The 112285-nt window shown below is 66.2% G+C and carries 105 protein-coding genes, 1 pseudogene and 1 riboswitch (1 of these 107 cut by a window edge); of the genes and pseudogenes, 56 read left to right on the plus strand and 50 right to left on the minus strand.

The genetic code is table 11. The annotated features are described in order from the left end of the window. The first annotated feature begins 350 nt into the window (after positions 1–350). The gene (locus PO605_RS15250) at positions 351–785 is read left to right on the plus strand and encodes an HAD domain-containing protein (protein ID WP_272206585.1); all 435 of its coding nucleotides are present in this window, start codon (positions 351–353) and stop codon (positions 783–785) included. A gap of 14 nt (positions 786–799) precedes the next feature. On the opposite strand, the gene PO605_RS15255 is transcribed toward PO605_RS15250, so the two are convergent. From PO605_RS15255 to PO605_RS15265, 3 genes are all read right to left on the minus strand, one after another. Next, a complete protein-coding gene (locus PO605_RS15255) occupies positions 800–2551 on the minus strand; it encodes a hypothetical protein (RefSeq protein ID WP_272206586.1) in 1752 nt (583 codons plus the stop codon). A gap of 95 nt (positions 2552–2646) precedes the next feature. Continuing rightward, positions 2647–5181 carry a S8 family peptidase gene (locus PO605_RS15260; RefSeq protein WP_272206587.1) on the minus strand — a complete coding sequence of 845 codons (2535 nt, stop codon included), beginning with the start codon at positions 5179–5181 and terminating at the stop codon, positions 2647–2649. Positions 5182–5246: 65 nt separating this feature from the next. Next, positions 5247–6230 (minus strand): AAA family ATPase, encoded by a 984-nt coding sequence (locus PO605_RS15265; protein ID WP_272206588.1) that lies wholly within the window; start codon positions 6228–6230, stop codon positions 5247–5249. Between the two features lie 81 nt (positions 6231–6311). Here PO605_RS15265 and PO605_RS15270 point away from each other — a divergent pair, with 81 nt between their 5' ends. After that, entirely contained in the window at positions 6312–6608 is a 297-nt protein-coding gene (locus PO605_RS15270) for a helix-turn-helix domain-containing protein (RefSeq protein WP_272206589.1), read from the plus strand. A 145-nt stretch (positions 6609–6753) separates the two neighbouring features. After that, positions 6754–7104: an H-NS histone family protein gene (locus PO605_RS15275; protein ID WP_050042347.1), complete on the plus strand. Its 351-nt coding sequence runs from the start codon at positions 6754–6756 to the stop codon at positions 7102–7104. 29 nt (positions 7105–7133) lie between these two features. Here PO605_RS15275 and PO605_RS15280 read toward each other — a convergent pair whose 3' ends face one another. The 7 genes from PO605_RS15280 to PO605_RS15305 form a co-directional block, all read right to left on the minus strand. Beyond that, positions 7134–7619 (minus strand): ASCH domain-containing protein, encoded by a 486-nt coding sequence (locus tag PO605_RS15280; protein ID WP_026062362.1) that lies wholly within the window; start codon positions 7617–7619, stop codon positions 7134–7136. After that, complete coding sequence (locus PO605_RS15285) at positions 7585–9774, minus strand: EVE domain-containing protein (RefSeq protein ID WP_272206590.1); 2190 nt, start codon at positions 9772–9774, stop codon at positions 7585–7587. Before PO605_RS15285 ends, PO605_RS15280 begins: the two co-directional genes overlap by 35 nt. Positions 9775–10142: 368 nt before the next feature. Continuing rightward, on the minus strand, positions 10143–11129 hold the full coding sequence (locus PO605_RS15290; RefSeq protein ID WP_213757706.1) for a hypothetical protein: 987 nt from the start codon (positions 11127–11129) through the stop codon (positions 10143–10145). A gap of 647 nt (positions 11130–11776) precedes the next feature. After that, positions 11777–12718, minus strand: a complete 942-nt coding sequence (locus tag PO605_RS31025; protein WP_442874720.1) for a TniQ family protein — start codon at positions 12716–12718, stop codon at positions 11777–11779. 6 nt (positions 12719–12724) lie between these two features. Continuing rightward, entirely contained in the window at positions 12725–13618 is an 894-nt protein-coding gene (locus PO605_RS15295; RefSeq protein ID WP_272206591.1) for a TniB family NTP-binding protein, read from the minus strand. Positions 13619–13625: 7 nt separating this feature from the next. After that, a complete protein-coding gene (locus PO605_RS15300; protein WP_272206592.1) occupies positions 13626–15575 on the minus strand; it encodes a Mu transposase C-terminal domain-containing protein in 1950 nt (649 codons plus the stop codon). Further along, positions 15565–16215 carry a TnsA endonuclease N-terminal domain-containing protein gene (locus PO605_RS15305; RefSeq protein WP_272206593.1) on the minus strand — a complete coding sequence of 217 codons (651 nt, stop codon included), beginning with the start codon at positions 16213–16215 and terminating at the stop codon, positions 15565–15567. Before PO605_RS15305 ends, PO605_RS15300 begins: the two co-directional genes overlap by 11 nt. Before the next feature lie 153 nt (positions 16216–16368). Here PO605_RS15305 and PO605_RS15310 point away from each other — a divergent pair. The 3 genes and pseudogenes from PO605_RS15310 to PO605_RS15320 all read left to right on the plus strand — a co-directional run. Then, a pseudogene (locus PO605_RS15310) lies at positions 16369–17040 on the plus strand (ATP-binding protein); the annotation flags it as partial. Positions 17041–17210: 170 nt separating this feature from the next. Beyond that, on the plus strand, positions 17211–17510 hold the full coding sequence (locus PO605_RS15315; RefSeq protein WP_016448653.1) for a helix-turn-helix domain-containing protein: 300 nt from the start codon (positions 17211–17213) through the stop codon (positions 17508–17510). A gap of 7 nt (positions 17511–17517) precedes the next feature. Continuing rightward, entirely contained in the window at positions 17518–18873 is a 1356-nt protein-coding gene (locus PO605_RS15320; protein WP_047473520.1) for a HipA domain-containing protein, read from the plus strand. 3 nt (positions 18874–18876) lie between these two features. Here the strand turns inward: PO605_RS15320 and PO605_RS15325 are convergent, their stop codons facing one another. After that, the gene (locus tag PO605_RS15325; RefSeq protein ID WP_016452133.1) at positions 18877–19800 is read right to left on the minus strand and encodes a LysR family transcriptional regulator; all 924 of its coding nucleotides are present in this window, start codon (positions 19798–19800) and stop codon (positions 18877–18879) included. A gap of 102 nt (positions 19801–19902) precedes the next feature. On the opposite strand from PO605_RS15325, the gene PO605_RS15330 reads away from it, so the two are divergent. Together PO605_RS15330 and PO605_RS15335 are read left to right on the plus strand one after the other, a co-directional pair. Next, positions 19903–21105, plus strand: coding sequence for a YbfB/YjiJ family MFS transporter (locus tag PO605_RS15330; RefSeq protein ID WP_016448656.1), 1203 nt, complete (start codon positions 19903–19905; stop codon positions 21103–21105). A 34-nt stretch (positions 21106–21139) separates the two neighbouring features. Next, positions 21140–22213: an NAD(P)H-dependent flavin oxidoreductase gene (locus tag PO605_RS15335; RefSeq protein WP_047473404.1), complete on the plus strand. Its 1074-nt coding sequence runs from the start codon at positions 21140–21142 to the stop codon at positions 22211–22213. A gap of 13 nt (positions 22214–22226) precedes the next feature. Here the strand turns inward: PO605_RS15335 and metC are convergent, their stop codons facing one another. The 4 genes from metC to PO605_RS15355 form a co-directional block, all read right to left on the minus strand. Next, a complete protein-coding gene (gene metC, locus PO605_RS15340) occupies positions 22227–23444 on the minus strand; it encodes a cystathionine beta-lyase (protein ID WP_047473401.1) in 1218 nt (405 codons plus the stop codon). Then, positions 23444–24442 (minus strand): Bug family tripartite tricarboxylate transporter substrate binding protein, encoded by a 999-nt coding sequence (locus PO605_RS15345; protein WP_047473399.1) that lies wholly within the window; start codon positions 24440–24442, stop codon positions 23444–23446. Before PO605_RS15345 ends, metC begins: the two co-directional genes overlap by 1 nt. 55 nt (positions 24443–24497) lie before the next feature. Next, positions 24498–26078 (minus strand): rhodanese-like domain-containing protein, encoded by a 1581-nt coding sequence (locus PO605_RS15350; protein WP_047473397.1) that lies wholly within the window; start codon positions 26076–26078, stop codon positions 24498–24500. A gap of 131 nt (positions 26079–26209) precedes the next feature. Beyond that, the gene (locus PO605_RS15355; protein WP_052195840.1) at positions 26210–26746 is read right to left on the minus strand and encodes a cysteine dioxygenase family protein; all 537 of its coding nucleotides are present in this window, start codon (positions 26744–26746) and stop codon (positions 26210–26212) included. Between the two features lie 165 nt (positions 26747–26911). Here PO605_RS15355 and PO605_RS15360 point away from each other — a divergent pair, with 165 nt between their 5' ends. From PO605_RS15360 to PO605_RS15375, 4 genes are all read left to right on the plus strand, one after another. Beyond that, positions 26912–27772 (plus strand): LysR substrate-binding domain-containing protein, encoded by an 861-nt coding sequence (locus PO605_RS15360; protein ID WP_016448662.1) that lies wholly within the window; start codon positions 26912–26914, stop codon positions 27770–27772. Positions 27773–27912: 140 nt separating this feature from the next. After that, positions 27913–28227 (plus strand): DUF3649 domain-containing protein, encoded by a 315-nt coding sequence (locus tag PO605_RS15365; RefSeq protein ID WP_017405291.1) that lies wholly within the window; start codon positions 27913–27915, stop codon positions 28225–28227. Continuing rightward, positions 28224–29936 (plus strand): PepSY-associated TM helix domain-containing protein, encoded by a 1713-nt coding sequence (locus tag PO605_RS15370; RefSeq protein ID WP_272206594.1) that lies wholly within the window; start codon positions 28224–28226, stop codon positions 29934–29936. The genes PO605_RS15365 and PO605_RS15370 overlap by 4 nt, the downstream gene beginning before the upstream one ends. Beyond that, positions 29933–30214, plus strand: coding sequence for a DUF3325 domain-containing protein (locus PO605_RS15375; RefSeq protein WP_016452140.1), 282 nt, complete (start codon positions 29933–29935; stop codon positions 30212–30214). The genes PO605_RS15370 and PO605_RS15375 overlap by 4 nt, the downstream gene beginning before the upstream one ends. Before the next feature lie 17 nt (positions 30215–30231). On the opposite strand, the gene PO605_RS15380 is transcribed toward PO605_RS15375, so the two are convergent. Beyond that, positions 30232–31023, minus strand: a complete 792-nt coding sequence (locus PO605_RS15380) for an SDR family NAD(P)-dependent oxidoreductase (RefSeq protein WP_272206595.1) — start codon at positions 31021–31023, stop codon at positions 30232–30234. Positions 31024–31116: 93 nt separating this feature from the next. On the opposite strand from PO605_RS15380, the gene PO605_RS15385 reads away from it, so the two are divergent. The 6 genes from PO605_RS15385 (at position 31117) to PO605_RS15410 (ending at position 35577) form a co-directional block, all read left to right on the plus strand. Beyond that, positions 31117–32052, plus strand: a complete 936-nt coding sequence (locus PO605_RS15385) for a LysR family transcriptional regulator (protein ID WP_272206596.1) — start codon at positions 31117–31119, stop codon at positions 32050–32052. A 261-nt stretch (positions 32053–32313) separates the two neighbouring features. Further along, positions 32314–33087: a ferredoxin--NADP reductase gene (locus PO605_RS15390; RefSeq protein ID WP_016448667.1), complete on the plus strand. Its 774-nt coding sequence runs from the start codon at positions 32314–32316 to the stop codon at positions 33085–33087. 44 nt (positions 33088–33131) lie between these two features. After that, positions 33132–33938 (plus strand): IclR family transcriptional regulator, encoded by an 807-nt coding sequence (locus PO605_RS15395; RefSeq protein WP_016448668.1) that lies wholly within the window; start codon positions 33132–33134, stop codon positions 33936–33938. A gap of 135 nt (positions 33939–34073) precedes the next feature. Beyond that, positions 34074–34847, plus strand: a complete 774-nt coding sequence (locus PO605_RS15400; RefSeq protein WP_272206597.1) for an SDR family oxidoreductase — start codon at positions 34074–34076, stop codon at positions 34845–34847. 95 nt (positions 34848–34942) lie between these two features. After that, complete coding sequence (locus PO605_RS15405; RefSeq protein WP_043823439.1) at positions 34943–35236, plus strand: hypothetical protein; 294 nt, start codon at positions 34943–34945, stop codon at positions 35234–35236. Positions 35237–35238: 2 nt separating this feature from the next. Beyond that, a complete protein-coding gene (locus PO605_RS15410; protein WP_012202204.1) occupies positions 35239–35577 on the plus strand; it encodes a BrnA antitoxin family protein in 339 nt (112 codons plus the stop codon). Between the two features lie 40 nt (positions 35578–35617). Here PO605_RS15410 and PO605_RS15415 read toward each other — a convergent pair whose 3' ends face one another. The 10 genes from PO605_RS15415 to PO605_RS15460 all read right to left on the minus strand — a co-directional run bounded on the left by PO605_RS15415 (position 35618) and on the right by PO605_RS15460 (position 46586). Further along, a complete protein-coding gene (locus tag PO605_RS15415; protein WP_012202203.1) occupies positions 35618–36793 on the minus strand; it encodes an ABC transporter substrate-binding protein in 1176 nt (391 codons plus the stop codon). A gap of 55 nt (positions 36794–36848) precedes the next feature. Beyond that, positions 36849–37556, minus strand: coding sequence for an ABC transporter ATP-binding protein (locus PO605_RS15420; RefSeq protein ID WP_046238968.1), 708 nt, complete (start codon positions 37554–37556; stop codon positions 36849–36851). After that, positions 37543–38307 (minus strand): ABC transporter ATP-binding protein, encoded by a 765-nt coding sequence (locus PO605_RS15425; RefSeq protein ID WP_016452146.1) that lies wholly within the window; start codon positions 38305–38307, stop codon positions 37543–37545. Before PO605_RS15425 ends, PO605_RS15420 begins: the two co-directional genes overlap by 14 nt. Next, on the minus strand, positions 38294–39268 hold the full coding sequence (locus tag PO605_RS15430; protein WP_047474980.1) for a branched-chain amino acid ABC transporter permease: 975 nt from the start codon (positions 39266–39268) through the stop codon (positions 38294–38296). Before PO605_RS15430 ends, PO605_RS15425 begins: the two co-directional genes overlap by 14 nt. Further along, positions 39269–40132, minus strand: coding sequence for a branched-chain amino acid ABC transporter permease (locus PO605_RS15435; RefSeq protein ID WP_016448674.1), 864 nt, complete (start codon positions 40130–40132; stop codon positions 39269–39271). 220 nt (positions 40133–40352) lie between these two features. Then, positions 40353–41291, minus strand: coding sequence for a LysR family transcriptional regulator (locus PO605_RS15440; RefSeq protein WP_016448675.1), 939 nt, complete (start codon positions 41289–41291; stop codon positions 40353–40355). 135 nt (positions 41292–41426) lie between these two features. Further along, positions 41427–42383: a YihY/virulence factor BrkB family protein gene (locus PO605_RS15445; protein ID WP_272206598.1), complete on the minus strand. Its 957-nt coding sequence runs from the start codon at positions 42381–42383 to the stop codon at positions 41427–41429. Between the two features lie 70 nt (positions 42384–42453). Further along, entirely contained in the window at positions 42454–44019 is a 1566-nt protein-coding gene (gene garD / locus PO605_RS15450) for a galactarate dehydratase (protein ID WP_272206599.1), read from the minus strand. Positions 44020–44223: 204 nt separating this feature from the next. Then, complete coding sequence (locus PO605_RS15455; protein WP_123695018.1) at positions 44224–45222, minus strand: Bug family tripartite tricarboxylate transporter substrate binding protein; 999 nt, start codon at positions 45220–45222, stop codon at positions 44224–44226. A 47-nt stretch (positions 45223–45269) separates the two neighbouring features. Continuing rightward, positions 45270–46586 (minus strand): glucarate dehydratase family protein, encoded by a 1317-nt coding sequence (locus PO605_RS15460; protein WP_272206600.1) that lies wholly within the window; start codon positions 46584–46586, stop codon positions 45270–45272. Between the two features lie 87 nt (positions 46587–46673). Here PO605_RS15460 and PO605_RS15465 point away from each other — a divergent pair, with 87 nt between their 5' ends. The 10 genes from PO605_RS15465 to PO605_RS15510 all read left to right on the plus strand — a co-directional run bounded on the left by PO605_RS15465 (position 46674) and on the right by PO605_RS15510 (position 56294). After that, positions 46674–47462 carry a FadR/GntR family transcriptional regulator gene (locus PO605_RS15465; protein WP_034366548.1) on the plus strand — a complete coding sequence of 263 codons (789 nt, stop codon included), beginning with the start codon at positions 46674–46676 and terminating at the stop codon, positions 47460–47462. 205 nt (positions 47463–47667) lie between these two features. Beyond that, positions 47668–48645 (plus strand): Bug family tripartite tricarboxylate transporter substrate binding protein, encoded by a 978-nt coding sequence (locus PO605_RS15470; protein ID WP_026062356.1) that lies wholly within the window; start codon positions 47668–47670, stop codon positions 48643–48645. A 46-nt stretch (positions 48646–48691) separates the two neighbouring features. Next, a complete protein-coding gene (gene kdgD / locus PO605_RS15475; RefSeq protein WP_016448682.1) occupies positions 48692–49603 on the plus strand; it encodes a 5-dehydro-4-deoxyglucarate dehydratase in 912 nt (303 codons plus the stop codon). A 58-nt stretch (positions 49604–49661) separates the two neighbouring features. After that, on the plus strand, positions 49662–50621 hold the full coding sequence (locus tag PO605_RS15480) for a Bug family tripartite tricarboxylate transporter substrate binding protein (RefSeq protein WP_047218561.1): 960 nt from the start codon (positions 49662–49664) through the stop codon (positions 50619–50621). 120 nt (positions 50622–50741) lie between these two features. Then, a complete protein-coding gene (locus tag PO605_RS15485) occupies positions 50742–51731 on the plus strand; it encodes a 2-hydroxyacid dehydrogenase (protein ID WP_272206601.1) in 990 nt (329 codons plus the stop codon). A gap of 45 nt (positions 51732–51776) precedes the next feature. Further along, positions 51777–53114 (plus strand): enolase C-terminal domain-like protein, encoded by a 1338-nt coding sequence (locus PO605_RS15490; protein WP_047474017.1) that lies wholly within the window; start codon positions 51777–51779, stop codon positions 53112–53114. 36 nt (positions 53115–53150) lie between these two features. After that, positions 53151–54599, plus strand: a complete 1449-nt coding sequence (locus PO605_RS15495) for an aldehyde dehydrogenase family protein (protein WP_272206602.1) — start codon at positions 53151–53153, stop codon at positions 54597–54599. Between the two features lie 226 nt (positions 54600–54825). Then, positions 54826–55599, plus strand: coding sequence for a hypothetical protein (locus PO605_RS15500; RefSeq protein ID WP_133073285.1), 774 nt, complete (start codon positions 54826–54828; stop codon positions 55597–55599). Next, positions 55596–55889, plus strand: coding sequence for a hypothetical protein (locus tag PO605_RS15505; RefSeq protein WP_156136131.1), 294 nt, complete (start codon positions 55596–55598; stop codon positions 55887–55889). The genes PO605_RS15500 and PO605_RS15505 overlap by 4 nt, the downstream gene beginning before the upstream one ends. Positions 55890–56012: 123 nt before the next feature. Then, positions 56013–56294, plus strand: coding sequence for a hypothetical protein (locus tag PO605_RS15510; RefSeq protein WP_133073283.1), 282 nt, complete (start codon positions 56013–56015; stop codon positions 56292–56294). 55 nt (positions 56295–56349) lie between these two features. Here the strand turns inward: PO605_RS15510 and PO605_RS15515 are convergent, their stop codons facing one another. From PO605_RS15515 to PO605_RS15525, 3 genes are all read right to left on the minus strand, one after another. Further along, a complete protein-coding gene (locus PO605_RS15515) occupies positions 56350–56664 on the minus strand; it encodes a hypothetical protein (protein ID WP_272206603.1) in 315 nt (104 codons plus the stop codon). 886 nt (positions 56665–57550) lie between these two features. Beyond that, entirely contained in the window at positions 57551–58243 is a 693-nt protein-coding gene (locus PO605_RS15520) for an LrgB family protein (RefSeq protein WP_061287476.1), read from the minus strand. Positions 58244–58248: 5 nt separating this feature from the next. Next, positions 58249–58722: a CidA/LrgA family protein gene (locus PO605_RS15525; RefSeq protein ID WP_272206604.1), complete on the minus strand. Its 474-nt coding sequence runs from the start codon at positions 58720–58722 to the stop codon at positions 58249–58251. 76 nt (positions 58723–58798) lie between these two features. Here PO605_RS15525 and PO605_RS15530 point away from each other — a divergent pair, with 76 nt between their 5' ends. Both PO605_RS15530 and PO605_RS15535 read left to right on the plus strand, forming a co-directional pair. Beyond that, complete coding sequence (locus tag PO605_RS15530) at positions 58799–59707, plus strand: LysR family transcriptional regulator (RefSeq protein ID WP_012202182.1); 909 nt, start codon at positions 58799–58801, stop codon at positions 59705–59707. Positions 59708–59711: 4 nt separating this feature from the next. Then, positions 59712–60347 (plus strand): pseudouridine synthase, encoded by a 636-nt coding sequence (locus PO605_RS15535; RefSeq protein WP_012202181.1) that lies wholly within the window; start codon positions 59712–59714, stop codon positions 60345–60347. Here the strand turns inward: PO605_RS15535 and PO605_RS15540 are convergent. Beyond that, a complete protein-coding gene (locus PO605_RS15540; RefSeq protein ID WP_272206605.1) occupies positions 60344–61375 on the minus strand; it encodes a hypothetical protein in 1032 nt (343 codons plus the stop codon). The genes PO605_RS15535 and PO605_RS15540 overlap by 4 nt on opposite strands. Positions 61376–61377: 2 nt before the next feature. Continuing rightward, positions 61378–61734 (minus strand): zinc ribbon domain-containing protein YjdM, encoded by a 357-nt coding sequence (locus tag PO605_RS15545; protein ID WP_016452161.1) that lies wholly within the window; start codon positions 61732–61734, stop codon positions 61378–61380. A 138-nt stretch (positions 61735–61872) separates the two neighbouring features. On the opposite strand from PO605_RS15545, the gene PO605_RS15550 reads away from it, so the two are divergent. The 3 genes from PO605_RS15550 to PO605_RS15560 all read left to right on the plus strand — a co-directional run bounded on the left by PO605_RS15550 (position 61873) and on the right by PO605_RS15560 (position 64707). Continuing rightward, positions 61873–62766 (plus strand): LysR family transcriptional regulator, encoded by an 894-nt coding sequence (locus tag PO605_RS15550; protein WP_046984421.1) that lies wholly within the window; start codon positions 61873–61875, stop codon positions 62764–62766. A gap of 94 nt (positions 62767–62860) precedes the next feature. Then, positions 62861–63583 carry a DsbA family oxidoreductase gene (locus PO605_RS15555; RefSeq protein WP_272206606.1) on the plus strand — a complete coding sequence of 241 codons (723 nt, stop codon included), beginning with the start codon at positions 62861–62863 and terminating at the stop codon, positions 63581–63583. Between the two features lie 92 nt (positions 63584–63675). Then, complete coding sequence (locus PO605_RS15560) at positions 63676–64707, plus strand: cyclase family protein (protein WP_016448695.1); 1032 nt, start codon at positions 63676–63678, stop codon at positions 64705–64707. A 159-nt stretch (positions 64708–64866) separates the two neighbouring features. Here PO605_RS15560 and argE read toward each other — a convergent pair whose 3' ends face one another. After that, complete coding sequence (argE, locus tag PO605_RS15565; protein ID WP_046984422.1) at positions 64867–66030, minus strand: acetylornithine deacetylase; 1164 nt, start codon at positions 66028–66030, stop codon at positions 64867–64869. Between the two features lie 164 nt (positions 66031–66194). On the opposite strand from argE, the gene PO605_RS15570 reads away from it, so the two are divergent. From PO605_RS15570 to PO605_RS15585, 4 genes are all read left to right on the plus strand, one after another. After that, the gene (locus PO605_RS15570) at positions 66195–67508 is read left to right on the plus strand and encodes an MFS transporter (RefSeq protein ID WP_016448697.1); all 1314 of its coding nucleotides are present in this window, start codon (positions 66195–66197) and stop codon (positions 67506–67508) included. A 300-nt stretch (positions 67509–67808) separates the two neighbouring features. Next, positions 67809–69152 (plus strand): C4-dicarboxylate transporter DctA, encoded by a 1344-nt coding sequence (locus PO605_RS15575; RefSeq protein WP_047471266.1) that lies wholly within the window; start codon positions 67809–67811, stop codon positions 69150–69152. Further along, a complete protein-coding gene (locus PO605_RS15580) occupies positions 69149–69835 on the plus strand; it encodes a GntR family transcriptional regulator (protein WP_016448699.1) in 687 nt (228 codons plus the stop codon). Before PO605_RS15575 ends, PO605_RS15580 begins: the two co-directional genes overlap by 4 nt. Positions 69836–70006: 171 nt before the next feature. Then, positions 70007–71350 (plus strand): glycerophosphodiester phosphodiesterase family protein, encoded by a 1344-nt coding sequence (locus PO605_RS15585; RefSeq protein WP_017406328.1) that lies wholly within the window; start codon positions 70007–70009, stop codon positions 71348–71350. A 102-nt stretch (positions 71351–71452) separates the two neighbouring features. Here PO605_RS15585 and metH read toward each other — a convergent pair whose 3' ends face one another. Continuing rightward, complete coding sequence (gene metH, locus PO605_RS15590) at positions 71453–74209, minus strand: methionine synthase (protein ID WP_272206607.1); 2757 nt, start codon at positions 74207–74209, stop codon at positions 71453–71455. Between the two features lie 27 nt (positions 74210–74236). Continuing rightward, positions 74237–74363, minus strand: a riboswitch (S-adenosyl-L-homocysteine riboswitch). 277 nt (positions 74364–74640) lie between these two features. Between metH and PO605_RS15595 the strand changes: the two genes are divergently transcribed. From PO605_RS15595 to PO605_RS15615, 5 genes are read left to right on the plus strand one after another with little or no spacing between them, the layout of a single operon-like run. Next, positions 74641–75432: a FadR/GntR family transcriptional regulator gene (locus PO605_RS15595; protein WP_272206608.1), complete on the plus strand. Its 792-nt coding sequence runs from the start codon at positions 74641–74643 to the stop codon at positions 75430–75432. Then, positions 75429–76235, plus strand: coding sequence for a transporter substrate-binding domain-containing protein (locus tag PO605_RS15600; protein ID WP_016452167.1), 807 nt, complete (start codon positions 75429–75431; stop codon positions 76233–76235). Before PO605_RS15595 ends, PO605_RS15600 begins: the two co-directional genes overlap by 4 nt. Positions 76236–76266: 31 nt before the next feature. After that, positions 76267–76995, plus strand: coding sequence for an amino acid ABC transporter permease (locus tag PO605_RS15605; protein ID WP_016448704.1), 729 nt, complete (start codon positions 76267–76269; stop codon positions 76993–76995). Next, a complete protein-coding gene (locus PO605_RS15610; protein ID WP_016448705.1) occupies positions 76992–77645 on the plus strand; it encodes an amino acid ABC transporter permease in 654 nt (217 codons plus the stop codon). Before PO605_RS15605 ends, PO605_RS15610 begins: the two co-directional genes overlap by 4 nt. Then, positions 77632–78378, plus strand: a complete 747-nt coding sequence (locus tag PO605_RS15615; protein ID WP_016448706.1) for an amino acid ABC transporter ATP-binding protein — start codon at positions 77632–77634, stop codon at positions 78376–78378. The genes PO605_RS15610 and PO605_RS15615 overlap by 14 nt, the downstream gene beginning before the upstream one ends. A 72-nt stretch (positions 78379–78450) precedes the next feature. Here PO605_RS15615 and PO605_RS15620 read toward each other — a convergent pair whose 3' ends face one another. The 7 genes from PO605_RS15620 to urtA all read right to left on the minus strand — a co-directional run bounded on the left by PO605_RS15620 (position 78451) and on the right by urtA (position 85161). Then, positions 78451–78810 carry an FmdB family zinc ribbon protein gene (locus PO605_RS15620; RefSeq protein ID WP_154833096.1) on the minus strand — a complete coding sequence of 120 codons (360 nt, stop codon included), beginning with the start codon at positions 78808–78810 and terminating at the stop codon, positions 78451–78453. Between the two features lie 46 nt (positions 78811–78856). Beyond that, complete coding sequence (gene fmdA, locus PO605_RS15625; RefSeq protein ID WP_012202164.1) at positions 78857–80086, minus strand: formamidase; 1230 nt, start codon at positions 80084–80086, stop codon at positions 78857–78859. Positions 80087–80122: 36 nt separating this feature from the next. Next, entirely contained in the window at positions 80123–80812 is a 690-nt protein-coding gene (gene urtE, locus PO605_RS15630; protein WP_016450221.1) for an urea ABC transporter ATP-binding subunit UrtE, read from the minus strand. 20 nt (positions 80813–80832) lie between these two features. Beyond that, positions 80833–81576 carry an urea ABC transporter ATP-binding protein UrtD gene (gene urtD / locus PO605_RS15635; RefSeq protein WP_272206609.1) on the minus strand — a complete coding sequence of 248 codons (744 nt, stop codon included), beginning with the start codon at positions 81574–81576 and terminating at the stop codon, positions 80833–80835. A gap of 19 nt (positions 81577–81595) precedes the next feature. Further along, positions 81596–82798, minus strand: a complete 1203-nt coding sequence (gene urtC / locus PO605_RS15640; RefSeq protein ID WP_272206610.1) for an urea ABC transporter permease subunit UrtC — start codon at positions 82796–82798, stop codon at positions 81596–81598. Positions 82799–82870: 72 nt separating this feature from the next. Then, positions 82871–83785, minus strand: a complete 915-nt coding sequence (urtB, locus tag PO605_RS15645; RefSeq protein ID WP_016450224.1) for an urea ABC transporter permease subunit UrtB — start codon at positions 83783–83785, stop codon at positions 82871–82873. Positions 83786–83895: 110 nt separating this feature from the next. Then, positions 83896–85161, minus strand: coding sequence for an urea ABC transporter substrate-binding protein (urtA, locus tag PO605_RS15650; protein WP_016450225.1), 1266 nt, complete (start codon positions 85159–85161; stop codon positions 83896–83898). A 214-nt stretch (positions 85162–85375) separates the two neighbouring features. On the opposite strand from urtA, the gene PO605_RS15655 reads away from it, so the two are divergent. Both PO605_RS15655 and PO605_RS15660 read left to right on the plus strand, forming a co-directional pair. After that, entirely contained in the window at positions 85376–88870 is a 3495-nt protein-coding gene (locus tag PO605_RS15655) for a hybrid sensor histidine kinase/response regulator (RefSeq protein ID WP_272206611.1), read from the plus strand. Between the two features lie 19 nt (positions 88871–88889). After that, positions 88890–89837: a response regulator transcription factor gene (locus PO605_RS15660; RefSeq protein ID WP_047218549.1), complete on the plus strand. Its 948-nt coding sequence runs from the start codon at positions 88890–88892 to the stop codon at positions 89835–89837. Here PO605_RS15660 and PO605_RS15665 read toward each other — a convergent pair. Continuing rightward, positions 89810–90304, minus strand: coding sequence for a PACE efflux transporter (locus PO605_RS15665; protein WP_016452173.1), 495 nt, complete (start codon positions 90302–90304; stop codon positions 89810–89812). The genes PO605_RS15660 and PO605_RS15665 overlap by 28 nt on opposite strands. A 74-nt stretch (positions 90305–90378) precedes the next feature. On the opposite strand from PO605_RS15665, the gene PO605_RS15670 reads away from it, so the two are divergent. The 4 genes from PO605_RS15670 (at position 90379) to PO605_RS15685 (ending at position 94339) form a co-directional block, all read left to right on the plus strand. Then, on the plus strand, positions 90379–91311 hold the full coding sequence (locus PO605_RS15670; protein ID WP_272206612.1) for a LysR family transcriptional regulator: 933 nt from the start codon (positions 90379–90381) through the stop codon (positions 91309–91311). A 68-nt stretch (positions 91312–91379) separates the two neighbouring features. Then, the gene (locus tag PO605_RS15675) at positions 91380–93026 is read left to right on the plus strand and encodes a M30 family zinc metallopeptidase (protein WP_272206613.1); all 1647 of its coding nucleotides are present in this window, start codon (positions 91380–91382) and stop codon (positions 93024–93026) included. 5 nt (positions 93027–93031) lie between these two features. After that, positions 93032–93433: a hypothetical protein gene (locus tag PO605_RS15680; protein ID WP_272206614.1), complete on the plus strand. Its 402-nt coding sequence runs from the start codon at positions 93032–93034 to the stop codon at positions 93431–93433. Between the two features lie 27 nt (positions 93434–93460). Further along, the gene (locus PO605_RS15685) at positions 93461–94339 is read left to right on the plus strand and encodes a PPK2 family polyphosphate kinase (RefSeq protein WP_047473645.1); all 879 of its coding nucleotides are present in this window, start codon (positions 93461–93463) and stop codon (positions 94337–94339) included. Between the two features lie 24 nt (positions 94340–94363). Here PO605_RS15685 and PO605_RS15690 read toward each other — a convergent pair whose 3' ends face one another. Beyond that, complete coding sequence (locus tag PO605_RS15690) at positions 94364–95182, minus strand: fumarylacetoacetate hydrolase family protein (protein ID WP_272206615.1); 819 nt, start codon at positions 95180–95182, stop codon at positions 94364–94366. Positions 95183–95358: 176 nt separating this feature from the next. Here PO605_RS15690 and PO605_RS15695 point away from each other — a divergent pair, with 176 nt between their 5' ends. The 5 genes from PO605_RS15695 (at position 95359) to PO605_RS15715 (ending at position 101047) form a co-directional block, all read left to right on the plus strand. Further along, the gene (locus PO605_RS15695) at positions 95359–96663 is read left to right on the plus strand and encodes a Glu/Leu/Phe/Val family dehydrogenase (protein WP_047473647.1); all 1305 of its coding nucleotides are present in this window, start codon (positions 95359–95361) and stop codon (positions 96661–96663) included. A gap of 324 nt (positions 96664–96987) precedes the next feature. Beyond that, entirely contained in the window at positions 96988–97944 is a 957-nt protein-coding gene (locus PO605_RS15700; RefSeq protein WP_047473649.1) for a Bug family tripartite tricarboxylate transporter substrate binding protein, read from the plus strand. Positions 97945–97968: 24 nt separating this feature from the next. Then, positions 97969–99549 (plus strand): class I adenylate-forming enzyme family protein, encoded by a 1581-nt coding sequence (locus PO605_RS15705; protein WP_047473651.1) that lies wholly within the window; start codon positions 97969–97971, stop codon positions 99547–99549. Between the two features lie 20 nt (positions 99550–99569). Beyond that, complete coding sequence (locus PO605_RS15710; protein ID WP_272206659.1) at positions 99570–100568, plus strand: tripartite tricarboxylate transporter substrate binding protein; 999 nt, start codon at positions 99570–99572, stop codon at positions 100566–100568. Positions 100569–100594: 26 nt separating this feature from the next. Continuing rightward, complete coding sequence (locus tag PO605_RS15715; RefSeq protein WP_017406880.1) at positions 100595–101047, plus strand: PaaI family thioesterase; 453 nt, start codon at positions 100595–100597, stop codon at positions 101045–101047. A gap of 48 nt (positions 101048–101095) precedes the next feature. Here the strand turns inward: PO605_RS15715 and PO605_RS15720 are convergent, their stop codons facing one another. The 8 genes from PO605_RS15720 to PO605_RS15755 form a co-directional block, all read right to left on the minus strand. Continuing rightward, complete coding sequence (locus tag PO605_RS15720) at positions 101096–101641, minus strand: hypothetical protein (RefSeq protein ID WP_012202143.1); 546 nt, start codon at positions 101639–101641, stop codon at positions 101096–101098. Positions 101642–101779: 138 nt separating this feature from the next. Continuing rightward, the gene (locus PO605_RS15725) at positions 101780–102847 is read right to left on the minus strand and encodes a Bug family tripartite tricarboxylate transporter substrate binding protein (protein WP_334313810.1); all 1068 of its coding nucleotides are present in this window, start codon (positions 102845–102847) and stop codon (positions 101780–101782) included. Between the two features lie 187 nt (positions 102848–103034). Next, the gene (locus tag PO605_RS15730; protein ID WP_047470715.1) at positions 103035–103907 is read right to left on the minus strand and encodes an HpcH/HpaI aldolase/citrate lyase family protein; all 873 of its coding nucleotides are present in this window, start codon (positions 103905–103907) and stop codon (positions 103035–103037) included. Positions 103908–103930: 23 nt separating this feature from the next. Next, the gene (locus tag PO605_RS15735) at positions 103931–104938 is read right to left on the minus strand and encodes a tripartite tricarboxylate transporter substrate binding protein BugD (protein WP_017406883.1); all 1008 of its coding nucleotides are present in this window, start codon (positions 104936–104938) and stop codon (positions 103931–103933) included. A gap of 91 nt (positions 104939–105029) precedes the next feature. Further along, positions 105030–106394, minus strand: coding sequence for an MmgE/PrpD family protein (locus PO605_RS15740; RefSeq protein WP_047470718.1), 1365 nt, complete (start codon positions 106392–106394; stop codon positions 105030–105032). A gap of 39 nt (positions 106395–106433) precedes the next feature. Next, positions 106434–107636 (minus strand): CaiB/BaiF CoA transferase family protein, encoded by a 1203-nt coding sequence (locus PO605_RS15745; RefSeq protein ID WP_047470720.1) that lies wholly within the window; start codon positions 107634–107636, stop codon positions 106434–106436. A gap of 11 nt (positions 107637–107647) precedes the next feature. After that, complete coding sequence (locus PO605_RS15750; RefSeq protein WP_272206617.1) at positions 107648–108814, minus strand: acyl-CoA dehydrogenase family protein; 1167 nt, start codon at positions 108812–108814, stop codon at positions 107648–107650. A 39-nt stretch (positions 108815–108853) separates the two neighbouring features. Beyond that, the gene (locus PO605_RS15755; protein WP_272206618.1) at positions 108854–109759 is read right to left on the minus strand and encodes an FAS1-like dehydratase domain-containing protein; all 906 of its coding nucleotides are present in this window, start codon (positions 109757–109759) and stop codon (positions 108854–108856) included. 207 nt (positions 109760–109966) lie between these two features. On the opposite strand from PO605_RS15755, the gene PO605_RS15760 reads away from it, so the two are divergent. From PO605_RS15760 to PO605_RS15770, 3 genes are all read left to right on the plus strand, one after another. Beyond that, the gene (locus PO605_RS15760) at positions 109967–110884 is read left to right on the plus strand and encodes an SDR family NAD(P)-dependent oxidoreductase (protein WP_016452187.1); all 918 of its coding nucleotides are present in this window, start codon (positions 109967–109969) and stop codon (positions 110882–110884) included. Positions 110885–111053: 169 nt separating this feature from the next. Next, a complete protein-coding gene (locus PO605_RS15765) occupies positions 111054–111947 on the plus strand; it encodes a MaoC family dehydratase (protein ID WP_016452188.1) in 894 nt (297 codons plus the stop codon). Between the two features lie 50 nt (positions 111948–111997). After that, on the plus strand, positions 111998–112285 hold the beginning of the coding sequence (locus PO605_RS15770; RefSeq protein WP_012202133.1) for an enoyl-CoA hydratase/isomerase family protein. Its footprint extends 510 nt past the window's final position; only the first 288 of its 798 coding nucleotides appear in the window; it begins with the start codon at positions 111998–112000; its stop codon lies beyond the right edge, outside the window.

The raw sequence follows: 112285 nt of genomic DNA on the forward strand, positions 1-112285 counted from the left end.
GCAGGCCATGAAAGATTGGTACCAGACCCACCCGCACCTGTTTCACAAGCGACCATATGATCGTACGGGATGCGACAGATAGCGAAGGCCGTCTTGCTCGCACAGTTCACAGATCTCATCTTTATGATCATGATCAATTACTTCATCGGTGAATAACCATTCTTCAAATGCTTCGGGAAGGGTTGAACCCACAGATAAGGGAAGGATATTATCTCTAACGCGTTGCGGGTAACTCTGCATAACTGGTTAACTCCTTGGATCGTTAAAGGGCTCGACTAGACCATGACGATGATGGGTGTAAGCCTTTGGGCACCCGCCAACACTACAATTGCAGCGTGAACACAATATTCTTGGACTTTGATGGAGTGATCCATCCCGAGTTCTGCCACGAGTCAAAGCACTTGTGTTGCTTGCCTGTGTTCGAGAACGTGCTGCGACGTTGCACGGATTGGGACGTGGTCATCACAAGTACCTGGCGCCTTCAACGCTCGCTTGAGAGCCTGCGCTCACTTTTTTCCGATGATGTTGCTTCACGCGTTCTTGATGTGACACCTCGCTTTGCGGAACTGCATGACGTTCCAAATTCACTTCTTGCCTATGAACGTGAGGCCGAGTGCAATGCTTGGCTTCGGGACAACGATCGTATGGTGTTCCCCTGGCTTGCGATCGACGATAGATCCTGGCTCTTTCGTCCCTTCAATAGATCCGTATTCCTTGTGGATGGAACGACTGGTTTGACTGCTGTCACAGCGGAAGAACTTACAGAGCGGTTATTAAGCCTGTAGAGATAATGCGCAATTCACAGTAGTTTTCTTCTGACGTAGTCAGCGCTAAGCACACCATTTTCGAACTTGTGTTTAATAAGCCCCCTTATTATTGAATTTTCCAGATTTCTCCAGTCCCCATTATTCCAACGACCCTTTGTCGAAACGGCAAGCTTCAGGATTTCGACCAGGGTTTCTTCTGCAAGCTTCGCATCGTTTTCAATTGGCTTGACTATGAGAGCATAGAAGGCTTCTTCATCCAGAACTTCTAGTTCAAAGAAATACTGTAATGAGCCATCAGGCAGCTCAATTTCACTCACCCAGCACAGCCGTCCTCTGGCATCGTCTCCTCTACCCACAATGGCCCAGGGAATATCTGTCGTTCCAAGTTGAGTAGGGAGCATGCAATATACCGCACTCCCAACAGCGACAGGATTTATTAATCCATAGTCCAATCTCTGTTTAATGACTCTTTCTTTCTCAAGCTGCATGAAACAGGCGGCCAGAGCGCTGAATCTGTTCTTTATCCCGCTTTGTGCGTGGGCGCTAAGGGAAGCGCTGCTGAGACTTCCCGACGAGGATTTATGCCCGGTACCATGGTTTTTTTTGCGTTTGTTTGATTTTTCATCAGATTTTAGGGCCTGATCTGTAAAAGTAATCTTTTTATACTCAATCCTCATGTCAGGTAAATCAGACCACATCTCGTTGATCGCAAGATGAGATACATAATTTCCCAGCCTGGTATCTGCTGGCGGATGGATAACCACAGGGTCTCCGTTTAAGCCTTTGGGTTGTCCTTCAGGCCCAGAAAATGCTTGTGAAGATTGCTGCGAATTTATCGGTATTTTTTGGTTGGCCAGAACACGAACGAGAGGCACGGGAGGAGGCGGAAATTCAGAGTTATAAATCCACATCACTAGAATTGCGCCGCTTGAAAGCTGTTGACCGAGGAATGACAGTGTCATATCGTCTTTTTCCTTGTCTGCAGTCCAGTGCGGATGAGCTTGAATCCACGGATGGGGTATTCCCGCCCTCCGGGAGTTTTGTATTCCCAAAAATATGCCCTGCGCCTGCATGCTGGCATATTCAGAAGTCTCGAAATGTGCAATGGCACGGCAGCTAAGGGAAGATAATTTATGCTTGGTTAGGATCCTATAGGCATCGCCCTCCGGCGTGAACCCCGTTTCACTTTCTACAATCAAATTCCGCAACTCTTTGCTCCAATGATTGGAAAGTAATGCATTTGCAAGAAAGGAACATACGCCGTAAAATCTCCTGAATACCTCGTACGCTGGGATAATGAGCTCCAGCCCCGTGTCGCTATAGCATCGATAATAGGGTGCATCCCTAAAGTCGTGGAGTTGCCCAGCAATGTCTTCGCCGCCCAGGGGAAATTCTTGCATACCGTAATTCCCGTGGGTACGGATGTAGTCTTTTGGAGGAACAAGTATCCAACTCTGTGGGGGAATACGTAGGTTTTCAATCTTGATTTGATCGCCCATGATCAACCCATGTTGCATGGTCTTATCGTGCCAAAATGAGCCCAAGGGGAATGTTGGCAGAGAACCTGCTGCCTCAATCACCGACAACAGACTACAAGCTCCGCTGGCCCTTCTGGCATAGGCGAGACGTTCAGGAACCCGGTTATCAATCTCCGCAAACCACAGCTGCACACGTGGCGTCTCCATTTCATCTTTTTTGGGGAGTATCTTGGCGGCACCGACTAGACGATACAAGGTGTCATTCAGTGGCAGTTGGGAGAATTGGAGATCTGAAACGGAGGACATGCTGGGCTGAGGAGGTGCACGACAGACTACGCGCAAGACTAGTGCTTGGCTTTGACAGCCAAGTACAGCTAGTGCATAACGTTCTTCTGATCTGCCTAAGTAGTAATGTCAACAGCGTTGACAATTGCGATTTCCGTGGCGATCGGCGTGTAGAGATCTATTGGCACGTCAACCTCTTGGATGGGGCGCAGTGAAACGACCAACGAATACCTGGTGGACTTGCCAGCGCGCTCGGCTCCTGGCCAGTCCTTCCACCAGCCACCTATGGGGAACACTGCGATGTGCGACTTCTCACGCAGCTGTGCCGCAGTCCCCCTCCAGACATCGCTATGCACAGAGCCTCTAGCGCGTAGCACTGCCCCGATTTGCCACTCGTTCTTATCGGGGTCCGACAGGCTTTCATCTTCGTCAAAATCTTCAAGGCGATCGAGCTTGTTGATTCGTTGATTGAAGCGCACCTCATCTTCGCTGGCGCCTTTGACAGCAAATCGAAGCCCATGAGACTGATATCGGAATTTGCTCTGCCACCCTCTGCGGCTGGGATTCGGCTCTACAAAGAAGGATAGAGTTACCCTCATTTCCACAGCAACTTCACCTAAGGCCTCTAGCTCATCGGCTGGCCAAGGTAATTTGTGCAATTTCAGCTCTTTGAGTTTGACCTTGCTCTTTTCAAGCTGATACGGAACGATTGTGTCCTGAACGATGAGAGTAGGAGCGTCTTCGGCCGAAGCCAAGGAATTTTGCAGAGAGACTTTGCCGAAGCCATAAGTGCGCAAGAGTTCCCTCATGTCCCTTTTTTTCGCGCCTCTCGGCAGCTGAGCCAGCATCTGGGGAGTGAAGCGTGCGCCGTGTATTACCAAGGCACGAACAGTTTCTTCCCAATAGTTTGGATATCTAGCTCTTATGTGGGCGCAAATTCTTGCCACTTCTGCGGCCGCTGCACTGGTATCCCCTGTTTCGGCAAAAGGCCCCTGGTGCATTCTGTGGGATGTCGTCAATATTCGTAAGCTGCTAGGTCCCACTGCAGGAACATTGGTGTCATCAATCGTCGCATTTCCCCCTTCCGCGACAACGTCTGGCTTCAAGGGCCATGAATTTCGCCACAAGCGCGATGTAGTCGATGCCGGGGAGAGAGCACCACCCTGTGCGATGAGAGCATACGTCGGCCAGCGCTGAATGTCCAAATAGGTCAGGTCAGTGCAGGCACCTACGGTGAGGCCATTCCAAGACTGGCCAGGGTCCTCGATGGAAGTAGAGTGGTTGATATCGGGGTACTGAGTCCAACCCTGCCAGGGCACGTTTCCTGCGGACATCACGAACAGCCGCTGTTTGAGCGCAAAGTCCGTGCCCCAGCTGATGCCCTTGGTGTAAGGGTCAAGGCCGTTCAAGCCAAAAGCCAATTGATCTACGCACGCTGACCATTCCGTAGGCATCCCTGCTCCGGGACCGATCGCTGTAGTCATTGTCACAAAAATGCGTGAGCGTCCCGGATTCTTCTGTTCGACCTTGTCCACCGCTTTTGCCATGATCCAGCCGTACAGATGTGGTGGATTAGCTCCTGCAGGCGGGAAGATTTTCACTGACTCCATTCGATGAGGCACATCGAGCTTCTGATCATGCGCCAAAGGTGCCACCAGGTCGCCGTGACAGATGACGCCTGCCATCTCGGTTCCATGTCCATCTACATCCGTACCTGGACCCCACTCCGAATCCACCGCCATCACGTCCTCATGGGCGACAGCCTTCTCCAGCAGAGGATGGGCTCGGTTCACCCCTGTGTCGAGCAAAGTGACATAGGGGCTTGTGCCTGGCTCGGCGAATGTGCATCGTTGCAGCAGCTCTTGCACCCAGGGGGCCTGCTCACGAGGCGCAAGATCTGAAAGAAAGAACTCTGCGTGTGGTTGAACGTACCGTATCTCGGCGATCAGATCCAACAGTCTGAGTGCGCCCTCCAATGCTTTGCGAGTCGTCCATGCTGCAACTACAACGCGCCCTGGGAAGCTGAGGTAACTCGTTTCGACCTGAATACCGAACTGCACGGCAGCTGCTTGGAATGCCTTTGCTGTTGCGCTCGCTGTCCGGGCACCGTTGCGCAACCAGATTTGCAGCCAAGTTGCTTTCTCAGGCGCGGGTGGTGCCGCTTCCTCTGTCCACAACTCTGCAAAGGCCGCTCCGCGAATTTTCTCGATTGCATTGACGAGCTGTGTATGGGGAGGCTTCCCATGCTTTGTCATAGGGCCACTCAGGTACTTCCTTACCCGAGTCTCAAGCGCACTCAGCTTGCCTTCCGGAACATGAAGCGCAACGACTTGGGCTCCGCCACCGGACTGCGCAACAGTTAAAACCTCTATTTCGTCTTTGCGCCACTCGAGGGCTTTGACATCAAATTTCGCCTGAGCCGAAAACTCGATCGCAATGATCATTCCAGTGGACGTAGTCAGCCCGCGCTTTGCACGCTCCAAGGAAAGAGCTTCAGCGTCTAACCGTAGTTTCGCGAGTTGACGCAGCAATGCGCTGCCATGCTGCTCCCGGTCCCGCTGAAGCTCCGATGGCTTGGGAAACGAGTGTGTCGACTGGAAGCTTCGGTCGGTAGTGAACCCCGTAACTGACAAATGATCGAGATCTGGCATGGTGAGGGCAACGATGCATTTTGTTACCTCAATGTACCAGACCGGCCGGCCGGACGGCCGGCCGATCAGTTGTGCAGCTGGCTTGCAGCTCGCTCCTGCAGGTGGGTGAGAACGCCTTTTTCTGAAATGCTCGTTCGTTCTTCAAGGATGGCGTCCTTGATGGCGTCCTCGCAAGCCTTGGTGATCTCGGAGTGGGAAAGTCCCACTGCACGGGGGACCAGATTTGACCAGTTCAAGTCTGCAGGAGCCATCATCGCCAAACGATTGCGCAGCAGTTCATCGACTTGCGCTTCGTCTGGGGTGGCATATCGAATCACATCATCGAAGCGGCGAAAGAGCGCAGTATCAAGAGAAGCTCCGTGGTTCGTTGCCGCCACGATGATGCTGTCCGAGGTGTCCTGCTCGATCAGCTGCAAGAACATGTTCAACGTGCGGCGCATCTCTGCAACGTCATGCTGCCCCCCCCGCTGCATTCCCAGCGAGTCGAACTCGTCAAAAAAGTACACACCGCGGGTGATCTTGAGAGCTTCGAAGACCAAGCGAAGCTTAGAGGCGCTTTCCCCCATGAACTTGGTGATGAGGCTGTCAAACCGCGCGGTGAAAAGCGGCAGCTTCAGCTCAGTAGCGAGCACGGCAGCCGTCATCGTTTTGCCTGTGCCGGGAGGCCCTACCAACAAGAGCTTGCGGCGAGCCGTCAATCCATGTTCACTGAGGCGCTCATGCTGCCGCTGCTCCAGGAGCACGCGTTGCAGCTTCTGCTCCACCTCCCTGGACAGGACCATGTGCTTCAAAGGGTGCTGGGGGTACTGCGCTGTCAGCAGCTCAGCCAGTTCGCCGCGAGGCTGCACAAGAGGCAATGTCCGTGCGCGCGCACGGGGGGCAGCAGGTGCTCGCGCCTTTTCAATGAGCTCTCGCAGCTCCCCTGCAAGTTTTGAGTGACCACGGCGAGCTTCATCCGCAGCGACTTGAAGTGCCACGGAGATGAACTGTGCGTCTTCGTTACCTGCGTAGGCTCTGAAAAGCGCTTTGATTTGGTCTGCTCTTGCCATGTTGTGTCCAATTTTGATTGTAGGGGAGGCTACTATCAACTTGTGCTATTGTTGCACATATGGTGTATCTATAGCACATCGATGAGTATTCAAACGTTCCCTACACGGCAAAGTGAACTGATCAGGCAGGCACGAGGAAAGCGCACCCAAGCCGAATTCGCGAAGCTCCTTGGCGTAGATCGTTCTTGTTTGTCGCGGTACGAGCGCGAGCAACTCGGTGCCCCGACATCCGTCATCAACCACTGCCTTGGTGCAATAGCAGCACAGACGCGCTCCCCCGTTGCTGAAGTGGACCCTGTGCGCCGTGCACTGCGTTTGACTATCGACGCTACGAGGGAGTTGCAGATCGCCACGGCCCTGGATGCCCGTGGGCAATGAATCTGACGGCAGCAGGGACGGATGCTCTTTGCCGTTCACCATCCCCACCGACCTGATCTTTACTGGCGGCGAGGCTCAGTCAGTTCCAAGTAAGCCCGATAATTGTTGGCGCCACACGTGATGGCGAACGCCCATGGACCAAGGTATGACTATGAATTTGACCGAACTACTGGCCGCGAAAGCTGCTCTGGATGCAGAAATCGCCAAGGCAAAGAAAACTGAAGCCACAGCCGCACTTCGTCGCGTACAAGAGCTCGTCACCGAGTTTGGCCTCACCTCTCAGCAAGTCTTTCCGTTGCTGCCCGCCAAAAGCAAAAAGCAAGGCGCGGCCAAGTACCAAAATCCAACTACTGGCGCCACATGGACAGGACGGGGCAAGCCTCCTGCGTGGATCGTCGGCCAAGATCGCAACGCCTTTCTCATCGCTCAACCTGCCCAACATGAAGGGCCGTTCCTGGCAGAGATGGCTGCTGCGGCAGATCGCCGTAGAGCCTAATCTCGGTCCCGGCGTTTTCCGAGAACGCCTCACGCCAGTTCCAGCTCTCGCTGCAGGTTGGGCGACTTGTGGGGTCTGCCGTGAAGAGCCTGGCTCATCACGTGCAGCAAAGGCCCATCGCTGGCGACATTGGCGAAGAACTGCGGTGGATGAAAGCCGCCCGCCATGTCGCGCAGCTTGCTCAGCGGTATGGGAGACGCGAGTTGTGTAGGTTCGCTCAGCCCCAGTGCAAAGGCTTTTGGCAAACCCGAAAAATACTCAAAGAACTCCTGGCGCTTGAGCCCGGATACAGTACCGAAACGCCTCCATAGAGTACTGGGGGCGAGTGTGTGCAGGCCTGTGACCGTGGCGCACCCGACGATGCTGCCCACCGGCATCTTTACGTAGATCCAGACCGTCGATCCAAGGGCGACATGCATGGGACGACGACGAAGCTCGACGGTCTTGGTGCCTTGAAGAATCCTGCTCGCATGCCTTTCTTCAAGAGAGATCAAGAAGTGGTGCGCGGCGTTCATTTGGAAATCCTTCAAGAAGAATATTTTCGATCTGCTCGGATGTGAGCATTCGGCTGGTCAGCAGCTGGGTGGGCTCGCCACAACCGAACCTTTTAAGGCTCTCCAGAGGCACAGGTTTCGGCAGGTTCTGCAGGTTGCTGAAGGCCACGACGGTCTTGATCTCGGACTTTCCGATGGCTGCGAGATCGATGGCCTCAAGCGCGGACCGGTCCAGGTCCCCTTTGTCGACCAGCCCCTGGGCACTCAAGTAGGCATTTGTCACCCTTGCCATGGCCACCACGGCTTTGAGCCCTTTGTTGCGCGTGGACTCGTAGAAGAACATCAGGCTGCCACGCTGGAAAGACTTCAAGGTTCTCGGAGAACTCAGATAGTGGCGTTGCTGGTAAAGCAAGGCTTTGGCACGCGGGAGCAGCTGCATCTGATCGAGATGACCCAGTAAGTGCTCTGCATAGTCCCGCTGGATGGGCACGAGCACACCCGGTCTGCCAGGCATGCATATCAGCGCTGGCGACAGCAAGGTTTCCAAGGCAAAAGCTGTGAGCTGTGTGCGTTGGCCATCGGGGCGGGTCAGCTCGATGTATTGGTCGGCATCCCGGAAAATCGGCATCGACAAAGGTAGACCGATTTCGCTCGCACTTTGAAGTTTCGAACGATGTGTCGACCAGTTATGGGGGAGGACCACGCTGTAGAGGGATACCTTGTGCAACTCCTGCGCCTTGTCTGTTCCGGTGAAACCGATCTCCAGGGCGACTTCCCGGACCGATGCCTGCTGGGGTGCGAGGTTCAGTCGGACGCGTTGAACGTCTTCCTGTGTCCTTCCCATCAGATGAACGAGCATCAGGCGTGCCGCATCCGGAGCACACGTAACGCGTTCATCGACTGCCAAGTAGGCATCGCAAGTGCCCCCCCTGAGGCCGCTGGGCCACATCAGATATCCGATGACTTCAGAGCCTTGTGCAACGATGTAACGATGGCGAGCGCGGCTGTTGCCATCATCGGCAGCCCATGCAGTGGACTGCTCCACCAGACCGACCCCCAGGCGTCCAAGGAGCTCACGAACCGCCATTTCGTTGCCGCAGGTGAGCTCCTTGAGTTCAAGTGTGTCACGTGTGCTGGCAGTGATGGCTCCAAGCTCAGGATCAATCTCCCCCAGAACCTGGAAAGCAGATGGGGAGAGCACTTCGATGCCGTACCGTGAGCGCAGCATGGCAGCTGCATCACAAATGGCGCCGTCACTGGTCACCAAGCCTGCTAGCTTGTGATGTATCACGGTGCCCAGGTGCCGCAGGTCAGACAGGTCGTTGCTTGTCAGGGCATCTGCTGCGAACCGCTCCGCAAAAATCATAGGAGCGAGTTCGTTGGTGAGTTGCGCCATCACATCGTCAGGAGGGGCCGCGAATTTCGGGAAAACTTGCCCCAGGCCCTGCATGGGGTCGGTCTTCCCTCTCGTCGCAGATCGCTTAAGCTCGACATCAAACTCTGTGCTCAACGCAAGACGGCACACGCCCAAACGTTCGAGAGCAAACAGGTCGACGACATCTTGGTGACGCGCTCTTCGCGGCCCCAGATCGAACATCACATTGAGGTCCAGCAGATAAAGCTTGGTGGCAGCAGGGGGCTCTGCCGCAAGGCCCAGTGGATCTCGGTGATTAAGCCCGCTGGTTGCAAAGAGCTGTCGAGTTGGTAGTTCGTGGCTGCGCAGCACCAAGGTGCGACCCCGTGTCTTGCCCCCAGGGGTGGTGCGATAAGCATAGAAGTCCTGGCTTTGCCAAAACTCCTGGGATAAGCGCAGGTCTTCAGCGACTCGAGCACCAATGGCGATGTAGTTCAACGCACTCAAATGTGCCTTGAGCGCGTCGAGCATCGTTTTTGCAACGTTGTAACGGCGCAATTGCGGATCGACATGGATCTGACTCACGTAGCCCCGTGGAAACCGCGTAGCAAACAGCAAGTGGCCTGCATAACAGGCCTGGCCAGCTCGGTGAGCAACTGCAACGATAAGCCGTTCACCGGTTGCCGCCTCGTTGTAAACACTGAAGGGAAACCAGCCCAAGGCATCGCGGTCACTTTCAGCGGCTTGCACAACTTTGGCGACGAATGGCAGGACATCTTGGCGCTTCGAAAGCAACTCGATACTGAGCTTTTTGGTTTCCATGCAGTCAACGCTCCACCTGGTTAAATTGATGGGCAGGACTGTATCAAAGCTGTTACGTATAGCTGCAGCCAATAAAACCATGGGCATCGACTTGCAATGCGTGAAAGATGGGAGGCGAAAGATGTGCGTGCCTTCGCGAACTTTGGCCTTGTGTGTACATACACGATTGGACAATGGCCTGAACCCAGGGTTGCTCCGCTCCACACACGCAGGCTTCTGTCGCGGGTTAGGGGTGGGTGAGAGGCGCATAGGAATACTGTATATAAATACAGTTCTCCGGTCAAGCCTCAGAAACAGTTGACGTATTCCGTAGCGCATCTGATTGCTGAAGTTCGCCAGAGCCTGTAAATGCCTTGGGCATCTTCGGTTCAGTGGCGTGCTTGCTTTCGGTTCGTCGGGATTTCGTACTTTCTCAGATGGTAGGAAACAGCAGATGTGCTGAGGCAGTCACTTATCAGTCGGCCCGGGAACACCCAAGGGTTGAAGTCTGACCCACCCAAATGTTCTGGTGACTGCAGCGCCCGGACAAACGCGCCCACTTCTTGCGGCACCTCCATCCAGCGATCCTTCAGGCGCATCTGCAACCCTGTCGCCCAGTCAACGTCCTGGTGTCTCAGCTGAAGTATTTGCGTCAGTGGCACGTTCAGTAGGTGCGCAAGTAACGTAGCGGTCAACGACAACTCAGTTGAGCGAGGAGGTTTGCCCGCAATGGCATCCATCAATAGCCTTGCGTACCGCGCTTGCGGCAGCAGAGATTGTCTGGGTGCCGTGCGCTTGCCGGGCACCTTCAGGCGCATCCCGTGCCGGCTCGCCAAGTGCGACAAGTAGGGGGTCAGTGATGCGCGCAGGCCTGGCTTGCTTCGTAAGAGTGCATCGACTGCTTCCTGCTTGAGTTGCGTTGCGCGTCCCACCTTGGCGGCAGTCAACAGGGCAATGGCAGCAGAAAGATAGGACTTGCGACTTCGCACATTCAGCGGCTTTTGCCGTTGGGCCAACGCCGTATCAAAGGCTTGGAGATCGGCGGCCCAGGGCTTGCCAGTAGCGCCCTTGAGCTTGCTTTGCACCAAGGCCTCATCCGAGTTTTGGCGGCGCGCTGCAGCGTCTTGGAGGAAAGCGCCTTGTTCCACCAAAAACTGCATTAGCAACCCCATTTGCCGCAGCTCCTGCGTTGTGAAGGTCTCCAGCAACACTGCCTGGTCCAACGGGACGGATGCCTGCTGCAGCGCGATGTCTATGCGAGTGATGAACTGCAAGTAGCGCGAAGCATGCGCCGCCAACTTGCTTGCCCGCTGCGATGAATTGCCCCACTGCGTGAAGTCCGCGTACAGCTGCTTCGCCTGTTGAGTCACTAGCATGTGCTGGGCTGACTGCTGCCGTTTCACATTCCCGCGCTTGATGGAACAGCTGAAACAAGGCGAGAAGCCCGTTCCCTGCACGCGCGAGCCGCAATCTGGACAGTCATGACTGGGACCATCCAGTTCGCAGCACTTGCTGCAAAGATGGCAACCAGCGAGCGTCATAAAGTACTGAGTGCGGTGCTTGTGACAGTGGCTGCAGGTAGCCTGAGTAACTTTGCGCAGACAACGCTCACACATCTGGCCACGCTCAGGAAAGCCGCGCGACTTGCTCAGCTTAGTGCTCGGCGTTCCACACGTATCGCAAGGTCTTGAAGCGCGGTAATAAGGCGCACATGATGCGCATGCAACGCGGTCTCCGACCCGCAAAGCGGCTTGGGGAGTCAAACGGCCGCAACGCAGACATGTGCGGTCCTGCCGTGCACATTTCCCACACACGGACGAGGTTGCATGCTTGTGGGCTCTGGCCGTCTCGCCGCAGATCTGGCAGGTTCGCGGAGGAAAAACTGCTGGGTAGCAATTGCTGCAGTACTTCACTCCATGATGGATGCGGTGGGCCTTGTCCATCGATCGCCCACAGTTGCCGCACGCTGAACGCAGTGCATGTGCGAAATATTGTCCCGGCGACCCATCAGCTTTGGATTGGGTCATAGCCGTGCCCTCACACGCGATGCAGTGGAGCGCCTGACCGACAAACGCAATGCAATCTGAAGGATCCTGCGAGCACGCAGCTGAGGATCACGCGGCACTTCCCAGCACGACCTTGGCGTCGTACGTGCCTGCGGCAAAGCACGAACGTAACACTCTTGGACTCCAACTTCTCTTGTGTAGCACTCCATATCTTCGTCAAACCTGGCCAAGGCGTTCTCCAGCAGGTGGCTGCGAGCAAAGATTCGCCAGTAGCTCCACGGTTCTCCTGCGCCTGAAAAATCAGGAGCCTTTTTCGCCCTCTGAGTGATCAACCGATAGGCCAACGCCAAAGGCAGCGGGTGCCCGAGAAACGCCTGCCTCCACAACGCATCGACACGCTCTTGCTGCGCCTGCTGCCGCGCAGAACAGGTAGATGGATGTGCGCTGTACAAAGCAAAGGCGCAACACTCGCATCGCCCCAAAACAAGAGAGTCGTTTCGATATGGAGCGAACGGGGCGCCACAGTGCGGACACGCATCCATGAGACTGACGCCGTGCCTGAGGCAAATCCACGATGAAGCCAAGCGCCAGTGCATATGCAGATGGCGCGGCATATCTTCCCTTAGACAAGCAGGGCAGAACAGCTGCCCAAAACGAAGCCTGCGCCGATGGTAGATCCCTAAAGGCAGCAGCCAAGGCAGAAAGCCGCTGCGGTGCACAGGTACTGCTGCTGCAGCCAGCTGACTGCAATAGGTCATACAACGAACCTGCTCCAGCCTGCAGCCACTGGCCGCTGCAATGGCTTGCAACATCTCCTCGGACAAGCTGCGGTCCAGATCCCTGGTCCAAACGAAGTAGCCCAGGCCCAGTCGATGAGACAAGACTGCAGGCTGCTCCCCCCGAGCCCATGCCCAGCGCACCAAGAACGAGCCCAGCGTCTCTTGGGAATATGGCTGCATGATTGTTCAGCTCGGCCGCGGTGCCGTGACCAAGCGGCTCCTTGTATAAGACTGGCAGGCGCCTTGCATAATCTCGAACGTAACCCGCTCGCCACCATCTTTGAGCACGCGCTCGACAGCTTGGAGCGTGATCTTTCGTACGGACCCGATGGTGCCATCGCAGCTTTTGAACACCTCAAGCGCCATCTTGGGGGCGGTCAGATTTGAGGGCCTGGCGAGCGGCATCAGTCGCTCGAAAGATGCGAGCAGCTTGAGAAAACTTTCATCTGCCTGCCAACGGGGCAACGCCAATCGAGTGAAACGACTGACGAACTGAGTATCGATAGCCAAGGCCCTTGAGACGTCGACAGTCCCGCATGCCACGATGCTTAACTGACGCATGTTAGAGAGCCTCTTGAGAGAGGCCATGAACTGCTTTTGCTGACGCGCGGGGCTGTTGAGCATGGCGTGCAACTCATCGAGGACCAGTACAGAAGTGCGCTGCACGGCCAATTCTTCATGCGCAAGCGCTTCCAGCCGTGCTGGGGGGGCGTCGGGCCGATGCGTCACGTTCAAGGCACTTAGGATCGCGCTGTACAGCCGTCGTTCATCAGCACTCGCAGGTGTCTCGACCCACAACACCTTGGTGATCGGATAACCGGCCTCATCCAGCACGATGGGGTTGTTGGCAATGAACTGCCGCGTCAACGTGGTCTTGCCATTGTCGCTGTCTGCGATGACAGCGCGACACTCAGGTTTAAGCGAACGAGGGAACGCCACCAGATCCTGCAGGTCTCGCAAAATATGGTCGTAGGCGGGGTAGCCGAACAGGTGGTTCGAGCGAACGAACTCCAGCTTTTCGGGCAGTGAAGCCTCCAGCATTTGAGCCGTAGCTTCGTGTAGATGAGGAAATTGGTTCATCGTCACGCTACGCATTGAAGCCCGTAATTTTCTTGCTCAAGAATGCTTCAAAGGGATTGGCCCCCGATCCCAGGGGCTCGCGCGCAGGCTGCATTTGCGTCTCGACGACCGACCGGTCTGCGCCACCACTTCGAGGCGACGACGATGGAGGCTTTCGCCTCACTCTCTTCGTGTCTGCGACAGCATTGGCCTCTCTGTGGGCGCTACGCAAGCGGTAACCTGCCTTGGCCTTCTTGTCCTCCAGCTGGCTTCCCTCGTGCTGCCTGCGGGCCTCGATCGCAATGTGCTCTTCCACGCCCACGTAGCCGTCAACCTCGTCATCTCCGGGAGCTTGGAATGGATAGCGATCGAGCTTCACGTACTGCTTGACCTCCGGGTCGAGAAACCACACCTCACGCCGGCGCCGAGGATGGTACTTGACGGTGAATTTGCGCTTCTCCGAAGGATGGTCGGGATCGCTTGCATTGATCCATCGATTGAGAGCCTCGTGATAGTAGTCAGCCTTGTTCATTCGGACGCCCGAGGGCGACACCACACGCGACTCCAGCGGGAGAAAGTCTAGCTTGAGCTTTTCTGGATCCGCGATCTGGATCGGAAGTCCGGCTGCCATTGCGCCATCTGTGCCCAGAATCTTCTCCTCCCAAACGATCAATGGCGGCTTCATCAGAGCACCGTGTTTGTGAACGTGGTAGTGGTTCACAACCCAGTCTGCAATTTCGATCTCCAGCTCATGCAAGGTGTATGCAGACTTTTTCTTGGAGTCATATGTTCCCCGCTGCTGAGGGTTGGAGAACGTCGTGCCAGGCTTCTTGCGCAGCATCATGTTGACATTGCCCACGAGGCGCTCGATGTAGGCCCCGTAGCGTGGCTGCTTGACAGGCCGAAGTTCCAAACCGATAGCGTTCTCCTTGCAGCCGAACTTAAGGGCCTCCCCGCGAAATTCCTTGGCGTTGTCACAGAGCACCTTGCGAATCTTGCCGTGCACAGGCCAACGGCCTGGCAAACCCAGGGATGCGAGGTAATCCTGTTTTGGCAGCATGCCCATCGCCAGGGCCATGCCGGCAGCCACTGCTGAAGGGCGGTCCATGCTCAGATAGAAGCCGATGATCACGCGTGTCAGGCAGTCAATGACCAGGGTCAGCCAAGGCCGTCCCCATGGCATCCGTGTGTCAGAGAAGACCACGATCATGTCGAGTTGGACATGGTCGATCTGCACCGGATTGAGAGGATTGACGGGTTCGGGGAAGACACCGGGAGTAGGCATGTCCTTGTCTGCCAAAGCAACTTGACCGCGCCTGCGCCGAACACGGTTTAGAGGGAGTGCAGCGATCCGGTTGCGCACGGTGTTTTCGTGGGGGACGGGCTTGTGCTCGAGCTCGCAACGGTCTTTCACGGTCTGATAGATATCCCGAGGCGTCAGCTGCTGCGACGACAGGTACAGCTGGTCTATCGCCTCCTGAATGAACTGCTCCACACGCTCATCAAGCTTCGTGATGCTGGGGGCGCCTCGCTTGCCATCCATGAGGCCCACGAGAGAGCCACAGCCGTTGTAGTTCTTGATCCACTTGTAGAGCGTGACAGCGGAAACCCCGGACTGCCTGGCATGGTCCTCGACATCTTTGCGAGAGCGCTTGCGCATTGCCAACAACGGGGCGATCACGTCCAGACGCTTTTCAGCCTTCGCAATCTCGGCAGCAGTAAAGGCCAGCAGCGCTGGTGGCAGGGCTGACGGTCCAGCAACCATCTCCCCTGTAGCCCCAGCTTCATGTTCGGGCACAAGCGTGGTGATCGAAGACAGCTGGTTGATGAACGCGACCTCTGAGCGGCCGGTATCAATGTCTTCGATGATCACCCGATCGGTGGAGAGAACACGGCGCACGATGCAAGCTTTCTGCTTGAACACCACCGGGGCTCCAGGGCTGACAGCGAAGCCAGAAGCATGCAGTTCATTTGCCATACAGCGTAGGTTCCTCGTACCAAATTTCTGACTTCATCGTTAGCCTTTGCCTGAGATTCGCGCCGATGGAGCCATTCGCCACCATTCGCCACATGGCGCCCACAGCTTGCATGCGGTTGGTCAGGTCCATGAAGGTTGCAGCCAACAGTTCCGAAGGTGTGGAGACTTGAAGCTCTTGCAGAGTCTGTAGGAGCATGAGAGCCGACTTGCCATCGGAGGGATACGAGCGGTAGTCACGCAGAAAGGTGACATTTTTCAGATAGTCGTCGCGGATGCAGCGTTCATCGACAACCTGAAACCCCCAACGCCGCTGCGCGCAAACCATACGGGCGGCCCGGAAACCCGCTTCGAGGTCGCTCCATCGATCCCGAAGTTCATCCAGATACTTGACCTCAAAAAGCAGGGGCCGTGCAGGCTTCCTGAGCGGACTGCCCCGAGAAGTAGCCAAGTAGTCAGGCGTGTATGCGCGCTCCTCGCCAGATTCGAGACGGTACCGGATCTTCATCGGTTGGTGGGTGATGCGTGCTATCCGAGGATCGAAGTCCATCAACAAGACCAGATCGCGCTCCAAGGTGCTCTCGAATGACACCGTCTGCCCATCCAAGGTTTGCACCCGCCCGGTGACCGAACGGTAGTTCATGGGGACCTGCCGCACACCAAGATCGCTTTCAGTAACGTCAATTATTGTAATTTTCATATCAGTTAACTAATTCAATGTATTGAATCAACCCATACGACAGACTTGGTAGACCATTGTGTAGCAAGATGTGACGCCGTGGTTAAGCTTTTCGTTGTAATCGACAGAGGCTCGCCACCGCGCCCCGGCGAGATCTCGCAGTCCCACCACGGAGTACTGTTTCTGGACGAATTCCCCGAGTTCGCACGCAGCGCGCTGGAGGCGCTGCGCGAGCCGCTGGAGACCGGCCAGATCACCATCGCCAGGGCCGCCCAGCGCTGCGAATTCCCCGCGCGCTTCCAGCTCGTCGCGGCCATGAATCCCTGCCCCTGCGGCCATTGGGGGTCGACGGTGCAGCGCTGCCGCTGCACGCCCGACAAGGTGGCGCGCTACCAGGCGCGCATCAGCGGCCCGCTGCTGGATCGCATCGACCTGCATGTGGAAGTCGGCGCCCTGCCCCCGCAGGAGCTGCTGGCCGCGCGCTCTGGCGAGGCCAGCGACACCGTGCGCGATCGCGTGGTCCAGGCCCGCGCGCTGGCCCTGCAGCGCCAGGGCAGTGCCAACCACCAACTCCAGGGCCAGGCCCTGGACGACCACCTGGGCCTGTCGCCCGAGGCCCTGGCCTTCGCCCACAAGGCCGCCGCACGCCTGGGCTGGTCGGCCCGCAGCACCCACCGCGCGCTCAAGGTGGCGCGCACCATTGCCGACTTGGCCGGCAGCGCGGCAGTGGAGACAGGGCATGTGGCGGAGGCCATGCAGTATCGGAGGGTGTTGCGGTTGCCTTCATGAGGATCTGCATTGGACGCGGTTGCATGGTTGCCGGAATTATTTCTGATATTCCGAAATTTCCTCCTGAATGAAACGAAGTACTCCTGAATTTCGGAATATTGGAAATTGTTTTGAAAATTCCCTAAGAAATCCTAGAATTTCGGAATATCAGAAATAAAGCCAATCCATCCATGCCGTCTTCCACGCCCATGAACGGCCCGCAGCAGGATCCCCTGCAGCCCGGGGCCGTGGTCATCGCTGACCTGTCCAGGCTCGGCGCCCAGATCCGTGCCATGCGCAAGGCCCAGCACCTGCGCATCGATGACACGGCAGCCCTGTGCGGCGTGTCGCTGGATCTGCTCTCCCGTCTGGAGAACGGCAAGGGCGGCGTGGGCTCCGACAAGCTGCTGGCCGTACTCGACGGGCTGGGTCTCGCCATGGTCATCGCGCCCAAGCAGGACGCCCTGATGGCACGGCTTCCACGGGCCTGAAGCGCACATGGCCACGCCGCCGTCGCTTTCGCTTTCGCTGTGGAACGATGTCGGCACGCACGTGGCCGATGTGACCCATGACCCGCACAACGATCTTTGGGGACTGCGGTATGCGCCTGCATGGCTGGAGCATGAACGGCCTTTCTACCTGGCGCCCTGCCTGCCGCTGGCCGCTCCCGAAGGGGGCTACGACTCGCGCTCCATCCGGCGTTTCATCGAGAACCTGCTGCCTGAAGGCGCGGCGCTGGATGTGGTGGCCAGAAGTCAGGGCATAGGCAAGGGCAACATCTTCGGTCTGATACGCGCCCTCGGCGCCGAGACCACCGGGGCCTTCCGGTTTCAGGCCGATGGCAGCAGGCCCGATCCACAGGCCGCCAATGCCGCTCGCACCATATCGACCGCAGAACTCTCCCAACGCATTGCAGACCGAGAGACACGCCCTTTCATCGAGTGGGATGGCAAAGTGCGCATGTCGGTGGCCGGCTACCAGGACAAGCTGCCCGTGCACGTGGAAGGCGAGAGCGTGCAGGAAGGCTCCATCTTCCTTCCCGACAACGTTCCGTCCACCCACATCCTCAAACCCCAGCCGCGCGACAGCGCGGTGCCGCACATGGTGGTGAACGAGCATTTCTGCATGCGCCTGGCAGCGGCCATGCGCTTGCCTGCAGCCGAGGTGCAGATGCTGCACGTGCCACAGCCGGTGCTGGCAGTCAGGCGCTTTGACCGCGTGCGGCAGGCGCCACAAAGACGGGTCCTGCGCACCCACATCATCGATGCATGCCAAGCGGGCGATCTTCCCGTCAGCTACAAGTACGAGCACCACATCGGCAGCGTGGGCGATGCCCGGCTATACCGCGACGGCATGAGCTTTCCCCGGCTGTTCGGTCTACTGGAGCACTCGGTGGCGAAGGCTGCGGACAAGCTGGCAATGATCCGATGGGCGTTGTTCCAGATACTGATCGGCAATGGCGACGCACATGGCAAGAACTTCTCCTTCCACGTGCTGCCGCAGGGCCTGGCGACCGCACCCTGGTACGACCTCGTCAGCGTGGCCCAGTATCCCGATGTGTCCCAGGAACTGGCCATGGCCTTCGGCGACTGCTTTGCGCTGGAGGAACTCACACCCTTCGAGTTTGCGCATTTCGCGCACCTGTGTGCAATAGACCGCAGGCTGCTCGCACGTGAAGCCCAGCGCATGGCCAAGGCAGCCCCTGGTGCGGCGGCCAAGGTTCTGCGCGAATCGCCTTACACGCCAGAAGAACACGCCTTCGCCCAGCGCATCGCCGCCTATGCGACCACCCAGGCCCAAAGACTGGTGGACATCGCCCAGAAGGCAGCAGCCTTGCCTTCCGACCTGTTCTGAGTCTCAGGCAGACGCTGCCGGGACGGCTTCCATGCCCAGGGCCTCTTCGCCCTGCACACCCTCGATCCCCAGCACCTCCACGCACGCATGCAGCGCAGGCGACCAGCCCTGGCGCGCGGGCACGACGAACCAGGTTTCCACGCGGGCGACTTCCTGGGCGAGTGCGCCGGGCAGGGCCGTGATGTGCACGCCGAAGCGGTGCTGCTGGGCCTGGACCACGCTGCGCGGCAGCAGGCCGTAGCCCATGCCGGCGGCCACGCAGCCGAGGATGGCGTCCAGCGATCCCATTTCCATGATGCGTGCGGCCACGCCGCGCGTGGCCAGCAGCAGTTCGATGCGCTGGCGGTAGCTGCAGCCCTGGCGGAAGGCCAGGAAGGGCACGGCGCTGAGCTGGGCGGCATCGGGAAAGCGCGGCAGCGCGAAGGCGGTGACCAGCACCAGTTCCTCCTCGAAAACCTTCCAGCCCTGCAGCCGCGACTGGGGCGGCATGCCCGAGACGAAGGCGCAGTCCAGCCGCCCTGCCAGCAGGTCAGCCAGCAGCTCGGCCGTGGTGGCCGTGCGCAGCTCCAGGTCCAGGCCGGGCCGGGCCTGGTGCAGGCGCGCCAGCAGCGGCGGCAGGCGCAGCGCAGCCGTGGTTTCCATGGAGCCTATGCGCAGCGCGCCTGCGGCCCGGGCGCTGCCCTGCAGCAGCGCCAGCGCTTCGTCGTGGTCGGCCAGCATGCGCCGCGCGTATTGCTCCAGCAGGCGGCCGGCAGGCGTGGCGTGCACGGGAGCGCTGCGCTCCAGCAACTGCACGCCAGCCTCGTCCTCGAGCTTTTTCACATGGGCCGTCACGTTGGACTGCACGGTGTGCAGTTGCTGCGCGGCGGCGCCGAAGCTGCCGCTGTCGCAGACGGCCAGGAACATGCGCAGGGACTTCAATTGCATCGCGGCTCCAGTGGCATTCATCTTCAATCGAGATCGACGCCATCATTTTGAATCATTGGACATGATGACTCCGGCGGCTTAAGGTATGCCCATCCTCCCCGCATGGCGCCCACTCCCGTGATCCAACGCAACGAAACTTCCCTGCTGCTGACCGGCTTCATGGCCACGCTCAGCGGCGTCGGCCTGGCGCGCTTTGCCTACACGGCGCTGATGCCGCAGATGGTGCATGCCGGCTGGTTCAGCGGCGAGCAGGTGGCCTACCTGGGCGCGGCCAATCTGCTGGGCTATCTGATCGGGGCGCTGGCGGCCGCGCCGCTAGCCGAACGCCTGGGCGCGCTGCGCGTGCTGCTGTGGTGCTGGGTGGCCCTGGCGCTGAGCTTTGCGGCCTGCGCCTGGCCGCTGCCCATGCCCTGGTTCTTTGCCTGGCGCTGCATCTCGGGCATTGGCGGCGCCATCCTGATGGTGCTGGGTCCCTCGGTGGCCCTGGCGGCCACGCCCCTGCAGCGGCGTGCGGCCCTGGGGCCGCTGATGTTTTGCGGCATAGGTGCCGGCGCCCTGCTGTCGGCCACGCTGATACCGCTGCTGGCGCGCCAGAGCCTGGGCGCCGTCTGGTGGGCGCTGGCGGCGGTCTGCGCCTGGGCCGGCTGGCTGGGCTGGCGCCATGTGCGGCGGCTGCCGGTGCCTGCGCCCATCGCCATCACGCCCCATGCCCGGCCCGTGCCCGCCGCGCCCCTGTGGACGCTGCCCGTGGTGCTGGTGATGCTGGCCTATATGACGGATGCCTTCGGCTTTGTGCCGCACACGGTGTTCTGGGTGGACTACCTGGCGCGCGAGTTGCAGTTGGGCGACGCCTACGCCTCCACGCAGTGGGCCGTGTTCGGCCTGGGCGCCATTGCCGGGCCGCTGGTGGCCTCGCTGTGCGCCACGCGCTTTGGCTGGTGGGGCACGACCACGGGCGCCTATGCGGTCAAGACCCTGGCCATTGCCATGCCGCTGTTCTGGGTGGGATTTGCGGGGCATGCGACCTCGTCCTTCCTGGTGGGCGCGCTGTCGCCGGGCATGGCGGCCATCACCTCGGGCTACCTGATGCAGCTGATCGGCCCCGTGCAGCACAAGCGCATGTGGGGCTATGCGACGGCGGCCTTTGCGCTGATGCAGGCCGTGTCGGGATATTTCATGGCCTGGAGCTATGCGGGCCTGGGCTCGTACCAGCGCCTGTTCGTCATCGGCAGCGTGTCGCTGCTGCTGGGCACGCTGATGATCGCCGCCAGCCGCGCCAGCGCGCGCCGGCAGGCCGCCGCATGAGTGCGCGGATTCGTGGCAGGAAACAAGGAGTCGTATGAGCACCGCAAAGACCGCGTGGATGGCCCGCCTGGGCATGCGCCATCCCATCATCCAGGCCCCCATGGCCGGAACGTCCACGCCCGCGCTGGCGGCCGCCGTCACCGAGGCCGGCGGCCTGGGCTCGCTGGGCATTGGCGCCAGCGGCACGGAGCAGGCCCGCCAGCAGATCGTGCAGACGCGCGCGCTGACTTCGGGCGCCTTCAACGTCAACCTGTTCTGCCACCGGCCGGCCCGGGCCGATGCGCAGCGCGAGGCCGCCTGGCTGGCCCATCTGGCGCCCGAGTTCGCGCGCTTTGGCGCCACGCCGCCTGCCACGCTCAACGAGATCTACGCCACCGCCGTCGGCAACGCCGCGCTGCAGGCCATGCTGCTGCAGGAGCGGCCCGCCGTGGTGAGCTTTCATTTCGGGCTGCCTGAGCAGGGCTTCATCGACGCGCTGCGCGCGGCCGGCGTCGTGACCCTGGCCAGCGCCACGTCGCTGGACGAGGCGCGCCAGGTGGAGCAGGCCGGTGTCGATGCCATCGTGGCCCAGGGCGTGGAGGCCGGGGGACACCGCGGAACGTTCGATCCCGCGCAGGACCGCATGATGGGCACCTTCGCCCTGGTGCGCGTGCTGGCCCGCAACACGGCCCTGCCGGTGATCGCGGCCGGCGGCATCATGGATGGCGAAGGCATTGCGGCCGCGCTGGGCCTGGGCGCCTGTGCGGCACAGCTGGGCACGGCCTTCATCCTCTGCCCTGAATCGTCCGCCAGCCCGGCCTACCGTGCCGAGCTGCGCAGCGAACGCGCCCACCACACAGGCATCACCGCCGCCATCTCGGGCCGGCCGGCGCGCGGCATGGTCAACCGGCTGTATGCGCTGGGCGCCAGCCATGGCCAGCCCCTGCCCGACTATCCGCGCGTCTACGACGCAGGCAAGGCCCTGCACCAGGCGGCGTCCGCCCAAGGCAGTTCCGACTACGCAGCTCACTGGGCCGGCCAGGGTGCGCCGCTGGCGCGCGAGATGCCGGCCGCTGCGCTGGTGCAGACGCTGGCCGGCGAGCTGGCGAGCGCTCAGGCAGGCCGCTAGAGCGTGTTATCCACTAAAGTGCCGCCAGCCCCTGCTCCAGATCGGCGATGAGGTCGCGCGGCGACTCCAGGCCGATGTGCAGGCGCACCACGGGCCCGCGCGCACTCCAGTCGGTGACGCTGCGCGCCTGCGCCATGTGCGCGGCTGTCGCCAGGCTCTCGTAGCCGCCCCAGGAGGCGCCAATGCCGAAGAGCCGCAGGCCGTCGATGAAGCGGTCCACGGCGGCCTCGGCGGTGCCGGGCTGCAGCTCCAGCGACACCAGGCCGTTGGTGCCCTGGCAGTCGCGCAGCCACAGCGCATGGCCGGGGTGCGTGGGCAGCGCGGGGCAGAACACGGTGGCCACGGCCGGGTGCTGCTGCAGCCAGTGCGCCACCTCCAGCGCATGCGCCTCGTGCATCTGCAGCCGTGCGGCCAGCGAGCGCATGCCGCGCAGCACCAGCCAGGCATCGTCGGGGCTGACCGCCATGCCGAAGGCATCGCAGCGCGCGGCCAGCGGCTCCCAGGCGGCCTCGGTGGTGGCCACGGTGCCCATCATCACGTCGGAGTGGCCCGACAGGTACTTGGTGGCTGCCATCACCGAGACATCGGCCCCCAGCGCCAGCGGCCGGTACTGGCAGCCCGATCCCCAGGTGTTGTCGGCCACGACCAGGGCGCCGCGCGCATGGGCCATGGCCGCCAGCGCGGGCAGGTCGCACATCTCGTAGACCAGCGAGCCCGGGCATTCGGCATAGACCATGCGGGTGTTGGGGCGCATGCGCGCCTGGGCGTCGCTGCCATCGGCCGCGAAGAAGTCGTACTCGATGCCGTAGGGCCGCAGCCATTGGCCGGCCAGGTGGCGCACAGGCTGGTAGGCGCTGTCGGTCAGCAGCACATGGTCGCCGGGGCGCAGGTAGCAGAGCAGGGCCATGCCGATGGCCGCCAGGCCGGTAGGCAGCAGCCGCGTGCGGTGGGCGCCTTCCAGCTCGCTGACGGCATCTTCCAGCGCAAAGCCGGTGGGTGTGCCGCGCGCGCCGTAGCTGAAGATGCGCTCGCCGGCGCGGCGCTCGCGCATCTCGCGCTGCTGTGCCGTGCTCTCGAACAGCACGGTGCTGGCGCGCACCAGGGGCGGGTTGACGGCCGTGCCGCCCGCATAGGCCGGGCGCTTGCCCGCATGCAGCAGCCGGGTCTGCAGGTCCAGCGCGGGGGCGCCAGAGGCCGATGATCCAGGCACGGGGACGTGTTCGGCAGCCATCAGTCGATCTTCGCGCCCGAGAGCTTGACCACGCGCGACCAGCGCTCCATGTCCTGGCGCAGCTGGGCGGCAAAGGCCTCTGGCGTGCTGGCCACGACTTCGCTGCCGCCATCGACGACCAGCTTGGTCACTTCCGGCAGTTGCAGGGTGCGCACGATGGCGTCGTGCAAGAAGGCCACGCGCTCGGGCGGCGTGCCGGCGGGAGCGAAGAAGCCGTACCAGTCCTCGAAGCGCGCATTGCGCAGGCCCAGTTCCTCCAGCGTGGGCACCTTGCCGAACGCGCCGATGCGGCGCGGGCTGGTGACGGCCAGCGCACGCACCTGGCCCGCCTGGATCATGCCGGCCACGGACGAGGTGGAGGTGATCAGCACATCGACCTGCTGGCCCAGCAGATCGTTGATGGCCGGCCCCGCGCCCTTGTAGGGCACATGGGTCATGGGTACGCCGTTTTCCTTGGACAGCACCACGCCCACCAGGTGCGACAGCGTGCCGTTGCCGGGCGTGGCATAGGTGACGCGGCCCGGCTCGCCCTTGCTGCGCGCCACCAGGTCGGCAAAGCTCTTGAGGGGCGAGGCCGAGGCGACCACGATGGCCAGCGGCGCCGCGTTGATCTGCGTGATGGGCACGAAGTTCTTGAGCGGATCGAAGCCCGGCGCGCTATAGAGCGCGGGGTTCACCGCCATCAGCGAGACCTGCCCCGTGAGCACGGTGTAGCCATCGGGCTTGGCCTCGGCCACGGCCTTGGCGCCGATGTTGCCGCCCGCGCCGCCCCGGTTTTCCACCACGGAGGGCTGGCCCGTGGCCTCGGTCAGCCGCGTGGTGACCCAGCGCGTGCTGGCGTCGTTGCCGCCGCCCGGCGGGAAGGGCGAGATGAAGCGGATCGGCTGGGCCGGATAGCCGTTGCGTGCGGCCAGCGGCTCGGCCGTGGCCTGCGAGAGCATGGCCAGGGCCGCGAGGCTGGCGGCCAGCATCCTGGCCAGGGTGGGGATTGCGAACATGTCTTGTCTCCTGTCGTTATGTGGTGTTGGGCTGTTCGGATGCTCTTTGCGTGGATCAGGACATTGCCGGCTCCGGCAGGCGGAAGGCGGCCAGTTCCTGCGCGTCCAGCTGCGGCACCAGGCCCGTCTCCCAGGCCAGGTAGCGGCGTGCCGCTTCCTTGTTGCCGTCGTGGCGGTCGTGCACGAAGAACAGGTAGTCGATGCATTCGGCGTCGGTGGGGCTGTCGGGCGTGGCCTCGACGGGCAGGCCGGCCTGCTGCCATGCGGCCAGGCCGCCTTCGAGCAGCAGCGGCGCGGCGCCCTGCAGTTCCAGCGCGGCCCATTGCGCCATGCCGGGCTCGTCGGCCACCAGCACGATCTGGCGCGTCTCGCCGGCCAGATCGCTGGCAAGGCACGGGCGGATGGACCAGCGGGCCCCGGCGATGTGGCCTGCGCGGTACTTCATGCCCGCGCGCAGATCGACCACGGCCACCTCGCCCTGGCGCATGCGTTCGTGCAGGGCCTGCACCGCGATGCCTGCCAGTGCGGGGGCCTGGGGCAGCTGGGCCGGTGCCAGGTCCAGGCCGCTGTGCAGGCCGCCCCGCAGCACGCAGGCGTCATGGCCGAGCTGGCGCAGCCAGCTGGCCACCACGGGGGCGCGCACGCCATCGCTGTCGAACAGCACCAGGCGCGCACCGCGCACGCCCACGTACTGGTCGCCGGCCTGCATGAGCTGGCCACCGGGCGTGTGCTGGGCGCCGGGCAGCGAACCGGCCTTGAATTCCTCGGGCGTGCGCACATCGCACAGGAACAGCGTGCGCGCAGCATCCTGGCTCCAGGCGCGCACGGTGTCGGCATCGACCTCGGGCACGTCGAAGCGTTCGGCCAGGGCGCGGGCCTGTGCTTGCAGCGCGCTGCTGGCCGAGTCGTCGCCATAGCGCTGCGTGCCGCCATGCTCCAGCGGCAGGTCGGCCAGGTACCAGCCCTGGGTGCCGTTTTCCAGCGCGTAGACGGGGTTGGGAATGCCCAGGTTGATCAAGGTCTGCGCGCCGATGATGGAGCGCGTGCGGCCCGCGCAATTGACCACGATGGGCGTGGCCGCATCGGGCACCAGGCGGCTCACGCGCAGCGCCAGCTCGCCATTGGGGCAGCAGATGGCGCCGGGGATGTTCATCTTGTGGAACTCGGAGACGGGCCGGCCGTCCAGCACCACCAGGGGCAGGCCCGCCGCCTGGCGCGCCGCCAGCTGCTGGGCCGTGATGCGCGGCGTGCCGTAGGCGTGCTCGGCCAGTTCGCCAAAGGTCTTGGAGGGCAGGTTCACGCCGGCGAACAGCGTGTAGCCTGCCGCGCTCCAGGCCTGGGTGCCGCCTTCCAGCACAGACACCTGGGTGTAGCTCAGGGCTTCGAGGCGGCGCGCGGCGCGCCCGGCCACGCCCGCGCTGGCATCGCCCTCGCCACCGTCGTAGGTGACGACGCGTACCTGCCTGCGCGGCACCAGGCGGGGCACATCCAGCTCCAGCCGGCTGTAGGGCAGGGGCGTGGCGTAGAACAGGTGCGACTCGCCGTACTGGCCGTGCTCGCGCACGTCGAGCAGCGCGATCTCCTGGCCGTCGTGCAGCCAGGATTTGAGGGTGTGGGCGTCAATGGATGCGGTCATTGCATGCGGTCCGGGAAAAAGATCGGCAAGGAATTTCGGGCAAAGCCCTGCCACGCGCGCCCCGTGGGGCGCGCTGCGGCATGGACAGGGAAAAGGCAGGAAGCGGGAGGCAGCGGCCGGAAGGCCTGGGCTCAGCGGCGCGTCTGCACGCCGATGGCCATGGTCTGGCAGGTGCCGGTGGCCAGGTCGTAGCTGGTGCGCTCGTTGAGCGTCTCCAGCGCGCGGCCGTACATGTGCAGGTGGCGGATGACCTGCTCGCCCTGGATCTCCACGGAGTGGATGTCCTCGGGCATGAGGGCGATGCCCTGGCCTGGCGCCACCACCACGAGATCCGTCTCACGCAGCGTGCCCTTGCCGGGGACGGAGCCGTCGTCGGTGCGCTCGTAGACGCGGTTATGTTCCGTGCCTTCCACGGCGGCAATGCAGGCCCAGGTCGTGTGGTTGTGCGGCACGATGCGTTTGCCCGGGCGCATGACGTTGAGGTACAGCGCATAGCTCTGGTCCGCGTCCTCGGCGATCAGGTAGCGCGCCTGGTGCTCGCCCTCTTCGGGCGCGGCGTAGTCGGCCTGCTGCCAGAAGTCTCGGCGCGCTGCCAGGCCCAGCAGCTGCTGGAGCACGGCGTCCAGGCTGGCGCGCGTGGCAGCGCCTTCGCCAATGGCCTGCTTCATGTGGTCGATGGCCGCTGTCACGGCGGCGCTGCGCTGTTCGGTGATGGTGGTGGTGGTGGTGGTGTTCAAAGGGGACTCCTTGTCGTCGTTGAAGCCCACTGTAGTGAGGCGTCCGGCCCGCAACAATCCACGCACCCTCAACAAATACTTCAATAAAATTGAAGTATGGAGACGCTTGACCTGGACCTGCTGCGCACCCTGGCCGCCATTGCCAGCCACGACAGCTTTGCCGCCGCCGCCGTGCAGATGGGGCGCACGCAATCGGCCATCACCCAGCAGATGCAGCGGCTGGAGGAGAAGATCGGCCACGCGCTGTTCGAGAAGCAGGGCCGGCAAAAACGCCTCACCGACCACGGCCAGCGCCTGCTGGGCTATGCGCGCCACATGCTGGCCATCCACGACGAGGCGCTGCGCAACCTGCAGCACCGCCAGGTGCAGGGCCTGGTGCGCATTGGCGCACCCCACGACGCGGCCGACAACATGCTGCCGCCCGTGCTGCAGGAGATCGCGCTGAACTTTCCGGGCATGCAGATCGACATCCATGTGGGGCGCAGCCCTTTCCTGATGGAGTCGCTCAAGCAGGGCGAGCTGGACCTGGCCATCTCCAACCGGGAGGATGAAGGCTTCGAGGGCTTTGCCCTGCGCTCCACACCCACGGTGTGGCTGTGCGGCGCGGGCTATGCCCATGACCCGGGCAAGCCCGTGCCCCTGGTCATGGCCGACGGGCCCAGCATCTTCCGCCGCCTGGGCTGCGATGCGCTGGATGCGGCAGGCATCGCCTGGACGCCGCGCCACACCTGCACCAGCCTGGTGGGCATACGCGCGGCCCTGCGCGCGGGCCTGGGCGTGACGGCGCGCGGCGTGGAGCAACTGGACCCGGGTCTGCGCGTGCTGGGTGCGGGCGACGGTATGCCGCCGCTGCCGGACCTGGTCTACCGCCTGTACATCCGCAGCCATGTGATCAGCCCCGTCACGCGCCAGATCTTCGAGAACCTGCAGGCACGCATGCGGCTGCCGGCCGGCTGAGGGACAGCGTTGGGGAGGCGGAGGGACGGCAGGCGTGCAGCTTGCCAGCGTTGCTTGTAATGGGACTTATTCTCAAATAACATCCGCGCCACCGCCGCCTCCTCTGCCGGTGTTTTTCGAGCCTTTCCAGGCACTGCGCCATGCCATCTCCCACTCTTGCCCGCACCCATGACTGGTTCCGTGACTACGGGCCGCTGATCTCCCGCATCCTCGCTGCGCTGTTCGGCGGCTATGCCGTGGCCGCCCTGGCCAGCGTGGCCGTTGTCGCCCTGCCCGCAGACCGCACGCAGGCGGCGATCTCGGGCACCTTGCTGAGCTTTGCCGTCTACGCGGGCGCGGTGATCTGGGTGTTTGCCGTGCGCAGCGCCACGCGCGCCTGGGCCGGCCTGCTGGTCGCCGCCCTGGTGCTGGCGCCTGCCGCGTGGTGGACCTGGGGCAAGGGGCTGGGCGCATGAACACGAACACCACGGACACCACGAACACGGCCGGCAAGTCTGCCAAGCCCGGGAAAGCCGCCAAGGCGCCCGGCATCCGCCAGACCATGTCCGACCTGCACACCTGGGTCGGCCTGCTCCTGGGCTGGTTCCTCTACGCCATGTTCCTCACGGGCACGGTGAGCTATTTCAGGAACGAGATCACGCAGTGGATGCAGCCCGAGCAGCCGCACCAGAGCCAGGCGAGCGAGCCCGCGCTCGTGGCCCAGCGTGTGGGTGACGCCGTGGCGCGCCTGGCACCGCAAAGCCCTCGGTGGCTGATCAACCTGCCCGATGAACGCAGCACGGTGGCCACGGTGTTCTGGAGCCCTCCCGAAGGCCAGGACAAGCGCCGCTTCGAGAACGGCCGCTTCGACCCGGCCACCGGCACGCGCCTCGAAGGCCCGGTGCGCGAGACGCGCGGCGGCGAGTTCTTCTACCGCTTCCACTTCCAGTTCCACTACATGCCCGTGCTCTGGGGCCGCTATCTGGCGGGGCTGTGCGCCATGTTCATGCTGGTGGCCATCGTCAGCGGGGTGATCACGCACAAGAAGATCTTTGCCGACTTCTTCACCTTCCGCTGGGGCAAGGGCCAGCGCTCCTGGCTGGACGCGCACAACGCGCTGTCCGTGCTGGGCCTGCCCTTTCACCTGATGATCACGTACACCGGCCTGGTGACGCTGGCCCTGATGTACATGCCCTGGGCCAATCTGGCCACGACCATGACGCCCGAGCAGCGCGTGGTGGCAGGCCAGCAGCTCAGCGCCTTCGTTCCGGCTGGCAAGCCCTCGGGGCAGGCCGCGCCCCTGGCACCGCTGGCCGACATGGTGCGCCAGGCCGAGCAGCGCTGGGGCGCGGGCCAGGTGGAGCGCCTGAACGTCAACCTGCCCGGCGATGCCAAGGCCAGCGTGGTCGTGGTGCGCGGCGACAACGGCCGCGTCTCCATCAGCCCGCAGTTCATGACGTTCGACGGCGTCAGCGGCCAGCTGCTGCAGGCCCAGGACAGCGTGGGCGCCGCCGCCGAGACGCGCGGCGTGCTCTATGCGCTGCACATGGGCCGCTTCGGCGACCTGCCCACGCGCTGGCTGTACTTCATCGTCAGCCTTGCGGGCACGGCCATGGTGGGAACAGGACTGGTGCTGTGGAACGTGAAGCGGCGCAGCAAGCTGCCCGACCCGGAAAGGCCGCATTTCGGCTTCCGGCTCGTGGAACGGCTGAACATCGCCACCATCGCCGGCCTGTCCATCGGCATGGCCGGCATGCTCTGGGCCAATCGCCTGCTGCCGGTGGAGATGGCGCAGCGCGCCGAGTGGGAGGTGCACGCCATGTTCATCGCCTGGGGTGCCACCCTGTTCTGGGCGATGGGCCGGCCCGCCAAGCGGGCCTGGATCGAGTTGCTGTGGGCCGGCGCCGCCGCCCTGGCCCTGCTGCCCGTGGTCAACGCGCTGACCACGGATCGCGGCCTCTTGGCCAGCCTGCGCGCGGGCGACTGGGTGTTTGCCGGCATGGACCTCATGCTGCTGGCCCTGGCCGCATTGCATGCCCATCTGGCCCTGCGCACCCAGCGCCACCAGCCCAAGGCCAAACCGGTGCGCGCCGCCCGGCCCGCGCCTACGGCAGCCGCCACTGCAGCAGCCACCACGGCAGTGGCCGCCACAGCAGCGGCCGCCGCAGCGGAGACCAGCGCATGAGCATGGCCCATCTGTTCTGTCAGCTGCTGGCCCTGGGCGCCTTCGCCTGCCTGGCCCTGGCCATGGACCGCCACCAGAGCGACCTGTTCGGCAAGGAACTGCCACCCGCCCGCACACGGCGCCTGCGCGCGGCCGGCTGGGTGCTGCTGGCGCTGTCGCTGTGGGCGGCGCTGCAGGTGGAGCCCTGGTCGCTGGGGCTGGTGGCCTGGTTCGGCCACATCAGCGCAGCCGCCGCCATCGTGCTGCTGTCCATGGTGGCGCGCGAGCGGCTGCGCTGACGCCCCTCCCGGCGCCTTCAGAGAAACATTCCCCCCGAGGCCTCGATGCGCTGACCCTGCACCCAGCCCATGCCGTGCTGCAGCAGGGCGGCCATCACGGGGCCGATGTCGTCGGGCTGGCCCACGCGGCCCAGCGCCGTCTGGCTGGCCAGGGCGGCGCCCATCTGCGCATCGTCGCGCACACGGCCGCCGCCAAAATCCGTGGCAATCGCGCCCGGCGCCACCGTGTTGACGCGAATGCCGCGCGCCCCCAGCTCGCGCGCCAGGTAGCGCGTCAGCACCTCCACCCCGCCCTTCATGGATGCATAGGCCGCATAGCCCGGCTGGGTGAAGCGCGTGAGGCCGCTGGACAGATGGATGATGCTGCCGCCGTCGCGCAGCAGGGGTAGCAGGTGCTGGCTCAGGAAGAACGGCGCCTTCAAGTGGATGGCGACCAGCTCGTCGAACTGCGCCTCGGTGGTGGTGGCGAATGGCGCGTTGATGCCGATGCCGGCGTTGTGCACCAGCGCATCGAGGCGGTCGGCCTGCCAGGTCTCGGCCAGGGCCCGGCGCACGCGGGCCGCAAAGTCCGCAAAGCCCGCGCTGCGCGCCACGTCCAGCTGCAGGGCGGCGGCCCGCCCGCCCAGCGCCTCGATGGCGGCCACGGCGGCCTGGGCCTGGTCGGCACGCTCGCGGTAGGTCAGCACCACGTCCAGGCCCTGGCGCGCCAGGTGCTCGGCCGTATTGCGGCCCAGGCCGCGGCTGCCGCCCGTGACGAGGACGATGCGGCGGGCGGCAGGGGAAGAAGCGGTCGAAGGAGAAGCTGTCATGGCGGACCTCGTTAGGTGGTTTGCAATGACAGCGACTGTATTGAAGGTCTATTTTTGGATAAATTGGCTGTTTCTGATTTATTTGTTCGCACCATGCAAACAATCAAGCTTCTGGAGCAGATGCAGATCTTCAGCCGCGTGGCCGAGATGGCCAGCTTCACGCGTGCGGCCGACAGCATGGGTTTGCCCAAGGCCAGCGTCTCCCAGGCCGTGCAGCAGCTGGAGGCGCGGCTGGGCACGCGGCTGCTGCACCGGACCACGCGGCGCGTGCAGCTCACCCAGGACGGCCAGGCCTGCTACGAGCGCTGCCAGGACCTGCTGGCCGACGTGGACGAGTTCCAGGGCCAGTTCCAGCAGGCCGGCGACGCGCCGCTGCAGGGCAAGGTGCGGCTGGACATGACCACCGGCCTGGCGCGCCACGTCGTCATGCCCTTGCTGCCGCAACTGCTGCAAAGCCATCCGGCGCTGGAGCTGGAGCTGAGCTGCACCGAGCGTCGCGTGGACCTGGTGCGCGAAGGCTTTGATTGCGTGCTGCGCCTGGGCCCCGTGGACGAGCCCGGCCTGGTGGCACGCCCGCTGGGCCTGGTGGCGCTGGCCACCTGCGCCAGCCCCGGCTATGTCCAGGCCCACGGGCTGCCCGCCACGCTGCAGGATCTGGGCGGTCACCGGCTGGTGCACTACCAGCGCACGCTGGGCGCGCGGCCGCTGGGCTTCGAGTACGAAGAGGACGGCCAGGCACTCAGCCTGCCCATGGCGGGCGCGCTCACCGTGAACAACGCCGAGGCCTATCTCTCGGCCTGCCAGGCCGGCCTGGGCCTGATCCAGGTCCCGCGCCTGGCCGTGCAGCCGCTGCTGGATGCCGGGGAGCTGATCGAGGTGTTGCCCCGCCATCCGCCCCCGCCCATGCCCTTGCACCTGATCTATGCCCACCGCCGCCAATTGCCACGCCGCGTGCGCGTGCTCATGGACTGGCTGGCACAGGCCATACAGCCCTGGACACTCGACGCTGGCCTGCCCGAAAAGCAATAGGCGATGGCCCGCTGGACTCGGCCAGCGTCATTTTGCTTATCACTAATCCGTATCAAGACAAAGGTTCGCGCCTGCCCCTTTTGACGCCATTTACCGGACAATAGCGACCTTGCCCCGGTCACCGGCCGCCACGAAGCAGCGGCAACGCGCACACCGCGCCTGCCCCCTGCGCTTCCCGCCACCGCGTGCCTGCATGGCACTGACCTCTCATTGCAACGTCCCGGCGGGCACTGTCCGCCCCGAATTCACCGTATTGCCAACATGAGTGCTTTTCTTGAAGAACGCGTGCTGTCCGTCCACCATTGGACCGACCGCCTTTTCTCCTTCACCACCACCCGTGACACTGCGCTGCGCTTTTCCAACGGCCATTTCACGATGATCGGCCTGAAGGTCGACGGCAAGAACCTGCTGCGCGCCTACTCCATTGCCAGCCCCAATTACGAGGAGCACCTGGAGTTCCTGTCCATCAAGGTGCCCGACGGCCCGCTGACCTCGCGCCTGCAGAACATCAAGGTGGGCGACACCATCATCGTCGGCAAGAAGCCCACGGGCACGCTGCTGATCGACTACCTGCTGCCCGGCAAGAACCTGTACCTGATCGGCACCGGCACGGGCCTGGCCCCCTGGCTGGCCGTGGCGCGCGACCCCGAGACCTACGAGCGCTACGAGAAGGTGGTCGTGGTGCACGGCGTGCGCCATGCCAACGAGCTGGCCTACCAGGAGCTGTTCGAGAAGGAACTGCCCGAGCACGAGTTCCTCGGCGAGATCGTCAAGGACAAGCTCATCTACTACCCCACGGTGACGCGCGAGCCCTTCCGCAACCAGGGCCGCATCTCCAACCAGATCACGGCCGGAACCTTCCCGCAGAACATCGGCCTGCCCGAGCTCAACCCCGAGACCGACCGCGTCATGCTGTGCGGCAGCCCCGCCATGCTGAACGAACTCAAGGAGCTGCTGGAGCACCGCGGCTTCAAGGAAGGCAACACCACCACGCCCGGCGACTTCGTGGTCGAGCGCGCCTTCGTCGAGAAGTAAAGCCCACGACACCCCGTGGCGGGGCGGCTGCCGATAATCGGCGCATGCCGCCCTCCTCCCTCCCTTCAGCCCCGCCAGGCGACGAAGACCGCAACTTCATCGTCGCACTGGCGCGCGGGCTGGACGTGCTGTCGTGCTTTCGCTCCGGCGAGAAGCTGCTGGGCAACCAGGACATCGCCAGGCGCTGCGGACTGCCCAAGTCCACGGTCTCGCGCCTGACGCACACGCTGACCACGCTGGGTTACCTCATCCATGTGCCCGAAGAGGGCAAATACCGCCTGGGCACGGCCACACTGGCGCTGGGCAGCGCCATGCTCTCGCGCCTGGACGTGCGCCAGATCGCGCGCCCGCTGATGCGCAAGCTGGCGGCCGCCACCGATGCCGAGGTGGCCCTGGCCACGCGCGACCGGCACAACATGGTCTACATCGAGCACTGCCCCAGCGCGCGCTTCATGCACCGCGACCTGGACATGGGCTCGCGCATTCCCCTGGCCACCACGGCCGTGGGCCGTGCCTGGCTGGCCGCCAGCCCCGCGTCCGAGCGCCAGCGCGCGCTGGACTATCTGCAGTCTCACGCGCCCGAGCAATGGGCCGCCGCACAGGCCCAGCTGCCGCTATGGCCGGAGGCAGGCAACCAGCCCCAGCCCTGGCTGTCGCGCTCGTTCGGCGACTGGCAGCCCGAGGTCAACGCCATCGCCCTGGCCTTCTCGCCGGGGCGCGGCCTGCCGCTGATGGCCGTCAGCCTGGGCGGGCCCTCGCGCTTCGTCACGGCCGACGCACTGCGCCAGGACGGCGTGCCCGCGCTGCAGCGCATGGTGCGGCGGCTGCAGCAGGACATCGACAGGGCCTGAACGCCTGTCCCGCAGGTGCCCGCGCGGTACCGCTCAGCACGGCAAAGTAGCCAAGACGACAGCGTGCACGGTGCCGGCGCCCTAGCATGCAGGTGTTGCTCAACCACCAGAAACCCAAGCCAGGAGACATACAGCATGAGCGTGAAAGCATTGTTCGACCTCACGGGCAAGACCGCCCTGATCACCGGAGGCTCGCGCGGCCTGGGCCTGCAGATGGCCGAGGCGCTGGGCGAGATGGGCGCCCGGCTCGCCATCACGGCGCGCAAGTCCGACGAGCTGGCCGAGGCCAAGGCCCACCTGCAGGGCCTGGGCTACCAGGTCGAGACCTTCGCCAACGACCTGCAGAAGTTCGACACCATCCCCGCCCTGGTCGAGGACGTGCTGGCGCGCTGCGGCGACATCGACATCCTCGTCAACAACGCGGGCGCCACCTGGGGCGCCAAGGCCGAGGAATACCCGGACGAGGCCTGGAACAAGGTCATGAACCTCAACGTCTCCGCGCCCTTCTTCCTCACCCGCGAAGTGGCCAGGCGCGTGATGATCCCCAAGGGCCGGGGCAACGTGATCATCACGGCCTCGGTCGCCGCCTTCAAGGGCACGCCGCCTGGCATGAACACCGTGGCCTACAACACCTCCAAGGCGGCCGCCGTGCACCTGGCGCGCACCCTGGCCTCGGAATGGGGCCACTACGGCATCCGCGTCAACTCCATCTGCCCGGGCTTTTTCCCCAGCAAGCTGGCCAACGGCCTCATCGACAAGCTCGGCGACCAGCTCATCGCCCGCGCCCCGCTGCGACGCATCGGCGGCGAGGAGGACCTCAAGGGCGCCGTGGTCTACCTGGCGTCCGATGCATCGCGGCACATGACGGGGCAGGCGTTGGTGCTGGATGGTGGAGCGAGCTTGTTGTAAGGCGCATCACGCTGACCACAGAGGAGCGCCGAGGCGCTCCTTTTTGTTTCAATAAAAGCCCTTGTCGGATGATTCTCTGTGGATACGATAAATTCATGTTCACCGTCATCGAAACTCCGACATTCCAGAAGCAGGCCGCCAGCCTGTGGACGGAGACAGAACGCCTGGACTTCATTTCCTGGATCTCTGCCAACCCTGGCTCAGGTGACGTGATACCCGGCACAGACGGTGCCCGCAAGATCCGCTGGACAGTGAAAGGCCGGGGCAAACGAGCAGGCGTCAGAGTGATTTATTTCAACTTCAGCGCCGAAGAAATCGTGCTGTTGGCAACCATGTATGCCAAGGCCGAGCAAACAAACATCCTACCCAAGGACATCCGAAGGAGTTGACCATGGTGAAGTCCCTGAAGGCCCTGCAGGCCATGGACACGGAAAAGCTGGCCCAGGCCATCGAGGCCGACGCGGGCGAGGCGGTTCCCGGCCTGCGTCAGGCGCTGCAAGAGGCCAAGACAGGCCAGTTTGCCGCCGTGCACACGCCCGAGCAGATTGCCGCGCGCAAACGGGGCCGCCCGCAAGGCTCGGTCAAGGCAGATGCCAAGATCGCCACCAACATTCGCTTCGACCCCGACGTACTGCAAGCGCTCAAGGCCACCGGCCAGGGCTGGCAAACACGCGTCAACGAACTGCTGCGTGCGGACATCGAATCCGGGCGCCTCAAGCGCAGCCTCTGAGGCGCGGCCGGACACGAAGGCACGGCCGCGCTCAATAGCTTTACCTGCTCCCCACCGTCATCACCGCCTCGATCTTGCCGTCGCGCACAGCGGCGCCGCGCTCCGTGGTCAACGTGCCGCCACGCTCATCCACGCCCTTGACGCCACCGGGGTTCACGTCGGGGCGCAGGGATTTGTAGGCCTCGTCGAGCTTGGCGTGGATGGCCTTGGTGTCCGAGGCAGAGCCGGCCAGCTGCATGGCCTTGACGGTGGCGTGCACGGCCGTGTAGTTCCACTGCGCCTCCGAGCCCGGGATGCGGCCCGGGTAGACCTTGCCGAAGCGTTCGACGAAGGCCTTGTTCTCGGGCTTGGTGTCCTCGGAGACGGGCATGACGCCGATGGCGCCTTCCAGCGGCGCATAGCCGCCGACCACGCGGGCCATTTCGTCGAGCTTGGCCTGGTCCATGACCACGAAGCCGCCCTTGAAACCCAGCTCGCGCGCCTGCTTGACGACCAGGGCCGTGGGCTCGGAGGCTCCGCCCACGAAGAGCACATCGGGCTTTTCGGCCAGTGCCTTGCTCACGCCGCTGTAGAAATCGGTGGCGCGGTTGTAGCTCATGGCGTTCTCGGCCACCACGGTGCCGCCCAGCTTTTCCCAGCCGGGCTTGAAGGCAGCGACCCAGGCCTTGGCGTAGTCGTGGTCGGCGCCCACCAGGGCCACCTTCTTGCCGAAGCGGCCCATCACGTACTTGGAGAACGGGTCGATGTACGAGGTGAACTCGGGCGGGATGCGCAGGGTCAGCTTGTTGCCCCGGTTGGTGATCTGCGGCACCGAGCTGTAGGCCAGCACGATGAAGTTGCTGCGCTCGTTGGTGGTCTGCAGCGCGAAGATGCCGCCCGAATGCGGCACCAGGATGGCCGCCGTCTTGTGCTGCTGCACCAGGCGCTGGGCGTTGATCGCGGTCTCGGACGGGTTGTACTTGTCGTCCAGCGGAACGATCTCGATCTTGACCTTCTTGCCACCGATCTCGGGCGCTGCGGCATTGATCTCGGAGACGGCCATCTGCATGCCGTCGAGCACGTTCTTGCCGTACTGGGCAGCGCCGCCCGACAGCGGGCCGGAGTAGCCGATCTTGACGACTTCCTGCGCCAGCGCGGGGCCGGCGGCGGCCACGGCGGCGCAGGCCAGGGCCAGCGTGCCCACCCTGCGGCGGGTCAATGGTGCGAATGCTGTCATGTCTGTCTCCTTGGATCGTTGGTGGTGGTGGCTTGGGTAGAGGCAAGAGGCGGCGTCATGCACCGATGTAGGCTTTTCGGATGGAGTCGTCAGCCAGCAGCTCGGCCGGCTTGCCCTCGCGCACGATGCGGCCGCTTTCCATCACATAGGCGCGGTGCGCGATCTTCAGCGCCGCATAGGCGTTCTGCTCGGCCAGCAGCACGGTGGTGCCGGCCGCGTTGATGCGCTGTATGGCCTCGAACATCTGCTTGATGACCAGGGGCGCCAGGCCCAGCGAGGGCTCGTCCAGCAGCAGGGCCTGGGGCCGGCCCATCATGGCGCGGCCGATGGCCACCATCTGCTGCTGGCCGCCCGACAGCGAGCCGGCCGGGTCATGCTGCTTCTCGCGCAGGATGGGAAACAGCTCCATCACCTCCTGCAGCGTCTTCTGGCTGGGACCGGGGTCGCGGCGGTGCACGTAGGCGCCCAGCTGCAGGTTGCGCAGCACCGACATCTGGGGAAACAGCTTGCGCCCTTCGGGGCACTGCACCACGCCGGACTGCACGATGGCCGAAGGCTTGCGCCCGGCCAGCTCCTGCCCGTTCCAGACGATGGAGCCGCCCGCGGCCTTGTGGATGCCGCTGGCCGTGAGGAACAGCGAACTCTTGCCTGCGCCGTTGGCGCCCAGCAGCACCACCAGCTCGCCCCGGTCGGCATGCAGGCTCACGCCGTCCAGCGCCAGGAAGCTGCCGTAGCGCAGCGACACGTTCTCAAACTTCAGCATGCTCGCTCCCCAGGTAGGCATCGATGACGGCGGGGTTGCGGCGTATCTCCTCGGGCGTGCCCTCGGCGATCTTCTCGCCGTAGCTGAGCACCAGGATCTTGTCGGCCAGGCTCATGATCATGCCCATCTTGTGCTCGATCAGCGCCACCGTGATGCCGTGGCGCACCAGCTTGCGGATCAGCTCGGCCAGGCCCTCGGTCTCCTCGGGGTTGACGCCGCCGGCGGGCTCGTCGAGCAGCATCAGCTTGGGGTCGGTGGCCAGGGCCAGCGCGAAGGCCACGCGCTTGCGCTCCTCCTGCGTGATGTCGCCCGCAATGCGGCCGGCCACATGCGACAGGCCCACGAAGTCCAGCGCGTCGCGCGCCTTTTCGCGGCACACGCGCTCTTCCTCGCGCAGGCGGCTGGAGCCGCGCAGCACGTCCCACAGGCCTGAGCGCGTGCGCAGCCGGTGGCCCACGATGAGGTTGTCCAGCACCGTGGCGCGGTCGAACAGCGCCGTGGTCTGGAATGTGCGCGCCACGCCCAGTTTCGCCACCTGGTCGGTGCGCAGCGAGGTCACGTCCTGGCCATTGAAGGTGATGGTGCCCGAGGTGGGCTTGTGCACGCAGCTGATCAGGTTGAAGAACGTGGTCTTGCCGGCGCCGTTAGGGCCGATGATGGCGTTGATGCGGCCTTCCTCGATCACGGTGCTGACATCGCTCACGGCGGCCAGTCCGCCGAACCGCTTGGTCAGGTGGTCAATCTTGAGCATGCGGCTTGCCCTCCTTGGCATTGCGGCGCGCGCGCCAGGCGGTGACGCTGCCCACCACGCCGTAGGGCATGAAGATCACCAGCATCACGAGAATGGGGCCGAAGACGATGAAGCGGTACTCCTGCAGGAACTGCAGGTACTGCGTGATCCAGGGCATGCCGATGGCGCCCAGCAGCGGGCCCAGCACCGTGCCCATGCCGCCGACCATGGCGAAGATCATCATGTCGAAGGTGTGGTGCACGCCCGCCATGTCCGGCCCGATGAAGCGCACGAAGCCCGCATACAGGCCGCCCGCCACGCCCGCGTAGACCACGCTCAGCATGAAGGCCAGCACCTTGTTGCGCATGAGGTTGATGCCCAGGGCCTCGGCCAGCTCGTCGCTGTTGCGGATGGCCACGAAGGTGCGGCCCAGCAGCGACCGGACGATGCGCCGCATCACCCAGACCGAGGCCACGAGGAAGGCCAGCACCAGGTAGTACAGCGCCAGCGGCGACTCGAAGCTCAGCGCGCCCAGGGCCTCGGGCGCGGGGATGCCCATGATGCCCACCGTGCCGTGGGTCAGGCCCTCCCACTTCTCGATGACGAGGAACATGATGTAGCCCACGCACAGCGTGAAGATGGAGAAGTAGTGGCCCTTGAGCCGCAGCGAGACGATGCCGATCAGGTAGCCCAGCACCGCGCACACCACGCCCGACATCACCAGCCCGCCCCAGAACGGCCAGCCATGGTCCACCGTAAGGATGCCCACGGTATAGGCGCCCGCGGCCATGAAGCCCGCATGCGCCAGATTGAGCTGGCCCGTGTAGCCCGTGATCAGGTTCAGGCCCAGCGTGGCGATGGCGAAGATGTAGGCCGTGCTCATCACCGTGAGGTGGTAGTCGTTGCCCGCCAGCCAGGGAAAGGCGATGCCGGCGGCCAGCAGCAGGCCCCAGGCGATGCGGGAGTCGATGAATCCGTTCATTCAATGACTCCTCTTGGCGAACAGGCCCTGAGGGCGCAGCGACAGGATCACCACCAGCAGCACGAAGGCGATGATGTCCTTGTAGTCGGTGGAGATGTAGTAGGCACCGAAGCTCTCGGCGAAGCCGATGATCAGCCCGCCCAGCACGGCGCCCGGGATGCTGCCCATGCCGCCCAGGATGATGATCACGAAGGCCTTGGTGATGACCAGGTGACCCATGGCCGGATAGACCAGGTTGATGGGCGCATACAGCGTGGCCGCCACGGCCGCGAGCACGCCTGAGATGGCAAAGGTCAGCATGGATACGCGGTTGGCGTCAATGCCCACCATCGATGCGCCCTCGCGGTTCTGGGCCATGGCGATGATGGTCGAGCCCGTGGTGGTGCGCGTCAGGAACAGGTGCAGCGCCACCATCAGCGCAAAGGCCGCGACTATGATCAGCAGGCGCTGCGCAGGCGCCGTGATTCCGCCCATCTCCACGATGGAGGTGTAGGGCGTGGGCATGCGCTGGAAGTCCGCGCCCCACAGCGCCTGGGCTCCGGCCTCCAGGAACAGCAGCAGCCCGATGGAGGCGATCTTGGGATGCAGGGGCGAGGCCTTGCGCAGCGGATGGAAGATCAGCCGCTCGCTGACGATGCCCAGCACCGCCACCGCCACCGCCGCCACCAGCATGGCCGCCCAGTAGCCCCAGCTCCAGGCCACCATGGCCTGGAAGGCCACGAAGGCGCCGATCATGTAGAAGCCCCCGTGCGCGAAGTTGGGCACGTGCAGGATGCCGTAGACCAGGGTCAGGCCCAGGGCCACGAGGCCATAGATGCCGCCCAGGGTCAGTCCGTTGAGCACTTGCTGCAGGAAGACGTCCATCACCGCCTCCCGCCTGCCGCCGCCGGTGGCCGCCACCGGACCAGGGTCTGTTCTCGCATTGCCTTGCCTCCTTGTTTGCTGTGAACCAGCTTAGGAGGCGGTGCCGTGCACCATCAACCCGAAGATTCCGCACAGCGGAATTCACCTGGGAAACCCCGAGGCGCAAACCGCTGCGGTAGTAACCTAGATGACAGGCGCAGGCCGGCAGGAGCGGGGAACGCTAGATGGACAGCGCCGGCAGGTTCTCGGGCAGGCCCTGCATGGAGCGCTGCGTGTGCTCGGCCACGAAGTCCAGGAAGCTGCGCACGCGCGCCGGCATGAACTTGCGCGTGGGCAGGGTGGCGTAGAGCGTGAATCGGCCCGTGGTCCATTCGGGCAGCACATGGCGCAGCCGGCCCGAGCGCAGGTGGCGCGCGATCAGGTCCAGCGGCTGGGTGCTGATGCCCGCGCCGTCCAGCGTGGCGCGCAGCAGCGTGCCCGTGTGGTTGGCCACCAGCACGGGGCGCACGGCCACCTCGACCTCGCCCGCGTTGCCGTCGAGCCGGCGCATGCGCAGCATGTCGGAGCGGCCCTGGATGCGCCGGCGCAGCAGGCACTGGTGGCCGGCCAGGTCCTCGGGCACGACAGGCACGCCATGGGCGTCCAGGTACTCGGGCGCGGCGCAGGCCAGGCCGCAGGTGGTGACGATGGGCCGGGCCACCACGTTGCCGTCGTAGCCCTCCTCGGCATTGACGAAGGTGATGTCGTATTCGCCCACGGCCGCCTCGCTGGCCGACTCCACGAAGACCTCGATGCAAATGCGCGGATGCAGGCGGTGGAAGTCCGCCACCAGCGGCGCCAGCACATGCTCGGCGAACACGGGCGGCGTGAGCACGCGCACGGCGCCAGACAGCTCCAGCGTGTGCGCCTGGGCCAGGCTGAAGGCGTCCTCCACATCGGCCAGGATGCCGCGCACGCGCTCCAGGTAGGCCTCGCCAGCCTCGGTCAGCGAGACGCTTCGCGTGGTGCGCTGCAGCAGCCGCGTGCCCAGGTGCTGCTCCAGGTCGGCCACCAGGCGCGTGACCGTGGGCACGGACATGTCCAGGCGCCGCGCCGCCGCCGAAAACCCGGCCTCGTCGGCCACGGTCTGGAATACCCGCATGGTCTGCAATCGGTCCATCTTGTCCTTGGCCCCCGGCCTTGGTGCCAGGGGACTTTGATGCATTGTTCCACTCCCAAACGCCTGCGCCGCAGCCTTTCGGGCCGCGGCGCAGAGGTTCATCGCCTGGATGGGATACGGAACAGGCGCCGAGGTTCAGCCCTTGCCGTCCTGGGGCGCAAACCGGATGGGATGGGTGAAGCGCACTCCGGCATCGCTGAAGGCCTTGGCCGTGGCCGCCGACAGCAGCAGGATGGCCGACGAGAAGTAGATCCACATCAACAGCACCACCAGCGAGCCCGCTGCGCCATAGGCCGAGACCACGGCCGCCGTGGCCAGGTACCAGGCCAGGGCCTGCTTGCCCAGCGTGAACAGCAGGGCGCCGATGATGGCCCCGAAGATCAGATAGCGCAGCCGGGGCTTGGGGCCGCCGCCTATGCGCATCAGCCCCACGAAGAGCAGCACGGTGATGCCGAAGGACACGCACTCGTTGATCAGGCTGACCAGCGGCCCCAGCGGCTGCATCTGCAGCTTGGTGCCGGCCCAGTTGGTGATCAGCTGGATGGCCGTGGACAGGGCCATGGACACCAGCAGCAAGAAGCCCAGCGCCAGCACATAGGTCAGGCCGCGCAGCCGCAGCGCGGCCATGCGCCACCACACGGCCTTGGGCGGCGGCGGCTCGCCGTTCGAGGTCCAGAGCCTTTCCAGCGCGGACTGCAGCTCCACGAAGACACCGGTGGCGCCCGACATCAGCAGGATGAAGCCGAACAGCGAAGCCAGCCGCCCCTCGTCGGGCCGCTGGGCGCTTTCCAGCGCGCCGCGCACCACCTGGGCGCCGCGCTCGCCGATCACGTCCTGCACCTGGTCGATGAGCTGGTGCTCCACATAGCTGCGGTCCACCCACCAGCCCAGCACGCCGACCAACAGCAGCAGCAGCGGGGCCAGGCTCAGGATGCCGTAGAAGGACATGGCGGCGCTCATGCGCAGGCCATCGGCGTCCAGCCACAGCTGCACGGCGTTCCACATGGCGCGCAGCGGGTTCAGTTCCAGCAGCCGGTCCAGGCGTGCGGACCAGGACGAGGCGGGGGGAGTTTCCGGGGTATCTGGGGGCATGGCCCCCATTGTGCGCAGCGGCGCACCGGCGCCCTGTCAGCCTGTGCCGACAGGGGCCTGTGCGCGCGGCTCAGGTCACGGGCGCTGGATTGAACAGCACCAGGGCGTTGTGCAGCTTCCACTGCTCGGCCCAGGTCTTCCTGCGGCCGCTGGCCACGTCCAGCATCAGGCGGAACATCTCCCAGCCCACGTCCTCGATGCTGGCCTGGCCTTCGGCGATGCGGCCCGCGTTCACGTCCATCAGGTCATGCCAGCGCCGCGCCAGGTCGCTGCGCGTGGCCACCTTGATCACGGGCACCTGGGCCAGGCCGTAGGGCGTGCCCCGGCCCGTGGTGAACACATGCAGGTTCATGCCGGCGGCCAGCTGCAGCGTGCCGCAGATGAAGTCGCTGGCCGGCGTGGCCGCGTAGACCAGGCCGCTTTGGATGCCCCGGTCGGCCAGACGCTGGCCCGGCGACAGCACGCCGGTGATGGGCGCCGTGCCGCTCTTGATGATGGAGCCCATGGCCTTCTCGACGATGTTGGACAGGCCGCCCTTCTTGTTGCCCGGCGTGGTGTTGGCGCTGCGGTCCACGCGGCCCTTGTCCAGGTAGGCGTCGTACCAGGCCATCTCCTCGATCATGGCTTCGGCCACCTCGGGGCTGGAGGCGCGCGAGGTGAGCTGGTCGATGCCGTCGCGCACCTCGGTCACCTCGCTGAACATCACGGTGGCGCCTGCGCGCACCAGCAAATCGGTGCAAAAGCCCACGGCCGGATTGGCCGTGACGCCGCTGAACGCATCGCTGCCGCCGCACTGCACGCCCACCACCAGGGCGCTGGCCGGCACGGTCTCGCGCCGGCGCGCGTTCAGCCGCTCCAGATGCACCCTGGCGCTGCCCATGATGGAGTCCACCATGGACATGAAGCCCACATGCGCCTCGTCCTGCAGGCAGACCACGTCCAGCGCGGGTTCTCGCTCATCGACGATGGGGAAGGACCCCGGCGGCAGCAGCCGCTCGGGCTGCAGCTTCTCGCAGCCCAGACTCACCACCATCACCTCGCCGCCAAAATTAGGGTTGTGGCTGATGTTGCGCAGCGTGCGCTGCGGAATCTCGGCGCCCACGGCATCGATGGCCACGCCGCAGCCATAGCTGTGCTCCAGGCCCACCACATCGTCCACATTCGGATAGCGCGGCAGCAGCTCGGCCTTGATGCGGCACACCGCGAAATCCAGCACCCCGGCCACGCACTGCACCGTGGTGGTGATGGCCAGGATGTTGCGCGTGCCCACCGTGCCATCGGCATTGCGGTAGCCCTCGAAGGTGTAGCCCGTCAGCGGCGGCAGCTCGGGCGGCTGCACCGTGGCGATCGGCAACCCCTCAAGAGACAGCGCCCCCGGCATGCGCAGCAGCCGCTCATGCACCCAGCTGCCCGCGGCAATGGCCTGCAGCGCATAGCCGATCACCACGTTGTAGCGGCGCACCTCGCCGCCCTCGGCAATGTCCACCAGCGCCACCTTGTGCGCCTGCGGCACCTTGTCGACCAGCACCAGCCCCCCGGGCATCACCGTGCCCGCAGGCAAACCCCCGTCATTGGCCACGATGGCCACGTTGTCGGCCGGATGCATGCGGATGGAAAGAGGAAGTGGGGTACTCATGGCAATGTCTCAATTTTCTAAAAGGCTGGCACTACAGCAGTAAAGCAGTTGGCACAGCCTGCGCGACTGGCGCGGCCCAAGGCGAGGGACACCGAGGAAGGGCCTACGCCGGCCGCGCCGCCCCGCAGCGAGGGTGTCGTCCCCCTCCCTTGCGAAGCAAGTAGAGAGGGGGAAGCGGCGCAAGCCGCTCAGGGGGTGCTTTATTTACTCTGCTTTTATTCCAGCAGCCTTGATCACCTTCCCCCACTTGGCCACCTCGGCCTTCTGGTACTCGCCCAGCTCGGCCGGCGTCATCTGCGAGGGCAGCATGCCGAAGTTCTTCAGGCGCGCCTGCACCTCGGGCGTGGCGACGATCTTCATGATCTCCGCATGCAGCCGGTCCACGATGGGCTTGGGCGTGCCAGCGGGCGCGAACACGGCCTGCCACGATCCCATGTCGAAGCCCTTCTCGCCAGCCTCGGCAATGGTGGGCACATCGGGCAGGGATTCCAGGCGCCGCGAGCTGGTCACGGCGATGGGACGCAGCTTGCCGGCCTGCACATGGGGGCCGACGACCAGGGCGGTGTCGAACATCATGTCCACCTGGCCGCCGATCACGTCCTGCACGGCCGGGCCGCTGCCCTTGTAGGGCACGTGGGTGAACTTCACGCCCGTCTGGTAGCCCAGCAGCTCCAGCGCCATGTGGTTGGAGGTGCCGCTGCCCGGCGAGGCCGAGGTCAGGCCGCCCGCCGCCGCCTTGGCCTTGCTGGCGGCCAGCACGTCGGCCAGCGTCTTGTAGGGGCTGGAGGCCGGCACCACCAGCACCAGCGGGCCCGAGCCCAGCATGGCCACCGGCGTGAAGGACTTGACCGGGTCGTAGTCCAGCTTGGCGTACAGGCTCACATTGATGGCGTGCGAGCTGATGGTGCCGCCCAGGATGGTGTAGCCATCGGCCGGTGCGCGCGCCGCAATGGCCGAGCCCACGCTGCCGCCCGCGCCGCCCTTGTTCTCGATCACCACGGGCGTGCCCAGGGCCTTGCTCAGCGGCTGGGCGATCACGCGCGCCAGCGTATCGGTATTGCCGCCAGGCGGGAACGGCACCAGGTAGGTGATGGGCTTGCCCGTGGGCCAGTTGCCCTGCGCGGCGGCGGGCATGGCGGCCAGGGCCGTGCCCAGCAGCAGGGCGCTGGCGAGGGAATGTTGGATGAGTGTGCGGCGTTGCATGGTGCTTGTCTCCGGGTATGCGTCGTTGGAATCGTGTGAAAGCGGGTTCAGAAGCGCGGCTGGTGGCCGGTGAACGCGGGGTCGTACTTGCGCATCTGCCCCAGGTCGTCGCGGTTGCGGATGCCGCAGTGCAGGTAGTTGTCGTGCAGGCGGGCCAGGGCCTCGCGGTCCAGCCGCACACCCAGGCCGGGCGCCGTGGGCACGCGCAGGCTGCCCTGCTCGAACTGCAGCCGGCCGCCCTCGACCACTTCCTCGTCCTGCCAGGGGTAGTGCGTGTCGCAGGCATAGGTCAGCAGGGGCACGCTGGCGCACAGGTGCGTCATGGCCACCAGGCTGATGCCCAGGTGGGAATTGCTGTGCATGGACAGGCCCAGGTCGAAGGTGCGGCACAGCGTGGACAGGCGCTGCGTGGCGCGCAGCCCGCCCCAGTAGTGGTGGTCGCTGAGCACGATCTTCACGGGGCAGCCCATCTCGGCATTGCGGCGGAACTCGGCAAAGTCCGTCACCACCATGTTGGTGGCCAGCGGCACATCGCACTCGCGTGCCACGGCCGCCATGCCGTCCAGGCCGGGCGCCGGGTCCTCGTAGTACTCGAGCACGCCCTGCAGCTGCTGCACGATCTTCAGGCTGGTCTCCACCGTCCAGTTGCCATTGGGATCGATGCGCAGCGGCGTGCCTGGAAAGGCCTCGGCCAGCGCCAGGATGCCGGCCGCCTCCTGCTCGGGCGGCAGCGCGCCGGCCTTGAGCTTGATGCTCTGGAAGCCGTACTGCGCAATCATGCGCCGCGCCTGCTCCACCAGCTGCTGCGGCGCCAGGGCTTCGCCCCAGGCGTCGGGCGAAGAATCTGGTCCATAGGGCCTGTCGATGTGCTCGGCGTACTTGTAGAACAGGTAGGCCGAGAACGGCACGCTGTCGCGCGCCGCGCCGCCCAGCAGGTCCACGATGGGCGCCCCGGCCATCTGGCCCTGCAGGTCCAGCATGGCGACCTCGAAGGCGCTGACCACCTTGGCCACGGTCTTGGACACATGCGTGCCCGGCGCCAGCGACACCTGCTGGCCCAGGAACTCCGACGCCGTCAGCGCAGGCGGCGCCACCAGGGCCGCGACGCGGGCCTCCATCTCGTTGAGCGCCCAGGGCGACAGCCCCACCAGCGCGGGCGCGGCCTTGGCCAGCGCATCGAGCATGGGCTGGTCGCCGTAGCTTTCGTTGATGCCGACCAGGCCCGAGGCCGTCTCGATCTCGATGATGGAGCGCAGCGCCCAGGGCTCGTGGATGCCGGCCGCATTGAGCAGCGGCGGATCGCGGAAGGCAATGGGCGTGATGCGGACGTGGCGGATCGCGTGGGTCGCTTGGGAGGTGCTCATCTGGACTGCGGACGGGGTCGGAAAATCGGAAAAATCTGCGAAAGCGTTGACGTCTTGTGATACGTTGTCGTACAACTTGAAGCGATTATGATCAGCACCATGGAAAGTTCGGCAAAGGGATTTCCCGCATCACCCCCAACGATCGAGCTTCCCCTGCGAGGAAAGTCCGGTCGCAGCGGCCGCAATCTGGCCGCCCTACTGTTCGACGAGTTCGCGAGCAAGATCCGCAACGGCCTGCTGGCCGAAGGCGAGAAGCTGCCCACGGAATCGTCGCTGGTGCAGACCTACGAAGTCAGCCGCACCGTAGTGCGCGAGGCGCTGTCGCGCCTGCAGGCCTCGGGCCTGGTGGAGACACGCCACGGCATAGGCACCTTCGTGCGCGCCGCCCAGCCCGCGTCCACGCTGATGCTCAATGCCGACGAGCTGACGGCCGCCGTGGACGTGATGGCCGTGCTGGAGCTGCGCATCAGCCTGGAGACCGAAAGCGCCGGCCTGGCCGCTCTGCGCCGCAGCCCCGAGCAGCTGCAGGGCATACGCACGGCGCTGCAGGCCTTCGAGATCGCCTTTGCGCGCGGCGAGGACACGGTGGCCCATGACCTGGCCTTCCACACCCAGATCGCCGAGGCCACGGGCAACCGCTACTTCGGCGACATCCTGCGCCACTTCGGCGCCCAGCTGATTCCGCGCACGCGCATCGCCTCCATCCACCAGCCCCAGCGCGACCCCGACTACCTGCGCCGCGTCAACCGCGAGCATGAGGAAATCCTCGCCGCCATCGAGCGCCAGGACGCCGACTCGGCCCGCGCGGCCATGCGCATCCACCTGACCAACAGCCGCGAACGCCTGCGCCTGGCGCAAAAGACCAGCGCCGCCTGACGCCTTCTGACGCCTTCTGACGCCTTCTGACGCCTTCTGACGCCTTCTGGGCATCCTGGACCGCCCTGCGCCCTGCGGGACGGATGGCGCCGGCACAGGAATTCAGACAACCAAGGGAAAACCCTTTATCACGGCATGCATGTCTCGGTTGAAAATTCGCTCCAGTTGTACGACAACTGACAACATAAAACCCGGAGACAAGAGCATGACCCTGAGCCGAAAGCAATTCCTGCGCGCCGCTGGCGCCACCGCCCTCGTGGCCACCGGCGCCGGCGCGCTGGCCCAGAGCAACTGGCCCACGCGGCCGCTGCGCCTGGTGGTGCCCTACCCGCCGGGCGGCAGCTCGGACATCATTGCGCGCGCCATCGGCCCGCTGCTGTCGGCGGAACTCAAGCAGCCCGTGGTCATCGAGAACAAGCCTGGCGCCAACGGCAACCTGGGCGCCGACATGGTGGCCAAGGCCCAGCCCGACGGCCACACGCTGATGCTGTGCGACCTGGGTGCGCTGGCCATCTCGCCCTCGCTCTACACCAAGCTGTCCTTCGACCTGTCCCGGGACCTGCGCGGCACGGCCATGCTGGCCTACTCGCCCCACCTGCTGGTGGTCCATCCCTCGGTGCCGGCCAACAACCTGCAGGAGCTGGTGGCCCTGTCCAAGAAGGAAGACCTGAGCTTTGCCGTCACCGCCACGGGCAGCGCCCCGCACCTGGCCGGCGTGGAACTGGCGCGCGCCACGGGCGCCCGCTGGGAATACGTGCCCTACAAGGGCGGCGTGCAGTCCATCCAGGACACGGTGGCAGGCCAGACCCAGGTGCTGATGAACGGCATGCTGGCCACCTACCCCCATGTGCAAAGCGGCAAGCTCAAGCTGCTGGGCCTGTCCAAGGGCACGCGTATGCCGCTGGCCGCCAACGTGCCCACCATCGCCGAGCAGGGCGTGCCCGGCTTCGAGACCGGCACCTGGCAAGGCGTGGTCGTTCCCGCCAAGACGCCCGAGGCCGTGGTCCAGCGCCTGCATGAGGCCCTGATCACCGCCATCCGCTCGCCCGAGGTGCGCGCCCGCCTCACGGGCCAGGGCGCCGAGGTCGTGACCATGAACCCCGCCGAGACCGCGCGCTTCCTGGCCACCGAACGCCAGCGCTGGCAAAAAGTGGTTCAGACAGCCGGTTTGAAGCTCGACTGATTCCACCCTTTTTTCTTTCTTCCCCACCCTTGTTCCCGAGAGCACCATGACCCCCCAAGACCTCAAAGACGTGATGAGTTCCGGCCTGCTGTCCTTCCCCGTGACGGACTTCGACAGCAACGGCAACTTCAATGCCAAGGGCTATGCGGCCCGCCTCGAATGGCTGGCCCCCTACGGCGCCAGCGCGCTGTTCGCGGCCGGCGGCACGGGCGAGTACTTCTCGCTGTACGGCGAGGAATACGGCCAGATCATCAAGACCGCCGTGGACACCTGCCGCGGCAAGGTGCCCATCATCGCGGGCGCCGGCGGCCCCACGCGCACGGCCATCGCACACGCCCAGGAGGCCGAGCGCCTGGGCGCCCACGGCGTCCTGCTGCTGCCCCACTACCTGACCGAAGCCGGCCAGGAAGGCCTGATCGCCCATGTGGAGCAGGTCTGCAAGAGCGTGAAGTTCGGCGTCATCGTCTACAACCGCGACCGCACCCGCTTCACGCCCGAATCGCTGGCCATCCTGGCCGAGCGCTGCCCCAACCTGGTGGGCTTCAAGGACGGCATGGGCAACATCGAGACCATGTCCTCCATCTTCATGACGATGGGCGACCGCTTCGCCTACCTGGGCGGCCTGCCCACGGCCGAGGTCTATGCGGCCGCCTACAAGGCCCTGGGCACGCCGGTGTACTCCTCGGCCGTCTTCAACTTCATCCCCAGGACGGCGATGGCGTTCTACGAAGCCGTGCGCACCGACGACATGGCCACGCAGCACAAGCTGCTCAAGGAATTCTTCATGCCCTACCTGAAGATCCGCAACCGCGTCGAAGGCTACGGCGTGAGCATCATCAAGGCCGGCGCCAAGCTGGTGGGCCACGACGCCGGCCCCGTGCGCGCCCCGCTGACGGACCTCAAGCCCTCCGAGCTGGAAGAGCTCAAGGCCCTGATCGACAAGCTCGGCCCCCAATAAGCCACAAGACCGGGCGCAGGGGCCAGTCCGGCCCTTGCGCCCCCCAGGAGACAAGAACATGAAAAAGATTCTGATCGCGCTGGGTGCCGCACTGGCCCTCACGGCGCAGGCGGCCGGCAGCTTCCCAGACAAGGCCGTCAACATCATCGTGCCCTTCCCGGCTGGCGGCTCCACCGACACCGTGGCCCGCGCCATGGCCCTGAGCATGGGCGAGCAGCTGGGCAAGCCCTTCGTGGTGGAAAACCGCCCCGGCGCCACGGGCACCATCGGCGCGGGCGCCGTCAAGCGCGCACCGGCCGATGGCTACACGCTGCTGGTGGCCTCGCTGGGCCCCTTCGTGGTCACGCCGCACCTGGTCAAGAACGTGCCCTATGACGCAGGCAAGGACTTCGACTACATCACCATCCCCGTGCAGGCGCCCAACGTGCTCGTGGCCAGCCCCGCGCAGAAGGCCCGCACCGTGGCCGAGGTCATCGCCGCGCTCAAGGCCAACCCCGGCAAGATCAGTTTCGCGAGTTCGGGCAACGGCTCCTCGGACCATCTGTCGGCCGAGCTGTTCTGGCAGCAAAGCGGCACCGAAGGCATGCACGTGCCCTACAAGGGCGGCGCCCCGGCCATCACCGACCTGATCGGCGGCCAGGTGGACTTCTCGTTCCAGAACGTCAACGCCGTGCTGCCCCATCTGCGCAGCGGCAAGCTGCATGCGATCGCCGTGACCGGCAGCCAGCGCTCGCCCGTGCTGCCCGATGTGCCCACGCTGGCCGAGGCCGGCGTCAAAGGCGCCGAGGTCTATTCCTGGCAAGGCCTGGCCGCACCCAAGGGCCTGCCCGCCGATGTGAAGGCCAAGCTGGCCAAGGCCGCCATCGCCTCCGTGCAGCAGCCCGACATCCGCAAGCGCTTCGTGGAGCAGGGCCTGGAGATCGTGGGCAACACGCCCGAGGAATTCACGCGCTACCAGGCCCAGGAATCGGAGCGCTGGAGGCAGCTCATCCAGACAAGAAAGATCACCGCTGATTGAGCTGGAAACAACGGGCCGGCCCCGGGGCCTTTGCCCGCTGGCCTTTGCCCGCAGGCCTGCGCACCGCAGGCCCTTTTCACCGGGGCTTCCAGCCCCCGCAAGTTCCAAGGATTCCAAGGCATGGCGACCTCCCGTCCACGCGTTCTCCAGTTCGGCAAGATGCCGCTGCCCCAGCTCGATGCCGAACTGGCCCAGGCCTATGAGGTGACGCTGCTGTCCGAGCAGCCCGACCGCGAGCGCTTTCTCGCCGAGCACGGCGCGCAGTTCGAATACCTGGTCACCTCGGCCGCCATGGGCGTGCCCGCGAGCGTGGTGCAGGCCCTGCCCCAGCTGCGCTTCGTGAGCAGCTTCGGCGTGGGCTTTGACGCGCTGGACCGCGAGTCCCTGCTGCGCCAGGGCGTCCGCGTGGGCTACACGCCCGGCGTGCTGGACGACTGCGTGGCCGACATGGCCTTTGCCCTGCTGCTGGACGCCGCGCGTGGCCTGAGCGAGTCCGACCGCTTCGTGCGCCGGGGCGACTGGAGGCAGGGCCGCTTCGGCATCCGCACGCGCGCCAGCGGCAAGCGCCTGGGCATCTTCGGCATGGGCCGCATCGGCTCCACCGTGGCGCGCCGCGCGGCCGGCTTCGACATGGAGGTGGCCTATCACAACCGCCGCCCGGTCGAGGGATCGCCCCACCTCTACCAGCCCTCGCTGCTGGAACTGGCGCGCTGGGCCGACTTCCTCGTCATCACGGCCGCAGGCGGCGACGGCACGCAGCACCTGGTCAACGCCGAGGTGCTGGACGCTCTGGGCCCGCAGGGCTTTCTGGTCAACGTGGCGCGCGGCAGCGTGGTCGACGAGGCCGCCCTGGTCCAGGCCCTGCAGCAGGGCCGCATCGCGGGCGCGGGCCTGGATGTGTTCGAGGACGAGCCACGTCCCCATGCCGAGCTGCTGTCGCAGGACAACGTGGTGCTTGCGCCCCACATCGCCAGCGGCACGCACGAAACCCGCCGCGCCATGGCCAACCTTGTGCTGCGCAACCTGGCGCAGTTCATCGCCACGGGCCGGCCCGAGGCCGAAGTGCCCTGGTCGGCCGCGCAGCAGCCGGCCACCGCCGCCACCGCATAGCCCTTTTTTTCCCAGAGACCGATCCAAACGATCCAAGAGCACGCCATGTCCTCCACCCCGACCATCACCGAGATCGAAGTCATTCCCGTCGCCGGCCGCGACGGCATGCTCATGAACCTCAGCGGCGCGCATGCGCCCTACTTCACGCGCAACATCGTGCTCATCCACGACAGCACGGGCCACACCGGTGTGGGCGAGGTGCCTGGCGGCGAAGGCATACGCCAGGCGCTGGAGGACAGCAAGGCGCTGCTCATCGGCCAGTCCGTGGGCAACCACCTCAAGCTGCTGCAAAACGTGCAGCAGGCCCTGGCCGGCCGCGACACGGGCGGGCGCGGCCTGCAGACCTTCGATCTGCGCATTGCCGTGCATGCCGTCACCGCCGTGGAGTCGGCCCTGCTGGACCTGCTGGGCCAGCACCTGGGCGTGCCCGTGGCGGCCCTGCTGGGCGAAGGCCAGCAGCGCGACCGCGTGGAGATGCTGGGCTACCTGTTCTTCACCGGCCCCACCGACAGGACCGACCTGCCCTACGTCCAGCCCGGCGAAGACCAAAGCGGCAGCGACGACTGGACGCAGGTGCGCCACATGACCGCCATGGACCCGGCCGCCATCGTGCGCCAGGCAGAGGCGGCGCATGCGCGCTACGGCTTCAACGACTTCAAGCTCAAGGGCGGCGTGCTGGCCGGCGAGCAGGAAGTGGAGGCCGTCACCGCGCTGGCCAGGCGCTTTCCGCAGGCGCGCGTCACGCTGGACCCCAACGGCGGCTGGCTGCTCAAGGACGCCATCCGCCTCATGCGCGACATGCACGGCGTGCTCGCCTATGCCGAAGACCCCTGCGGCGCCGAGAACGGCTTCTCGGGCCGCGAAGTCATGGCCGAATTCCGCCGCGCCACCGGTCTGCCCACGGCCACCAACATGATCGCCACCGACTGGCGCCAGATGGTGCATGCGCTGTCGCTGCAGTCCGTGGACATCCCGCTGGCCGACCCGCATTTCTGGACCATGGCCGGCTCCGTGCGCGTGGGCCAGACCTGCCGCGACTGGGGCCTGACCTGGGGATCGCACTCCAACAACCACTTCGACATCTCGCTGGCCATGTTCACCCACGTGGCCGCCGCCGTGCCCGGCAAGGTCACGGCCATCGACACGCACTGGATCTGGCAGGACGGCCAGTACCTCACCCAGAACCCGCTGCAGATCAAGGGCGGCTTCGTCGAAGTGCCCAAGACCCCGGGCCTGGGCGTCACCGTGGACCGCGCCGCGCTGCAGCGCGCCAACGCCCTGTACCTGGAGCACGGCCTGGGAGCGCGCAATGACGCCATGGCCATGCAGTACCTGATTCCCGGCTGGACCTTCGACAACAAGCGCCCCTGCATGGTCCGCTGACCCCTTCCTTCCGTTACCCCTTTCCCGGAGCACCTCATGTCCCGCTACGACAACCTCATCAACGGCCAATGGAAGGCCGCCGACGGCTACAGCGCCAACACCAACCCCAGCGACCTGTCCGATGTGATCGGCGAGTACGCCCAGGGCAATGCCGCCGATGTGCAAGCCGCCATCGCCGCGGCGGCCGCGGCCTTTCCCGCCTGGAGCACCTCGGGCATCCAGGCCCGCCACGACGCCCTGGACAGGATCGGCAACGAAATCCTGGCCCGCAAGGAAGAGCTGGGCGACCTGCTGGCGCGCGAGGAAGGCAAGACCCGCCCCGAAGCCATTGGCGAAGTCGGCCGCGCAGGCCAGATCTTCAAGTTCTTCGCGGGTGAATGCCTGCGCCTGGCCGGCGAAACCCTGCCCTCCGTGCGCCCCGGCATCGGCGTGGAAATCACGCGCGAGCCCGTCGGCGTGGTGGGCCTGATCACGCCGTGGAACTTCCCCATCGCCATTCCCGCCTGGAAGATCGCCCCGGCCCTGGCCTTCGGCAACTGCGTGGTCCTGAAGCCCGCCGACCTCGTGCCCGGCAGCGCCTGGGCGCTGGCCGACATCATTCACCGCTCGGGCATTCCGGCCGGCGTCTTCAACCTCGTCATGGGCCCGGGCCGTGTCATCGGTGATGCCCTGGTGCGCCATAGCGACGTGGCCGCCATCAGCTTCACCGGCTCCGTCGGCGTGGGCCGCGGCATTGCCCGCGCCTGCGTGGAAAGCGGCAAGAAGGTGCAGCTGGAGATGGGCGGCAAGAACCCGCAGATCGTGCTGGACGACGCCGACCTCACCCAGGCCGTGGAGCTGTCCGCGCAAAGCGGCTTCTACTCCACGGGCCAGCGCTGCACGGCATCGAGCCGCCTCATCGTCACCGACAGGATCTACCCCGCCTTCATCGAGGCCCTGCAGGCCCGCATGGCCAGGATCAAGGTGGGCGACGCCCGCGCCGCAGGCACCGACATGGGCCCCGTGGTCAGCCAGGCCCAGCTGGAGCAGGACCTGAGCTACGTGGAAATCGCCAAGGCCGAAGGCGCCGTGCTGGCTGCCGGCGGCGCAGCCGCCGCCTGCCACACCGGCAGCGGCAACAAGGGCTACTACATGGCGCCCACCCTGTTCGTGGACACCCAGGCCGCCATGCGCATCAACCGCGAGGAAGTCTTCGGCCCCGTGGCCAGCGTCATCCGCGTCAAGGACTACGAGGAAGCCCTGGCCGTGGCCAACGACACGCCCTTCGGCCTGGCCGCAGGCATTGCCACCACCAGCCTCAAGCACGCCACCCACTTCAAGCGCCACAGCCAGGCCGGCATGGTCATGGTCAACCTGCCCACGGCCGGCGTGGACTACCACGTGCCCTTCGGCGGCCGCAAGGGCAGCAGCTACGGCCCGCGCGAACAGGGCCGCTATGCGCAGGAGTTCTATACGACGGTGAAGACCGCCTACACGCTGGCCTGAGGCAGGCCCCAAAGCAGCCGCCAGGACCTGGCGACTGCTTTCATCCCTTACGCCATCCGCAACAAAACGATGCGGATGGCGTTTTTTCATTCGTCGTTGCGCCCACAGTCAAATCCCGTGCGCGAAAGTGCAAACCGCCCCTTCCATTGCACCAGGGCCTTGCATAGCATCTTCCTCAACGTGAGAGCCGGCTTCAGCCGGCCGGCGTCCATACCGGAGGGAGACCATGGCAACAACTGCAAGAATTTCCGGCCCCGTGGGGCGGGCGGCAATGAATCATCCCAAAGACGTGTTCACTGTCCAGCAATTGCTCAACGGACATATGCAGCGCGATCCCTGCCGCAAACTGCTGCGCGAGGACGGCAGATGGTCCAGGGCACTGGAGCGCTCAATCGCCACCTTCCAGCAACTGTCCGGCTCGCCCGTCATGACCCAGGGCCGGATTGCACCCGCGACCCGCATGTTCGAACTGCTGGCCCAGCCTCCGGCAATCTTTGGCTACGAACGGCGCATGGCGCAATTCATGGGGCCGGAGCCGATGATCGAGGAGCCTACGATCGAGGTGTTCATTTACGACGCACTTCTCACCAGGCCGGGATCACAGTGGGGACATGCTGCAATCGATATTGATGGGAAGACCTACAGTCAGGCTCCAACAAGATATGCTGTACTGGAGCGCGAGCAATATCTTTCATCGAATTTGGCAACCGTCAAAAGAGATGTCACTGGCTTGGTGCTGAGAGTGTCTCGCGAGGAAAAGACGAAAATCAAAGCAGAACTTGAAAAGCGGGTTGCTGCTCAAAAACCGTACAGCCTTACCGAAAATAGTTGCTCAACCAATGTTGCAGAGGTATTGGAGTCAGTTGGGATTCTGGCACACGACCCGCGGTTTCAAATGTCGCCATCTACTTCGCGCTTGGTTTCACCAAAGGAGTTATTGATCATAATCTCAAGATCCAATAGAATTTTGAGAAGAATCAATTACCAGAAGAATCCATGAAATCAAGAGCTTTCGCAGCATATGCAACAGCCTTCATTGCCACCATAATGAGCGCATGCAGCAACTCCGACGAATATATGCCCGCAGGGCAATGGGAAGCAACAGAAGATTTGTATGTCTACACTACAAATGACCATCCGTTGAAAATTGCATTCGTTATAGAAAAAGGTGAGATTTGCGCTGTAAGTAAAAAACCCGTTATCAGAAAAGACTTGGGCTATTTACAGGTCTCATGCGCAAAGGGGAGTGGATGGGAGATAACAGGAAAATTCAAGAAATTGAGTGAATAAAATTATATACCTGAGCAGCCATCAAAAAATATAGCGGTCACTCAAAAATCAGACAAAAGTGCATGAAGTCAGTTCGAAATTGAATAGTCAAAACAATAGAACCAACCTTAGGGAGACTATTTAATGAGAATAATCACCAACACTACCAGAATCATCTCCGCAATAGCATTGACCGCCTGCAGTTATGAGCCAACGGGCCAATGGGAGGCAATGGATACCGTGGATATTTATAAAAACAACAATCATCCATTGATTGTCGCCTTCGTGTTGGAAAAAGGAGAAATATGTGCCATCAGCGAAGACATCATCCTAAGAAAGGATCTTGGATATGCACAGGTCTCCTGCGAGAAGGGCCGGGGATGGGATAAATCAGGAAGGTTCAAGAAACTAACTGACCTGGATTGATTTGCAGAAACCCGGGGCGCAATGCCCCGGCAGGCCTGTCACAAGAAAGCCTGAATCAGCGCTGAAACGCCGCCGCAGCAGCCGCTATCCGCCGCAGATACGCCGGGTCTTCCTGCAGGCAATGCACGTAGTTGACCTCGTCCTCCACCAGTTCCTCCATCCGCTGCGCAGCCCCGCAAATGGCCTGCAGCGCATTGGCCACCACCTCCAGATTGCGGTAGCCCTCGGGCCGCTCCAGCCAGGCCAGCGCCAGCTGGCCCAGCGAGTACACCTCGCTGCTGCCCTGCAGCGTCAGCCGGCCGATTTCGGTCACGGCATGGCTCAACTGCTGCGGCGTGGGCTGGGTCAGGGTTGTGGAAGCGGTACTCATGGCGCCACCCTTCCCATGGCAGATGCGCGAGAGTGAGGCGCTTGGGTGGCAGAGGGGAATGCAAAAGAAGAAATGCCGTGCATGGTTTCGTACTCCTTCGTGAGAACAAAAACCACCGGCCCGTGTTCTTACGCACAGACAGGTGGACGGGATGTTAAGAACACGAACGAAGCCGTGCGGACGCCCTTGCGGGTAGCCCCATCCCGTCCGTAACCGCAGGAACGCAGGCTTGCGCCCACGCTCCGGAAATCAGACGTGACAAGGCCTCCTTGACGGCGAGGCCGCACCGCTTCGTTTTGGGTGTTCTTACGCACCGGCCCCGGAACAGGGGGCTGCCGCGATGATAGAGGCTTTCAAGATGGCAAGCGCCCCAGCACTCCAGGCCGAGCGCAGCGAAGGCCCGCACCCACTCCCCGTATGTCCGCGCCTGCGCCGTGGCGGTTGCGGGGTTGCAGTCCTGCCGAAGGACAGGACTGCTTCGTCACCTGACTCGCCGTGATTGTTTGAACGTAGCTCGCAGAGCGAAGTGAGTTTCACGGCGAACCCCGCAACCGCCACGGCGCAGGTGGCCCCGCAGCGAAGCGAAGGGGTCGCGGACATCCGGGCGCTTTTCTTTGCTCACTTTCTTGTAGCGAGACAAGAAAGTGAGTCGGCCGCCGGGCCGAGACCCGGCCTCGAAAAACAACCACCCGGCAGGGGCAAAGGATTGCACCTAAGCCAAAAGCAAACAAGGTGGGCGGGAGTTAAGAACATGTGCAAGGCATGCGGACGCCCTCACGGGCAGCCCCATCCCGCCCCAAACCCAAAGACAGCCAGGCCCCCAAAAGCCCCAGCCATCAAACCCCGGCCAAGGATGGCAGCTCCCGCATCACTTCAGCAAATCACTTCAGAAAAACAGCACCCTCACCCAAGGCGCCACCACCACATTCAACGCCCCCGCAATCATCATCACCAACGAAGCAACCACCGCCTGCACATCCCCGAACTGCCGCGCCTTCGCCACCCCGCTGCCATGCGCGGCACCACCCAGAATGGCGCCCGCAGCCAGCTTGCTGCGCACGTGCGGCAGCAGCCGCAGGATGGTCTCGCCCATGAGCATGCCGCTGACGCCCGTGAGCAGCACGAACAGCGCGGCCAGGTCGGTGGGCCCGCCCAGCACGCGCTCGGCCTCGATGGCGAAGGGGGTGGTCACCGAGCGCACGGCCAGACCCTTTTGCAGGTCCACGGGCAGTCCGAAGGCCTGTGCGAACCAGATGGTGGTGGCAATGGACACGCCGCTGGCCACGAGCACGCCGGTGGCGATCGACATCCAGTGCTTGCGCAGCAAGTGGCGGTTTTCGTGCAGGGGCAGCGCAAAGGCCACCGTGGTGGGGCCCAGCAGCCAGACCAGCCAGTGAGTCTGGGCGATGTACTGCGGGTAGCGCACATGGGTCAGCAGCGCCAGCGCGATCAGCACCATGGGCGTGGCGACGATGGGCATGAGCAGCGGATGCGGATGGCGGCGGTACACGCGCTTGTTGGCCGCATAGCAGGCCAGCGTGGCCAGCAGCGACAGCAGGCCTATCGTCTGGTCGGACATGGCGTTCATTCCTGCTCCCTGTGCAGCCCGGCGCGCGTGGAGCGGCGCCGGGCCAGCCACAGCTCCAGCCGGTAGACGCGGTCCACGGCCAGCGCCGTGGCGGCCATCACGCAGGCCGTGCTGGCCACGATGACGCCCAGGATGCGCAGGCCCTGGTGCTGGATCAGCTCGGTGTATTCGGTGACGACCAGCATGGCGGGCACGAAGAACAGCAGCATCTCGGCCAGCAGCCAGTTGGTGCCGCCCTGCAGCCAGCGCGCCTTGACCAGCCCGCTGAACAGGCCCGTGGCCAGCAGGGCGAAGCCGATCAGCCCGGCCGGCATGCCCCAGCCGAAATGGGCGCGCACGGCCTCCATGGCCACCCACAGCGCACTGAGCAGCCCCACCTGCAGCACGCCGCGCAGCAGCGGCCAGCAGCGGTGCAGCAGACCCTGCAACACCTGCGGCCGCAGGACGGGCGTGGCGGAAATCTTTGACATGGGGCAATCCTAGGGTTTGCACTCAGATTCGTAAAATGAATAATCTCCATTTTTCCCATGCACAAAAGGAATCCTCATGGACCTGCGCGCGCTGCGCTACTTTGTCGAGGTGGTGCGCTGCAACAGCTTCACGCGTGCGGCCGAGGCGCTGCATGTGACCCAGCCCACCATCAGCAAGATGGTGCGGGCGCTGGAGGAGGAGCTGGGCGGCCCGCTGCTGCTGCGCGAGGGGCGCGGTGTGCAACTGACCGACGCAGGCCAGGTGGTCCATGCGCGCGGCCTGCAGGTGCTGGAGCAGTCACGCCAGTTGCTGCAGGAGGTGGCCGAGGTGGACGGCATTGCGCGCGGCAGCCTGAGCGTGGGCATCATGCCCACGGCCGGGCACTACATGGCGCCCGTGATCGCGCGCTTTCAGCAATTGCATCCGGGCGTGGAACTGCATGTGCAGGAGCAGGGCGCACGCGCCCAGCGCCAGCTGCTGCTGGACGGCAAGCTGGACATGGCGCTGGGCCTGCACGGCGCGGGCGAGGCGGGTGGTGACCTGGCCGGAGAGGGCCTGGAGTACTGCACCATCGCCCACCAGAAGACACGCGTGGCCTTTGCCGCGCACGAGGTGCCCGACCCGGACGCACCCGTGCACTGGAGCGAGCTGGCCCGGCGGCCCTTTGTGTTCTACACCTCGGACTTCGCCCTGCACCAGGCCGTGCTGGAACATTGCGCGGCGGCAGGCTTCAGCCCACAGGTGCGGCTGCAGACGCGCTACTGGGACTTCATCGGCGACCTGGTGGCAGAAGGCGTGGGCGTGGCCGTGATGTTCGAGCACGTGATCGCGCGGTTCGACCCCCGGCGCGTGTCCAGCCGCCCGCTGGTGGGGCCTGAACTGCACTGGGACGTGGTGCAGCTGTGGCGCAGCGGCTATCTGTCACGCGCGGCGAGGGCCTGGCTGGAGTGCGTGCGTGCGGTCTATCCCGACGACAATCGCTGAGTCCATGCAACCCAGAAAACGCCCTCCCTCGCGCTCCTTTGCGGGCCCATCCCGGCGCCTGCAGACCGCCTTCGCCGACCGGCCCGACACCGGCCCCTCACGCCTGCTGTGCTTCAACAAGCCCTACGGTGTACTCAGCCAGTTCACCCCCGAGGGCCGCTGGCGTGGCCTCAAGGAATACATCGACGTGCCGGGCGTGCATGCGGCAGGCCGGCTCGACGCCGACAGCGAAGGACTGCTGCTGCTGACCAACGACGGCCCGCTGCAGGCGCGCATCGCCGATCCGCGCTTCAAGATGGAGAAGACCTACTGGGTACAGGTCGAGGGACTGCCCGACGAGGCCGCGCTGCAGGCCCTGCGCCAGGGCGTGCAGCTCAACGACGGCATGACGCTGCCCGCGCAGGCGCGCCGGCTGGAGCCGCCGCCCGTGCTGTGGCAGCGCGACCCGCCCATCCGCGTGCGCCAGAACATTCCCGACTGCTGGATCGAGCTGGTCATCCGCGAAGGCCGCAACCGCCAGGTGCGCCGCATGACGGCGGCCATTGGCCACCCCACGCTGCGGCTGGTGCGCGCGGCCATCGGGCCCTACACGCTGGACGGCCTGGAGCCCGGCCAGTGGAAGGATGTGGAGCCCGCCTAGGGTTCCGGATTGTCGGTAGGTGCCACAGCCTTCCAGCGCTGCAGGCCGAGCCACGGATGAAAGCGCCGCGCCTCGCCCACTTCCACGCGCTCCACGCTGCCGGCCAGCAGCGGCCATAGGCGCTGCAATTGCGCCGAGCGCTGCTGCGTGCAGCGCCGCGCGCGGGCCAGCAGCTCGCTGCCCTGGCCCAGCAGGCGCGACAGCTCGCGCAGGCGCGGTGGCGGCAGGCATTGGGCGCTGGCCAGCATCAGCCAGGACGGTGCCTGGCCCGCCTGGGCGGGGCCGCTGGCGGCGAACTGCTCCAGCAAAGCGACATGGGCGCTGAGCAGGGGCGCGGGCGGTTTCTCGGCCAGCATGATCTCCAGCAGCCTGCCATCGATGCGCCAGCGGGCGGGCACCACGGCATGCTCTACCGAGTTGCCGAAGCGCGTGGACTGGCGATGGCGGACGGCACGGCTGCCCTGCTCCAGCAAGGGCTGCAGCAGTTCGGCCAGGGCCTGCTCGCGCTGCGCCGTGGGCGCTTCGGCCAGCGTGATGCGCAGCGGCATGGCCTCGTAGCCGCGCAGCTGGTCGCGCCAGGCCATCCAGCCCGCCGTGTCGGGGCCGCCCAGCAGCAGGGCGAGGAAGGCGCCCAGGCCGGCCAGGGCCGATCCGGTCCACCAGGACACCGGCACAGGCTGCCGCCCGGCGATCAGCCAGCCCGTCAACCAGACCAGCGCCCCCGTGCAGGTGGCCGCCAGCAGGCCCATGCCGAAGGCGAGGAAGGGCGCGCCGTCGAGCCGGTCGGGCAGCAGCACCAGCATGGCCACGCAGGCCGCGCCGGCGCACAGCGCAACGGCCCACCAGCCCGCCACGGGCAGGGTGCGCGCGGTGCGGCCCGTGAGACCCGTGAGACCCGTACGGCCGGCCAGTGCCAGCAGCAGCAGGGCCACCACCGCGCCAGCGGTCAGCGCAATGAACAGGGGCGCAAACACCCACAGCGCCAGCAGCCCGAGGACCGCCGATACCGCAAGCGACAGCGCCAGCATGCTCAGGCCTTCTTGAGGAACTCCGACTTGAGCAGCATGGAGCCCAGTTCGGTCTTGCAGTCCACGTTGTGGCCGTCGGCGCCATCGACCAGGCGGATGCCCTTGATCTTGCTGCCCTTCTTGAGCACGGTGGACGAGCCCTTGACCTTGAGGTCCTTGACCAGGATCACGGCATCGCCGTCGGCCAGCGCATTGCCGTTGGCGTCGCGCACGATGCCGTCGCCAGCGGCGGCTTCGCCGGCCTCTTCTTCGGCCTGCATGGGCCATTCGAAGGCGCAGTCGGGGCAGATGTAGCTGGCGGCGTCGGGATAGGTGTTTTCAAGGCCGCACTGGGGGCAGGCGGGAGTGGTCTGGGGCATGGGATGGACAGATTCGGTGAAGACAAAGGGGCGCGGCGGGCGCGCCGTACCTGGCGATTGTCGCCCCTGCCCCCGCAGGCATGCCCCGGCAAACCCGAGCGGCCTGCTACGCTGCGCGCCAATCTTTGCTTTTTCCCCATGGATACGCTGACCCCCTTGCGCGCCTTCCGGCGCATCGTAGAACTGGGCTCCATCGCCAAGGCGGCCGACGCGCTGGACCTGTCCTCGGCCGCGCTGAGCAAGCAGCTGCGCGCGCTCGAAGCCCATCTGGGCGCCGTGCTGCTGCAGCGCACCACGCGCCGCATGAGCCTGACCGACACGGGCCAGGCCTACTACGCCGAGTGCTGCAGGCTGCTCGATGAATTCGATGCGCTGGAGCAGTCGGTGCGCGCGCAGTCGCAGCAGGTGGCCGGCCGGCTGCGCGTGAATGCGCCGCTGTCGTTTGCGCTGAGCACGCTGTCGCCGCTGCTGGCGCGCTTCATGCAGCGCCATCCGCAGCTGCAGATCGACCTGTCCATGGAAGACCGGCTGGTGGACGCGGTGGGCCAGGGCTTCGATGTGTCCATCCGCCTGAGCGCGGAGCTGGCGGACTCCTCGCTGATCGCGCGGCGCCTGGCCTCGCTGTCGCAGATGCTGTGCGCGGCCCCGTCCTATCTGCAGGCGCATGGCCGCCCGGCCAGTGCCGCCGGGCTGCGCGGCCATGCGCTGCTGAACTACAGCCTGGCGCATGCGCCCCGCGAAGCGGGCGAGAGCCCCCAGGCGCCGTCCGAGGCGCGCGCCAACGTCAACAACAGCCTGATGCTGCGCGACCTGCTGGTGGCGGGCCTGGGCATTGGCGCCCTGCCCTCGTTCCTGGCGCGGCCGGCGATTGCGGCAGGCCAGCTGGTCGCACTGGACCTTGCGGACCAGGCAGCGCAGGCCCGCCATGTCTACGCGGTCTATCCCACGCAGCGCCACCTGCTGCCCAAGGTGCGCGCCTTCGTGGACTTCCTGGCCGAGGAGCTGCCCGCCGCCATGGGCGAGGATTGTTGACGCCGCGTTAAGAGTTCCTCAAGCGCGCGCCCCTTTTTCGCGCCGGGCCTGCGGCCTACGCTTGCCGTCCATCACAGCCATGAAGGACACAAGCATGACGCAATGCAATGATTTTTCCTGCGCCCTGCCCGCGCAGGATGCGGCGGCCGCCTCGCCGCAGCAGGCCCTGCAGGCGGCGCCCGCAGCGGCGCCTGCGGCCGCCCCCGCCATCGACTTCTTCCATGACGTGGTCTGCGGCTGGTGCTACGTGATGTCGCCACGCCTGCGCCAGGTGGCGCGCGAGCTGGGCCTGCGCGTGCGCCACCGCAGCTTCGTGCTGCAGGCCTCGCGCGCCGAGATGGTGGCGGCCTTCGGCTCCATGGAGCGCGCCAAGCAGGTCATCCTGGAGCACTGGCAGGCCTGCGCGCAGCATGACGACGAGGACCGCATCGACATCGAGGGCATGCGCCGCGAGGCCTTCGAGTACCCCAGCGGCATGGCCGGCGCACTGGCCTGCCAGGCGGCCCAGATCCTGGGCGGCGATGACGCGCACTGGGATCTGTTCGACGCCATCCAGCACGCCCACATGAGCGAGCACCGCAACATCGGCGACGCCGAAGTGCTGCTGGACATCGCCACGCGCACGGGCTTCGAGCGCAACGCCTTCGCAGGCTGCATGGAAGGCGCCCAGGCGCTGGAGCAGGTGCGCCAGGACCGCGCTCTGGCGCAGCGCATGGGCCTGCGCTCCATTCCCACGCTGATCGCGCCGGGCCTGCCGCCGCTGCAGACCCAGTCGCTGGCTGCGCTGCGCGAACGGCTGCACTTCCTGGCGGCCTGAGCGCCCCCGTCTTTGCTTTTTTTCATCGGCGTTTTCCGCCTTCCCTTGCGCGCGGCATGCGCGCCCTCTTTCAGCAGACCAAGGACTCTTGCATGACTCTCCAACGCTTCGCTCGCCGCATGGCGCTGCCCTCTCTCGTGATCGCCCTGGCCGCCGCCTTCGCGGGCACCGCGGCCCAGGCCCATGGCGGCCACGAGCCCCCGGCCGGCGCACGCCAGGACGTGGGCACCAGCCCCTGGGGGCCGGCCGACGAGATCGGCCGCCTGAACCTGATCACGCCGGCCTCGCGCGCGGCCATCCTGCAGCGCATCACGGGCGGGCAGGTCTATGACCTGGCCACCGAGTACTACGTGGGCATGCCCAGCTGGCAGGACGCGGGCGATCCGCACTACCAGTTCTGGATGACGCACACGCCGCGCGGCACCGTGGTGGACGACCCGATGAACGTGGGCAAGGACATGAACGCCACGCGCAGCTACACGGGCACGGCGTTTTCCATGTACAGCCACACGGGCACGCACATCGATGCGCTCAACCACTTCGGCATCCGCGGCAGGATCTGGAACGGCTTCAGCGCAGACCAGCACCTGGGCGACCGGGGCTGGCAGCGCACGGGCATCGAGAAATTCCCGCCGCTGGTGGCGCGCGGCGTGCTGATCGACGTGGCGGCCGCCAAGGGCCTGGAGATGCTGCCCGACCAGTACCGCATCACGCGCCAGGACCTCAAGGATGCGCTGGCACGCCAGAAGGTGACGCTGCAGGAGGGCGACATCGTGCTGGTGCGCACGGGCCGCATGAAGCTGTACGGCCAGCCCCAGGCCTACATGGCCAAGCCGCCGGGCCTGGGCCTGGATGCCGCGCGCTTCCTGGTGGAGGAAGGCGGCGCCATGATCGTGGGCGCCGACAACCTGAGCCTGGAGACGTTCCCGTCCGAGGTGGACGACGACTACGTACCGCTGCACAGCTACCTGCTGGCGCAAAAGGGCGTGCCCATCATGGAGCTGGTGGCGCTGGACGACCTGTCGCGCGACAAGGTCTACGAGTTCGCCTTCATCGGCGGCCCGCTCAAGATCCGCGGCGGCGACGCCGCGCCGCTGCGGCCCATCGCCATCCCGGTGCGCTGAGCGGGGCAAGACGAGATTTCTTGAGCTTGACCTCGAAACTCCCGCGCCCCCAAGGCGAGGGACACCGAGCAAGGGCCGCCCCGCAGCAAGGGTGTCGCCGGCTGCCCGTACGCCCCCCTCCGAAGAGAGGGGGAAGGCGCGAAGCGACTCAGGGGGTGATCACAGACTCGTGCCCATTTTGCTGAGGAAGCGCTCGCAGGCGTCGAGCTGGGCCAGCTCGACGAACTCGTCGGGCTTGTGCGCCTGCTCGATGGAGCCGGGGCCACAGACCACGGTGGGAATGCCGGCGTTGTGGAACAGGCCGGCCTCGGTGCCGTAGGCCACCTTGCGCTTTTCCTGGTCGGCGGTCAGCGCGCGCACCAGCTGGGTGATGGCGGCTTCTTCCGAGGCTTCCAGCGCAGGCGCGCTGGCGCCGGTCTCGATCTCGATGCGCGCGTCGGCGAATTCGGCGCGCATGCGCGGCAGCAGTTCGTCGCGCACATAGGACTCGACCTGGGCCTGGATGCCATCCACCGACATGCCGGGCAGGTTGCGGAATTCATAGGCGAATTCGCACAGCTCGGGGATGGTGTTGACCGCGATGCCGCCCTGGATCTGGTTGGTGGTCATGGTGGTGAAGGGCACGTCGAAGAATTCGTCGTAGGGACCGTGCGCCTTGAAGTGGTCGGCGATGTCCCGGATGCGACAGATCAGCCGCGCCGCGTATTCGATGGCATTGCTGCCGCGCGGCGTGAGCGACGAATGCGCGGCCTTGCCGTGCACGCGGCAGCGGTAGAGGTTGATGCCCTTGTGCGCCACCACGACCTGCATGCTGGTGGGCTCGCCGACCACGCAGCCATCGAAGCGCGCGCCCTCGGCCTTGAGCTGGTTGATCATCACGGGCGCGCCCGCGCAGCCGATTTCCTCGTCGTACGAGAAGGCCAGGTGCACGGGCCTGGCGCGCTGCGTGGCCAGGAATTCGGGCACCAGCGCCAGCGAGGCGGCGATGAAGCCCTTCATGTCGCAGCTGCCGCGCCCATACAGGCGCCCGCCCTTTTCGGTGAGCGCAAAGGGGTTGGTGCTCCACTGCTGGCCATCGACCGGCACCACGTCGGTATGGCCGGACAGCACGATGCCACCCTGCGTTTCGCCATTGCTGGCCGGCAAAGTGGCGAAGAGATTGGCCTTGGCGCCGTCCGGAGAGTGGAACAATCGGGCACTCACGCCCAGCGTGGCCAACTCATCGCGTACACACTCGATCAGCGCCAGGTTGGAGTTGCGGCTGGTGGTGTCGAATGCGACCAGTGTTTCCAGCCAGTCGCGGGTGTTTTTCCAGGTAGTCATGTGGTTCCATCTGCGCCATGGCCTGCGCCGCCCTTCGCGGACGACGCAGGCCATGGCATAGGCATTGCATATGGCGAAGCAGTGTACGCCCGGGTTGCGGCCCGGGCAGGCACGCCGCCCCATGCCCCGGGCGTGACTGCCGTCTTTTCAATCCCTTTTCGGAAATGGACCCTGCTTTGACCAAGCAAACCGTCTCGACCCGCAACATCGTGGCTGCCGTCATCGGCAACGCGCTGGAGTGGTATGACTTCCTGGTGTTCGCCTTCATGACACCCATCGTCGCCAAGCTGTTCTTCCCCAGCAATCCCGACAATCCGGACGACAACATCAACCGCATCCTGATGACCACGGCCGTGTTCGGCGTGGGCTTTTTCATGCGGCCCGTGGGCGGCATCCTGCTGGGCCTGTACGGGGACCGCAAGGGCCGCAAGGCGGCCATGGTGATGGTGACCGGCCTGATGGCCGTGGCCATCGCGCTGATCACGCTGGCGCCCACGTATGCGGCGGTGGGCATCCTGGCGCCGCTGTTCATCGTGCTGGCACGGCTGCTGCAGGGCTTTGCGGCCGGCGGCGAGTTCGGCACGTCCACGGCACTGCTGATCGAGCTGGCACCGCCCGGCAAGCGCGGCTTCTATGGTTCCTGGCAGATGGCCGGCCAGATGCTGGCCCTGCTGATCGGCGCGGCCACGGGCACGCTGATCACCGAGATCTTCACCGAGGAGGAACTGATGGCCTGGGCCTGGCGCGTGCCCTTCGCCGTGGGCCTGCTGATCGTTCCCGTGGCGCTGTACATCCGCCGCCATGTGGAGGAGCCCGAGGTCTTCAAGGAAATGCAGGCCGCTCAGGCCAGCGGCAAGGCGCGCCAGATCGGCATCATGGAGATGCTGCGCACGCATGCGCGCGAGACGCTGGTGGGCATGGGCCTGGTGGTCACGGCCACGGTGTCCATCTACATCACCTTCACCTATCTGGTGACCTATGCCACGGTGACGCTGAAGCTGCCCATGCGCGATGCCTTCATGGTGCAGATGGCCGGCGCCGCGCTGATGGTGGTGATCATGCCGTTCTTCGGCGCCCTGTCGGACCGCGTGGGCCGCCGCATGCTGACCATCGGCTCGCTGATCGGCTACCTGGTGGTGCTCTACCCGCTGTATGCCTGGCTGACCGACGGCCCCACGGTGCAGAAGCTGCTGATCACCCAGTTGGTGGTCTGCGTGTTCGTGGCCGTGTTCTTCGGCGTGTTCAGCACGGTGATGGCCGAGCTGTTCCCGCCCCAGGTGCGGTCTGCCGGCATGTCCATGGCCTACAACGTGGCCGTGATGATCTTCGGCGGCTTCGCGCAGTTCATCGTGACCTGGCTGATCCGCTCCACGGGCTCGCCCATGGCGCCGGCCTTCTATGTGATGTTCGGCGTGACGCTGGGCCTGCTGGCGGCCTTCTTCATCAAGGACCGCGCGATGGAGCGCAACCTGCGCTGATCCCCCCGGGCGGCGCGCCCTGCGCCGCCCTCGCGCATGCCCCGGCACGGGGCCTGCGCGGCCTTGCCGCACGCCGCGCGCACCATGCGCGGGCATGCCGGCCCCCGCCCTGCACCACGGCGGGGAGGCCCGCCCGCATCGGCCGATTTCATGCAGAAAAAGTCAGGGCTGAACTTCTCTGGAGTGCCGCAAATCCGCAGGGAATACCCTCTGCTGGCACGCGTTTCGCTTGTCTACATTCTTGCATGCAAGTTGCAGAGCCACTTGCATACAAGATTCCACAACTTGCGAAAGACGACTATGCGCCGCTTTGCCAGATCACTGTTCGGACAGGTGGTGATCGCACTCATCCTGGGTGTGCTCGCCGGAATATTGGCCCCTGAATGGGCCGTGAAGCTCAAGCCCCTGGGAGATGGCTTCATCAAGCTCATCAAGATGATCATTCCCGTGCTGGTGTTCTGCGTGGTGGTGCACGGCATCGCGGGCGCGGGCGACCTCAAGCGCGTGGGCCGGGTCGGCGTCAAGTCGCTGATCTACTTCGAGGTGCTGACCACCATCGCCCTGGTGCTGGGCCTGGTGCTGGCCTTCGTGTTCCAGCCCGGCGCGGGCATGAACGTGGACCCGAGCAAGCTCGATGCCTCGGCCATGAGCGCCTATGCCAGCAACGCCGACAAGCTGACCAGCGGCGGCACGGTGGACTTCCTGATGAAGCTCATCCCCACCACCGTGGTGCAGGCCTTTGCCACGGGCGACGTGCTGCAGGTGCTGCTGTTCGCCGTGCTGTTCGGCTGCGCGCTGACCATGCTGGGCGAGCGCGGCGCGCCCGTGCATGCGCTGATCGACACGCTGTCGAACGTGCTGTTCAAGATCATGGGCATCCTCATCAAGCTGGCACCGCTGGGCGTGCTGGGCGCCATCGCCTTCACCGTGGGCCAGTACGGCATAGGCTCGCTCAAGCAGCTGGGCATGCTGGTGCTGCTGTTCTACGTGGCGGTGATCTTCTTCGTCTTCGTGGTGCTGGGCCTGGTGATGCGCTTTTCGGGCTTCAGCCTGATCAAGCTGCTGCGCTACCTGCGCGAGGAGCTGATGGTGGTCTTCGCCACCACCTCCTCGGACAGCGTGCTGCCCCAGATCATGGCCAAGCTGCGCAACCTGGGCGTGCGCGACTCCACCGTGGGCCTGGTGATTCCCACGGGCTACTCGTTCAACCTGGACGCCTTCTCCATCTACATCACGCTGGCGGCCGTGTTCATCGCCCAGGCCACGAACACGCCCATCGGCATGGCCGACCTGCTGACCATCCTGGCGATTGCGCTGGTGACCTCCAAGGGCGCCCACGGCGTGCCGGGCTCGGCCATCGTGGTGCTGGCGGCCACGCTGCATGCGATTCCGGCCATACCCGCCATCGGCCTGGTGCTGGTGCTGTCGGTGGACTGGTTCATGGGCATTGCCCGCGCGCTGGGCAACCTGATCGGCAACTGCGTGGCCACCGTGGCCATCGCGGCCTGGGAAGGTGACATCGACCGCGAGCGCGCCCATGCCGTGCTCGACGGCCTGGCCGACAATCAGGGGCCCGACGCCGAGCCCTCCGGCGCCGCCGCCGTCCCCGCAACCGTGACTCCTGCCCACCCTGCAACGCAATGACACCTGTAAGCCCCCAGCACATCGCCGAGCGCGTCGTCGAAGCCATCCTGGCCCAGAAACTGGCGCCCGGTGAACGGCTGGGGGAGCAGGAGCTGGCCGACAACTTCGAGGTCAGCCGCACCATGGTGCGCGAGGCGCTGATGCAGCTGCAGGCGCGCGGCTTCGTGCAGGTGCAGCCCCGGCGCGGCTGGTACGTGGTCCAGCCCTCGGCCGAGGAGGCGCAGGACGCCTTCGCGGCGCGCCGCATCATCGAGACCGGCATCCTGGGCGAGGCCGGGCGCCCCCTGCAAAGCGTGATCGGCCAGCTGCGCCGCCACATCGCCCAGGAGCAGGAGGCCATTGCGGGCGCCGACGCCGCCACGCGCGCCTTCCTGCTGGCCGACTTCCACGTCTGCCTGGCCGAGCAGATGGGGCACCGGCTGCTGGCGCTCACCCTGCGCGACCTCACGGCGCGCACCACGCTGGCGGCCACATTGTTCCAGTCCACCCACAGCGCCAGCCAGTCCTGCGCCGAGCACGAGCGCATCGTCGAGGCCCTGGAGCGCGGCGACACCGAGGGCGCCAAGGCCCTGCTGCTGGAGCACATCGGCACGGTGGAGCGTTCGCTGGAGATCCGCCCGAGCGAGGCGCCCGACGCCGGCGACCGCCTGCGTGCCACGCTGGCGCCCCTGTTCGGGGGATAACCCTGTGTCGGTGGGTCGGCAAATTTCCACCGACCGTCGCTAAAACGCCAATCCGGGCCCTACGGGGCGCACTGTCATGGTGCCGACACGGCTGACTGCATACGCTGCTGAGTTGGCGCATTGCGCGCCGTTCATCAACCCACCACTGCTTCGGATATGACCCAACGTCCTATGTCCTTTTCCCGCACTCCCCTGCTCGCGTCCCTGTGCGCGGCTGCAGTCCTCACGGCCTGCGGCGGCGACGGCGGCTCGTTCTACCTCACGCTCGACGGAAAGCAGCCCCAGGTGATCGCCCACCGCGGCTTCTCGGGCAAGTTCCCGGAGCAGACGCGCATGGCCTACGAGGCCGCCGCCGACGCGGGCGCGGACATGCTCGAACTCGACATGCACCTGACGAAGGACTGCCAGCTGGTCGCCCGCCACAACGCCTGGCTCAGCGACAGCACCAACGTGGCCGACGTGGCCAAGACCAATGCCGAAGTGGCGCGCCGCCAGCGCACTGCGGCCGGCGTGCTGGTCAACGTGAAGTACCCCGCCGTGCCTGCCAACGGCCCCTCGCAATACCTGAGCGACCAGCTCGATGCCAACGATCCCAAGTCCGTGCTCAAGGCCCTGGTGGTCGATGGCGAGGACCACCGCAACGACTGGTCCATCAGCGACTTCACGATGCAGGAGCTGCGCACCTGGCTGGGCGGCACGATCCTGGACAACCGCAGCGAGCGCCCCACCGAGTGGAACGGCAAGCTGCCCCTGATCAGCGCCCAGGACGTGCTGGACATCGCCGCCGCCAAGGGCAAGGCCCTGGGCCGCACCATCCCCGTCTACGCCGAGACCAAGAACCCGTACTGGAACAACCAGCAGGCGATCGCCAACGGCTGCGGCGCGCCCGGCTCGCGCCCGTTTGAAGACGCGGTGATCAAGCTGCTGGACCAGAACAAGCTCAACGCCAAGGATTCGCCCATCTACATCCAGAGCTTCGACCCGGCCAGCCTCAAGTACCTGCGCCAGGCCGGCATGAAGGCCAAGGGCGTGCAGCTGATCGACGGCAACGACTTCAATCTGCGCGACGGCTCCATGGTCTACATCACCAACGATGAGTGGACCTTCATCAGCGGCCGCCCCTACAGCTGGACCCTGGCCGGCGACGCGCGCACCTTCGCCACCATGCTCACGCCCGCAGGCCTGGCCGAGATCAAGACCTATGCCGACGGCATCGGCCCCTGGAAGCCCCAGGTCCTGGCCCACTCCGTCGTGCCCTACAAGGACGGCGCCGGCCTCAAGGACGTGAACACCGTCAAGGACACGGGCCTGATCCGCGACGCCCACAAGGCCGGCCTGATCGTGCACAGCTTCACCTTCCGCAACGAGCCGGGCCGCCTGGCCGGCCTGTACAAGGGCGACCCCGTGCAGGAATACCTGGCCTACTACCGCCTGGGCATCGACGGCGTGTTCACCGACTTCACGGACACGGCCGTGGCGGCGCGCAAGGCGTACAACAAGGAAATCGGGCTCTGATCGAGCGCTGAATGCCGCTGCGGCGGCGTCCATAAAAAAGCCAGGGCACGCCCTGGCTTTTTTCTTGCAACGCGCGGCACCAGTCCGCGCGGACAAACGTTCTCACCCCAGATTCGGCGCCAGCAACCGGCGCAGTTCCTCGATGTCCATGCCCCGGCGCGCGGCCATGTCGGCGAGCTGGTCCTCGCCGATCTCGCCGACGTTGAAGTAGACGGCGTCGGGGTGGCCGATGTAGAAGCCGCTGACGCTGGAGGCCGGGTTCATGGCCAGGCTTTCGGTCAGCGTCATGCCGATCTCGTCGGCCTTGAGCACGGCGAACAGGTCGGTCTTGGCGCTGTGGTCGGGGCAGGCCGGGTAGCCGGGCGCGGGGCGCACGCCCTTGTACTGTTCCTTGATCAGCGCTTCGTTGCTGAGGTCCTCGTCGGGCGCATAGCCCCACAGGTCCTTGCGCACGCGCTGGTGCAGGCATTCGGCGAAGGCCTCGGCCAGGCGGTCGGCCAGGGCCTTGAACATGATGCCGGAGTAGTCGTCCAGCGCGTCCTGGAACTCCTTGTCCTTCTTCTCGGCGCCGATGCCGGCCGTGACGGCGAACAGGCCCGCGTAGTCCTGGATGCCCGATTCCTTGGTGGCCACGAAGTCGGACAGGCAGCGGCTGGGGCGCATCACGGGCTGGCCATCCGGGCCTTCCACCATCTGCTTTTCGGTCTGCTGGCGCATGCCGTACCAGGTCATCAGCACCTGGCTGCGGGACTCGTCGGCGTAGAACTCGATGTCATCGCCCACGCGGTTGGCAGGGAACAGGCCGATGGCGCCGTTGGCCTGCAGCCAGCGGCCTTCGATGATCTTCCTGAGCATGGCCTGGCCGTCGGCCAGCACCTGGCGGGCCTGCACGCCCACGATCTCGTCGTCGAGGATGGCCGGATAGGGGCCGGCCAGGTCCCAGGTCTGGAAGAACGGGCCCCAGTCGATGTATTCGGCGATCTCGGCCAGGTCGAAGTTGCGGAACACGCGCCGGCCCAGGGCGCGCGGCGCCACGGGGGCCTGGGAAAAGTCCACGGGCGTGGCGTTGGCGCGGGCCTTGTCCAGCGGCCACAGCGGCGTCTTCTTCTTATTGGCGTGCTGGGTGCGGACCTTGTCGTAGTCGGCCTGGATCTCGGCCAGGTAGTTGCCCTTGTTCTCGCCCAGCAGGCTCTGGGCCACGCTGACGCTGCGCGAGGCATCGGGCACGTAGACCACGGGGCCTTCGTACTTGGGCGCGATCTTGACGGCGGTGTGCACGCGCGAGCAGGTGGCGCCGCCGATCAGCAGCGGAATCTTCTTGATGCGGAAGTAGTCGTCCTTGTGCATCTCGCCGGCGACGTACTGCATCTCTTCGAGGCTGGGCGTGATCAGGCCCGACAGGCCGATGATGTCCGCGCCCTCGGCCTTGGCCTTGGCCAGGATCTCGTGGCAGGGCACCATCACGCCCATGTTGATGACCTCGAAGTTGTTGCACTGCAGGACCACGGTGACGATGTTCTTGCCGATGTCGTGCACGTCGCCCTTGACGGTGGCGATGACGATCTTGCCCTTGCTGGACACGTCCAGGCCCGCCGCTTCCTGCTGGCGCTTTTCCTCTTCGATGTAGGGCACGAGGTGGGCCACGGCCTGCTTCATCACGCGCGCCGACTTGACCACCTGGGGCAGGAACATCTTGCCGGCGCCGAACAGGTCGCCCACGATGTTCATGCCGTCCATGAGCGGACCTTCGATCACGTGCAGCGGGCGGCCGCCGCCCTGCACCACGATCTGCTGGTAGGCCTCTTCAGTGTCGACGACGATGAAGTCGGTGATGCCGTGCACCAGGGCGTGCGACAGGCGCTCGCCCACGGTCTTCGGGTTCTCGGGCGTGCCGCGCCATTCGAGCTTCTTGCTGTCGTCCTTGGCGGCGCCCTTGGCGGCGTCGGCAATCTCCAGCAGGCGTTCCGCAGCGTCAGGGCGGCGGTTGAGCACCACGTCTTCCACGCGCTCGCGCAGTTCGGGCTCCAGGTCGTCATAGACGCCGACCATGCCGGCGTTGACGATGCCCATGTCCATGCCCGCCGAGATGGCGTGGTACAGGAACACGGTGTGGATGGCCTCGCGCACGGGGTCGTTGCCGCGGAAGCTGAAGCTCACGTTGGAGACGCCGCCCGAGACCTTGGCGCCGGGCAGGTTGCGCTTGATCCAGCGCACGGCCTCGATGAAGTCCACGGCGTAGTTGTCGTGCTCCTCGATGCCGGTGGCCACGGCGAAGATGTTGGGGTCGAAGACGATGTCCTCGGGCGGGAAGCCCACCTCGTCCACCAGGATGCGGTAGGCGCGCTCGCAGATCTCGATCTTGCGCTGGTAGGTGTCGGCCTGGCCCTTCTCGTCGAAGGCCATGACCACGGCGGCCGCGCCGTAGCGCTTGATCAGCCGGGCCTGGCGCTTGAATTCATCCAGGCCTTCCTTCATGGAGATGGAGTTGACGATGCCCTTGCCCTGCAGGCAGCGCAGGCCGGCCTCGATGACCTCCCACTTGGAGCTGTCCACCATGACCGGCACCTTGGCGATGTCGGGCTCGGAGGCGATGAGGTTCAGGAAGCGCACCATGGCGGCCTTGCTGTCGAGCATGGCCTCATCCATGTTCACGTCGATGACCTGGGCGCCGTTTTCCACCTGCTGGCGTGCCACGGACAGCGCTTCCTCGTACTGCTCGTTGAGGATCATGCGCGCAAAGGCCTTGGAACCCGTGACGTTGGTGCGCTCGCCCACGTTGACGAACAGCGTGCCCTCGCCGATGGAGACGGGCTCCAGGCCCGACAGACGCATGGGAGGGGGAGTGAAAGAGGACGACATCAAGCTCACCTGCAAAAACGGCATGGCAACAGGTGAGCGTCGTTGGCACCGTGGGCGCGGTCCGGCCGGGAACCTGCACCTGGCCCAAGCCTGACGCGGCACGCGATCCGGTGTACGGATGGGCGGGTGCCGCGCTGCAACGCTCCTCGGGCCAAAGCCCGGGATTCTACGGCGGCTGGCGGCGGCCTGCAGTGCGGGTTTTACGCCCGCATTCGGGGCAGGCCTGCACAAAGCCATGCGGCACTGCACCAAAGCGCGGCAGCGCGGGCCGCTGGCGGCGCCTTCGGGGCGGATTGTCGATGCCCCATCGCCCCGGATTCTTTGCAGCGCCTGAGGACAACGCTCCTTTTTTTGCATCTGGCACGCAATTCGCTATCTGCTGGGTACGTGGTCTGACCAGTCAGGCCAAAACCCTCCACCCGCGCCAGCCCATGCAAAGCATTCCGATCTCGATGGCCCAGACGCTGCAGCAGCACATCCTGAGCGGCCACTACCCCGGCGGCAGCCAGCTGCCGCCGCAGCGCGAGCTGGCCCGGCAGCTGGGCATCAGCCGCGCTTCGCTGCGCGAGGCGCTGTCCATGCTGGAGGCCCTGGGCCTGGTCGAGATCCAGCCGGGCAAGGGCGTGCGCATCAACGGCCCGCACAGCGGCCGTGCACGCATGCACCGCGCCTATGCCACCCCGGCGCTGGGCACGCTGTCGCCGCGCCAGCTGATCGAGCTGCGCCTGGTGCTGGAGCCCGGCTGGGCCGCGCTGGCGGCCGTGCGCGCCGACGACAGCGGCCTGCGCCAGCTGCAATGGACCCAGTCCCAGCTGGCCCACGCCCTGGACCGCAGCGACCTGCTGGCCGCCGCCGACGCCGATCTGCAGTTCCACCTGCTGCTGGCCCAGCTGTCGGGCAACCCGGGCCTGGTGGCCATGGCGCGCCAGCTGGAGCTGGCCATCAGCCACAGCCTGCGCCTGCCCTTTGCCTGGAGCGGCGCCGACGACCAGCCGGTGCGCGAGCACGACGCCATCGTGCAGGCCGTCTGCGCAGGCGATGCGCCGGGTGCGGCGGGCGCCATGCGCGCCCACCTGCTGTCGGCTGCCAGGCGCAGCGGCATCGATCTCGACACACCGGACGACGCGACGGCGCCCGACGCAACGGCGCCCGATACATCTGCGCCCGACCCTGACCCACTTTCCTTTCGCCTCATCCCCCCTTCCGAAGGAGCTTTCGCATGACTTCCCCCCTGACACCCCGCCGCGCATTCATCCGCACCGCCCTGGCGGCCGCCACCCTGGCCGCTGCCGGCCTGGGCGGCGCCGCCCATGCCGACATGCTGGCCAACATCCAGAAGGCCGGCGTGCTGCGCGTGGCGATTCCGCAGGACTTCCCGCCCTTCGGCTCGCTGGGCACCGACCTGAAGCTGCAGGGCTATGACATCGACATGGCGGCCCTGGTGGCCCAGGAGCTGGGCGTGAAGGTGGAGCTGGTGCCCGTGACCAGCACCAACCGCATCCCCTTCCTGACCACGGGCAAGGCCGACATCGTCATCTCCAGCCTGGGCAAGAACGCCGAGCGCGCCAAGGTGATCGACTTCACCCAGGCCTATGCGCCCTTCCCCAAGAGCGTCTATGGCCCCAAGGACATGAGCATCAAGGCCCCTGCCGACCTGGCCGGCAAGACCGTGGGCGTGACGCGCGGCTCCACCGAGGACCTGGCCCTCACGCAGGTGGCGCCGGCATCGGCCACCATCAAGCGCTACGAGGACAACAACGCCACCGCGCAAAGCTACCTGACGGGCCAGGTGCAGCTGGTGACGCTGGGCAACATCGTGGCCAACGCCGTGAACGAGCGCACCAGGCTGCGCCAGCTGGACGTGAAGTTCGCGGTCGAGGACACGCCCTGCTACATCGGCGTGGCCAAGGGCGAGCCGGCGCTGCTGCAGAAGGTGGACGCCATCATCACCAAGCTCAAGGCCGACGGCCGCCTGACCAGCCTGTCCCAGCGCTGGATGAAGATGCCGCTGCCCGCCACCCTGTAACCGCTGCGCCCCTGTTCCCGGAAATCCTTCCATGGCCTATCAATTCGACTTCGGCGCCGTGTTCGACTACAGCGGCCTGCTGGCACAGGGCGCGGGCTTCACGCTGGCGCTGACGGCGGCGGGCGCCGTGCTGGGCGGCGCCATCGGCGTGGCCGGCGGCGTCAGCCGCGCCTGGCGCATTGCGCCGCTGCACTGGCTGTTCAAGGTGTACGTGGAGGGCATACGCAACACGCCCTTCCTGGTGCAGCTGATGTTCGTGTTCTTCGGCCTGCCTTCGCTGGGCGTGCAGATCAACGAATGGCAGGCCTGCCTGCTGACCACGGTGATCAACCTGGGCGCCTACATCACCGAGATCGTGCGCGCCGGCATCCAGGAGACGCCGCGCGGCCAGCTGGAAGCCGCTGGCGCGCTGGGCATGGGCCGCTGGGCGGTCTTCCGCCATGTGGTGCTGCGCCCTGCGCTGCAGCGGGTCTGGCCCTCGCTGAGCAGCCAGATCGTGATCGTGATGCTGGGCACCTCGGTGGTCTCGCAGATCGCGGCCCAGGACCTGACGTTTGCGGCCAACTTCATCCAGTCGCGCAACTTCCGCGCGTTCGAGACCTACCTGGTGGTGACGGCGGCGTACTTCGTGCTGGCCCTGGCACTGCGCCAGTTGCTGGCCTGGATAGGCCAGCGCTTCGTGGTGGGCCGCCGCACGCCGCGTGCAGCCAGGCCCGCTGCACCCGCTGCACCTGCAACCACTGCCGGAGACGCCGCATGATTGCCGACATTCCCCTGCTGCCCATCCTGGCCAAGCTGGCCGAGGGCCTGCTGGCCACGCTGGCGCTGTCGCTGCTGGCCTTCGTGCTGGGCGGCGCCACCGGATTGCTGGTGCTGTTCGCCCGCGTGGGCCGCAGCCTGAACCTGCGCCGCCTGGCCAAGGCCTATATCCAGGCCTTCCAGAACACGCCGCTGCTGATGCAGATGTTCATCGTGTTCTTCGGCTCGTCCATGGCCGGCCTGGACATCTCGCCCTGGACGGCGGCCGCCATCGGCCTGACGCTGTACACCAGCGCCTACCTGGCCGAGGTCTGGCGCGGCTGCGTGGAGGCTATCCCCCGCGGCCAGTGGGAAGCCTCGTCCAGCCTGGCCATGGGCTACCTGCAGCAGATGCGCCATGTGGTGCTGCCGCAGGCGCTGCGCCTGTCGATAGCGCCCACGGTCGGCTTCTCGGTGCAGATCATCAAGGGCACGGCCGTGGCCTCGATCATCGGTTTCAGCGAGCTGACCAAGCTCGGCTCCATGCTGGCCAACGCCACCTTCCAGCCCTTCCTCATCTACGGCCTGGTCGCCGCAGGCTACTTCCTGCTGTGCTGGCCCCTGTCCCTCTACGCATCCCATCTGGAGAAGAAACTCTATGCCGCTCGTTGATGTGCGCGCCGTTCACAAGCATTACGGCAACAACCATGTGCTCAAGGGCGTGGACCTGAGCGTGGACAGCGGCCAGGTGGTCGCCATCATCGGCCGCAGCGGCTCGGGCAAGAGCACGCTGCTGCGCTCCATCAACGGGCTGGAGGCCATCCAGTCCGGCCAGATCGTGGTGGACGACGCCGTGCTCAAGGGCTCGGAGGGCAGCGCGCCCTCGCCCGCCCAGCTGCGCGCGCTGCGCCTGAACGTGGGCATGGTCTTCCAGCAGTTCAACCTGTTCCCCCACCTGACGGCGGGCGAGAACGTGGCCCTGTCGCCCACCGTGGTCAAGGGCGTGAAAAAGCCCGAGGCGGCGGCGCTGGCGCGCCAGATGCTGGCCAAGGTCGGCCTGGGCGACAAGTACGACAGCTACCCCGACCAGCTCAGCGGCGGCCAGCAGCAGCGCGTGGCCATTGCGCGCGCGCTGGCCATGCAGCCCAAGGTGCTGCTGTGCGACGAGATCACCTCGGCCCTGGACCCGGAGCTGGTCAACGAGGTGCTGGCCGTGGTCAAGCAGCTCGCCGCCGAGGGCATGACGCTGATCATGGTCACGCACGAGATGCGCTTTGCCCGCGACGTGGGCGACCAGCTGGTGTTCATGCACCAGGGCCTGATCCACGAAAGCGGCCCGGCCAAGCAGCTGTTCGCCAGCCCGCAGACGCCGGAGCTGGCCGGCTTCATCGGCGCCGTGCACTGAGCGGTACGGCCAGGCAGGACAAAGGCCCGCGTCGCGGGCCTTTTTTGCATCGGTGCGGCGCAGGGGCCGCGGTCAGTGGCTGATCATCCAGGGCCGCTTGGTCGGGAAGGTCTTGGCGCCGTTGGGCGCCGTGACCGTGGAGCCGCGCTTGCTGGCGCCGCTGCAGCAGCCGCAGCCCGAGGGGTGGCGCATGCGCGCGTAGCTGCCCTCGGCCACATCGCGTGAGCGCCTGGGCTCGTGCCGGGCTCGCTCGTTGGTGTCGTGGGCGCGGCGCTGCTCGGGGCTGGTGCAGGCCAGGCGCGGCGCGCTGACGAAGACGCGGGGCGAGGCCGCCTCGCAGCTGGGGCAGGGCGCGGGCTCGTTGCGCTGCGAGAGGCTGCGCAGCGCGTCGAAGCCGCCGCATGCGGCGCAGTGGTAGTCATAGGTGGGCATGGGCGGCCTCTGGCGGATGGTGGATGGCGGGTGTCGTATGCCGGGCTTACTTGTCCTGGGCGATGGGCAGGTCCACCCCGCCCGTGATGATCTTCTGTGGTCCCTCGGCCGTGGGATTGATGTCGAAGTCGAAGATCTCCGTGGGCAGCCACAGCGTGGCGCAGGCATTGGGCACGTCCACCACGCCGCTGATGTGGCCCTGCACGGGCGCCGTGCCCAGCAGCGAGTAGGCCTGGGCACCGCTGTAGCCGAATTTCTTCAGGTACTCGATGGCGTTCAGGCAGGCCTGGCGGTAGGCCACGGTCACGTCCAGGTAGTGCTGCTTGCCCTTTTCGTCCACCGAGATGCCTTCGAAGATCAGGTAGTCCTTGTAGTTGGGCGTCATGGGGCTGGGCTTGAAGATGGGGTTCTTGATGCCGTACTTGGCCATGCCACCCTTGATCAGCGAAACCTTCATGTGCACCCAGCCGGCCATCTCGATGGCGCCGCAGAAGGTGATCTCGCCATCGCCCTGGCTGAAGTGCAGGTCGCCCACGCTCAGGCCGGCGCCGTCCACGTAGACGGGGAAGAACACGCGCGAGCCGCGCGAGAGGTCCTTGATGTCGCAGTTGCCGCCATGCTCGCGCGGCGGCACGGTGCGCGCGCCTTCGGCGGCGGCCTTGTCGCGCGCCTCGCCCTGCATCTGGCCCATGTGGGCGGTGGTGGCGTTGGGCGGGTTGGCCAGGCCGGGGATGCGGTCGGGGTCGGTGGCGATGAGGCCGGTCTCGCGCTCGTTCCAGCTGGCCAGCATCTTGGGGTCGGGCAGGCAGCCGATCAGGCCCGGGTGGATGAGGCCTGCGAAGTTGACGCCGGGGATGTGGCGGCTCTTGGTGAACATGCCGTGGAAGTCCCAGATGGACTTCTGGGCCAGCGGGAAATGCTCGTCCAGGAAGCCGCCGCCATTTTGCTTGGAGAAAAAGCCGTTGAAGCCCCAGAGGCTGTCGTCGCGCGCGCCGATGTCCAGCAGGTCCACCACCAGCAGGTCGCCGGGCTCGGCGCCCTTGACGCCCACGGGGCCGGACAGGAAGTGGACGGTGGACAGGTCCACGTCGCGCACGTCTTCGGCGCTGTCGTCGTTCTTGATGGCGCCGCCGGTCCAGTCATAGGTCTCCAGCTTGAACTCCGCGCCCGGCTCCACCCAGACCGCCATGGGGATGTCGGGATGCCAGCGGTTGTGCACCTGCGGGTTGTCGTAGGGGGACTGGTTGAGATCGACCTTGATCAGGGTTTCGGCCATGGTGTGCTCCTTGCGATGGCAGTGGGAAAAAACGGATCAGACGGAGAGGTAGGACTTGATGCGCTGTTCATCCGTATCAGCACGGGCCGTCTCATGGACCAGGCGGCCGCCCTCGATGACGAACAGCCGGTCGGCCACATCCATGGCGAAGGAAAGCACCTGCTCGCTGACCACGATGGTGATGCGGCGCAGCTTGCGGATCTCGTTGAGCGCCTTGGCGATGTCCTTGATGATGGAAGGCTGTATGCCCTCGGTCGGCTCGTCCAGCAGCAGCACCTTGGGGTCGGTGACCAGGGCGCGCGCAATGGCCAGCTGCTGCTGCTGCCCGCCCGAGAGGTTGCCGCCCTTGCGCCGGCGCATGTCCCAGAGCACGGGGAACAGGGCGTAGATGTCGTCGGGCACCTGGCGCGACTTCGCGTTCTCCAGGCCCGTCTGTATGTTCTCCTCCACGGTCAGCGTGGGGAAGATCATGCGGCCCTGGGGCACGTAGGCAATGCCCTTGGCCACACGCCGGAAGCTCTCGTCCTTCGTGACGTCCTGGCCGGCCACGGTGATCTGGCCGCTCTTGGCGGGCATGACGCCCATCAGGCTTTTGAACAGCGTGGTCTTGCCCATGCCGTTGCGGCCCATGATGGCCACGGTTTCGTTCTCGCGGCCCTCGAAGCTGATGCCGTGCAGCGCCTCGCTCTGGCCATAGGCCACGTACAGATCCTTGACTTGCAGCATGTGAATTCCTTGTGTGTGCCTCAGTGGCCGAGGTAGACGTCGATGACCTTGGGGTCGGCCTGCACCTTGTCCATGGGACCCTCGGCGAGGATCTTTCCCTGGTGCATGACGGTGACCTTGTGCGCGATGCGCGCCACGAACTCCATGTCGTGCTCGATGACGATGACGGAGCGGTTCTTGCAGATGCGCTGCAGCAGCTCGGCCGTCAGCTCGCGCTCGCGGGCGCTCATGCCGGCGATGGGCTCGTCCAGCATCAGCAGCTCGGGCTCCTGCATGAGCAGCATGCCGATCTCCAGCCACTGCTTCTGGCCGTGGCTGAGCAGGCCGGCCTCGGTGTCCAGGCGCTCGTCCAGGCCGATGTCGGCGGCCACGGCCTGCACGCGATCGCGCACCGCCTCCGTGCACTTGAAGGCCAGCGCGCCGAAGACCGAGCGGCCTTCGGGGTAGGAGACCTCCAGGTTCTGGAAGACCGACAGGTTCTCGTAGATGGACGGCGTCTGGAACTTGCGCCCGATCCCCAGTCGCACGCGCTTGTGCTCGGCCATGCGCGTGAGTTCCTCGTTCTTGAACTTGATGCTGCCGGCCGTGGCGCGGGTCTTGCCGCAGATCAGGTCCAGCAGCGTGGTCTTGCCCGCGCCGTTGGGGCCGATGATGACGCGCAGCTCGTTCTTGTCGATGTACAGGTTCAGCGCGTCGATGGCCTTGAAGCCGTCGAAGGAGACCGTCAGGTCTTCCACGGCCAGCGTGAAGTCGGTATTGCTCATGGTGTGCTCCCGCTGTGGTTCAGGCGCCCTGGCGGCCCATGCCTTCGGACAGGGCGGACGTGGGCTTGGTGGCGGCCGGGGCCTGGGCAGGTGCTGCCTGGGCTCCCTGCGGTGCGGCAGGCGCTGCGGCCGGTGCCGCGCCCTTGCGGCGGCTGTTCCACCAGGGAACGATGCGGCTTTCCCACAGCCCGGCCAGCCCCATCGGGAAGGCCATGGTCACGCCGATGAACAGGCCCGCCATGAGGAACAGCCACAGGTCCGGGAAGCTCTCCGAGAAATAGGTCTTGCCCGCGTTGACCAGCAGCGTGCCGTACACGGCGCCCACCAGGCTCATGCGCCCGCCCACGGCGGCGTAGATGACCATCTCGATGGAGGGCACGATGCCCACGAAGCTGGGCGACATGAAGCCCACCTGCAGCGTGAACAGCGCGCCGCCCACGCCCGACAGCGCAGCGGCCAGGCAGAACACGAAGACCTTGAAATTGGCTACGTCGTAGCCGGAAAAGCGCACGCGGTCTTCCTTGTCGCGCATGGCCAGCAGCAGGGTGCCCACCTTGCCCGTCTGAATCCAGCGGCACAGCACGATGGCGCCGATCAGCAGGGCCACGCAGACGTAGTAGAGGATGTACTTGGCGCTGTCCGTGCGCGTGTCCCAGCCCCACAGGGTCTTGAGGTCGGTCATGCCGTTGACGCCGCCCGTGTAGCCCTGCTGGCCGATGATGAGCACGGTGACGATCAGCGCCACGGCCTGCGTGATGATGGCGAAGTACACCCCGCCCACGCGGCGCTTGAACATGGCGAAGCTGATGAGCCAGGCCAGCAGCGTGGGCACGGCGATGACGGCGGCCAGCGAGAACGGCAGGCTCTTGAAGGGCAGCCAGAACGAGGGCAGCTCGGTCAGCTGGTTCCAGTCCATGAAGTCCGGGATGCCGGGCGTGGACTGGATCTTGGTGCTGATGGGGTCGGACGCCTCCAGCTTCAGGAACATGGCCATGGCGTAGCCGCCCAGGCCGAAGAACACGCCCTGGCCCAGGCTGAGCACGCCGCCATAACCCCAGACCATGACCAGGCCGATGGCGACGAAGGCATAGGTCAGGTACTTGCCGACCAGGTTGAGGCGGAAGATGTCCAGCGCCAGGGGCAGCACCACCGCCAGCAGGACGGTGAGCAGCACCAGGCTGGCGAGCTGGTAGCGCTGTATCCAGGCTTTGAGGGCTTGCATGGAATGACTCCGGTGAACTCAGGGGAAATCGGGGGAACGCGGGGGAATTCGTGGACAGGGCCGGCGCCGGGATCAGCGCCGCACCTTGGACGCGAACAGGCCCTGGGGACGCAGCATCAGGATGAAGACGATCAGCGACAGCGTGATCACCTTGGCCATGGAGCCCGCGAGGAAGAACTCGGTGATGGACTGCGTCTGCGCAATGCCGAAGGCCGAGACCACGGTGCCCAGCAGGCTGGCCGCGCCGCCGAAGGTGACCACCAGGAAGGCGTCCACGATGTACAGCGAGCCCGAGGTGGGGCCGGTGGAGCCGATGGTGGTGAAGGCCGCGCCCGCCACGCCCGCGATGCCGCAGCCGATGGCAAAGGTCAGGCGGTCGGTCTTCTTGGTGTCGATGCCGATGGCGTTGGCCATCACGCGGTTGCTGACCGTGGCGCGAACGCGCAGGCCCCAGCGGCTTTTGTGCAGCGCGATCAGCACGCCGGCCGTGACGGCCATGGTCAGCGCCAGCACGAACAGGCCGTTGATGGGAATGTCCAGCCCCTCGGCCGGCGCCCACGAGCCCATCAGCCAGTCAGGCAGGGTGGGGCTGACTTCCTTGGGGCCGATGAAGGTGCGAAAGCACTGCTGCAGCGCCAGGCTCACGCCCCAGGTGGCCAGCAGCGTGTCCAGCGGCCGCTTGTAGAGGTGGCGGATCAGCCCCCATTCCACCAGCCAGCCGGCCACGAAGGCGAACAGGAAGGCGGCCACGATGGCCAGCGGGAAGTAGTAGGGCATGAACTCGGGCGCGTGCTGCGCCGTGAGCGTGGAGCCCAGGTAGATGGTGTAGGCGCCAATGGTCATGAACTCGCCATGCGCCATGTTGATCACGCCCATCTGGCCAAAGATGATGGCCAGGCCCAGGCCCATCAGCAGCAGCACGGCGAACAGGCTCAGCCCCGCGAAGCCCTGCATCAGGCCGATGTTCATCATGTCGGAAAAACTCATGGTGCTGCTCCTGCGCGCAAGCCAATCGGGAGAGGGGGAAACGATTCACGCGGCAGCCCGCCCACCAGGCCGCAGGCCGCCGCGCATCACCTGCCTGAACGGATCAGGGCTTACTGGTAACCCTTGGGGAAGGGATCGGGTTTGATCAATTCCGGAGATTCCGAGACCACCTTGAACGTGCCGTCCGGCTGCCCCACGGCAATGCGCGACTTGCTCCACAGGTGGTGGTTGGCGTCCACCTTCACGTAGCCTTCGGGCGCGGTCTTGAGTTCCAGCCCCGGCGATGCGGCCACCACCTTGTCCACGTCGAAGCTCTTGGCCTTTTCCACGGCGGCCTTCCACAGCCAGGGGCCCAGGTAGCCGGCCTGGGTGACGTCGCCGATGACGGCATTGGGGCCGTACTTGGCCTTGAAGGCGGCCACGAACTTCTTGTTGTTCTCGTTGTCCAGCGTCTGGAAGTACTTCATCGAGGAGTAGAAGCCCGTGAAGTTCTCGCCGCCCACGCCGGTCATCTCGTCCTCGGTCACCGACAGCGTGACCAGCAGTTGCTTGTCACCCGTGATGCCCGCTGCCTTGAGCGCCTTGTAGAAGGCCACGTTGGAGCCGCCCACCACGGCCACGAAGATGCAGTCCGGCTTTTGCAGCTTGATCTTGTTGACCAGCGAGCCGAAGTTGGTGCTGCCCAGCGGGTAGTACTCCTCGCCGACGACCTTGCCCTTCTGGAAGTTCTCGATGTGCTTGCGCGCGATCTTCATGGAGGTGCGCGGCCAGATGTAGTCCGAGCCGATCAGGAAGAAGGTCTTGGCCTTCTTCTCGGCCTTGGCCCAGTCCAGGCTGTACAGGATCTGCTGCGTGGCTTCCTGGCCCGTGTAGATCACGTTCTTGGACTGCTCCAGGCCTTCGTAGAAGGTGGGGTAGTACAGCAGGCCGTTTTCCTTCTCGAACACGGGCAGCACGGCCTTGCGCGAGGCGCTGGTCCAGCAGCCGAAGACGGCGGCGCAGCGGTCGTTGATGAGCAGCTTCTTGGACTTCTCGGCGAAGGTGGGCCAGTCGGAGGCACCGTCTTCCTTGATCACGCGGATCTTGCGGCCCAGGATGCCGCCCATGGCGTTGATCTGGTCGATGGCCAGTTGCTCGGCCTGGATGGAGCCGGTCTCGGAGATCGCCATGGTGCCCGTGGCCGAGTGCAGCTGGCCCACGACGACTTCGGTATCGGTCACGGCCAGCTTGGTGGTGTTGACCTGGGCCGTGGCCTGGGCGAAGGACCAGGCCGGCAGCCCGGCCACCGAGGCGGCGCCAAGCGCCTGCAGGACGCGGCGGCGGCCCATTTCCGTGCCGGGGGAACCAGGTGTGCGGGGGTCGGAGGGGTGGCTCATGGTGACTCTCCTGTAAGGATCGGTTGGGTGATCTGCAAGTGGCTGAAAACTGGCGTTGCGGTTACGGCTTGTTTCCGCGCTGGGTCCAAGATTAGGAAGAACCCTTGAAACCGCCCATACGTCAATTGACGTAGCCACCTGCGTACGCACCCCGGCTACCCCTCTTGCAAGCCGCGCCAGCATTGGCCCCGCACGTTTCTTGCTAGACCTGGGAATGCACTCCGCCCCCCCGCCCGACAGCCCCACCGGCACCGCAGCCGCGCCGCAGACCATCTTCCGGTTCCGGCGCGAATACAACGCCTGGGTGGCCGACGAGACCATGGAGGACTACGCGCTGCGCTACACGCCGCGCAGCTTCCGGCGCTGGAGCGAGTTCCGTGTGGCCAACACGGCCTTCGGCTCGCTGTCCTTCCTGGCGCTGGAGGCCATCGGCGGCGCCATTGCGCTGAACTACGGCTTCGCCAACGCCATGTGGGCCATCGTCACCGTGGGGCTGGTGATCTTCCTGACGGGGCTGCCCATCGCCGTCTGCGCCGCACGCTACGGGCTGGACATGGACCTGCTGACGCGCGGCGCGGGCTTCGGCTACCTGGGCTCGACCATCACCTCGCTGATCTACGCCGTCTTCACCTTCATCTTCTTCGCGCTGGAGGCGGCCATCATGGCGCTGGCCCTGCAGCTGGTGGTGGACTGGCCGCTGCAGTGGTGCTATGCGCTGTCGGCCCTGGTGGTGCTGCCGCTGGCCATGCGCGGCATCACGCTGATCTCGCGCCTGCAGGCCTGGACGCAGCCGCTGTGGCTGTTCCTGCTGGTGCTGCCCTTCGTGTGGATGGCGCTGGCCCAGCCCCAGCTGTACCGCGACTTCGCCAGCCTCACCGGCCTGCGCTCGGGCAGCAGCCAGTTCGATCCGCTGATGTTCGGCGCGGCGGCAGCCGTGATCTTCGCGCTGGTGGTGCAGATCGGCGAGCAGGTGGACTTTCTGCGCTTTCTGCCGCCGCGCACCCAGGCCAACCGGCTGCGCTGGTGGGGCGCGGTGCTGGTGGCCGGCCCGGGCTGGGCCGTGATGGGCATGCTCAAGATGGCGGGCGGCGCCTTTCTCGCGTTCGCGGCCATGCAGCTGCAGGGGGTGGACGCCACGCGCGCGGCCGAGCCCACGCAGATGTTCCTGGCAGGCTTCCAGCAGGTGCTGCAGGCCCTGGGCCTGCCGGGGCTGGCCGTGGCGGTGACCGTGGTCTTCGTGGTCATCTCGCAGGTCAAGATCAACGTGACCAATGCCTATGCGGGGTCGCTTGCCTGGTCCAACTTCTTCGCGCGCATCACGCGCAGCCATCCGGGGCGCGTGGTCTGGATGGTGTTCAACGTGGTCATCGCCACCTTGCTGATGACGCTGGGCGTGTTCGGCGCGCTGGAGAAGGTGCTGACCATCTACAGCAACGTGGCCATCGCCTGGGTGGGCGCGCTGGTGGCCGACCTGGTCATCAACAAGCCGCTGGGGCTGAGCCCGCCGGGCATCGAATTCCGCCGCGCCCATCTGTACGACTTCAATCCCGTGGGCCCCGTCGCCATGCTGCTGGCCGCCGCCGTGGCCTGCTGCGCCTATGCGGGCCTGCTGGGCGAGACGGCGGCCGCGTTCTCGCCCTTCATCGCGCTGGCGCTGTCCATGCTGCTGTCGCCGCTGCTGGCCTGGCTGACGGGCGGGCGCTACTACCTGGCACGGCCCGCAGGCAATCTGTGGAAGCCAGGCGAGACGGTGCGCTGCGCCGTCTGCCAGAACCAGTTCGAGTCCGAGGACATGGCGCGCTGCCCGGCCTACGGCGCGCCCATCTGCTCGCTGTGCTGCTCGCTGGAGTCGCGCTGCCATGACCGCTGCAAGACCGGCTCGCGCGCGGGCGAGCAGCTGCGCGCGCTGGCCTCGGCCATGCTGCCGCCGCGCTGGGCCACCAAGGTGAACTTCCGCGCGGGCCAGTACCTGGTGGTGATGCTGTCGCTGTGCGCGGTGACGGCCTTCATGGTGGGCGTGGTCTACATGCAGGAAAGCCTGCAGGCAGGCAGCGTCGATGGCGGCGCGCTGCGCATCCCCTTCCTCAAGGTCTTCGCGCTGCTGGCCCTGCTGTGCGCCGTGGCCGCCTGGTGGGTGGTGCTGAGCACGGACAGCCGGCGCATGGCCCAGGACGAGTCCGAGCGCCAGAACCAGCTGCTGCTGCAGGAGATCGCCGCCCACAAGCGCACCGATGCCGAGCTGCAGGCCGCCAAGGACCATGCCGAGCAGGCCAGCCAGGCCAAGACCCGCTATGTGGCGGGCATGACGCACGAGCTGCGCTCGCCGCTCAACAGCCTGCTGGGCTATACGCAGATCCTGCTCAAGAGCCCGCAGGTCGATGGCTGGGTACGCGAGACCCTGTCCACCATGCAGCACAGCGGCCAGCACCTGCGCGCGCTGATCGACGAATCGCTGGAGCTGGCCAGCATCGAGGCCGGCCGCCTGCGCCTGGACCTCGCCCCCCTGCCCCTGCCCGCGCTGATCGACGGCATCGAGGCCATGATGCGGCCCCAGGCCCAGGCCAGGGGGCTGCAGTTCTCGGTCGAGACGCTGGGCACCATGCCGCGCTGGGTGCGGGCCGACGCCAAGCGGCTGCGCCAGATCCTGATCAACCTGCTGTCTAACGCCGTGCGCTTCACCCAGCGCGGCGAGGTGCGGCTGCGCATGGATTTCCGGCCCCATGTCTCGCGCATCGAGGTCATCGATACCGGCATCGGGATCGAACCGCAGGACATGGAGCGCATCTTCGTGCCCTTCGAGCGCGGCAGCGCGGGGCGGCGCGTCAGCGAGGCGGGCACGGGCCTGGGGCTGACCATCACCCACCTGCTGACCGAGCTGATGGGCGGGCAGCTCACGCTCAGCAGCACGCCCGGCGAGGGCAGCTGCTTCACCGTGCGCCTGTACCTGCCCGAGATGGCGCCCGACGCGTCCTGGGTGCCCCCCGGCGCAGCCGCCACGCTGCACACCGTCATCGGCTATCTGCCGCCCCGGCGCACCCTGCTGGTGGTGGACGACCAGCCGCTGCAGCGCCAGCTGCTGGCCGGCCTGCTGCTGCCGCTGGGCTTCGAGATCCGCGAGGCCGCCAGCGGCCGCGAGTGCCTGGAGATCGTGGAGCAAAGCCTGCCCGACCTGGTGCTGCTGGACATCAGCATGGACGACCTGGACGGCTGGCAGACCGCCGCCCTGCTGCGCGCGCGCCGGGATGCGCAGCAGCTTCCCGTGGTCTTCGTCTCGGCCAACCTGTTCGACAACGACCCGCCGCGCCTGGCCGATGCGCATTGCCAGGGCTTTGTCGCCAAGCCGGTGATCGAGTCCGAGCTGCTGCAGGTGCTCGAGCGCGTGCTGCGGATCGAATGGGTGCATGACAACCGCCCGTTGCTGCTGCCGGCGCCGCGCGCGGAGCAGGCAGAGGCAAAGGCAGCGCAGGCGCCGACAGCCGCCCCCTTCCCGCCCGACCTGCGCGAAGACCTGGCCCGGCTGGCGCGCTCGGGCCAGGCCACGGCCCTGCGCGAGCGCCTGCGCCAGGCGCGCCAGCAGGCGCCCGCGCATGCCGCGCTGCTCGATGCGCTGCAGGCCTGCGCGAACCGCTTCGATTTCGATGCGCTGGCGCGCCTGCTGCCGCTGCCCCGGGAAGAAGACGAACAGGAACAGGAGGAGACAGATGAATGAACATCCAGGAGGGCAGGAAATGACCGCCACCACCACCGCCACCAGCCGCAGCAGCCATGGCAACGGCGCCCATGTGATCCTCGTGGTGGACGACGCGCTGGACAGCCTTCGCATGCTGTGCGATGCCCTGGCCGCCGAAGGCTACGTGGTGCTCGCCGCGCGCGATGCCGACGAGGCGCTGCAGCGCTTTGCCCTGACCGTGCCCGATGGCGTGCTGCTGGACGCCGTCATGCCCGGCATGGACGGCTTCACGCTGTGCCGCCGGCTCAAGGACACGCCGGCCTGGGCCCACGTGCCCGTGGTCTTCATGACCGGCCTGTCGGACACGGACCAGATCATCCGCGGCTTTGCCAGCGGCGGCGTGGACTACGTGGTCAAGCCGCTGCGCATCCCCGAGGTGCTGGTGCGCCTGGCCACCCATGTGCGCAATGCCCGCGCCACGCGCCAGGCGCAGGAGGCCGTGGACGTGGCGGGGCTGGGCGTGGTGGTGCTCGACGGCCAGGGCCGCGTGGCCTGGCGCTCTCCCCAGGCAGCGCGCTGGCTGGAGGAGGCCTTTGCGGACCAGCCCTTCCCCATGGAGGCGGCCGGGGACTGGCTGGCCGGTGCCCACCAGCCGGACCAGGCCGGTCACCAGGATCTGGCGCTGGCCCTGGCCGATGGCCGCCAGTTGCTGGCGCGCCACATGGGCGCCAGCGGCCTGGGGGAGTCGATGGTGCTGCTCAGCCACGAGGCGCCGCAGGCGCCCGCCGCGCGCCGGCTGCAGCAGGTGGCGCTCACCCCGCGCGAGACCGAGGTGCTGTCATGGCTGAGCAAGGGCAAGACCAACCGCGACATCGCCGACATCCTGGGCATGAGCCCGCGCACGGTCAACAAGCACCTGGAGCACATCTTCGAGAAACTCGGCGTGGAGACCCGCACGGCCGCCGCCGCCGTGGCCGGTCAGCTGCTGCAGGCCGGCTCGCCCTGAGCGCGGGGTGCCACCGCAGCGGATGCCGAGGCCGAGGCCGGCAGGCCGAACACATGGTCGAAGCACCAGTTGAAGACATAGGTGTAGACCAGGAAGAAGACCAGCAGGCCGGCCTCCATCACCGTGGCCTCCCACAGCGTGACGCCGAACCACCAGGCCATCAGCGGGATCAGCACCATGGCCAGCCCGCCCTCGAAGCCCAGGGCGTGCACCACGCGGCGCAGCACCGAGCGGCCCTTGACGCTCTGGCGCGACTCCCACTGCTCGAACAGGTGGTTGAAGGTCAGGTTCCAGACGATGGCCAGCGTGGAGGCGGCAATCGCCATGCCGCCCGAATGCCCGGCGCTCTGGCCGATGGCCATGAACAGCAGGCTGGAGGCGAGGATGGCGATCAATTCATACAGGGTCACGAAGACCACTTTGCGCTTGGGCCCCTGGAGGCCCTTTTTGTGTGTCTGCAAGGTCATAGGGGGCGCAGTCTATATGCCGGCAATTGAACGTTAAAGTCAGATTCTTTCAATAAATCTGACAGGTCCCCACCATGTCCTTTCCAGCCGACCAGGTGCCGCTGTTCATTGCCGTGCTGGACCACGGCTCGTTTTCCGCCGCCGCGCGCCAGCTGGGCCGCGTGCCCTCGGCCGTGAGCATGGCCATCGCCCAGCTGGAGGCCGAGCTGGACCTGCAGCTGTTCGACCGCAGCGGCCGCGAGCCCCGGCCCACGGCGGCGGCGCGCGCACTGGAGCCCCAGGCCCGGCTGCTGGCCACCCAGCTGCAGCAGCTCAACCACCAGGCGCTGGCCCTGCACCAGGGACTGGAGGAGCGGCTGACCCTGGTGATCGCGCCCGAGCTGCTGTCCACGGCCTGGGCCGCGCCGCTGCAGCCGCTGGTCGAGGAATTCCCGGGTCTGGAGGTGGAGGTGCTGGTGGCCGCCCAGGTCGATGCGCTCAAGGAACTGCACTCGGGCCGCGCACATCTGGCCCTGGTCTTCGAGCGCCCGGCCATCGACGGCCGCGAGGATTTCCAGGAGATGGGCCAGGAAACCATGATCGCCGTGATGGCGGCCAGGCATCCGCTGGCCCGGCAACTGGGCGTGGACGGGCAGCAGCGCCTGGACGTGGGCCAACTGGCCGGCACGCGCCAGATCCTGCTGGCCAGCCGCGACCTGGCCCACACCGATCCGCGCTTCGTGTTCTCGCACCAGCTGTGGCGCACGGACAGCCACCTGGCGGCCCTGTCACTGATCTCGGCCGGCCTGGGCTGGGGGTGGCTGCCCTTCAGCGTCGCCGAGCCCCTGCTGCAAACGGGCGCGCTGCTGCGCATCCCGCTGTGCAACATCAGCAACGGCACCCAGCTGTTCGTCGACTGGGTGTGGTCCAAGGAGCGCCCGCTGGGGCTGGCGGCGCGGCGGTTCGTGGAGCAGTTGCAGGTGCCGGTGCGGCCGTTGCCGGACAGCGATGCGGATCGCATCGGGTAGCATCTCTCGCCATATCGGACCAAAAATCCACATCTCCAGCAGCAGGTCACACAAGAGGAAGGGAAAACATGTTCTTTGATCATCATCACAGCAAGACCGCCATCGCACTGGCCCTGGGCGCCGTTCTGGCCGGTTGCGGCGGAGGTGGAGGCGGCGGCCCGTCCGGCCCGTCTTCGCAGTTGACCGCCGCCTGCTCGGGCACGGCCTGCGGCGCGGCCAATGCCACCACCTATTCGGGCCAGGGCGTGGGCGTCTGGAGCTACACCAACACCACGCAGGCCGAGCAGCAGATCCCTGTGGGTCTGACCAACCTGGGCAGCAAGCAGGTCACGCTGATCTACACCAACAACGGCGACGCCAGCGTGCCCATGCCCGCCCTGACGCTGACTCCGCCTGCGGCGACCACCGCCACGGCCCAGAAAAGCCTCAGCGCCGCACCCGCAACGGTCAACCGGATTCCCGAGCGCATCCGCAACTTCAAGCCCCGCCTGACGGCAGCGGACATGCAGGCGCGGCAATCCATCAAGCCGCAGGCAGCGGCGATCCTGCCCGTGGGCAGCCAGCGCAGCTGGTTCGTCCAACCCGGCGACTCCCGCATCGAAGCCCGCCAGGCCACGCTCAGACGCCAGGCCAGCGTGCCCACGCCCACCGGCACCCGCACCATCAACGTCTGGCTGGAAGACAGCGAGTACGACGCTGCCAAGGTCAGCGATGCGATGCTCGACACGCTGCTCCAGCGATTCACCAGCGGCTCCGATGCGGTCTATCCCCTGATCACGGGGCTGTCGGGCGAGCCCTGGGGCGCTCACTCCTACAGCAACCTCATCGACCCCGAACAGCCCCTGGACATCGTGTTCGTGAATTTCGTTCCGGACCGCACTCCGTACGGGCTGCTGGGCTATTTCTGGTCTCTGAACAACTTCAAGCAGGACCCGGCGAACCCCGACCTCAAGTACAGCAATCAATCGCTGTCGTTCTACATGGATACGGAAACGCTGTACCTGGATCCTGCCGAAGGCATGACCAACCAGATCAGCACGCTGTCCCATGAGTTCGTCCACATGACGAACTTCTACCGCCGCAGCGTCCAGCTGTCCAAGCCGGGAACCGACTACGCGTTCGACACCTTCCTGGAGGAAATGAGCGCCATGATGGGCGAAGACATCGTGGCCCAGCGCGTCACGCCCGGCTTCAACTCCATCGCCAATGGACGCGTCCCTTCCTGGCTGTCCCGCTCGGGCTTCAACTGCGACCCCGCCGCCTGGAGCGCCGACACCGCCGCGCCCTGCTTCGGCTACGACGTCAACGGCAGCCTGGGCGCCTATCTGGTGCGCCAGTACGGCGTGGGCTTCTACAAGCAGCTGCTGAGCAACACCACGTCCACCGATTCGCTGCAGGTCCTGGGCAATGCCATACAGCAAGCGGGCGGCCCCACGCTGCCGGTCGCCATCCAGCGCTGGGGCGCCAACATCGCACTGCTGCCCGGCGATGTGCCCAGCGGCTATGGCTGGCCCGCGCGCACGGAGCAGGGCTTCACCCTGGCCGCGATCAACGGCAGCAGCCTGGCGTCTTCCCGGGTCCTGCCCACCACGGTACCGGTGAACCTCAATGCGCGCGGCCATTTCCCCTTCCTGCGTCAGCCTGATGCGCAAGGCACCTACCAGGAACAGCTGCGTGTTCCGGCAGGCAGCACGCTGACAGCCGTCGTACGCTGAACGCCATGAACCACGCACACCCGACTGCTTCCGCCCGCGGCATGCGCCGCAGTCTGCCGCTGCTGCTGGCCAGCGGCCTGGCCCTGCTGAGCGCCTGCTCGGCCCCGGCTTCGCCCGCCGCCAGCGCGGCTGCGCCGGCCTCGGGTGCGGCGGCTGAACCAAGCCAGCCCCTGACCCTGCAAGGCCGTCTGGTGCTGCGCGGCAATGCGCCCCATGAGCAGCCCGTGCTGCAGACCACCTCCGGCGAGACCTGGCAGCTCCAGGGCCTGAGCGCCGAGCAGATCACGCAGTGGCAGCGGCAGAACGTGGAAGTCCGGGGCCAGCCCGGTCCCAGGCCCGCCGCTGGCGCCGCGACTTCGATGGCGCAGCCGCAACTGCAGGTGCAATCCATTCGCGCCCGGCCCTGACATTCCACCTCACCCACCGCTCTATCCATGGACGCCTCCAACCCTTTCTCCAGCCGCGATGCGGCCGTGCAAAAGCTCTGGGAACAGTGGCAGCCGCGCTCCGCCAGGTCCGACAAGGACAAGGACAAGCCCATTGCCCTGGCCGACTTCGACCCGGGCGCCAAGCCCTTTTCCAATGGCAACGGCAAGGCCGAGGACAAGGTCGCCGTCGAGGCCCTGGCCGAGGAGCTGGATGCGCTGCAGAACCTGCTGTACGCCGACCGCCGCTACAAGCTGCTGGTCGTGCTGCAGGGCACGGACACGGCGGGCAAGGACGGCACCATCCGTGGCGTCTTCGGCCGCATGAGTGCGCTGGGCGTGCACGCCGTGGGCTGGAAGGCCCCCACCGAGGCCGAGCGCGCCCATGACTACCTGTGGCGCATCCACCAGCAGGTGCCTGCCGCTGGCGAAATCACGGTCTTCAACCGCAGCCATTACGAGGACGTGCTGGTGCCCGTGGTCAACGGCTGGATCACACCCGAGCAGCAGCGCCAGCGCTTTGCCCACATCAACGACTTCGAGCGCATGCTCAGCGAGACGGGCACCGTGGTCGTCAAGTTCCTGCTGCACATCAGCGCCGACGAACAGCGCATGCGCCTGCAGGAGCGCCTGGACGACCCGGCCAAGCACTGGAAGTTCGACGAGAACGACATGAAGGTGCGCACGCAGTGGAAGGACTACCAGCAGGCCTACGGCCAGCTGCTGGGCGCCACGCATACGCCCTGGGCGCCCTGGACCATCGTGCCGGCCGACTCCAAGACGCACCGCAACCTCATGATCGCCACCTTGCTGCGCGAGGTGCTGCGCAACCTGGACCTGCGCTTTCCCGAGGGCGATCCGGCCCTCAAGGACTACAAGATCACCTGATCACTCGATGGCCTGCCTGAAGCCTCACAGCTGCAGGCGGGCCTCGGCGATGCCGTCCAGCTCGGCCACCACCAGGTCGCCAGCGTGGGCAAAGGCCAGGCCATTCCATGTGCCCGTGGTCACCACCGTGCCTGCGGGCACGTTGCCATAGCGGCGCACCAGCTCCTGCAACCAGCCGGCCAGCAGCCACAGCGGATCGCCCAGCGGATGCGTTCCGGTGAACGCCTGCAGCGGCGCCGCACCCACGCGCAACCGGCAGACCTGGGCAGACCAGTCCCGCGGCGACTCGCGCGGCAGCAGCCGCGAAGCGTCCTGCCACGGCCCCAGCACCAGGGCGCCATGGCACAGGCCGTCGGCGGCCAGCAGCAGCGGCGGCGCCTTCAGGTGCTGGCGCCAGCGCGTATCCACCACCTCGATGGCGGCGGTGATGCCGTCGATCAGCTCCAGCCCATCGCCGGGCTGCAACGCGGCAGCCATCTCGGCCGTCACCTCGCGGCCCAGGCGCAGGGCGATCTCGGCTTCGATGCCGCGCAGGTGCAGCGGCGCGCCACCGGCCACCGAAGGACTGGCCCAGACGCCTTCTTCGGGCAGCGGCGCATGGGTCAGCGGGGCATCGCGGCGCGGCGCGCCAGACTTCCAATAGCCCGGAACGCGGCCCGGTCCCTGCTGGCTGCCAGCCACGCGCCAGCCCAGGGCGGGCGCCATGGCGGCCTGCACGGCCTGCGCATCTGCGGGCGCGCGCACCACGTCGGCCCAGTCGTCGGCATCCAGCAATTCGCCGCTGTGGCGCGCCTGGAGCAGCGCATGGGCCAAGGATGTGGGAGTGCGGGGCGTGTTCGTCATGGAGCGGCTTTCTTGGAGTGCATCGGAGGGTCGCAAGCGGCCCCGATTGTCCGCTGGACAAGGCGATCCCATGGTTATGCATTAAATGCATAAGGCTCTCGCGCATAAGGCGTTGGACAGCGCATAGCCCCGGGAATAAGCTCAAAACCCTCAGACAACTCTTGTGTGGAACCACCATGCAGCAACCCGCTTCGGCCGGCGTTACCAACCACGCCATCCCTTCCTACCTGCAGGCCGATCACCTCGGCCCCTGGGGCAATTACCTGCAGCAGGTCGATCGCGTCACCCCCTACCTGGGCCATCTCGCCCGCTGGGTCGAAACCCTCAAGCGCCCCAAGCGCATCCTGATCGTCGATGTGCCGATCGAGCTGGACAACGGCACCATCGCCCACTACGAAGGCTACCGCGTGCAGCACAACCTGAGCCGCGGCCCCGGCAAGGGCGGCGTGCGCTTCCACCAGGACGTGACCCTGTCCGAAGTCATGGCCCTGTCGGCCTGGATGTCGGTCAAGAACGCGGCCGTCAACGTGCCCTACGGCGGCGCCAAGGGCGGCATCCGTGTCGATCCCAAGACGCTGTCGCGCGGTGAGCTGGAGCGCCTGACGCGCCGCTACACCAGCGAGATCGGCCTGCTGATCGGCCCCTCCAAGGACATTCCAGCGCCTGACGTCAACACGAACGGCCAGATCATGTCCTGGATGATGGACACCTACTCCATGAACACCGGCGCCACCGCCACCGGCGTGGTCACGGGCAAGCCCGTGGACCTGGGCGGCTCGCTGGGCCGTGTCGAGGCCACCGGCCGCGGCGTGTTCACCGTGGGCGTGGAAGCGGCCAAGCTGACCGGCCTGTCGGTCCAGGGCGCGCGCATTGCCGTGCAGGGCTTCGGCAACGTGGGCGGCACGGCCGGCAAGCTGTTCGCCGACGCGGGCGCCAAGGTCGTGGCCGTGCAGGACCACACCGGCACCATCCGCAACGCCAACGGCATGGATGTGACGGCCCTGCTGGCCCACGTGGCCGCCAAGGGCGGCGTGGGCGGCTTTGACGGCGCCGAGGCCATGGACGCTGCCGATTTCTGGGGCGTGGACTGCGACATCCTGATCCCCGCCGCACTGGAAGGCCAGATCACCAAGGACAACGCCGGCAAGATCAAGGCCAAGATGGTGATCGAGGGTGCCAACGGCCCCACCACCACCGAGGCCGACGACATCCTGACCGAAAAGGGCGTGCTGGTGCTGCCCGACGTGCTGGCCAATGCCGGCGGCGTGACGGTGAGCTACTTCGAATGGGTGCAGGACTTCTCCAGCTTCTTCTGGAGCGAGGACGAGATCAACGCCCGCCTGGTGCGCATCATGCAGGACGCCTTCGCGGCCATCTGGCAGGTGGCCCAGCAGCACGGCGTGACGCTGCGCACCGCCACCTTCATCGTGGCCTGCCAGCGCATCCTGCATGCGCGCGAAATGCGAGGACTGTATCCTTGATCACCCCCTGAGGCGCTGACGCGCCTTCCCCCTCTCTGCTTGCTTCGCAAGGGAGGGGGACGACACCCTCACGGCAGGGCGGCCCTTGCTCGGTGTCCCTGACTTGGGCCGCGCCAGTTTTTGGCGCTGTGCACCACACGGTCAATGAAAGGCGCTTCGGCGCCTTTTTTCTTGGGCTCTTTTCTGGTGCTGGCAAGGGGTTAGCACCCGTTCCAGTAGGCCTAAGCGCGGGTTTCCGAATGGCGAAGCGGATCTCCAGTCAAACCCTGGTGCCCTGGGGCCCAGGGTTTTCTATCGTTGCGGGCAGTGAACTGGAGACTGCCCATGACCGTCCGCCGCAGCCTGCTGGCCTTGCTGGCCGCTTTGCCTTTTTTCTCCCTGGCTCCTGCCGCCGCGCTGGCGGCGGCCTGGCCTGAACGCCCCATCACCATCGTGGTGCCGGCCGCCGCTGGCGGCACCACGGACATTGCCGCGCGCGTGCTGGCCGAGAAGATGGGCAAGGACCTGGGCACCTCGGTGGTGGTGGAGAACAAGGGCGGGGGCGGCGGCAGCATCGGCACGGCCCAGGTGGCGCGCGCCAGGCCCGATGGCTACACGCTGCTCATGGGCAACATCGGCCCGGTGGCCATCAATTTCAGCCTGTACAAGCAGCTCAGCTACAAGGAAAGCGATCTGCGCGGCATCACCAATGTGATCTCCGTGCCCAACATCCTCGTGGTCCATGCCGATTCGCCCGTGCGCAGCGTGCGCGAGCTGGTGGAGCTGGCCAGGACCCGGCGCCTGAACGTGTCCACCTCGGGCGTGGGCCAGTCGCCGCACATGTCCTCGGAGATGTTCCGCCAGAAGGCCGGCATCGAGGTCACGCTCGTGCCCTTTCCCGGGGCCGCGCCTGCGGTCACGGCGCTGCTGGGCCAGCAGGTGGACTACATGATCGACAACCTGCCCAGCTCCATGCCGCACATCAGGCGCGCGCTGGCCATCACCAGCGCCACGCGCTCGGCCCAGTTGCCCGAGGTGCCCACCATGACCGAGGCCGGCGTGCCCATGCAGGTCACGGCCTGGTTCGGCCTGCTGGCCCCTGCCGGCACGCCCGATGCCGTGGTCGAGCGCATCCAGCAGTCGGCCCGGCGCGCCATGCAGACGGCCGAGGTGCGCCAGCGCTTTGCCGACCTGGGCGGCGTGCCCGGTGGCGAGACACCGGCCGAGTACGACGCCTTCATCGCCCAGGAACGCAAGAGCTGGGCCCAGATCGTCAAGGCCGCAGGCCTGTCGCTGGAATAGTTCTCCCCTCCCGTCCGCCCCCCCATGCAAGAAGACATCGCCGCCCTGCTGCGCCAGCCCTTTGGCTCGCTGCCCGAACTCGTCGCGCTGCAGGCCAGCCAGCGCCCCCGCCACACCGCCCTGGCCATGGATGGCCGCAGCCTCGACTACGCCGCGCTGCGCCTGGGCATGGACCGCGTGGCCCTGCGCCTGCAACGCCAGGGCCTGGGCCCCGGCGACGTGGTGGCCATCTGCGCGGGCAGCTCGCCCGAGTACGTGCTGGCCTTCCTGGGTGCGTTGCGCGCGGGCGTGGCCGTGGCGCCGCTGGCCCCGTTGGCCACGGCCGGCCACCTGAGCGCCATGCTGGACAACTGCGGCGCCCGGCTGGTACTGCGCGACGCGGAAACCGCCGCGCAATGGCCGCTGCAGGCCGGACAGGATCTGCAATGCGTGGCCCTGGACGGCGCTGCCGAAGCCGGCATTCTGTGGTCGCAATGGCTGGCTGCGGACGAAGCGGACCATGGCACGGCACCCACGCCCATCCACCCCCAGCCCGACTGGCCCTTCAACGTCATCTACTCCTCGGGCACCACGGGCGTGCCCAAGGGCATCGTCCAGTCCTGGGCCATGCGCTGGGCCCATGTGCAGCGCGCCATCCACAACGGCTACGGGCCCGATGCCGTCTCGCTGTGCGCCACGCCGCTGTACTCCAACACCACCCTGGTCGCGGCCCTGCCCACCCTGGGGCTGGGCGGCACCCTGGTGCTGATGCGCAAGTTCGACGCGGCGCACTACCTGGAACTGGCCGAGCGCCACCATGCCACCCACACCATGCTCGTGCCCGTGCAGTACCAGCGGCTGATGCAGTGCCCGGGGTTCGACAGCGCCGACCTGAGCCGCCTGCGGCACAAGTTCTGCACCAGCGCGCCGTTCCATCCCGCGCTCAAGGCCGAGGTGCTGCGCCGCTGGCCCGGACGGCTCATCGAGTACTACGGCATGACCGAAGGCGGCGTGCGCTGCGAGCTGCACTGCCATGACTTCCCCGACAAGCTGCACACCGTGGGCAGGCCAGGGCCGGGCGCCGACATCCGCTTCATCGATGAGCAGGGCCGCGAACTGCCGCACGGCGAGCAGGGCGAGATCGTGGGCCGCTCGGCCGGGATGATGAGCGGCTACCACCGCCTGCCCGACAAGACGCAGGAGGCCGAATGGTTCGATGCCCAGGGCCTGCGCTTCATCCGCAGCGGCGACGTGGGCCGCCTGGACGAGGACGGCTTCATCGTGCTGGGCGACCGCAAGAAGGACATGATCATCACGGGCGGCTTCAACGTCTACCCGAGCGACATCGAGTCCGTGCTGCTGCAGCACCCGCAGGTGGCCGAATGCGCAGTGATCGGCGTGCCCTCCGATGCTTGGGGCGAGACCCCCGTGGCCTACGCCGTGGCGCGCCCCGATGCCACACCCTCGGCCGCCGAGCTGCGCGAATGGCTCAACGCCCGCGTGGGCAAGACCCAGCGCGTGGCCGAGCTGCGGCTGGCCGCCAGCCTGCCGCGCAGCGAGATCGGCAAAGTGCTCAAGCGCGCGCTGCGCGAGCAGTACCAGGCCGGCGCCCTGTCCTCTTCATGAAACGGAGTCCCCCCATGCCCATGCCCATGCACCCACTCCCGCGCCGCCGCCTGCTGTCCTGCCTGGCCCTGGCGACCTGCGCCCTGCTGGCCCCGGCCACCCATCTCGCCCATGCTGCCGAGGCCTGGCCTGCCAAGCCCATCCAGCTGGTCATTCCCTATCCACCCGGCGGCAGTGCCGACCTGCTGGGCCGCCCGCTGGCCGTGCAGCTGCAGCAGCAGCTGGGCCAGCCCGTGGTGCTGGAGTACAAGCCCGGCGCAGGCGGCACGCTGGCCTCGCAATACGTGGCGCGCGCCAGGCCCGATGGCTACACCGTGCTCATGGTGCTGGCCGCCCATGCCATCAACGACAGCCTCTATCCCAAGCTGCCCTACGACACCCGCCGCGACTTCGCGCCCGTGTCTTTGGTGGCCAACCTGCCCATGGTGGTTGCGGCCAGCGGCAAGCTGCCGGCAAAGAACATCCAGGAACTCATCCAGGCCGCCAAGGCCAACCCCGGCAAGCTCACCTTCGGCTCGGCGGGCAACGGCAACACGGGGCATCTTGCGGCCGAGTACTTCGGCTCCATGGCAGGCGTGCGCATGACCCATGTGCCCTACAAGGGCAGTGCGGGCGTGGTCAACGCCATGCTGGCCGGCGACATCGACCTGACCTTCGACAGCATCTCCACCTCCATGCCCCACATCCGCAGCGGGCGCATGCACGCGCTGGCCGTCACCAGCCCGCAGCGCTCGGCGCTGGCGCCCGAGGTGGCCACCATCCAGGAGCAGGGCATCGCAGGCTTCGACGTGACCGGCTGGTACGCCGTCATCGCGCCGGCCGGCACGCCCGCCGAAGCCACCCAGCGCCTGAGCCGCGAGATCGCCTCCGCCCTGCGCCAGCCCGCGCTGCAGGCCCAGCTGGCCGCCGGCGGCTACGAGCCCGTGGGCTCCACGCCCGAGGCGCTGCAGGCGCATATCGACAAGGAAATCACGCGCTGGGCCACTGTCGTCAAATCGACAGGTGCACGGGTGGATTGAGTCATGCCGATGCGATGATTGCCCGCATGAACACACCCATCAAAGACCACCCGGCCAACCCCTTCGAAGGCGAGGCGCCCGGCATCCTCTTCGGCCTGCCCATGCCCATGGCCCGCGCCATGAAGCTCAGCGGTGAACGCATCGGCGATGACCGCGCCCAGATCCGCATGGGCTTTCAACCGGACCAGGCCAACAGCCGCGGCGACGTGCACGGCGGCGCCATCGCCTCGCTGCTGGACTGCGCCCTGGCCTCGGCCTGCCGCTCGCATGACCCCACAGCCTTCGGCGTGGCCACCATCGATCTCACGCTGCACTACGTCTCGGCCGGCAGCGGCGATCTCATCGCCACCGCCCACTGCGAGCGGCGCGGCCGCTCCATCAGCTTCGCGCGCGGCGAAGTGCGTTCCGAGGACGGCACCCTGGTGGCCCTGGCCACCGGCACCTTCAAGCTGATGGCGCGCAGCCCGGCACAGGCCTGAGCGCAGGGCACGAGCGGCGCCGGATGGCACTTGCGTGCCGCCGCGTCGTCAGAGCCGCTTTTCCTTGGCCTCGATCAGCTTTTGCATCAGTTCGCAGACCTGCCTGGCCTGCTCCTGGGTGATGTCGATGTTCTCGATCACCGAGCGCTTGAACTGGATGCCGTTGACTGCGCCGCTGTTCTCGATGAAGCCCAGCGTCAGGGTGCGGTTCAGGAAGTAGATGACGGCGGCGATGCCCCAGCCGATCAGCATGACCACCAGGCCTGCAAAGAAGCTCTGGGCCATCATCGACCCGCCCATGAACAGCGACAGGGCACCGATGCCCAGCGCCGTCTTCCAGGGCTTGTGATAGCCGTAGTAGGTGGAGCAGATGCCCTGCAGCGGGATCAGGCGCGACTGGGTGCCCGACAGCGAGGCGCTGCTGAACTCCAGGCGCTCGCTGCCCACGCGGATGGTGGTGGTGGGATCGATGTTGACCTTGGACAGGATCCAGGCGACCAGGCCGCCTTCGCGGCCTGTGATGGCAATGTGGTTGCCCTTGTCGTCTATGGGTTGCTCGCTGGCTTTCCAGGCCTTGATGACCAATGCACTCACGGTAATACCCTCTCTTGAATGTTTGAGAAACCACGGGCTGTCCCGTCATGGCATTGCACCACCGGGGCCGCCTGAGGAGGGGCGATTACAGCACAGGGCATGAGTGCAGCCTTGGGCAACCAGGGCCGCTGTGCGCCATCAACCGGGTTGCACCCCCGCCGACTGCAGCAGCCGCCCCCAGACCGGAGCCTCTTGCGCCCAGGCCTTGCCGAAGCGCTGGGGCGTGTCGTCATCCACGGGAACGAAACCGGCCGCGATGATGCGGGCCGTGCCTTCGCGGCTGGCCACGGCGCGGTTGGAGATCTCGCCCCATTGCCGCGTGAGGTCGGCCGGCAGGCCCCTGGGGCCGGCGATGGCCAGCCAGCCGGACAGTTCCATGGCCTCGTGGCGGTAGCCGGCCTCGGCAAAGGTGGGTACCTCGGGCAGCAGGGGCACGCGGCGCGTGCCGGTGACGGCCAGGGCGCGCAGCTTGCCTGCATCGATATGGGGCTTGAGCGTGAGCAGGCTGCCCATGCCGATGGGGATGCGTCCGCCCAGCATGTCCTGCACCATCAGCGCCTCGCCCCGGTAGGCTGCATGCGCCATGCCGGCACCGGCCATGTCGCTGAGCACGGCGCAGGCCAGGTGGCCGTGCGAGCCTATGCCGTAGGAGCCATAAGAGAGCTTGCCCGCGTTGGCCTGGGCCCAGGCCATGAATTCGCGCAGGTTGGTGGCGGGCACGTCGGCCGTGACCACCAGGGCGATGGGCGCCATGCACACGCGCGACAGGGGCGTGAGGTCGGTCAGCGGGTCGTAGGCGGTCTTCTTGTAGAGGTATTTGTTGGTGAGCATGGTGGAGGTGGTGCCCAGCAGCAGGGTGAGCCCGTCGGGCGCGGAGCGGACCACCATTTCGCCGCCGATCAGTCCGGCCGCACCGGGCTTGTTGTCCACCACCACGGTCTGGCCCAGCTGCTGGGCCATGCGCTCGCCCAGGATGCGCGCAATCACGTCGGTGGCGCCGCCCGCCGCAAAGGGCACGACGATGCGCACGGGCCGTGTGGCAAAGCCGGCCTGCGCCAGCACGCTGGCGGGCCCTGCCGCCACGGCGCCGGCCGCCAGGGCCAGCGCCTGGCGCCGATTCAATCGGTTATCCATTCGGTCTTCAAGTCGGTCATTCAATTGGCCGTTGAATCCGCTGTTCGATGCCGTCCCCGAGATCACTGCCATCACACGCTCCTTTGCCTGGGTGCCCCCATGGGTGGAGACACCGGATCAAGAAACCGCCGTCTCGAAATCAATCGAGTTGGCCAAGCGTATTCGAGGCAGATGGATTCACCATCAGGGAAATCATTGGACTGCTTGCACCAGAATCAGAAAACTCTGAGTGCAAAACGGCCTTTCAGTCTCATTCTCATCAAGATCGTGCTGCAGATCTCTGTTGCGCCCAGGCATGGCGCAGCAGCACCTGTTCGGCCTGCTTGAGCACGGGCGCATCGACCATGCGGCCGTCCAGCACGCAGACGCCGCCTCCGGCCTCGGCCAGGGCCTGGCGCAGGCGCTGCGCGTGGGCCACGGCCGCTGCATCGGGGTCGAAGACGGCGTGCAGGGGCTGCACCTGGGCCGGGTGGATGCACAGCTTGCCGCCAAAGCCCATGCGCCGCGCGCGTGCCGCGTCCTGGGCCAGCCGCTCGGGGTTGCGCGTGTCCACCGTCACGCCGTCAACGGCCGCGCCGATGCCGGCGCGGCGCGAGGCCAGGACCAGGGCCATGCGCATGGGCAGCAATTCTTCCTCGCCCTGGTCGCAGGCCATGCCCGCATCGACCTGGAAGTCCAGGTGGCCGAAGGCCAGGCGCACCACCTGGGGCGCGGCAGCCAGGGCGTCGGCCGCGTCCAGGCCGGCCACGCTTTCGATGAGGGGCAGCACGGCTGCCCGTGCGCCCGCAGCCTGGGCCACCGCATGCAGGGTCTGGGCGCGCTCGGCCTTGGAGACCATGGCGCCGGCCACGCCCTGCTCCACCAGCTGCGCCAGCGCGCGCAGGTCATCCGCATGCCAGGGCGTGCCTTCGGCGTTGATGCGCACCAGCAGGCGGGCACGGGCCGGGCCTTCCAGCGCACCCACGGCCTGGGCCAGCGCCTGGCGGGCGCCGTCCTTGTCGGCCGGGGCCACGGCGTCCTCCCAGTCGGCGATGACCATGTCGGCGCCGCTGTCCAGGGCCTTGCCCAGGCGCTCGGGCCGCGTGGCGGGGACGAAGAGAAAGGAAGTGGCCTGTCGCGCCAGATCGTGCATGCGGATGTCCTTGGGAGAGCGGTTTATTCGGCCGAGACGCCTGCGGCCTTGATGACCTTGTCCCAGCGCGCCACCTCGGCCTGCAGGTGGGTGCGCAGGCCTTCCGGCGTGGCCTTGTCGGGCGTGACCAGGTCGGAGCTGAGTTCGGCGATGCGCTTTTTGACGTTCTCGTCCTTGATGGCCACGTTCAGCGCCTTGTTGATGGCCATGACCACCTCCTTGGGCGTGCCCTTGGGCGCGTACATGCCGTGCCAGACCTTGACGTCGAAGCCCTTGAGGCCCTGCTCGTCCAGCGTGGGGATGTCGGGCAGCGAGGACAGGCGCTTGGGCGTGGTCACGCCGAAGACCTTGGCGCGCTGGCCGTCCTTGATAACGGGCACGGTCTGCGTGGTCTGGTCGCACAGCAGGTCCACCTGGCCGCCCATGAGGTCGTTCATGGCCGGGCCTGCGCCCTTGTAGGGCACGGTGGTGAGCTTGACGCCCGCCTGGTGCATGAACAGCATGCCGCACAGCTGGGAGACGGCGCCGATGCCGGCATTGGCCAGCGAGACCTTCTCCTGGTTCTTCTTCACGTAGTCCAGCAGCTCGGCAAAGTTGTTGGCCGGGAAGTCCTTGCGCGACAGCAGGGTCATGGGCACGTCCAGCACCTGGCCGATGTACTCGAAGTCCTTGAGCGGGTCATAGGGCAGCTTCTTGTACAGCGCAGGCGCCGTGGCCATGCCCATGTGGTGGATGAGGATGGTGTAGCCGTCGGCCTTGGCCTTGGCCACGCGGTTGGGCGCAATGGTGCCGCCCGCTCCCACGGTGTTCTCGACCAGCACGCTCTGGCCCAGCACCTGGCCCATGGGCACGGCCAGCAGGCGCGCCACCACATCGGTGGGGCCGCCAGCGCTGTAGGGCACGACGAGGACGACGGGCTTGTCGGGCCAGGCCGCGGCCAGGGCGCCGGTGGTCGTCCCGCCGGCGGCAAGGGCGCAGGCGGCGGCCGCTGCGTAAACGAGGCGGCGGCGGAAAGAAGTGGTGCGTTGCATGGTTTGTCTCCTGTGCACTTGGGTGGAAGCGGGAGGCGCTCTGTGGTGGCGCCTTTCCCATGGATTCGCCGGCCGGGGCCGGCGCGAAAACTCAGTCAAGCAGGCGCTGCACGCGCGGCCAGTGCGCGATCTGCCACAGCCGCGCTACAGCGGCCTGGGCGGGGTCGTCCTGCAGGGCACCGCCATAGGCGATCAGCCGCAGCGCCTTGGCCGTGATCTCCTCGCGCGACAGCGTGTTGCCCGGATCGCCCTTGGGCTCTTCCACGCGGCCGTGCAGCGTGCGGCCATCGGTGGTGAGCACGGTGACCTTGCCGATCCAGCGCTGCGGGTAGGCGGCATCGACCTCGGGGTCCAGCACCATGCCCACCTTCTCGCGCAGGGCCACGGTGGTGGCGGCCAGGTATTCGTTGTCGAACTCATCCAGGCCCGCATGGCCGTGGCGCGCGGCCAGCGCCAGCACCGTGCCCATGGAGAACTTGCTCTGGTGCACCGTACCGGGATCGACCACGGGGCCCAGCACGTCGATGGCGCCCTGGTGCACGTGGCAGGTAACCTGCGCCAGGTCGGCGGGGGCCAGGCCGTGGTCCTGCATGACCTGCAGCAGCGCGTCGGCAGCCGGGTGCGTGTGGCGGCAGGAGGCATGCCATTTGAACGAGGTCTCGGCCGTGGCCCAGCGCGTGCCCAGGCCGTCCGTGAGGCGCGTGGGATCTGCATCCGTGGACATGCCTGCCGCCAGGCCCTGCGGCCCGGTGAAGATGTCCTGCGCACCGGTGAATCCGTCCTTGGCCAGGTAGGCCGACATCAGGCCCGCCGCGGCCGCATGGGCCGTGTGCAGCTGCTTGCTGTCGGCCGCGGTGCGCAGGAATTCCCACAGCCCTGCCGACTGCGTGCCGGCCGAGCCGAAGGCATGCTGCATCTGCGCGGGCGTGAGCCCCAGCAGCCGGCCCACGGCAGCGGCTGCAGCCAGGGTGCCGGCCGTGGCCGTGGTGTGGAAGATGCGGTAGTGGCTGCGGCCCAGGAACTCGCCCACGCGGATGCCAACCTCGTAGCCGGCCACGCAGGCGGCCATGAGTTCGGCGCCGCTGGCGCCGATGCTCTGCGCCACCGCCAGCGCGGGCGGGAAGACCACGGCCGCGGGGTGGAAGACCGAGCCGTTGTGCACATCGTCCTGCTCGGCCACATGCGAGGCTGCGGCATTGGCCAGGGCAGCCATCATGGGCGAAGTGGCGGCGTCCTGGCCCAGCACCTCGCTGGGGCCGCCGGCCAGTCCCTGGGACAGCGCGAAGCGCGTGATGCTCTGCACGGGGCGCGCGCCCTGGCCTGCCAGCACGGAGCCGAACCAGTCCACCCAGAGGTCTTCGGCGCGCTGCTGCACGGCGGCGGGAACGTCGTCCCAGCGCAGCGTGGCGGCGAACTGGGCCAGCGGATGGATGCTCACTTGCGGATCATGTTTCATGAGGGGGTCTCCGGCGCATTCTGCGCATGCGCCCAGGTTTCAGGGAGTGGGTTTTCCAGACTGCGTGCACAAAGCCTGGATGCGCTCTGCGCTCCAGCCCAGCTCGGCCAGGATGGCGGCGCTGTGCTCGCCCACGGCGGGCACGGCCTCCATGCGGTAGTCGAAGGCGCTGTTGGCGCCGGGCGGCAGCAGCGCTTGCACCGGACCGGCCGGCGTGTCCACGCTGCACCAGCGCTGGCGTGCGGCCAGCTGCGGATGGGCCCACAGGCCGGCCATGTCGTTGACGCGCGCATTGGCAATGCCGGCCGCATCCAGACGCTGCACGACCTGGGCAGCATCGAGCGCGTTGAACACGCCCAGGATCAGCGCGCGCAGCTCCTCGCGGTTGGCGTTGCGGCGCGCATTGCTGTCAAAGCGCGCATCCGTGGCCAGCGCGGGCTGCAGCAGCACCTGTTCGCAAAAGAGCTTCCACTCGCGTTCGTTTTGCAGGCCCAGCATCACCGTCCCGCCGTCACCGGCCTCGAACGGCCCGTAGGGATAGATGCTGGCGTGCGAGGCGCCGGTGCGCGGCGGCGGCGGCGCGCCGTCGAAGGCGTAGTACATGGGATAACCCATCCACTCGCCCAGCGCCTCCAGCATGGACACGTCGATGTGGCTGCCCTCGCCCGTGCGCCCGCGCAGCAGCAGGGCCGACAGGATATTGGTGTACGCATACATGCCGGCCGCGATGTCGGCCACCGAGATGCCGGCCTTGGACGGCACCTCGGGCGTGCCCGTGACCGAGAGAAAGCCCGCCTCGCTCTGGATCAGCAGGTCGTAGGCCTTCTTGTCGCGGTAGGGGCCGTCAGCGCCGTAGCCGCTGATGTCGCAGACGATGAGGCGCGGAAAGCGCTCGCGCAGCGCCGCATAGGACAGGCCCATGCGCGCGGCCGCGCCGGGCGCCAGGTTCTGCACCAGCACGTCGGCACCCTCCAGCAGCTGCAGCAGCGCCTGCATGGCCTCGTCCTGCTTGAGGTCCAGCGCCAGGCTCTGCTTGCTGCGGTTGATCCAGGTGAAGTGCGAGGACTGGCCCTGCACGCGCTGGTCATAGCCGCGCGCAAAGTCGCCGCTGCCGGGCCGCTCGACCTTGATCACGCGCGCGCCCAGGTCGGCCAGCTGGCGCGTGCAAAACGGTGCGGCCACCGCATGTTCCAGCGAGACGACGGTGGTGCCGTCCAGGGGCCTCAAGCGTTGCTGAGTCATGCGCAGTGCCTTCAGAACGAGCGGGGGAGACCGAGGATGTGCTCGGCCACGTAGGAATAGATCAGGTTCGTGGAGATCGGCGCCACCTGGTACAGGCGCGTATCGCGGAACTTGCGCTCCACGTCGTATTCGCAGGCAAAGCCGAAGCCGCCGTGGAACTGGATGCAGGCATTGGCCGCCTCCCAGCTGGCCTTGGCCGCCAGGTACTTGGCCATGTTGGCCTGGGCGCCCATGGCCTGGTTGGCGTCGAACATCTCGCAGGCCTTCCAGCGCATGAGGTTGGCGGCCTCGACCTCGATGAAGGCATCGGCAATGGGGAACTGCACGCCCTGGTTCTGGCCGATGGGGCGGCCGAACACGTTGCGGTCGCGCACGTAGTTGGTCACGCGGTCCAGGAACCAGTAGCCGTCGCCAATGCATTCGGCCGCAATCAGCGTGCGCTCGGCATTGAGGCCGTCCAGGATGTACTTGAAGCCCTTGCCTTCCTCGCCGATCAGGTTCTCCTCGGGGATTTCCAGGTTCTCGAAGAACAGCTCGTTGGTCTCGTGGTTGACCATGTTGGGGATGGGGCGCACGGTCAGGCCGCTCTTTTGCGCCTCGGCCAGGTCCACCATGAAGATGGACATGCCCTCGCTCTTTTTCTTCACCTCGGCCAGCGGCGTGGTGCGCGCCAGCAGGATCATCCAGTCGCTGTGCTGCACGCGGCTGATCCAGACCTTCTGGCCGTTGACCACGTAGCGGCCATCCTTCTTGACGGCGCTGGTCTTGATCTTGGTGGTGTCCGTGCCCGTGGTGGGCTCGGTCACGCCCATGGACTGCAGGCGCCATTCGCCCGAGGCGATGCGCGGCAGGTACTTCTCCTTTTGCGCGTGCGAGCCGTGGCGCAGCAGCGTGCCCATGTTGTACATCTGGCCGTGGCAGGCGCCCGAGTTGCCGCCGCAGCGGTTGATCTCTTCCATGATCACGCTGGCCTCGGTCAGGCCCAGGCCCGAGCCGCCGTACTCCTGCGGTATCAGCGCGGCCAGCCAGCCGGCCTTGGTCAGCGCGTCCACGAAGGTCTCGGGATAGGCGCGCTGCTCGTCGATCTTGCGGAAATACTCGTCAGGGAACTCGGCGCACAGCGCACGGATGGCGTCGCGGATTTCGGGGAAATTGTTGGAAAGCGTTTGTTCGATCATGGTGGTCTCAAGGCTGGGAATTCGGGGGAATCCGGGGGTTCAGGCCAGGGTGGCCGTGCCGGTCATGGTCAGCCAGCCCTCGTGGTCCTGTGCCCACAGCTGCACGGTCTTGCCGTCCGCAGAAGGCTTGCCGTGCACGCTGAAGGCATGCAGGTCGAAGGTGGGGCGCACGGCCTTGAACTCGAAGGACAGCACGCGCGCCTGGGGCAGCTCGCGGCGCAGCAGGTCCAGCAGCAGGGTGGCGATCAGCGGGCCGTGCACGATCAGGCCCGGATAGCCCTCCACGCCCGTGACGTAGCGGCGGTCGTAGTGGATGCGGTGGCCGTTGAAGGTCAGGGCCGAGTAGCGGAACAGCAGCACGTCGTCGGGAACGATGGTGCGCGACCAGGTTTGCTGGCCGTCCAGCGGCGGCTTCTGGGGCGTGGGCGCGGGATCGCCGGGCTGGGCAGCGGCGCGGTAGACGATGTCGTGCTCCTCGGTCAGCGCCAGGCCCTGGTCGTTGCTGTAGGCATGCTCGACCAGCACGAACAGCAGCTCGCCCGAGCGGCCGCTCTTGTGGCGGACCGAGCCGATGGTGGAGCGGCGCTGCACCTTCTGGCCCACCTTCAGCGCGTTGCCTGCCTCCCAGCGCAGGCGCCCGCCGGCCCACATGCGGCGCGGCAGCGGCACGGGCGGCAGAAAGCCGCCACGGCGCGGGTGGCCGTCGGGGCCGAGCTCGCTTTGGCGTGCATGGGGCAGGAAGTACATCCAGTGCCACAGCGGCGGCAGCGCCGTGCCGTCGGCGGGCTCAGGGTCTTCCCGGTCCAGCGTGGCCGACAGCGCGGCCACGGGCGCGGCCGTGATGCTGTCTGCCAGGGTTTCGCTGCGGCCCTGCCAGGACTGAAGGTGCGCCAGCGCGGCGGCGTCGAGGGTGTCGGTAGCTTGCTTGTCTGTCATGGCCGCCATGGTCGGTGCAAGCGCGGCGGCCCGCAATCCGCGTTTTCTTAAGCAAGCCTTTGGCCGCGCTGAAGGCTGGGCCGGCGCGGCCTGCCCGCCCCTGCTTTCATTCCCGCGAAGTCCGCCCTTGTGATTGGCGAATGGCGCGGTGCGGCGTTTGCCGGCATCCTTGGTCCCGACTTCTTTCCAACGAACACTGAACGGGGACGACAGGCCATGGCGCAGAAAATGATGCAGGACAAGGTAGTGGTGGTGACGGGTGCCGGCGGCGGCATCGGGCGCGACATGGCGCTGGCCATGGCGGCCGAGGGCGCCAAGGTGGTGGTCAACGACATAGGCACCTCCACCACGGGCGAGGGCACGGACGCCGGCCCGGCGCAGAAGGTGGTCGATGAGATCAAGGCCGCAGGCGGCCAGGCCGTGGCCAACACCGACAGCGTGGCCGAGGCCGCCAGCGCGGGCCGCATCGTGCAGTGCGCCGTGGACAGCTTCGGCCGCATCGACGGCGTGGTCAACAACGCCGGCATCCTGCGCGACCGGTTCTTCCACAAGATGAGCCTGGACGAGTGGGACGCCGTCATCAAGGTCCACCTGTACGGCAGCTACTACATGAGCCGCGCGGCCGCCAACCATTTCAAGGAGCAGGAAAGCGGCGCCTTCGTGCACATGACCTCGACCTCGGGCCTGATCGGCAACCTGGGCCAGGCCAACTACAGCGCCGCCAAGCTGGGGCTGACGGCCCTGTCCAAGTCCATTGCGCTGGACATGCAGAAGTTCAACGTGCGCTCCAACTGCATCGCGCCGTTCGCCTGGAGCCGCATGATCGGCTCCATCCCCACCGACACGCCCGAGCAGCAGGCGCGCGTGGCCAAGATCCAGCAGATGACGCCCAACAAGATCGCCCCGCTGGCCGTCTACCTGCTGTCCGACGCGGCCCGCGACGTGAACGCCCAGGTCTTCGCCGTGCGCAACAACGAGATCTTCGTCATGAGCCAGCCGCGCCCGCTGCGCTCGGTGCACCGCAGCGAGGGCTGGTCGCCCCAGTTCATTGCCGAGCACGGCATGCCGGCGCTCAAGGCATCGTTCGTGCCGCTGGACCGGTCCGCCGACGTGTTCAGCTGGGATCCTGTTTGAACGACACCCCCTGAGGCGCTATGCGCCTTCCCCCTCTCTACTCGCTTCGCGAGGGAGGGGGACGACACCCTCGGTGCGGGGCGGCCCTTCCTCGGTGTCCCTGAGTCGGGCCGCGCCAGTTGCGAGGGTTGAAGCGCGCCAGCGCAATCAAACACTGAGAGGAACCGTGATGGCCATCAGCTATCAGCACCTGAAACAGCGCCCCTTCGAGCCCGTGCGCCAGCACTATGGCGAGCGCGACACCATGCTCTATGCATTGAGCCTGGGCCTGGGCAGCGATCCGCTGTGCGCCGACGCCCTGCCCTTTTTCTACGAAGGGGCGCCGGGCGGGCTGCGCGCCCTGCCCTCGCAGGCCGTGGTGCTGGGCTACCCGGGCTTCTGGGCGCGCGAGGCCGATACGGGCATCGACTGGGTGAAGCTGCTGCATGGCGAGCAGCGCATGCGGCTGCACCGCCCGCTGCCGGCCAGCGCCGACGTGGTGGGCCACAACCGCATCACGCACCTGACGGACAAGGGTGAGGGCAAGGGCGCCATCATGGTCACCGAGCGGCGCCTGGAGACCACCGGCGGCGAGCTGCTGGCCACCGTGCAGCAGGTCAGCTTTCTGCGCGGCGATGGCGGCTACAGCCTGCTGGACGGCGGCCAGCCCAGCGACGCGCCCCTGGCGCCGCTGCGCCCCACGCCGGAGGACCGCGCGCCCGACTTCACCGACACCCAGGCCATACGCCCCGAGGCCGCGCTGCTGTACCGCCTGATGGGCGACTACAACCCGCTGCATGCCGACCCGGCCGTGGCGCGCAAGGCCGGCTTCGAGCGGCCCATCCTGCATGGCCTGGCCAGCTACGGCCTGGTGGCCCATGCCGTGCTGCGCCAATGCGGCGACCGCAATCCCGCGCGCCTGAAGGCACTGGATGTGCGCTTCACCGCGCCCGTCTATCCCGGGGAGACCCTGGTCACCGAGATCTGGCGCACGCCCGACCAGCCCTGCCAGCTGCAACTGCGCGCCCGCGTGCTGGAACGCGACAAGATCGTGCTCAGCCACGGCTACGCCGAACTCGCCTGATGCACGGCGGCCTCGCAAGAGGCCGCTCCTTCCCCTGCCCTGGAGTTCCCATGAACACCTCCCCCGTATTGACCTCCGTCCAGGACGGCATAGGCACGATCACGCTGAACCGGCCCGAGGCCCGCAACGCGCTCAACCAGGCCATGCGCCCGGCCCTGGCCGCCGCCGTGGCGCAGATGCGCGATGACGCGCAGGTGCACACCGTCATCCTCACGGGCGCGGGCGGCGCCTTCTGCTCGGGCGGCGACATCAGCCAGATGATGGATGCCAGCCAGGCCGGCCTGCCCTGGCGCCAGCGCATGCGCAGCCTGCACCAGTGGTTTCCCGAGCTGGTCAAC

This window comes from Delftia sp. DT-2, from assembly GCF_028401915.1.
GTDB lineage: Bacteria > Pseudomonadota > Gammaproteobacteria > Burkholderiales > Burkholderiaceae_C > Comamonas > Comamonas tsuruhatensis.

Bases quoted from the DNA above. Each gene is read 5' to 3' on its own strand.
- PO605_RS15255 (WP_272206586.1), bottom strand. From the start codon at position 2,551: ATGTCCTCCGTTTCAGATCTCCAATTCTCCCAACTGCCACTGAATGAC.
- PO605_RS15260 (WP_272206587.1), bottom strand. From the start codon at position 5,181: ATGCCAGATCTCGATCATTTGTCAGTTACGGGGTTCACTACCGACCGA.
- PO605_RS15265 (WP_272206588.1), bottom strand. From the start codon at position 6,230: ATGGCAAGAGCAGACCAAATCAAAGCGCTTTTCAGAGCCTACGCAGGT.
- PO605_RS15270 (WP_272206589.1), top strand. From the start codon at position 6,312: ATGAGTATTCAAACGTTCCCTACACGGCAAAGTGAACTGATCAGGCAG.
- PO605_RS15275 (WP_050042347.1), top strand. From the start codon at position 6,754: ATGACTATGAATTTGACCGAACTACTGGCCGCGAAAGCTGCTCTGGAT.
- PO605_RS15280 (WP_026062362.1), bottom strand. From the start codon at position 7,619: ATGAACGCCGCGCACCACTTCTTGATCTCTCTTGAAGAAAGGCATGCG.
- PO605_RS15285 (WP_272206590.1), bottom strand. From the start codon at position 9,774: ATGGAAACCAAAAAGCTCAGTATCGAGTTGCTTTCGAAGCGCCAAGAT.
- PO605_RS15290 (WP_213757706.1), bottom strand. From the start codon at position 11,129: ATGCTAGTGACTCAACAGGCGAAGCAGCTGTACGCGGACTTCACGCAG.
- PO605_RS31025 (WP_442874720.1), bottom strand. From the start codon at position 12,718: ATGCAGCCATATTCCCAAGAGACGCTGGGCTCGTTCTTGGTGCGCTGG.
- PO605_RS15295 (WP_272206591.1), bottom strand. From the start codon at position 13,618: ATGAACCAATTTCCTCATCTACACGAAGCTACGGCTCAAATGCTGGAG.
- PO605_RS15300 (WP_272206592.1), bottom strand. From the start codon at position 15,575: ATGGCAAATGAACTGCATGCTTCTGGCTTCGCTGTCAGCCCTGGAGCC.
- PO605_RS15305 (WP_272206593.1), bottom strand. From the start codon at position 16,215: ATGAACTACCGTTCGGTCACCGGGCGGGTGCAAACCTTGGATGGGCAG.
- PO605_RS15315 (WP_016448653.1), top strand. From the start codon at position 17,211: ATGCCGTCTTCCACGCCCATGAACGGCCCGCAGCAGGATCCCCTGCAG.
- PO605_RS15320 (WP_047473520.1), top strand. From the start codon at position 17,518: ATGGCCACGCCGCCGTCGCTTTCGCTTTCGCTGTGGAACGATGTCGGC.
- PO605_RS15325 (WP_016452133.1), bottom strand. From the start codon at position 19,800: ATGCAATTGAAGTCCCTGCGCATGTTCCTGGCCGTCTGCGACAGCGGC.
- PO605_RS15330 (WP_016448656.1), top strand. From the start codon at position 19,903: ATGGCGCCCACTCCCGTGATCCAACGCAACGAAACTTCCCTGCTGCTG.
- PO605_RS15335 (WP_047473404.1), top strand. From the start codon at position 21,140: ATGAGCACCGCAAAGACCGCGTGGATGGCCCGCCTGGGCATGCGCCAT.
- metC (WP_047473401.1), bottom strand. From the start codon at position 23,444: ATGGCTGCCGAACACGTCCCCGTGCCTGGATCATCGGCCTCTGGCGCC.
- PO605_RS15345 (WP_047473399.1), bottom strand. From the start codon at position 24,442: ATGTTCGCAATCCCCACCCTGGCCAGGATGCTGGCCGCCAGCCTCGCG.
- PO605_RS15350 (WP_047473397.1), bottom strand. From the start codon at position 26,078: ATGACCGCATCCATTGACGCCCACACCCTCAAATCCTGGCTGCACGAC.
- PO605_RS15355 (WP_052195840.1), bottom strand. From the start codon at position 26,746: ATGAAGCAGGCCATTGGCGAAGGCGCTGCCACGCGCGCCAGCCTGGAC.
- PO605_RS15360 (WP_016448662.1), top strand. From the start codon at position 26,912: ATGGAGACGCTTGACCTGGACCTGCTGCGCACCCTGGCCGCCATTGCC.
- PO605_RS15365 (WP_017405291.1), top strand. From the start codon at position 27,913: ATGCCATCTCCCACTCTTGCCCGCACCCATGACTGGTTCCGTGACTAC.
- PO605_RS15370 (WP_272206594.1), top strand. From the start codon at position 28,224: ATGAACACGAACACCACGGACACCACGAACACGGCCGGCAAGTCTGCC.
- PO605_RS15375 (WP_016452140.1), top strand. From the start codon at position 29,933: ATGAGCATGGCCCATCTGTTCTGTCAGCTGCTGGCCCTGGGCGCCTTC.
- PO605_RS15380 (WP_272206595.1), bottom strand. From the start codon at position 31,023: ATGACAGCTTCTCCTTCGACCGCTTCTTCCCCTGCCGCCCGCCGCATC.
- PO605_RS15385 (WP_272206596.1), top strand. From the start codon at position 31,117: ATGCAAACAATCAAGCTTCTGGAGCAGATGCAGATCTTCAGCCGCGTG.
- PO605_RS15390 (WP_016448667.1), top strand. From the start codon at position 32,314: ATGAGTGCTTTTCTTGAAGAACGCGTGCTGTCCGTCCACCATTGGACC.
- PO605_RS15395 (WP_016448668.1), top strand. From the start codon at position 33,132: ATGCCGCCCTCCTCCCTCCCTTCAGCCCCGCCAGGCGACGAAGACCGC.
- PO605_RS15400 (WP_272206597.1), top strand. From the start codon at position 34,074: ATGAGCGTGAAAGCATTGTTCGACCTCACGGGCAAGACCGCCCTGATC.
- PO605_RS15405 (WP_043823439.1), top strand. From the start codon at position 34,943: ATGTTCACCGTCATCGAAACTCCGACATTCCAGAAGCAGGCCGCCAGC.
- PO605_RS15410 (WP_012202204.1), top strand. From the start codon at position 35,239: ATGGTGAAGTCCCTGAAGGCCCTGCAGGCCATGGACACGGAAAAGCTG.
- PO605_RS15415 (WP_012202203.1), bottom strand. From the start codon at position 36,793: ATGACAGCATTCGCACCATTGACCCGCCGCAGGGTGGGCACGCTGGCC.
- PO605_RS15420 (WP_046238968.1), bottom strand. From the start codon at position 37,556: ATGCTGAAGTTTGAGAACGTGTCGCTGCGCTACGGCAGCTTCCTGGCG.
- PO605_RS15425 (WP_016452146.1), bottom strand. From the start codon at position 38,307: ATGCTCAAGATTGACCACCTGACCAAGCGGTTCGGCGGACTGGCCGCC.
- PO605_RS15430 (WP_047474980.1), bottom strand. From the start codon at position 39,268: ATGAACGGATTCATCGACTCCCGCATCGCCTGGGGCCTGCTGCTGGCC.
- PO605_RS15435 (WP_016448674.1), bottom strand. From the start codon at position 40,132: ATGGACGTCTTCCTGCAGCAAGTGCTCAACGGACTGACCCTGGGCGGC.
- PO605_RS15440 (WP_016448675.1), bottom strand. From the start codon at position 41,291: ATGGACCGATTGCAGACCATGCGGGTATTCCAGACCGTGGCCGACGAG.
- PO605_RS15445 (WP_272206598.1), bottom strand. From the start codon at position 42,383: ATGCCCCCAGATACCCCGGAAACTCCCCCCGCCTCGTCCTGGTCCGCA.
- garD (WP_272206599.1), bottom strand. From the start codon at position 44,019: ATGAGTACCCCACTTCCTCTTTCCATCCGCATGCATCCGGCCGACAAC.
- PO605_RS15455 (WP_123695018.1), bottom strand. From the start codon at position 45,222: ATGCAACGCCGCACACTCATCCAACATTCCCTCGCCAGCGCCCTGCTG.
- PO605_RS15460 (WP_272206600.1), bottom strand. From the start codon at position 46,586: ATGAGCACCTCCCAAGCGACCCACGCGATCCGCCACGTCCGCATCACG.
- PO605_RS15465 (WP_034366548.1), top strand. From the start codon at position 46,674: ATGATCAGCACCATGGAAAGTTCGGCAAAGGGATTTCCCGCATCACCC.
- PO605_RS15470 (WP_026062356.1), top strand. From the start codon at position 47,668: ATGACCCTGAGCCGAAAGCAATTCCTGCGCGCCGCTGGCGCCACCGCC.
- kdgD (WP_016448682.1), top strand. From the start codon at position 48,692: ATGACCCCCCAAGACCTCAAAGACGTGATGAGTTCCGGCCTGCTGTCC.
- PO605_RS15480 (WP_047218561.1), top strand. From the start codon at position 49,662: ATGAAAAAGATTCTGATCGCGCTGGGTGCCGCACTGGCCCTCACGGCG.
- PO605_RS15485 (WP_272206601.1), top strand. From the start codon at position 50,742: ATGGCGACCTCCCGTCCACGCGTTCTCCAGTTCGGCAAGATGCCGCTG.
- PO605_RS15490 (WP_047474017.1), top strand. From the start codon at position 51,777: ATGTCCTCCACCCCGACCATCACCGAGATCGAAGTCATTCCCGTCGCC.
- PO605_RS15495 (WP_272206602.1), top strand. From the start codon at position 53,151: ATGTCCCGCTACGACAACCTCATCAACGGCCAATGGAAGGCCGCCGAC.
- PO605_RS15500 (WP_133073285.1), top strand. From the start codon at position 54,826: ATGGCAACAACTGCAAGAATTTCCGGCCCCGTGGGGCGGGCGGCAATG.
- PO605_RS15505 (WP_156136131.1), top strand. From the start codon at position 55,596: ATGAAATCAAGAGCTTTCGCAGCATATGCAACAGCCTTCATTGCCACC.
- PO605_RS15510 (WP_133073283.1), top strand. From the start codon at position 56,013: ATGAGAATAATCACCAACACTACCAGAATCATCTCCGCAATAGCATTG.
- PO605_RS15515 (WP_272206603.1), bottom strand. From the start codon at position 56,664: ATGAGTACCGCTTCCACAACCCTGACCCAGCCCACGCCGCAGCAGTTG.
- PO605_RS15520 (WP_061287476.1), bottom strand. From the start codon at position 58,243: ATGTCCGACCAGACGATAGGCCTGCTGTCGCTGCTGGCCACGCTGGCC.
- PO605_RS15525 (WP_272206604.1), bottom strand. From the start codon at position 58,722: ATGTCAAAGATTTCCGCCACGCCCGTCCTGCGGCCGCAGGTGTTGCAG.
- PO605_RS15530 (WP_012202182.1), top strand. From the start codon at position 58,799: ATGGACCTGCGCGCGCTGCGCTACTTTGTCGAGGTGGTGCGCTGCAAC.
- PO605_RS15535 (WP_012202181.1), top strand. From the start codon at position 59,712: ATGCAACCCAGAAAACGCCCTCCCTCGCGCTCCTTTGCGGGCCCATCC.
- PO605_RS15540 (WP_272206605.1), bottom strand. From the start codon at position 61,375: ATGCTGGCGCTGTCGCTTGCGGTATCGGCGGTCCTCGGGCTGCTGGCG.
- PO605_RS15545 (WP_016452161.1), bottom strand. From the start codon at position 61,734: ATGCCCCAGACCACTCCCGCCTGCCCCCAGTGCGGCCTTGAAAACACC.
- PO605_RS15550 (WP_046984421.1), top strand. From the start codon at position 61,873: ATGGATACGCTGACCCCCTTGCGCGCCTTCCGGCGCATCGTAGAACTG.
- PO605_RS15555 (WP_272206606.1), top strand. From the start codon at position 62,861: ATGACGCAATGCAATGATTTTTCCTGCGCCCTGCCCGCGCAGGATGCG.
- PO605_RS15560 (WP_016448695.1), top strand. From the start codon at position 63,676: ATGACTCTCCAACGCTTCGCTCGCCGCATGGCGCTGCCCTCTCTCGTG.
- argE (WP_046984422.1), bottom strand. From the start codon at position 66,030: ATGACTACCTGGAAAAACACCCGCGACTGGCTGGAAACACTGGTCGCA.
- PO605_RS15570 (WP_016448697.1), top strand. From the start codon at position 66,195: ATGGACCCTGCTTTGACCAAGCAAACCGTCTCGACCCGCAACATCGTG.
- PO605_RS15575 (WP_047471266.1), top strand. From the start codon at position 67,809: ATGCGCCGCTTTGCCAGATCACTGTTCGGACAGGTGGTGATCGCACTC.
- PO605_RS15580 (WP_016448699.1), top strand. From the start codon at position 69,149: ATGACACCTGTAAGCCCCCAGCACATCGCCGAGCGCGTCGTCGAAGCC.
- PO605_RS15585 (WP_017406328.1), top strand. From the start codon at position 70,007: ATGTCCTTTTCCCGCACTCCCCTGCTCGCGTCCCTGTGCGCGGCTGCA.
- metH (WP_272206607.1), bottom strand. From the start codon at position 74,209: ATGTCGTCCTCTTTCACTCCCCCTCCCATGCGTCTGTCGGGCCTGGAG.
- PO605_RS15595 (WP_272206608.1), top strand. From the start codon at position 74,641: ATGCAAAGCATTCCGATCTCGATGGCCCAGACGCTGCAGCAGCACATC.
- PO605_RS15600 (WP_016452167.1), top strand. From the start codon at position 75,429: ATGACTTCCCCCCTGACACCCCGCCGCGCATTCATCCGCACCGCCCTG.
- PO605_RS15605 (WP_016448704.1), top strand. From the start codon at position 76,267: ATGGCCTATCAATTCGACTTCGGCGCCGTGTTCGACTACAGCGGCCTG.
- PO605_RS15610 (WP_016448705.1), top strand. From the start codon at position 76,992: ATGATTGCCGACATTCCCCTGCTGCCCATCCTGGCCAAGCTGGCCGAG.
- PO605_RS15615 (WP_016448706.1), top strand. From the start codon at position 77,632: ATGCCGCTCGTTGATGTGCGCGCCGTTCACAAGCATTACGGCAACAAC.
- PO605_RS15620 (WP_154833096.1), bottom strand. From the start codon at position 78,810: ATGCCCACCTATGACTACCACTGCGCCGCATGCGGCGGCTTCGACGCG.
- fmdA (WP_012202164.1), bottom strand. From the start codon at position 80,086: ATGGCCGAAACCCTGATCAAGGTCGATCTCAACCAGTCCCCCTACGAC.
- urtE (WP_016450221.1), bottom strand. From the start codon at position 80,812: ATGCTGCAAGTCAAGGATCTGTACGTGGCCTATGGCCAGAGCGAGGCG.
- urtD (WP_272206609.1), bottom strand. From the start codon at position 81,576: ATGAGCAATACCGACTTCACGCTGGCCGTGGAAGACCTGACGGTCTCC.
- urtC (WP_272206610.1), bottom strand. From the start codon at position 82,798: ATGCAAGCCCTCAAAGCCTGGATACAGCGCTACCAGCTCGCCAGCCTG.
- urtB (WP_016450224.1), bottom strand. From the start codon at position 83,785: ATGAGTTTTTCCGACATGATGAACATCGGCCTGATGCAGGGCTTCGCG.
- urtA (WP_016450225.1), bottom strand. From the start codon at position 85,161: ATGAGCCACCCCTCCGACCCCCGCACACCTGGTTCCCCCGGCACGGAA.
- PO605_RS15655 (WP_272206611.1), top strand. From the start codon at position 85,376: ATGCACTCCGCCCCCCCGCCCGACAGCCCCACCGGCACCGCAGCCGCG.
- PO605_RS15660 (WP_047218549.1), top strand. From the start codon at position 88,890: ATGACCGCCACCACCACCGCCACCAGCCGCAGCAGCCATGGCAACGGC.
- PO605_RS15665 (WP_016452173.1), bottom strand. From the start codon at position 90,304: ATGACCTTGCAGACACACAAAAAGGGCCTCCAGGGGCCCAAGCGCAAA.
- PO605_RS15670 (WP_272206612.1), top strand. From the start codon at position 90,379: ATGTCCTTTCCAGCCGACCAGGTGCCGCTGTTCATTGCCGTGCTGGAC.
- PO605_RS15675 (WP_272206613.1), top strand. From the start codon at position 91,380: ATGTTCTTTGATCATCATCACAGCAAGACCGCCATCGCACTGGCCCTG.
- PO605_RS15680 (WP_272206614.1), top strand. From the start codon at position 93,032: ATGAACCACGCACACCCGACTGCTTCCGCCCGCGGCATGCGCCGCAGT.
- PO605_RS15685 (WP_047473645.1), top strand. From the start codon at position 93,461: ATGGACGCCTCCAACCCTTTCTCCAGCCGCGATGCGGCCGTGCAAAAG.
- PO605_RS15690 (WP_272206615.1), bottom strand. From the start codon at position 95,182: ATGACGAACACGCCCCGCACTCCCACATCCTTGGCCCATGCGCTGCTC.
- PO605_RS15695 (WP_047473647.1), top strand. From the start codon at position 95,359: ATGCAGCAACCCGCTTCGGCCGGCGTTACCAACCACGCCATCCCTTCC.
- PO605_RS15700 (WP_047473649.1), top strand. From the start codon at position 96,988: ATGACCGTCCGCCGCAGCCTGCTGGCCTTGCTGGCCGCTTTGCCTTTT.
- PO605_RS15705 (WP_047473651.1), top strand. From the start codon at position 97,969: ATGCAAGAAGACATCGCCGCCCTGCTGCGCCAGCCCTTTGGCTCGCTG.
- PO605_RS15710 (WP_272206659.1), top strand. From the start codon at position 99,570: ATGCCCATGCACCCACTCCCGCGCCGCCGCCTGCTGTCCTGCCTGGCC.
- PO605_RS15715 (WP_017406880.1), top strand. From the start codon at position 100,595: ATGAACACACCCATCAAAGACCACCCGGCCAACCCCTTCGAAGGCGAG.
- PO605_RS15725 (WP_334313810.1), bottom strand. From the start codon at position 102,847: ATGGCAGTGATCTCGGGGACGGCATCGAACAGCGGATTCAACGGCCAA.
- PO605_RS15730 (WP_047470715.1), bottom strand. From the start codon at position 103,907: ATGCACGATCTGGCGCGACAGGCCACTTCCTTTCTCTTCGTCCCCGCC.
- PO605_RS15735 (WP_017406883.1), bottom strand. From the start codon at position 104,938: ATGCAACGCACCACTTCTTTCCGCCGCCGCCTCGTTTACGCAGCGGCC.
- PO605_RS15740 (WP_047470718.1), bottom strand. From the start codon at position 106,394: ATGAAACATGATCCGCAAGTGAGCATCCATCCGCTGGCCCAGTTCGCC.
- PO605_RS15745 (WP_047470720.1), bottom strand. From the start codon at position 107,636: ATGACTCAGCAACGCTTGAGGCCCCTGGACGGCACCACCGTCGTCTCG.
- PO605_RS15750 (WP_272206617.1), bottom strand. From the start codon at position 108,814: ATGATCGAACAAACGCTTTCCAACAATTTCCCCGAAATCCGCGACGCC.
- PO605_RS15755 (WP_272206618.1), bottom strand. From the start codon at position 109,759: ATGGCGGCCATGACAGACAAGCAAGCTACCGACACCCTCGACGCCGCC.
- PO605_RS15760 (WP_016452187.1), top strand. From the start codon at position 109,967: ATGGCGCAGAAAATGATGCAGGACAAGGTAGTGGTGGTGACGGGTGCC.
- PO605_RS15765 (WP_016452188.1), top strand. From the start codon at position 111,054: ATGGCCATCAGCTATCAGCACCTGAAACAGCGCCCCTTCGAGCCCGTG.